The sequence below is a fragment of the Mycobacterium cajalii genome (genome assembly GCF_045809005.2).
Classification (GTDB): Bacteria; Actinomycetota; Actinomycetes; order Mycobacteriales; family Mycobacteriaceae; genus Mycobacterium.
In genome coordinates, this window is the sequence record NZ_CM141436.1 from 5,588,105 (window position 1) to 5,702,537 (window position 114,433).

General features: G+C 67.6%; 109 protein-coding genes and 1 pseudogene (1 of these 110 only partly in view). 52 read left to right on the plus strand and 58 right to left on the minus strand.

Annotated elements, in window-relative coordinates; genetic code table 11:
* The 10 genes from ACJ512_RS26715 to ACJ512_RS26760 form a co-directional block, all read left to right on the plus strand.
* On the plus strand, positions 1-412 hold the 3' portion of the coding sequence (locus ACJ512_RS26715; RefSeq protein ID WP_235848076.1) for a tyrosine-type recombinase/integrase. Its footprint begins 989 nt before the window's first position; only the last 412 of its 1,401 coding nucleotides appear in the window; its start codon lies beyond the left edge, outside the window; the stop codon is at positions 410-412.
* Positions 409-2,223, plus strand: coding sequence for a hypothetical protein (locus tag ACJ512_RS26720; protein ID WP_407689426.1), 1,815 nt, complete (start codon positions 409-411; stop codon positions 2,221-2,223). Before ACJ512_RS26715 ends, ACJ512_RS26720 begins: the two co-directional genes overlap by 4 nt.
* Positions 2,220-4,286 carry a hypothetical protein gene (locus ACJ512_RS26725; protein ID WP_461479894.1) on the plus strand — a complete coding sequence of 689 codons (2,067 nt, stop codon included), beginning with the start codon at positions 2,220-2,222 and terminating at the stop codon, positions 4,284-4,286. The genes ACJ512_RS26720 and ACJ512_RS26725 overlap by 4 nt, the downstream gene beginning before the upstream one ends.
* The gene (locus ACJ512_RS26730; protein WP_019345303.1) at positions 4,283-4,699 is read left to right on the plus strand and encodes a hypothetical protein; all 417 of its coding nucleotides are present in this window, start codon (positions 4,283-4,285) and stop codon (positions 4,697-4,699) included. The genes ACJ512_RS26725 and ACJ512_RS26730 overlap by 4 nt, the downstream gene beginning before the upstream one ends.
* 123 nt (positions 4,700-4,822) lie before the next feature.
* Entirely contained in the window at positions 4,823-5,008 is a 186-nt protein-coding gene (locus ACJ512_RS26735) for a helix-turn-helix domain-containing protein (protein ID WP_069404361.1), read from the plus strand.
* A 2-nt stretch (positions 5,009-5,010) separates the two neighbouring features.
* Complete coding sequence (locus ACJ512_RS26740; RefSeq protein WP_369739989.1) at positions 5,011-8,280, plus strand: helicase-related protein; 3,270 nt, start codon at positions 5,011-5,013, stop codon at positions 8,278-8,280.
* Positions 8,277-8,942 carry a DUF4391 domain-containing protein gene (locus tag ACJ512_RS26745; RefSeq protein WP_369739990.1) on the plus strand — a complete coding sequence of 222 codons (666 nt, stop codon included), beginning with the start codon at positions 8,277-8,279 and terminating at the stop codon, positions 8,940-8,942. Before ACJ512_RS26740 ends, ACJ512_RS26745 begins: the two co-directional genes overlap by 4 nt.
* A gap of 18 nt (positions 8,943-8,960) precedes the next feature.
* Positions 8,961-10,817 carry a site-specific DNA-methyltransferase gene (locus ACJ512_RS26750; RefSeq protein ID WP_369739991.1) on the plus strand — a complete coding sequence of 619 codons (1,857 nt, stop codon included), beginning with the start codon at positions 8,961-8,963 and terminating at the stop codon, positions 10,815-10,817.
* A gap of 5 nt (positions 10,818-10,822) precedes the next feature.
* A complete protein-coding gene (locus tag ACJ512_RS26755; RefSeq protein WP_369739993.1) occupies positions 10,823-13,903 on the plus strand; it encodes a type III restriction-modification system endonuclease in 3,081 nt (1,026 codons plus the stop codon).
* Positions 13,904-13,918: 15 nt separating this feature from the next.
* Positions 13,919-16,510 (plus strand): AAA family ATPase, encoded by a 2,592-nt coding sequence (locus tag ACJ512_RS26760; protein ID WP_369739994.1) that lies wholly within the window; start codon positions 13,919-13,921, stop codon positions 16,508-16,510.
* A gap of 30 nt (positions 16,511-16,540) precedes the next feature.
* On the opposite strand, the gene ACJ512_RS26765 is transcribed toward ACJ512_RS26760, so the two are convergent.
* The 10 genes from ACJ512_RS26765 to ACJ512_RS26810 all read right to left on the minus strand — a co-directional run bounded on the left by ACJ512_RS26765 (position 16,541) and on the right by ACJ512_RS26810 (position 27,152).
* The gene (locus ACJ512_RS26765) at positions 16,541-18,235 is read right to left on the minus strand and encodes a virulence factor Mce family protein (protein WP_407688091.1); all 1,695 of its coding nucleotides are present in this window, start codon (positions 18,233-18,235) and stop codon (positions 16,541-16,543) included.
* 12 nt (positions 18,236-18,247) lie between these two features.
* A complete protein-coding gene (locus ACJ512_RS26770) occupies positions 18,248-19,411 on the minus strand; it encodes a virulence factor Mce family protein (protein ID WP_407688092.1) in 1,164 nt (387 codons plus the stop codon).
* A complete protein-coding gene (locus ACJ512_RS26775; RefSeq protein ID WP_407688093.1) occupies positions 19,408-20,811 on the minus strand; it encodes a virulence factor Mce family protein in 1,404 nt (467 codons plus the stop codon). Before ACJ512_RS26775 ends, ACJ512_RS26770 begins: the two co-directional genes overlap by 4 nt.
* The gene (locus ACJ512_RS26780; protein ID WP_407688094.1) at positions 20,808-21,872 is read right to left on the minus strand and encodes a virulence factor Mce family protein; all 1,065 of its coding nucleotides are present in this window, start codon (positions 21,870-21,872) and stop codon (positions 20,808-20,810) included. The genes ACJ512_RS26775 and ACJ512_RS26780 overlap by 4 nt, the downstream gene beginning before the upstream one ends.
* Positions 21,862-22,914 (minus strand): MCE family protein, encoded by a 1,053-nt coding sequence (locus ACJ512_RS26785; RefSeq protein WP_407688095.1) that lies wholly within the window; start codon positions 22,912-22,914, stop codon positions 21,862-21,864. The genes ACJ512_RS26780 and ACJ512_RS26785 overlap by 11 nt, the downstream gene beginning before the upstream one ends.
* Positions 22,914-24,116 (minus strand): MCE family protein, encoded by a 1,203-nt coding sequence (locus ACJ512_RS26790; RefSeq protein WP_407688096.1) that lies wholly within the window; start codon positions 24,114-24,116, stop codon positions 22,914-22,916. Before ACJ512_RS26790 ends, ACJ512_RS26785 begins: the two co-directional genes overlap by 1 nt.
* Before the next feature lie 12 nt (positions 24,117-24,128).
* Positions 24,129-24,971 carry an MlaE family ABC transporter permease gene (locus ACJ512_RS26795; protein WP_407688097.1) on the minus strand — a complete coding sequence of 281 codons (843 nt, stop codon included), beginning with the start codon at positions 24,969-24,971 and terminating at the stop codon, positions 24,129-24,131.
* A gap of 19 nt (positions 24,972-24,990) precedes the next feature.
* Positions 24,991-25,755 (minus strand): MlaE family ABC transporter permease, encoded by a 765-nt coding sequence (locus ACJ512_RS26800; RefSeq protein WP_407688098.1) that lies wholly within the window; start codon positions 25,753-25,755, stop codon positions 24,991-24,993.
* A 236-nt stretch (positions 25,756-25,991) separates the two neighbouring features.
* Positions 25,992-26,915: a 3-oxoacyl-ACP reductase gene (locus ACJ512_RS26805; RefSeq protein WP_407688099.1), complete on the minus strand. Its 924-nt coding sequence runs from the start codon at positions 26,913-26,915 to the stop codon at positions 25,992-25,994.
* Positions 26,916-26,960: 45 nt separating this feature from the next.
* The gene (locus tag ACJ512_RS26810) at positions 26,961-27,152 is read right to left on the minus strand and encodes a ferredoxin (RefSeq protein ID WP_407688100.1); all 192 of its coding nucleotides are present in this window, start codon (positions 27,150-27,152) and stop codon (positions 26,961-26,963) included.
* A 182-nt stretch (positions 27,153-27,334) separates the two neighbouring features.
* Between ACJ512_RS26810 and ACJ512_RS26815 the strand changes: the two genes are divergently transcribed.
* The 4 genes from ACJ512_RS26815 to ACJ512_RS26830 are packed head-to-tail and all read left to right on the plus strand — an operon-like array spanning position 27,335 to position 31,874.
* Positions 27,335-28,513 (plus strand): acyl-CoA dehydrogenase, encoded by a 1,179-nt coding sequence (locus ACJ512_RS26815; protein WP_407688101.1) that lies wholly within the window; start codon positions 27,335-27,337, stop codon positions 28,511-28,513.
* Positions 28,514-28,545: 32 nt separating this feature from the next.
* Positions 28,546-29,643: an acyl-CoA dehydrogenase family protein gene (locus tag ACJ512_RS26820; protein ID WP_407688102.1), complete on the plus strand. Its 1,098-nt coding sequence runs from the start codon at positions 28,546-28,548 to the stop codon at positions 29,641-29,643.
* Positions 29,644-29,651: 8 nt separating this feature from the next.
* The gene (gene fadD17 / locus ACJ512_RS26825; RefSeq protein ID WP_407688103.1) at positions 29,652-31,166 is read left to right on the plus strand and encodes a long-chain-fatty-acid--CoA ligase FadD17; all 1,515 of its coding nucleotides are present in this window, start codon (positions 29,652-29,654) and stop codon (positions 31,164-31,166) included.
* Positions 31,167-31,169: 3 nt separating this feature from the next.
* A complete protein-coding gene (locus tag ACJ512_RS26830; RefSeq protein WP_407688104.1) occupies positions 31,170-31,874 on the plus strand; it encodes a serine hydrolase in 705 nt (234 codons plus the stop codon).
* Here the strand turns inward: ACJ512_RS26830 and ACJ512_RS26835 are convergent.
* From ACJ512_RS26835 to ACJ512_RS26860, 6 genes and pseudogenes are all read right to left on the minus strand, one after another.
* Positions 31,860-33,407 (minus strand): acetolactate synthase large subunit, encoded by a 1,548-nt coding sequence (locus ACJ512_RS26835; protein ID WP_407688105.1) that lies wholly within the window; start codon positions 33,405-33,407, stop codon positions 31,860-31,862. The two genes, ACJ512_RS26830 and ACJ512_RS26835, sit on opposite strands and share 15 nt — an antisense overlap.
* Positions 33,404-34,228: an amidohydrolase family protein gene (locus ACJ512_RS26840; RefSeq protein ID WP_407688106.1), complete on the minus strand. Its 825-nt coding sequence runs from the start codon at positions 34,226-34,228 to the stop codon at positions 33,404-33,406. Before ACJ512_RS26840 ends, ACJ512_RS26835 begins: the two co-directional genes overlap by 4 nt.
* Before the next feature lie 51 nt (positions 34,229-34,279).
* Entirely contained in the window at positions 34,280-34,963 is a 684-nt protein-coding gene (locus tag ACJ512_RS26845) for a fructosamine kinase family protein (RefSeq protein WP_461480161.1), read from the minus strand.
* Complete coding sequence (locus tag ACJ512_RS26850; RefSeq protein WP_461479895.1) at positions 34,933-36,330, minus strand: IS1380 family transposase; 1,398 nt, start codon at positions 36,328-36,330, stop codon at positions 34,933-34,935. Before ACJ512_RS26850 ends, ACJ512_RS26845 begins: the two co-directional genes overlap by 31 nt.
* A 113-nt stretch (positions 36,331-36,443) precedes the next feature.
* Positions 36,444-36,734 (minus strand): annotated as a pseudogene (locus ACJ512_RS26855) (fructosamine kinase family protein); the annotation flags it as partial.
* A complete protein-coding gene (locus ACJ512_RS26860; protein WP_407687744.1) occupies positions 36,731-38,383 on the minus strand; it encodes an acyl-CoA synthetase in 1,653 nt (550 codons plus the stop codon). The pseudogene ACJ512_RS26855 and the gene ACJ512_RS26860, both read right to left, overlap by 4 nt.
* A 34-nt stretch (positions 38,384-38,417) precedes the next feature.
* Here ACJ512_RS26860 and ACJ512_RS26865 point away from each other — a divergent pair, with 34 nt between their 5' ends.
* Complete coding sequence (locus tag ACJ512_RS26865) at positions 38,418-39,260, plus strand: crotonase/enoyl-CoA hydratase family protein (protein WP_407687745.1); 843 nt, start codon at positions 38,418-38,420, stop codon at positions 39,258-39,260.
* Positions 39,261-39,369: 109 nt separating this feature from the next.
* Positions 39,370-40,209: a hypothetical protein gene (locus ACJ512_RS26870; RefSeq protein ID WP_407687746.1), complete on the plus strand. Its 840-nt coding sequence runs from the start codon at positions 39,370-39,372 to the stop codon at positions 40,207-40,209.
* Between the two features lie 57 nt (positions 40,210-40,266).
* Here the strand turns inward: ACJ512_RS26870 and ACJ512_RS26875 are convergent, their stop codons facing one another.
* Genes ACJ512_RS26875 through ACJ512_RS26885 form a run of 3 tightly spaced genes read right to left on the minus strand, consistent with a single transcriptional unit; the run spans position 40,267 to position 43,248 of the window.
* On the minus strand, positions 40,267-41,454 hold the full coding sequence (locus tag ACJ512_RS26875; protein ID WP_407687772.1) for a cytochrome P450: 1,188 nt from the start codon (positions 41,452-41,454) through the stop codon (positions 40,267-40,269).
* A gap of 2 nt (positions 41,455-41,456) precedes the next feature.
* On the minus strand, positions 41,457-42,173 hold the full coding sequence (locus ACJ512_RS26880; RefSeq protein WP_407687747.1) for an acetoacetate decarboxylase family protein: 717 nt from the start codon (positions 42,171-42,173) through the stop codon (positions 41,457-41,459).
* A 43-nt stretch (positions 42,174-42,216) separates the two neighbouring features.
* A complete protein-coding gene (locus ACJ512_RS26885; RefSeq protein ID WP_407687748.1) occupies positions 42,217-43,248 on the minus strand; it encodes an LLM class F420-dependent oxidoreductase in 1,032 nt (343 codons plus the stop codon).
* A gap of 76 nt (positions 43,249-43,324) precedes the next feature.
* On the opposite strand from ACJ512_RS26885, the gene ACJ512_RS26890 reads away from it, so the two are divergent.
* The 4 genes from ACJ512_RS26890 to ACJ512_RS26905 are packed head-to-tail and all read left to right on the plus strand — an operon-like array spanning position 43,325 to position 47,005.
* Positions 43,325-44,320: a Zn-ribbon domain-containing OB-fold protein gene (locus ACJ512_RS26890; protein WP_407687749.1), complete on the plus strand. Its 996-nt coding sequence runs from the start codon at positions 43,325-43,327 to the stop codon at positions 44,318-44,320.
* Positions 44,321-44,334: 14 nt separating this feature from the next.
* Positions 44,335-45,399, plus strand: a complete 1,065-nt coding sequence (locus ACJ512_RS26895) for a thiolase domain-containing protein (protein WP_407687750.1) — start codon at positions 44,335-44,337, stop codon at positions 45,397-45,399.
* The gene (locus tag ACJ512_RS26900; RefSeq protein WP_407687751.1) at positions 45,399-46,583 is read left to right on the plus strand and encodes a thiolase domain-containing protein; all 1,185 of its coding nucleotides are present in this window, start codon (positions 45,399-45,401) and stop codon (positions 46,581-46,583) included. The genes ACJ512_RS26895 and ACJ512_RS26900 overlap by 1 nt, the downstream gene beginning before the upstream one ends.
* Positions 46,580-47,005, plus strand: coding sequence for a nuclear transport factor 2 family protein (locus ACJ512_RS26905; protein WP_407687752.1), 426 nt, complete (start codon positions 46,580-46,582; stop codon positions 47,003-47,005). The genes ACJ512_RS26900 and ACJ512_RS26905 overlap by 4 nt, the downstream gene beginning before the upstream one ends.
* Here the strand turns inward: ACJ512_RS26905 and ACJ512_RS26910 are convergent.
* Positions 47,002-47,526: a gamma carbonic anhydrase family protein gene (locus tag ACJ512_RS26910; protein ID WP_407687753.1), complete on the minus strand. Its 525-nt coding sequence runs from the start codon at positions 47,524-47,526 to the stop codon at positions 47,002-47,004. The two genes, ACJ512_RS26905 and ACJ512_RS26910, sit on opposite strands and share 4 nt — an antisense overlap.
* A gap of 116 nt (positions 47,527-47,642) precedes the next feature.
* Here ACJ512_RS26910 and ACJ512_RS26915 point away from each other — a divergent pair, with 116 nt between their 5' ends.
* Positions 47,643-48,818 carry a Rieske 2Fe-2S domain-containing protein gene (locus ACJ512_RS26915; RefSeq protein WP_407687754.1) on the plus strand — a complete coding sequence of 392 codons (1,176 nt, stop codon included), beginning with the start codon at positions 47,643-47,645 and terminating at the stop codon, positions 48,816-48,818.
* A gap of 7 nt (positions 48,819-48,825) precedes the next feature.
* A complete protein-coding gene (locus ACJ512_RS26920; RefSeq protein ID WP_407687755.1) occupies positions 48,826-49,278 on the plus strand; it encodes a hypothetical protein in 453 nt (150 codons plus the stop codon).
* Positions 49,279-49,298: 20 nt separating this feature from the next.
* Here the strand turns inward: ACJ512_RS26920 and ACJ512_RS26925 are convergent, their stop codons facing one another.
* The 9 genes from ACJ512_RS26925 to ACJ512_RS26965 form a co-directional block, all read right to left on the minus strand.
* Positions 49,299-50,444, minus strand: a complete 1,146-nt coding sequence (locus ACJ512_RS26925; protein WP_407687756.1) for a sulfotransferase family protein — start codon at positions 50,442-50,444, stop codon at positions 49,299-49,301.
* Positions 50,444-51,226: an SDR family oxidoreductase gene (locus ACJ512_RS26930; protein ID WP_407687773.1), complete on the minus strand. Its 783-nt coding sequence runs from the start codon at positions 51,224-51,226 to the stop codon at positions 50,444-50,446. The genes ACJ512_RS26925 and ACJ512_RS26930 overlap by 1 nt, the downstream gene beginning before the upstream one ends.
* Before the next feature lie 2 nt (positions 51,227-51,228).
* The gene (locus ACJ512_RS26935; protein ID WP_407687757.1) at positions 51,229-52,368 is read right to left on the minus strand and encodes a hypothetical protein; all 1,140 of its coding nucleotides are present in this window, start codon (positions 52,366-52,368) and stop codon (positions 51,229-51,231) included.
* Between the two features lie 88 nt (positions 52,369-52,456).
* A complete protein-coding gene (locus ACJ512_RS26940; RefSeq protein WP_407687758.1) occupies positions 52,457-52,759 on the minus strand; it encodes a hypothetical protein in 303 nt (100 codons plus the stop codon).
* 64 nt (positions 52,760-52,823) lie between these two features.
* On the minus strand, positions 52,824-53,261 hold the full coding sequence (locus ACJ512_RS26945; RefSeq protein ID WP_407687759.1) for a hemophore-related protein: 438 nt from the start codon (positions 53,259-53,261) through the stop codon (positions 52,824-52,826).
* Between the two features lie 149 nt (positions 53,262-53,410).
* Complete coding sequence (locus ACJ512_RS26950) at positions 53,411-54,592, minus strand: PPE family protein (protein WP_461479896.1); 1,182 nt, start codon at positions 54,590-54,592, stop codon at positions 53,411-53,413.
* A gap of 133 nt (positions 54,593-54,725) precedes the next feature.
* Complete coding sequence (gene dmpG / locus ACJ512_RS26955; RefSeq protein ID WP_407687761.1) at positions 54,726-55,787, minus strand: 4-hydroxy-2-oxovalerate aldolase; 1,062 nt, start codon at positions 55,785-55,787, stop codon at positions 54,726-54,728.
* Positions 55,784-56,725, minus strand: coding sequence for an acetaldehyde dehydrogenase (acetylating) (locus ACJ512_RS26960; RefSeq protein ID WP_369736754.1), 942 nt, complete (start codon positions 56,723-56,725; stop codon positions 55,784-55,786). Before ACJ512_RS26960 ends, dmpG begins: the two co-directional genes overlap by 4 nt.
* 11 nt (positions 56,726-56,736) lie before the next feature.
* The gene (locus ACJ512_RS26965) at positions 56,737-57,522 is read right to left on the minus strand and encodes a 2-keto-4-pentenoate hydratase (protein WP_407687762.1); all 786 of its coding nucleotides are present in this window, start codon (positions 57,520-57,522) and stop codon (positions 56,737-56,739) included.
* Between the two features lie 72 nt (positions 57,523-57,594).
* Here ACJ512_RS26965 and kstD point away from each other — a divergent pair, with 72 nt between their 5' ends.
* Both kstD and ACJ512_RS26975 read left to right on the plus strand, forming a co-directional pair.
* Positions 57,595-59,277, plus strand: coding sequence for a 3-oxosteroid 1-dehydrogenase (gene kstD, locus ACJ512_RS26970; RefSeq protein ID WP_407687763.1), 1,683 nt, complete (start codon positions 57,595-57,597; stop codon positions 59,275-59,277).
* Position 59,278: 1 nt separating this feature from the next.
* Positions 59,279-60,139 (plus strand): MaoC/PaaZ C-terminal domain-containing protein, encoded by an 861-nt coding sequence (locus tag ACJ512_RS26975; RefSeq protein WP_369736752.1) that lies wholly within the window; start codon positions 59,279-59,281, stop codon positions 60,137-60,139.
* Between the two features lie 19 nt (positions 60,140-60,158).
* Here the strand turns inward: ACJ512_RS26975 and ACJ512_RS26980 are convergent, their stop codons facing one another.
* From ACJ512_RS26980 to ACJ512_RS27010, 7 genes are all read right to left on the minus strand, one after another.
* Positions 60,159-61,034, minus strand: a complete 876-nt coding sequence (locus ACJ512_RS26980) for a DUF559 domain-containing protein (protein WP_407687764.1) — start codon at positions 61,032-61,034, stop codon at positions 60,159-60,161.
* Between the two features lie 114 nt (positions 61,035-61,148).
* Complete coding sequence (locus ACJ512_RS26985; protein ID WP_407687765.1) at positions 61,149-62,318, minus strand: lipid-transfer protein; 1,170 nt, start codon at positions 62,316-62,318, stop codon at positions 61,149-61,151.
* On the minus strand, positions 62,318-62,719 hold the full coding sequence (locus tag ACJ512_RS26990) for a MaoC family dehydratase (protein ID WP_407687766.1): 402 nt from the start codon (positions 62,717-62,719) through the stop codon (positions 62,318-62,320). Before ACJ512_RS26990 ends, ACJ512_RS26985 begins: the two co-directional genes overlap by 1 nt.
* Positions 62,716-63,669 (minus strand): bifunctional MaoC family dehydratase N-terminal/OB-fold nucleic acid binding domain-containing protein, encoded by a 954-nt coding sequence (locus ACJ512_RS26995; RefSeq protein ID WP_407687767.1) that lies wholly within the window; start codon positions 63,667-63,669, stop codon positions 62,716-62,718. Before ACJ512_RS26995 ends, ACJ512_RS26990 begins: the two co-directional genes overlap by 4 nt.
* Positions 63,666-64,829 (minus strand): acyl-CoA dehydrogenase FadE29, encoded by a 1,164-nt coding sequence (gene fadE29 / locus ACJ512_RS27000; RefSeq protein WP_407687768.1) that lies wholly within the window; start codon positions 64,827-64,829, stop codon positions 63,666-63,668. The genes ACJ512_RS26995 and fadE29 overlap by 4 nt, the downstream gene beginning before the upstream one ends.
* A complete protein-coding gene (locus tag ACJ512_RS27005; RefSeq protein ID WP_407687769.1) occupies positions 64,814-65,833 on the minus strand; it encodes an acyl-CoA dehydrogenase family protein in 1,020 nt (339 codons plus the stop codon). Before ACJ512_RS27005 ends, fadE29 begins: the two co-directional genes overlap by 16 nt.
* Positions 65,833-67,083: a cytochrome P450 gene (locus ACJ512_RS27010; protein WP_407687770.1), complete on the minus strand. Its 1,251-nt coding sequence runs from the start codon at positions 67,081-67,083 to the stop codon at positions 65,833-65,835. Before ACJ512_RS27010 ends, ACJ512_RS27005 begins: the two co-directional genes overlap by 1 nt.
* Before the next feature lie 169 nt (positions 67,084-67,252).
* On the opposite strand from ACJ512_RS27010, the gene ACJ512_RS27015 reads away from it, so the two are divergent.
* On the plus strand, positions 67,253-68,416 hold the full coding sequence (locus ACJ512_RS27015) for a steroid 3-ketoacyl-CoA thiolase (RefSeq protein ID WP_407687771.1): 1,164 nt from the start codon (positions 67,253-67,255) through the stop codon (positions 68,414-68,416).
* Between the two features lie 80 nt (positions 68,417-68,496).
* On the opposite strand, the gene ACJ512_RS27020 is transcribed toward ACJ512_RS27015, so the two are convergent.
* Complete coding sequence (locus ACJ512_RS27020) at positions 68,497-69,483, minus strand: IS630 family transposase (protein ID WP_461479897.1); 987 nt, start codon at positions 69,481-69,483, stop codon at positions 68,497-68,499.
* 95 nt (positions 69,484-69,578) lie between these two features.
* Here ACJ512_RS27020 and ACJ512_RS27025 point away from each other — a divergent pair, with 95 nt between their 5' ends.
* Positions 69,579-69,920, plus strand: coding sequence for a hypothetical protein (locus ACJ512_RS27025; protein ID WP_407689779.1), 342 nt, complete (start codon positions 69,579-69,581; stop codon positions 69,918-69,920).
* A gap of 7 nt (positions 69,921-69,927) precedes the next feature.
* The gene (locus ACJ512_RS27030) at positions 69,928-70,380 is read left to right on the plus strand and encodes a nitroreductase family deazaflavin-dependent oxidoreductase (RefSeq protein WP_407689778.1); all 453 of its coding nucleotides are present in this window, start codon (positions 69,928-69,930) and stop codon (positions 70,378-70,380) included.
* Between the two features lie 800 nt (positions 70,381-71,180).
* Here the strand turns inward: ACJ512_RS27030 and ACJ512_RS27035 are convergent.
* The 4 genes from ACJ512_RS27035 to ACJ512_RS27050 all read right to left on the minus strand — a co-directional run bounded on the left by ACJ512_RS27035 (position 71,181) and on the right by ACJ512_RS27050 (position 74,796).
* Complete coding sequence (locus ACJ512_RS27035) at positions 71,181-71,279, minus strand: PE-PPE domain-containing protein (RefSeq protein ID WP_407689777.1); 99 nt, start codon at positions 71,277-71,279, stop codon at positions 71,181-71,183.
* Between the two features lie 70 nt (positions 71,280-71,349).
* Positions 71,350-72,939 carry an ISL3 family transposase gene (locus tag ACJ512_RS27040; RefSeq protein ID WP_461479898.1) on the minus strand — a complete coding sequence of 530 codons (1,590 nt, stop codon included), beginning with the start codon at positions 72,937-72,939 and terminating at the stop codon, positions 71,350-71,352.
* 149 nt (positions 72,940-73,088) lie between these two features.
* Entirely contained in the window at positions 73,089-73,994 is a 906-nt protein-coding gene (locus tag ACJ512_RS27045; protein WP_407685779.1) for an SDR family oxidoreductase, read from the minus strand.
* Positions 73,995-74,013: 19 nt separating this feature from the next.
* Positions 74,014-74,796, minus strand: coding sequence for an SDR family oxidoreductase (locus tag ACJ512_RS27050; protein ID WP_407685778.1), 783 nt, complete (start codon positions 74,794-74,796; stop codon positions 74,014-74,016).
* Between the two features lie 64 nt (positions 74,797-74,860).
* Between ACJ512_RS27050 and echA20 the strand changes: the two genes are divergently transcribed.
* Genes echA20 through ipdC form a run of 4 tightly spaced genes read left to right on the plus strand, consistent with a single transcriptional unit; the run spans position 74,861 to position 78,316 of the window.
* A complete protein-coding gene (gene echA20 / locus ACJ512_RS27055; protein ID WP_407685777.1) occupies positions 74,861-75,619 on the plus strand; it encodes a (7aS)-7a-methyl-1,5-dioxo-2,3,5,6,7,7a-hexahydro-1H-indene-carboxyl-CoA hydrolase in 759 nt (252 codons plus the stop codon).
* A complete protein-coding gene (ipdA, locus tag ACJ512_RS27060; RefSeq protein ID WP_407685776.1) occupies positions 75,616-76,497 on the plus strand; it encodes a cholesterol ring-cleaving hydrolase subunit IpdA in 882 nt (293 codons plus the stop codon). Before echA20 ends, ipdA begins: the two co-directional genes overlap by 4 nt.
* Positions 76,494-77,249, plus strand: a complete 756-nt coding sequence (gene ipdB, locus ACJ512_RS27065; RefSeq protein WP_407685775.1) for a cholesterol ring-cleaving hydrolase subunit IpdB — start codon at positions 76,494-76,496, stop codon at positions 77,247-77,249. Before ipdA ends, ipdB begins: the two co-directional genes overlap by 4 nt.
* Complete coding sequence (ipdC, locus tag ACJ512_RS27070) at positions 77,246-78,316, plus strand: (3aS,4S,5R,7aS)-5-hydroxy-7a-methyl-1-oxo-octahydro-1H-indene-4-carboxyl-CoA dehydrogenase (protein ID WP_407685774.1); 1,071 nt, start codon at positions 77,246-77,248, stop codon at positions 78,314-78,316. Before ipdB ends, ipdC begins: the two co-directional genes overlap by 4 nt.
* Before the next feature lie 15 nt (positions 78,317-78,331).
* On the opposite strand, the gene ACJ512_RS27075 is transcribed toward ipdC, so the two are convergent.
* Positions 78,332-78,721: a VOC family protein gene (locus tag ACJ512_RS27075; protein ID WP_407685773.1), complete on the minus strand. Its 390-nt coding sequence runs from the start codon at positions 78,719-78,721 to the stop codon at positions 78,332-78,334.
* A gap of 161 nt (positions 78,722-78,882) precedes the next feature.
* Here ACJ512_RS27075 and ACJ512_RS27080 point away from each other — a divergent pair, with 161 nt between their 5' ends.
* The 4 genes from ACJ512_RS27080 to ACJ512_RS27095 are packed head-to-tail and all read left to right on the plus strand — an operon-like array spanning position 78,883 to position 83,005.
* A complete protein-coding gene (locus ACJ512_RS27080; RefSeq protein ID WP_407685772.1) occupies positions 78,883-79,512 on the plus strand; it encodes a TetR/AcrR family transcriptional regulator in 630 nt (209 codons plus the stop codon).
* Positions 79,513-79,554: 42 nt separating this feature from the next.
* Entirely contained in the window at positions 79,555-80,202 is a 648-nt protein-coding gene (locus ACJ512_RS27085; protein ID WP_407685771.1) for a SatD family protein, read from the plus strand.
* Positions 80,199-80,939, plus strand: coding sequence for a hypothetical protein (locus ACJ512_RS27090; protein WP_407685784.1), 741 nt, complete (start codon positions 80,199-80,201; stop codon positions 80,937-80,939). Before ACJ512_RS27085 ends, ACJ512_RS27090 begins: the two co-directional genes overlap by 4 nt.
* A gap of 44 nt (positions 80,940-80,983) precedes the next feature.
* Positions 80,984-83,005, plus strand: coding sequence for a fatty acid desaturase (locus ACJ512_RS27095; RefSeq protein WP_407685770.1), 2,022 nt, complete (start codon positions 80,984-80,986; stop codon positions 83,003-83,005).
* 82 nt (positions 83,006-83,087) lie between these two features.
* On the opposite strand, the gene fadA6 is transcribed toward ACJ512_RS27095, so the two are convergent.
* The 4 genes from fadA6 to ipdE1 form a co-directional block, all read right to left on the minus strand.
* Positions 83,088-84,248 (minus strand): steroid 3-ketoacyl-CoA thiolase FadA6, encoded by a 1,161-nt coding sequence (gene fadA6 / locus ACJ512_RS27100; RefSeq protein WP_407685769.1) that lies wholly within the window; start codon positions 84,246-84,248, stop codon positions 83,088-83,090.
* A gap of 5 nt (positions 84,249-84,253) precedes the next feature.
* Positions 84,254-84,793, minus strand: coding sequence for a TetR/AcrR family transcriptional regulator (locus ACJ512_RS27105; protein ID WP_461480162.1), 540 nt, complete (start codon positions 84,791-84,793; stop codon positions 84,254-84,256).
* Between the two features lie 104 nt (positions 84,794-84,897).
* Positions 84,898-85,686 (minus strand): (5R,7aS)-5-hydroxy-7a-methyl-1-oxo-2,3,5,6,7,7a-hexahydro-1H-indene-carboxyl-CoA reductase, encoded by a 789-nt coding sequence (gene ipdF, locus ACJ512_RS27110; RefSeq protein ID WP_407685767.1) that lies wholly within the window; start codon positions 85,684-85,686, stop codon positions 84,898-84,900.
* The gene (ipdE1, locus tag ACJ512_RS27115) at positions 85,683-86,831 is read right to left on the minus strand and encodes an acyl-CoA dehydrogenase IpdE1 (protein WP_407685766.1); all 1,149 of its coding nucleotides are present in this window, start codon (positions 86,829-86,831) and stop codon (positions 85,683-85,685) included. The genes ipdF and ipdE1 overlap by 4 nt, the downstream gene beginning before the upstream one ends.
* Before the next feature lie 83 nt (positions 86,832-86,914).
* Between ipdE1 and fadD3 the strand changes: the two genes are divergently transcribed.
* Genes fadD3 through ACJ512_RS27140 form a run of 5 tightly spaced genes read left to right on the plus strand, consistent with a single transcriptional unit; the run spans position 86,915 to position 92,657 of the window.
* Positions 86,915-88,459, plus strand: coding sequence for a 3-((3aS,4S,7aS)-7a-methyl-1,5-dioxo-octahydro-1H-inden-4-yl)propanoate--CoA ligase FadD3 (gene fadD3 / locus ACJ512_RS27120; RefSeq protein ID WP_407685765.1), 1,545 nt, complete (start codon positions 86,915-86,917; stop codon positions 88,457-88,459).
* Positions 88,459-89,604, plus strand: a complete 1,146-nt coding sequence (locus ACJ512_RS27125) for an acyl-CoA dehydrogenase family protein (RefSeq protein ID WP_407685764.1) — start codon at positions 88,459-88,461, stop codon at positions 89,602-89,604. Before fadD3 ends, ACJ512_RS27125 begins: the two co-directional genes overlap by 1 nt.
* Positions 89,601-90,551: an acyl-CoA dehydrogenase family protein gene (locus tag ACJ512_RS27130; protein WP_407685763.1), complete on the plus strand. Its 951-nt coding sequence runs from the start codon at positions 89,601-89,603 to the stop codon at positions 90,549-90,551. The genes ACJ512_RS27125 and ACJ512_RS27130 overlap by 4 nt, the downstream gene beginning before the upstream one ends.
* A 10-nt stretch (positions 90,552-90,561) precedes the next feature.
* Positions 90,562-91,494 (plus strand): acyl-CoA dehydrogenase IpdE2, encoded by a 933-nt coding sequence (gene ipdE2 / locus ACJ512_RS27135; protein WP_369741407.1) that lies wholly within the window; start codon positions 90,562-90,564, stop codon positions 91,492-91,494.
* 44 nt (positions 91,495-91,538) lie between these two features.
* Positions 91,539-92,657, plus strand: coding sequence for a pyridoxal phosphate-dependent aminotransferase (locus tag ACJ512_RS27140; protein ID WP_369741406.1), 1,119 nt, complete (start codon positions 91,539-91,541; stop codon positions 92,655-92,657).
* Positions 92,658-92,766: 109 nt separating this feature from the next.
* Here the strand turns inward: ACJ512_RS27140 and ACJ512_RS27145 are convergent, their stop codons facing one another.
* The gene (locus tag ACJ512_RS27145; protein ID WP_369736727.1) at positions 92,767-93,588 is read right to left on the minus strand and encodes an arylamine N-acetyltransferase family protein; all 822 of its coding nucleotides are present in this window, start codon (positions 93,586-93,588) and stop codon (positions 92,767-92,769) included.
* An 85-nt stretch (positions 93,589-93,673) separates the two neighbouring features.
* On the opposite strand from ACJ512_RS27145, the gene ACJ512_RS27150 reads away from it, so the two are divergent.
* On the plus strand, positions 93,674-94,285 hold the full coding sequence (locus tag ACJ512_RS27150; protein ID WP_369736726.1) for a mycothiol-dependent nitroreductase Rv2466c family protein: 612 nt from the start codon (positions 93,674-93,676) through the stop codon (positions 94,283-94,285).
* Between the two features lie 183 nt (positions 94,286-94,468).
* Here ACJ512_RS27150 and ACJ512_RS27155 read toward each other — a convergent pair whose 3' ends face one another.
* Positions 94,469-95,272, minus strand: a complete 804-nt coding sequence (locus ACJ512_RS27155; RefSeq protein WP_407685762.1) for a manganese catalase family protein — start codon at positions 95,270-95,272, stop codon at positions 94,469-94,471.
* A 154-nt stretch (positions 95,273-95,426) separates the two neighbouring features.
* Between ACJ512_RS27155 and ACJ512_RS27160 the strand changes: the two genes are divergently transcribed.
* Entirely contained in the window at positions 95,427-95,975 is a 549-nt protein-coding gene (locus tag ACJ512_RS27160) for a protein disulfide oxidoreductase (RefSeq protein WP_407685761.1), read from the plus strand.
* A complete protein-coding gene (locus tag ACJ512_RS27165; protein ID WP_407685760.1) occupies positions 95,972-96,883 on the plus strand; it encodes a cytochrome c biogenesis CcdA family protein in 912 nt (303 codons plus the stop codon). The genes ACJ512_RS27160 and ACJ512_RS27165 overlap by 4 nt, the downstream gene beginning before the upstream one ends.
* Here ACJ512_RS27165 and ACJ512_RS27170 read toward each other — a convergent pair.
* The 7 genes from ACJ512_RS27170 to hsaA all read right to left on the minus strand — a co-directional run bounded on the left by ACJ512_RS27170 (position 96,846) and on the right by hsaA (position 102,306).
* On the minus strand, positions 96,846-97,781 hold the full coding sequence (locus tag ACJ512_RS27170) for a M48 family metalloprotease (protein ID WP_407685759.1): 936 nt from the start codon (positions 97,779-97,781) through the stop codon (positions 96,846-96,848). The two genes, ACJ512_RS27165 and ACJ512_RS27170, sit on opposite strands and share 38 nt — an antisense overlap.
* Entirely contained in the window at positions 97,778-98,155 is a 378-nt protein-coding gene (locus tag ACJ512_RS27175; protein ID WP_407685758.1) for a BlaI/MecI/CopY family transcriptional regulator, read from the minus strand. Before ACJ512_RS27175 ends, ACJ512_RS27170 begins: the two co-directional genes overlap by 4 nt.
* 11 nt (positions 98,156-98,166) lie before the next feature.
* Entirely contained in the window at positions 98,167-98,691 is a 525-nt protein-coding gene (locus ACJ512_RS27180; RefSeq protein ID WP_407685757.1) for a CHAD domain-containing protein, read from the minus strand.
* A gap of 75 nt (positions 98,692-98,766) precedes the next feature.
* The gene (hsaB, locus tag ACJ512_RS27185) at positions 98,767-99,330 is read right to left on the minus strand and encodes a 3-hydroxy-9,10-secoandrosta-1,3,5(10)-triene-9,17-dione monooxygenase reductase subunit (protein WP_369736720.1); all 564 of its coding nucleotides are present in this window, start codon (positions 99,328-99,330) and stop codon (positions 98,767-98,769) included.
* Between the two features lie 13 nt (positions 99,331-99,343).
* The gene (gene hsaC / locus ACJ512_RS27190; protein ID WP_407685756.1) at positions 99,344-100,246 is read right to left on the minus strand and encodes an iron-dependent extradiol dioxygenase HsaC; all 903 of its coding nucleotides are present in this window, start codon (positions 100,244-100,246) and stop codon (positions 99,344-99,346) included.
* A complete protein-coding gene (gene hsaD / locus ACJ512_RS27195) occupies positions 100,243-101,118 on the minus strand; it encodes a 4,5:9,10-diseco-3-hydroxy-5,9,17-trioxoandrosta-1(10),2-diene-4-oate hydrolase (RefSeq protein ID WP_407685755.1) in 876 nt (291 codons plus the stop codon). Before hsaD ends, hsaC begins: the two co-directional genes overlap by 4 nt.
* A 3-nt stretch (positions 101,119-101,121) precedes the next feature.
* Positions 101,122-102,306 (minus strand): 3-hydroxy-9,10-secoandrosta-1,3,5(10)-triene-9,17-dione monooxygenase oxygenase subunit, encoded by a 1,185-nt coding sequence (gene hsaA, locus ACJ512_RS27200; RefSeq protein WP_407685754.1) that lies wholly within the window; start codon positions 102,304-102,306, stop codon positions 101,122-101,124.
* A 156-nt stretch (positions 102,307-102,462) separates the two neighbouring features.
* Between hsaA and ACJ512_RS27205 the strand changes: the two genes are divergently transcribed.
* The 3 genes from ACJ512_RS27205 to ACJ512_RS27215 are packed head-to-tail and all read left to right on the plus strand — an operon-like array spanning position 102,463 to position 104,969.
* Positions 102,463-103,539 carry a 2Fe-2S iron-sulfur cluster-binding protein gene (locus ACJ512_RS27205; protein ID WP_407685753.1) on the plus strand — a complete coding sequence of 359 codons (1,077 nt, stop codon included), beginning with the start codon at positions 102,463-102,465 and terminating at the stop codon, positions 103,537-103,539.
* Positions 103,540-103,587: 48 nt separating this feature from the next.
* Positions 103,588-104,115 carry a hypothetical protein gene (locus ACJ512_RS27210; protein WP_407685752.1) on the plus strand — a complete coding sequence of 176 codons (528 nt, stop codon included), beginning with the start codon at positions 103,588-103,590 and terminating at the stop codon, positions 104,113-104,115.
* A gap of 11 nt (positions 104,116-104,126) precedes the next feature.
* A complete protein-coding gene (locus ACJ512_RS27215; RefSeq protein ID WP_407685751.1) occupies positions 104,127-104,969 on the plus strand; it encodes a class I SAM-dependent methyltransferase in 843 nt (280 codons plus the stop codon).
* On the opposite strand, the gene ACJ512_RS27220 is transcribed toward ACJ512_RS27215, so the two are convergent.
* Positions 104,946-105,767 carry a slipin family protein gene (locus tag ACJ512_RS27220; protein WP_407685783.1) on the minus strand — a complete coding sequence of 274 codons (822 nt, stop codon included), beginning with the start codon at positions 105,765-105,767 and terminating at the stop codon, positions 104,946-104,948. The two genes, ACJ512_RS27215 and ACJ512_RS27220, sit on opposite strands and share 24 nt — an antisense overlap.
* 94 nt (positions 105,768-105,861) lie before the next feature.
* Positions 105,862-107,985: an acyl-CoA dehydrogenase family protein gene (locus ACJ512_RS27225; RefSeq protein ID WP_407685750.1), complete on the minus strand. Its 2,124-nt coding sequence runs from the start codon at positions 107,983-107,985 to the stop codon at positions 105,862-105,864.
* A 324-nt stretch (positions 107,986-108,309) separates the two neighbouring features.
* Here ACJ512_RS27225 and kstR point away from each other — a divergent pair, with 324 nt between their 5' ends.
* Positions 108,310-108,912, plus strand: coding sequence for a cholesterol catabolism transcriptional regulator KstR (gene kstR, locus ACJ512_RS27230; RefSeq protein WP_407685782.1), 603 nt, complete (start codon positions 108,310-108,312; stop codon positions 108,910-108,912).
* On the opposite strand, the gene ACJ512_RS27235 is transcribed toward kstR, so the two are convergent.
* Positions 108,909-109,988 (minus strand): LacI family DNA-binding transcriptional regulator, encoded by a 1,080-nt coding sequence (locus ACJ512_RS27235; protein ID WP_407685749.1) that lies wholly within the window; start codon positions 109,986-109,988, stop codon positions 108,909-108,911. The genes kstR and ACJ512_RS27235 overlap by 4 nt on opposite strands.
* A 162-nt stretch (positions 109,989-110,150) precedes the next feature.
* Between ACJ512_RS27235 and ACJ512_RS27240 the strand changes: the two genes are divergently transcribed.
* From ACJ512_RS27240 to ACJ512_RS27260, 5 genes are read left to right on the plus strand one after another with little or no spacing between them, the layout of a single operon-like run.
* Positions 110,151-111,059 (plus strand): metal ABC transporter solute-binding protein, Zn/Mn family, encoded by a 909-nt coding sequence (locus ACJ512_RS27240; RefSeq protein WP_407685748.1) that lies wholly within the window; start codon positions 110,151-110,153, stop codon positions 111,057-111,059.
* On the plus strand, positions 111,056-111,880 hold the full coding sequence (locus ACJ512_RS27245; protein ID WP_407685747.1) for a metal ABC transporter ATP-binding protein: 825 nt from the start codon (positions 111,056-111,058) through the stop codon (positions 111,878-111,880). The genes ACJ512_RS27240 and ACJ512_RS27245 overlap by 4 nt, the downstream gene beginning before the upstream one ends.
* Positions 111,877-112,740, plus strand: a complete 864-nt coding sequence (locus tag ACJ512_RS27250; protein ID WP_407685746.1) for a metal ABC transporter permease — start codon at positions 111,877-111,879, stop codon at positions 112,738-112,740. Before ACJ512_RS27245 ends, ACJ512_RS27250 begins: the two co-directional genes overlap by 4 nt.
* 9 nt (positions 112,741-112,749) lie before the next feature.
* Entirely contained in the window at positions 112,750-113,508 is a 759-nt protein-coding gene (locus ACJ512_RS27255; RefSeq protein ID WP_407685745.1) for a LamB/YcsF family protein, read from the plus strand.
* On the plus strand, positions 113,508-114,422 hold the full coding sequence (locus ACJ512_RS27260) for an MBL fold metallo-hydrolase (RefSeq protein ID WP_407685744.1): 915 nt from the start codon (positions 113,508-113,510) through the stop codon (positions 114,420-114,422). Before ACJ512_RS27255 ends, ACJ512_RS27260 begins: the two co-directional genes overlap by 1 nt.
* The last annotated feature ends 11 nt before the right edge of the window (positions 114,423-114,433 follow it).

Here is a 114,433-nt window from a genome sequence, read left to right on the forward strand (position 1 = left end):
GCGCCCGCCGTCGCAGCGGCGCTGGCATCAATACTTTGAGGACGCCAACGACCGCCTTGCCGCGTTCGGGAGTTCCCCACCCACCATGCCTCCCGCGGTCACACCGCATGACCTGAGACATACATTCGCTGTGGTCATGCTGCGCAGCCTGCAGCGACGCGCGATGCTACTCGAACAGTCCAGGACGAGAACAGGATTCGGTACGATCAGCGAACACATCGTCCACAACCCGCTCTTAACTCTACAGCGTCTACTCGGCCACGCGAGCCCGTCTACGACTATGGTCTACCTCCGGTTTGTCGATGAGTCAGATGAGCTGATCCAGCGGGCGTTTGAATCCTGGAGCGACGATACCCGCGACTACGCCACCTACGTTCTGGACGAGCTGGAGCTGGAGGCGCAGTCGTCGTGACGCCCGCTGACCGTGAACCGCGCATGGTGCTCTTCCCGCCCGGCGGACCGATGAAGTCGGCGCGCATCGACCCAAGTAAGTATGTCGCCACACGGCTGGTCGCCGAGCTGGCCGACGCCTGGAAAGAGGCCGCCGAACATCTCGACCTGACCCCCGGAACAATCACTCGTCAAGGCGGGGTCATCAGACGAGTTGGCGAATTCTTGACCGACCGCGCCGACCGATTTCTCACCTTGTCTGGCGACGGCGGGGAGGTTGCGCGACGACTGCACGACTGGGAATCGGCAATGGTCCTGCGTTTCCCGCCTCCCAGCGTGCACGCGAAAGACCTCGGCATGGAGTTGCGCAATCACGTCGCCCGATATCTCCAATCACACGGGGTGCACGACGGTGTGCTCGCGGACTGGACCAGCGGATGGGTCTTGGACGGCAGCGCATGGGAGGGCTTACCGCTCGACGAATTCAGCAACGACGAACGACTCCACCTTGAGCAGACATGCCGAACGATCGTGCGCGACACCGAAACACGCCTCGCCCGCGGCAACACCTTGCTGAACGCCGGAAGGGATCCCCGCAGCCACGGCTGGAACCAAGTGGAGAACGTCCTGTGGGCCCTGCGGAACCTGCCCTACGACGAATCGTTCCACGTTCATCTGGCCGGGCCGCGTCGAGCACTGAACGGATGCGACGTCGACCAAGAGTCCGGAGTCAACCGCGATGCCCGATTGAAGGCACGCCCGCTGGTGACGGCCATAGGCGCATACCTCACCCCAGAGGACGAGTACCTTCTCGCCATCAGAGTGCTGCTCCACCTACAAACGGGGTGGGCACCTGAGGAGAGCCGCCGACTTCTGCGCAGTGACATCGAGATCGGCGACTCCTCCGTCCGTGTCCGAGCGACCAAGCTACGGGCCCAACGAATCCGCTGGCACACCCTGTCCTCAACGCCACAGCCATCCTGGGGATGGAAGGCCGGCGACCTGCTTCGACGCGCCGCACACGCGATGCAGCACGCGCACGCGCTCACTCCCGACGAGCCACTCTTCTGGGTGACAGGGGTCCGCTCTGCACGGGACCGGCGCGACGACGAGTATCCCCAATATGTGATCCGTGCAAGACATTTCGGATGCCCCAACTCGCTCAACAAGCTCATCGAGCGCCACGGACTGACGATCAGCGAACCGCACGATATGCGTAGGATCCGCAAGACGGTGAAAAGCGCGCGGGCCGCATTGCTCGGCACCCTCAACGGCGCCGCCGGTGACGACCACTCCGTCGAAGTCTTCCGGGGCCACTACGCCCAAACCACCACGGTTCACACCATCGCGGCACAGACAGTCCTGCGCGCCCAGCGCAAAGTCCTCGAACGCGCATCAAACGGACCGATGTTTATCGACGCGACGGCCGCCGACGTCGCCGCTGGCCCAAATGACTCCGATGTGGCCGCCCTCGCCATGTCGGTGGCCGAAGAATCACCCACAGAGCAGCAGCTGACACTTGCAGCATGCCGAGACCCCTACGATCCGCCGGTCGGGCAGACAGGATCGTTGTGCCACGCCTCGCCGTCGCTGTGCTTGCAGTGCCGAAACGCGGTCGTCTTCCGCGACCACCTGCCACGCCTCCTCATATACCGCAACGTGCTGGACGGCATCGAAAAGACCATGCCCCCAATCCAGTTCAGCGAAGTCTACGGCCAGCAACGCATCAACGTCGACGCCATCCTCACCGAATTCACCAGTGACCACATCGAAGCAGCGCGCCAACAAACCGCTCACCTTCATCGACCGTTCGGACAAAGGGCTGAACAGTGACCCGCCAACTCACATCACCGATAGCGGCGGCGTGGGATCCGCCCTTCGCTCCCGACGAACCCGTGCTACCGGCGGCTCGCCGGATCGCACCCGGTCCCGAGCTGCGATTCGACGATATGCCCCGCTGGGATCTGACCGCCGGCGGAATCGCCCCTAACCTGAGCGCGTCTCGTGCGCATCTGCGTTTCGATGACCTCCCCGAGGCCTGGGTGTCCATCGCCAAGACGTTGGCAATGGCGATGCTGCAACCAACCCATACCGTCCTTCGTGAAGCGCACGTCTACCGGTCCAACCGGCCCTACAAGATCAAGTCGATCCAGCACGCCCTCGCCGAGCTGCGGTATCTCGCGAAATGGGCTGAGGACCGTGGTTACACGGCCGACCTGTCGCTATGGACCGATGACGACAGCGAGGCGTATCTCGCATCGGTTCGCGCCACCCGCGCAGCCACCGCCGAGAAGTCAGCGAACGATCTCCTGCGCCACCTGGTGGCGTTCGGGCCGCTGATGCACAACGGCGGCCTGCGGGTACCGGTGGGGCGTTCCAAAACTGGCAGCTCGGGCGAGATCAAGACACCGGTCATCCCTCCAGACACATTCTGGCCACTGATTCGCGCCTGCTGGACCTATATCGACGTATTCGCCCCTGACGTTCTTGCCGCCCGCGACGAGATCGACACACTGGATGCCAGCCCACCTCCCGCAAAATGGCCGGCGGCACAAACCATCGACCGCGCAATCGACTCCTGGCTCACATCACCCGACGGTTTCATTCCGCTGCACATCTACACGCTTGGACGCGGAAAAGCCGGCGAGATCAACTGGGACGGCCTGGCGCTATGCACCACGCCGCGGATCCGGGCAGTCAACTTCTACAACGGCAGCGGAGCAGCCCGACGGCAACGAGTCCGCGACGCGATCGCCGCCGGCTTGCCCACCAAGTTCGGCTACTCCGCCGTTCCACCCACGGTCGTCGACCGACCCGACGGGACACGCGGACCATGGATCAGCGGATTCGACCGCGTCATCGTAAGCAAAGAACTCACCCAAATGCGCAACGCTGCTTATATTTTCGTCGCAATCATGACGATGATGCGGGACAGCGAAGTCCAAGGACTCGCCGCCGGAGCGATCGGCACGCACTATGGCGCCCCCGCGATCACCAGCAACCTCCATAAAGGCCAGACGGGTGCGGGTACACCACAGCGCTGGTGGGTAAGCCCGCCGGTCGTTCGCGCCCTCGAAGTCGCAGAACGCATTACCCGTGACCCAGGCAGGCTGTTCGGCAGTGTCCGCACCGGCGTCAACCGTGACCTCGCCGGGTTCGACCAGCACGAACAGATTCGGTCGTTCATCAACTGGGTCAATGACCACTCACCCCGTAACGGGCTGGAGCCGATCCTCGCAACAGCGTTGGCGCCGCATATGTTTCGCCGAACCATGGCCGTCCTCACCGCCAACGAACCCGACGGAGAGATCGCCCTCGGAATCACCCTCAAGCACAACGCCACGCGGGCACTGGCCAACGCGACCACCAGCGGTTATGGGGCACCGACACCAGAGTGGGCCAAAGAGTTCGAACACCACGCCAAGGAGGCCGCTGCCGGAGAGCTCGTCGCCGACTGGGCACGGCACGCCAACGGTGACCGAGAAGTGCGCGGCCCTGGCGCCGCCACATTCGTCAACAGCCTCGACAGCGTCACCGACCGTGCGAGCAGCACCGCCGCGGTAGGCGACGAACGCATGCTCCGAAACCTGCTGCGCGACGAGTTTGCCACGATCCGCCTGGGCACCCTCAACCACTGCCTCGGCGACCCGAACAAGGCACTCTGCCTGGAAGGCGCGTCCGCCGCAGTTAAAGCTGGCGGACCCATCCCGAGCATGTGCCAACCCGCCACCTGCCGAAACTCAGTGATCACCGACAAACACTTCCCGGTCTGGCGCCACGAGGAGGCCGACCTCGTCGAGAAACTCAAGGACAAGAAGATGGCCACCGTCCACCGCCAGCGCCTCGAAGCCCAACTCGCCGATGTCCGACGAATCACCCAGCAGGACCCCAAGTGACCGCCGTCAGCCCTGCGTCCGAGAAGAAGCTGCGCGACGCCATGCAGCGACTCCTCACAGGCCAATCCAGACGGACCGACGGGCGGCTCACCAAAGCCAACCTGCACGTCGAAGCCGGTGTCAGCCGCGCCACCATGAACCGGGCCGACGCCGTCCTCGCCGACTGGAATACCGCTGTCGGCGCCCGGGTCGCACCGCGCGACTCCCAGATCATCGAGTTGCAGGGAATAGTCACCAAGCTCAAGCAGACCATCGCGACGTTGCGGCAAAGCAACACCGACCTCGAACGAAAGAACCAAGCCGCGGTAACCGTGATCGCCGAGCTCCACTCACAGCTACAAGCGAGTCGCGGTGCCGTGCCGCGCGGAACCGTCACTCCGCTGCAGGGCCGTCATGCGCGACGGCGGTGGTGATCACAGGCTGACTTTCCGACCTCGACAGAGTCGGTTGAACCCGCAAATACACGGTCTAAATCGGTTCATCCCGCTAAGATCGACCAGTCGGCACGCAGGGGGTCGATAGTCAGGAGGTTGCCTGTGGCTGAGCCGTGGCTGTCAGCCGACGACATCGCCACCCACCTCGGCGTCACCAAGGACACGATCTACAGCTGGATCGCCGAGAAGGCCATGCCCGCTCACAAGGTGGGGCGCCTGTGGAAGTTCCAGGCGGCTGAGGTCGACGATTGGGTTCGTCGTAACGGGGCGACGGCCGCGGAGGACTGAACATGCACATCATCGACAACGTCAACGACCTCCTCGGCGATGATCTCAAGGCTGAGGTGCAGGCTGGGTCGAAGCTGCGTATCGCTGCATCGACGTTTTCCATCTTCGCGTTTGAGGCGCTGCGCAAGGAGTTGGAGCGCGTCGAAGAGCTCGAGTTCGTCTTCACCTCGCCGTCGTTTGTCGCCGCGGCGGCTACTGATCAGCTGCCCAAGGAACGCCGACAGTTTTTCATTCCGCCGGGGTCCAACGGGGAGTCGTCGCTTTACGGTTCGCAGTTCGAGATCCGTCTGCGCAACAAGCTGACGCAGCGGGCCATCGCGCGTGAATGCGCGGAATGGGTGCGCCGAAAGGTTCGCTTCCGGTCGAACCGGACCGGTGCCCCGATGCAGCAGTTCGTCGTTGTGGATGACAAGGTCGCCTACCAGCCGATCCAAGGCTTCACCTCCGCCGACCTTGGCTATGAGCGTGGGAACGCCGTGTCGAACGTCGTGACCAAGCTCGACGATGCTCCCATGGCACGGCAGTACGCCGCCCTGTTCGATCAGATCTGGAACAACCCCACGCAGCTCGAAGATGTTACCCAAGCGGTGTACGACCACATCGCGAGCGTGTACGCCGAAAACTCACCGGCGCGAATCTACTTCCTGATCCTGTACAACCTGTTCTCGGAGTTCCTCGACGACATCAGCGAGGACGTCCTGCCGAATGATCGCACCGGCTACCAGGAAACGCAGGTCTGGCAGAGCCTGTACAACTTCCAGCGGGACGCGGCGACGGGAATCATCAATAAGCTGGAGACCTACAACGGCTGCATCCTCGCTGACAGCGTGGGGCTCGGGAAGACCTTCACCGCGTTGGCAGTGATCAAGTACTACGAGCTGCGCAACAAGTCCGTCCTGGTGCTTGCACCGAAGAAGCTTGCGGAGAACTGGACCAACTACAACGCCAACCTGACGACGAACATCTTCGCTCAAGACCGGTTCAACTACGACGTCCTCGCCCACACCGATCTTTCCCGCACCAAGGGTGAATCGTTGGGGCTGCGGCTCGACCGAATCAATTGGGGCAACTACGACCTCGTCGTTATCGACGAGTCCCACAACTTCCGGAACGCGGACTACGCAGAAGAGAAAGAGTCGCGCTACCAACGGCTGATGCGTCAAGTCATCCGCGAGGGTGTGAAGACCAAGGTGCTCATGCTGTCGGCCACACCGGTCAACAACCGCTTCAACGACCTGAAGAACCAACTCCAACTTGCCTACGAAGGAGAGTCGGAGAACCTCAGCCAACACTTGAACATCTCGACCACGGTCGAGAAAGTGTTCAGCGACGCGCAGCGCGTCTTCAACGAGTGGTCCAAGCTCGACCCCGAGGCGCGCACCACCGACCGTATCCTGCAGATGCTCGACTTCGACTTCTTCGAACTGCTCGACTCGGTCACCATCGCACGGTCCCGCAAACACATTCAGGCGTTCTACGACACCACCGAAATCGGTACCTTCCCACAACGGCTCCCGCCGCGGTCCATTCGTGAGCCGCTCTCCGACCTCCCCGATGTGCCCGCATTCAACGAAATCTTCGGACAACTTCAAGCGCTCACCCTGGCCGTCTACACGCCGCTGTCCTACGTATTCCCAAGCCGAATCGGCAAGTACGAAGACCTCTACAACGTCAAGGGCGGCACGGCGCGCTCCAACATCGGGCAACTCGGCCGTGAGCAGGGCTTGAAAAAGCTCATGACGGTCAACCTGCTCAAACGTTTGGAGAGTTCGGTCGAGGCGTTCCGGCTCACCCTCGCCAAAATTGAAGGCGCGGTCGACAACACTCTTATCCGAATCAAGTCACGAACAGGATCCTTGAACGATCTGAGCGTCGATTTCTCCGGCCTGGACCTCGATGTCGACGACGAGGATGACGCCAACGTCGAAGCGCTCTCGTTTGGCGAGAAGATCAAGATCGACCTCGATGACATCGACGTAGAATCCTGGCAGCGTGATCTGTGGAACGACCGTGAGACCCTCCGCGAGCTACTCGACGAGATGCGCAGGGTCACACCAGATCACGACCTCAAGCTGCAGGCGCTCAAACGACTCATCGAGGACAAGGCCGCCAACCCCCTCAACCCGCTAAATCGCAAGGCACTGATCTTCTCGGCGTTCGCCGACACTGCCGAGTACCTCTACAAACAGCTCGCGCCCACATTGAGCAACTCCGGGCTACACACCGCCCTCGTCACCGGCGGTGCCCACGCCGCGAAAACAACGCTGGGGACCGGCTACGACTTCCAGCAGGTCCTGACGCTGTTCTCGCCAAGGTCCAAGCAACGCCACCTCACCATGCCCAAAGACACCGGCGAACTCGATGTGCTGATCGGCACCGATGTCATCAGTGAAGGCCAAAACCTCCAGGACTGTGACTATCTCGTCAACTACGACATTCACTGGAACCCAGTACGGATCATCCAACGATTCGGCCGCATCGACCGCATCGGCTCGACCAACGCCCAGATCCAGCTCGTGAACTTCTGGCCCGACATCTCCCTCGACGAATACATCAACCTCAAGGAACGCGTCGAGAACCGCATGGTCATCGCCGACCTCGCCGGCACCGCCGACGACAACGTCCTCACCCTCGAAGGCAGCGACGCCGCGTTCCGCAAGGAGCAGCTCCGCAAGCTCCAAGACGAAGTCATCGAACTCGAAGACGTCCGCACCGGTGTATCCATCACCGATCTCGGCCTCAACGACTTCCGAATGGACCTGCTGGGATACCTCAAGAAGGCCGGCGACCTGGCCACCGCGCCGAAGGGACTTCACGCAGTAATCCCCGCAGACCCCTCCAGAGGCCTCCACCCCGGTGTGCTGTTCGCGCTGCGCAACGTCGACGCCAACGAGAACATCAATCGGGGCAACCGGCTGCACCCGCACTACCTGGTCTACCTCGACGACAACGGCAACGTCATCGCCGACCACACAGAGGTCAAACACCTTCTCGACCTGATTCGCGCAGGATGCCGGCCCCACGAGGAACCCGTCACCGAGGTCACCCGCGTCTTCAACGCTGCCACCCGCGAAGGCGCAGAGATGGGCAAGTACTCCGAATTGCTCACCGCAGCAATCCGATCCATGATCGACGTCACCGAAGAACGCGACATCGACAGCCTCTTCAGCGATGGACACACGACCGCCCTCACCCAGGCAATCGCCGGCCTCGACGACTTCGAACTCACCGCATTCATCGCGATCGTCGACGCCTCCGAAGGAACCACATGACGGCCCTGCTCTACCGCTGGCCCGCCGCCGCCAAATTCGGTCGTACCGTCCCGAAAACCAAGTTCTACGAACACGGCACTGTCTCCGGTGCAGTACGTGACAAATTCGTTTCCGAAGTCCAGCGCATCACCTGGGCCTACAAACTCGCCCAAGCCACCATCAACCTGCCCGGCAACACAGACGTCCCCGAGATCCAAGTTTTCCAGATCGACACAAAGGGCGACGATGTCAGCGAGTCCGTGCTCGCCGCCATCGACAAAGCGGTGAAGACCCCCATCATCTTCGAGATAGTCACCGGCGAAGGAGACGAGCAGCGAGTCCGGATGGCTGCATCGCACAAGCAGGTCGGCCCCGCTACGCCCAAGCTCAGCGCCTACTACACGACCGACTGGCAAACCCCGGATGCCGAGCGGCAGCCACTACCAACAGCGATCAGCCTGCCATCCCTGTACACCGCACTCCTCGCGCCGCTGACCCCGGTATCAGCACGGCCAGGAGAGGAATTGTCAGACGTCGCTGCCAGACTCCAGGCCGTGCGCAAGCTCGAACGCGAGGTCGCCTCCCTGGAGCGCAAACTCCGCGCCGAGCCGCAACTCAACCGCAAGGTAGAGCTTCGGCGCGCCCTGAAAACGAAGCAAGCAGAACTGGAACAGCAGAGGTAGCAGGTGGAGAAACTTCGCATGACATCGCCCGACTTGACCGAGGCCAATATCGAGAAGCTCGCCGAGCTGTTCCCCAACGTCATCACCGAGACGCTCGACGCCGACGGCAATCCCAAGAAGGCCATCGACTTCGACCTGCTGCGCCAGGAACTGTCGGATCATGTTGTCGAAGGCCCGCAGGAGCGCTACCGGCTCGACTGGCCCGGTAAGCGCGAAGCGGCATTCGCCGCCAACGCGCCGATTGCAAAGACTCTCAGGCCGGTTCGCGAAGAGTCGGTTGACTTCGACACTACCAAGAACCTGTTCATCGAGGGCGATAACCTCGACGCATTGAAGCTTCTTCAAGAGTCGTACCTGGGCAAAGTAAAGGTGCTGTTTGCAGACCCTCCATACAACACGGGTACCGACCTCGTTTACCACGATTCGTTCGCGGTCTCGCCGCCCACCTACCTAGCTCAATCAGGATTCGTTGACACCTCCGGCGCCAGGTTGGTCGCGAATCTGTCGACTAATGGGCGCTTCCATTCTGACTGGTTATCGATGATTTACCCGAGGATTCGATTGGCACGAAACCTGCTGACCGATGACGGCGTGATGTTCTTGACGATCGGAGATCAGGAGGGCGCCAACCTTAGAATCGTCATGGATGAAGTATTCGGCGCGAAAAATTTTGTTGCGACAATCATCTGGCAGTCCCGCACTTCAATATCTGACGACCAGGAAATCTCCGCGAACCACAATTACATTCTCGTGTATGCGCGAAACCGCGAACTCTTAACTTTCTGGGGTGAGCCCCTGCGGGCAGACGAGTATTCGAACACAGACTCCGATCCGCGAGGTCCGTGGAAGCTGGTCCCACTTGATGCCAATAAGCCAGGCGGTGATACACATTACGAAGTAGTTAATCCGGCCACCGGACAGGGTTTTTGGCCACCGGCTGGCCGATCCTGGGCTATCAACCGTGTATCTATGCAGCAGCTCATGGAGGACGGCCGAGTCAAGTTCGGGTTGAGGGGCGACTCAGCGCCAAAACGGAAGCTGTTTCTAAACGAGCGGGTCGAGCGCGGCGACACGCGGACACCCAGCTCGATTCTCCTCGACGCTGGGACCACGAAAGATGGTAGCGAGGAAGTCGCAAAGATGCTGGGATCGAAGAGGATATTCGACTATCCAAAGCCCGTCGCGTTGCTGAAACGCCTTATCCGGTACGGATCGACCGGAGCGCGTGATTGCCTAGTACTTGATTTCTTTGCCGGCAGCGGTACGACGGCCGAAGCTGTCATGCGGCTCAACGCTGACGATGGTGGTTCTAGGCGATTCGCAGTCGTTCAGTTCCCCGAGAAGGTTGCGCCGGAGTCGGCTGCAGGCAAGGCGGGTTTTGGTTCTATTAGCGAGATCGCTCGCCAGCGGATTCGGAAAGCTGGCACCGAAGTAAAAGACCGTGCAGGCTTAACCGCACCTGACATCGACTGTGGATTCCGAACATTCAAGGTCGATACAACAAGTATGGCTGACGTGTTGCGGGCCCCAGACGAGACTGGCCAGCAAGCACTCACTGAACTTGAGAGCAGCGTGAAGCCAGGTCGATCCGCGGAGGATCTGCTTTTCCAGGTGCTGCTGGACTGGGGTCTCGAACTGACCATGCCGATCGTGGTCGAGAAGCACGAATGCTACGACGTCTTTGTTGTTGAAGACGGCGCACTTATCGCCTGTTTCGATTCAGCAGTGAGCCCGGAGTTGGTGCGAACCATCGCCAAGCGCGAGCCACTGCGGGCGGTGTTCCGCGATGCCGGCTTTGCATCCGACGACGCTCGGATCAATGCGGAGCAGATCTTCCGTGAGATCTCGCCGGCGACGGATGTGAAGGCCATCTGACACTGATGAAGCTTCAGTTCAAGATTCAGCAGTATCAGACCGATGCCGTGGACGCGGTTGTCGACGCCTTCGCCGGACAGCCGAAATATGATGGCGTCTCTTATCGGATCGACCCGGGCAGGGCGAAGCCGGCTACGGCACCGACGCTGTTTGACGCGAGCTCGACCTCCGACTCGGGTCTACGAAATGCCGAGATCGCGTTGACACCAGAGCAGTTGCTAGAGAACGTTCAGCGCGTTCAACGGCTGCGAAACCTGCCGCTGTCGGACAAGCTGGTGGACAGCAAAGCCGCTCCGGGTGCTCCCAATCTCGACGTCGAGATGGAAACCGGTACCGGAAAGACCTACGTCTACATCAAGACGATCATGGAACTGCACAAGCGGTACGGCTGGTCAAAATTCATCATCGTAGTCCCGTCGGTCGCGATTCGCGAGGGCGTGAAGAAGTCAATTGATTTGACGGCCGAGCACTTCCAGCAGACGTACGGCAGCAAGCCTCGGTCCTTCATCTACAACTCATCTCAGCTGCATGAGTTGGAGCGATTCAGCTCGGACGCCGGGGTGCAGGTGATGATCATCAACATTCAGGCGTTCAATTCGACGAGCAAGGATAATCGCCGCATCTACGACGAACTCGACGACTTCCAGTCGCGACGTCCCATCGATGTCATCAGCGCAAACCGTCCCATCGTGATCATCGACGAACCGCAAAAGATCAGTGCACCAAAGTCATTAGAAGCGCTGTCGCGGTTCAATGCACTCATGGTGCTGCGCTACTCGGCAACTCACAAGGTCGAGCACACCAAAGTTCACCGCCTCGACGCCCTCGATGCGTACAACCAGAAGTTGGTCAAGAAGATCGCGGTGCGAGGCATCACCGTGAAGGGGCTGGCCGGCACGACGGCCTACCTGTATCTCGATGCCATCGAGATCGCCAAGGGCGCAAAACCGCGGGCCCGCGTGGAGATCGAGGTACAGACCAAAGGTGGGTCGATCGCGCGACAGGTCAAGCGCCTCGACGTGGGCGCCAACCTCCATGACATCTCCAATGGCATCGAGGCGTACAAGGGTCTCTTCATCACCGACATCGACGCCAACCGCGACATCATCGAACTCAGCAACGGTGATGTCGTCATCGCTGGACAGCTCTCCGACCGTGACGTCACTGAGGAAGCCAAGCGCCGCATTCAGATCCGGGAGGTGATTCGGGCGCACCTTGACAAGGAACGCGAACTGTTCACCCGAGGCATTAAGGTTCTATCGCTGTTCTTCATTGATGAGGTGGCGAAGTACCGCGATTACGACCGCGAGGACACGCTCGGTGACTATGCCCGGGTCTTCGAGGATGAGTACACCGCGATCGTCGATGAGGTTCTTGGGGAGCTGGAACTGGATCCCGCAACAGTGGCTTACCAGGCTTACTTGCGACGCGATGCCGTCCGAGCAGTGCACGAGGGCTACTTCTCGATCGACAAGAAGACCAGGCATGCGGTTGACGGGCCGGTGCACGCGACAGGTGACGAGAAGGGTCAATCCAAGGACGTCGACGCCTACGATCTGATCCTCAAGGACAAGGAGCGGCTGCTATCGCTGGCCGAGCCTGTTCGCTTCATCTTTTCCCACTCCGCCCTTCGGGAAGGCTGGGACAACCCCAACGTCTTCGTGATGGGCATGCTCAAGAAAAGCGATAACACCGTATCTCGGCGGCAAGAGATCGGCCGCGGCCTGCGCTTGGCCGTCGACCAACACGGCGAACGTATGGACAACCCCGTCACGGTGCACGACATCAACGAGCTGACGGTCGTTACCGATGAGTCCTACACCGACTTCGTCGCCGGGTTGCAAAAGGAAATCTCCGACTCGCTGGCCGCGCGGCCGCGCAAGGCAAGCGTGAAGTTCTTTGCCGGCAAGACAATTCAGACCGAAGACGGTGAGTCGGTGGTCGAGGAAGCCCTTGCGCAGGCCCTCTATAGGTACCTGATCAAGAACGACTACCTGAACGACGATGACACCCTTTCTGACGAGTACAAGGCAGCGAGAGAGGCTGGCACCCTGGCAGAGCCGACATCAGAGGCCCTGAAACCGGTGCTCAAGTTCCTCTTGCCCTTGGTCGACTCGCTGAACATCGACGTGCCGATCCCGACCGACGACCGCAAGCCGAAGAAGATCCCGCTCAACGAGGCCAACTTCGCCAAGAAGGAGTTCCAGGCCCTGTGGCGCCGGATCAACCACAAGGCTGTCTATCAGGTCGAGTTCGACTCATCCGAGCTCATCGCCAAATGCATTCACGCACTCGACAAGCATCTCAAGGTCGCCGCGATGCAGTACGTCGTCCAGGCGGGCACGCAACGCGACTCGCTCGAAGCTGACGACCTCACCAGCGGTGCCGGATTCGACGTATCCAGCACCGCCACCCACACAGCGACAGTGTCGGCCGCATCCCAGGTCAAATACGACCTACTCGGTGAAATCACCGAGAAAACGCAGCTGACCCGTCGTAGCGCGGCAGCTATCCTCAGTGGAGTCACACCGGAGACGTTCGCCAAGTTCCGGCTCAATCCGGAGCAGTTCATCACCGAAGCTGCCCGACTCATCAACGAGCAGAAAGCAACCGCGATCATCGAGCACCTGACCTACGATGCGCTCGATGACCGTTTTGACACAGCGATTTTCACCGAGAACCAGACCAAGCAGGACCTCACGCACGCCGGCAACAAGCTGACGAAGCACATCTACGACTACGTCGTAACCGATTCCAAAGTGGAACGGAAATTCGTCACCGAACTCGATACCAGTCAGGAGGTTGCCGTCTACGCGAAGCTGCCACGCGGATTCTTCATCCCGACCCCCGTCGGTGACTACAACCCAGACTGGGCCATCGCGTTCACCGAGGGAACCGTCAAACACATCTACTTCGTCGCCGAAACCAAAGGCTCACTCTCGTCGCTTCAGCTCAAAGGAGTCGAGGACGCGAAAATCGAATGCGCCCGGAAGTTCTTCGCGTCGCTGAACGAGAAGAATGGCGAGAACGTCAAGTACGAGGTTGTCACCGACTACACCGAGCTGATGCAGCTCGTAACGGTGTGAGCCGGGGGGAGTCACGTGAAGGACGAGGGGCTGGAATCACAGGCTGTCGACGTCGAGGGGCCGCGCCCTCCCGACCCGCGTGAGACTCTCGCGACGTGGGCGAATGAGCAGGATGAATGGGTCCGCTCAATCGTCCGACGTGTACTGGGCACTGGTCGAGCCCTGTCAAGCGACGACATCGACGATGTGTACTCGCTCTTTCGACAAGAGAAAGGACTTGATGAACGAACCCTTCCAACGGAGCCTGGCCTTACAGCGGAGGTGTCGGAAGAGGACGCTGAACTCCCGCTTGCCATCACCAGACTTTCTGAGGTAACCGGCGTCAACGCGATCGTGACGGGTTCTGTGATCGAGCCGCATGCCGGAATGACCATCTTGTTTGGCGAGAACGGCACTGGGAAGACTGGTTACGCACGAATCTTCAAGGCGCTCGCAGGAAGTCGCACTGCGGATGCAATCCTCAGCGATATCACCGTGACCGAAGTTGCACCGACTTCGGCGAAAGTTGAGTACACGGTCGGACCTGAAGTCAAGGAGTTTGCGTGGACTGGTGAGCACGGACAAGCGCCCTTCACACGGATGTCGATCTTCGACAGTCCCGCGGTGCACTTCCACGTGGACGACGATCTGGAATACGTGTATGTCCCGACTGTCCTTGCCCTGTTCAATCATGTGAACACAGCCATCAAAGGCGTGCAGGAGCGCATAAACCAGGCCGTCGTGAACCTGTCGTCTGGCTCAACCACACTGCTGAATCGTTTTCCGCGAGATTCGGCAATCTATCCGCTCGTGGAAACACTCGGCGCGTCTACGGACCTCGCCGAACTCAACGCGCTGGCCGACAGAGGCGCTGACGTGGACCAGCGGATCGATGTCCTGCGCCGAGCAGTCGCCGCGCTTGAAGCCGACACCATCACCGCTCAGATCACAGAGCGACAGAGAGACGAGCGAGTGTTGCGGCAAGCAGTGCTTGCTATCACCACGCTCGGCTCACTAAACGTTGAAGAGCTCAATGCGCAGATCCAGCAACTCGGCGAGCTCCGAGCCGATTATCGCAGCTTCCGCACCGACCTCTTCGCAGCTGCCGATCTCCCGGCAGCCCCCGAAGACACCTGGGATGCGTTCGTTTCAAGCGGCGAACGGTACAGGATGCACCTGGAATCGCTTGGCGTGCACGATGCGGAGCGCTGCCTCTACTGCCGCCAGCCGTTGGCGGATCCAGCCAAGGCCCTTGTCTCAAAGTACGGTGAGTACCTCACCGACAAGATCAGCTCCGACATCGCCTCTGTGGAACAGAGCATCAAAAGTGCGACGGCACCGATCCTGGCGATCCAACTCAACGAGATCAACGCGTTCATAGATGATCACGGGACTGGAGCCGGCCAGCCGTCATACGACACGGCACTATCCGGCATCAGAGACGCCGCTATTGCTGCGGCGGAAGCGATTCGAGCGTTAGGCCCCATAGACACCTCCAGCATGGAGGGTCTGTCGGCCCTCAGCTCTGACGTGTCGGCGGCACACGCATCCGTTGAGGCAGAGATCGCGGATCTGAAGACACAGGCGGAGAACCGCGCCGATGCTCTTCGCGAGAAGACACTTGAGTTAGCGGAGCTGACGGCGGCCGCGGAGCTGACGAAGTCCTGGACAACGATTCAGGCCCAGGTAGAACGGGCAAAGGAGTCGGACAAACTGCGTGTCTTGGCCGGCAAGTTCTCCTCTTTGGGTCGGTCGGTGACGGAGCTCGCAAAGGCTGCGAGCGACCAGCTCATCAACCAGAGCTTCGACAAGCTCTTCGCTGAGGAATGCGACGCACTGCGGGCACCTGGGCTCCAGGTTGAGTTCGTCGGCCGGCAAGGGCGAGCGCAACGTCGCAAGACCCTGGCGGGTCAGCACAAGCCTTCCAAGGTTCTGTCTGAGGGAGAACAAAAGGTACTGGCGCTTGCCGATTTCCTTGCTGAGGCTCGCCTGGCGGGGATCACAGCACCGGTCATCTTCGATGATCCTGTCTCCAGCCTGGACCATAGGCGCATTAACGAGGTTGCCCGCCGGATGGCGAGCCTTGCCGAACACAATCAGGTGATCGTCTTTACGCACGATGTCTTCTTTGCGGCCACGTTGTTGTCTCTCTTCGAAACGTCGAAGCGATGTGCCTACTTTCACGTGACTGATGAGGACGGGAAGGGCAAGGTCACGAGAGCGTCTGGCCCGCGCTGGGATTCACTCGGAAACCTTAGATCTCACATCAACAAAACGATCGAGGCCGCCCGCGCTGTGGATGGCGAAGCACGCGCAGCGTTGGTCCGCGAGGGTTATAGCTGGATCAGGTCGTGGTGTGAAGTGTTCACGGAAACGGAGCTGCTGAAGGGCGTATCGCAGCGGCTACAGCCCAACATCCGAATGACGACGCTCCGCGAGATCAAGGTAGGCGCACTGCCGGCCGCCTCCGAGGTTGTGACCCGCATATTCGAGGACGCCTGCCGATACACCGAGGCGCATTCCCAACCACTACCGACCCTTGGAGTCGGTCCGAGCCTGTCCAGTCTTGAAACTCATTGGAAGGAACTGCAGGATGCGCGCAAGCAGTACCTAGAGGCGACCGAGTAACACTGTGGTTACCGTGAAACGCTGCGTGCGTCAAGCGAACGTAGATGCAGCTTGCCGGGAGCTCAACCGTTCACGGTGCACAGTGTCTCGTGAGACATAGAAATTTCGCATAATCGCAGGGTCCGCGAACGCGCCGGTCTTCGGGTCGTAGGTGGTGTAGGCCGGCCCGCTGGCCTGCGGCGGCGGCCCGGGCGCCGGAGCGGCTTCGGGTGCCGCGCCGGTGCCCTCCGGCGGCGGTGGCGGCGGCAGCCACTTCGGATACGGAACCTGCGGTGGCACCGGCGGCACCCCGGGCGGCTGCCACGACGTGAACGGCGGCGGAAGCCCGTTGTCGTTGGGCGGCGGCGGATCGTAGGCCGGCTGATGCGGCGCCGGCCCGGGACCGGGCACCACACCCGGCGGTGGCGGCCCGACGATGGGGGTGCCCGGATCCGGATCCGCGTCCGGCGGGACGTACGGGAAGTGGTTGGGCGGCAGCACGTTGAGTCCGTTGGTCACCGGTGTGTCGTAGGGCACCGGCGGGCCGCGCCAGGGGTTGCGGCCAACCGGCACGTAGCCCTTCGGGTCGCGGCACAGCTGGACCGTCGGCGCCCGTTTGCCGGGGAACTCCTGGCACGGATAGTTGCGGGCGCCGCGCACCGTGGTGGGATCGTTCTGGGCGGCCTTGCAGTACAGGTCGGGCGGGAGCTCGCGCAGCGTCTCGTCGGCCGGTGTGCGCATCAGCGGCGGCGGCAGAAATCCGACCGAGCACGGCGGCGGGTCGTTCAGGTCGAGCTTGAAGTCGAGCTTGGCGCCCTCGTCCTGCGGCTCGCCGCCGGCGGCGGTGACGATCGCGGCGAACAACGCCGGCAACACGACCAGCAGGTGCTCGATCGACTTGTGGTAGATGACGCCCACCCGGCCCAGGTTGGCCAGGCTGGCGGCCAGCGCCGGGAAGGAGGGCCGGATGCCGGAGAACGCGGTGTTCGCCTCGTCCGCCGCGCCCGGCGCGGTGGCCAGCGTCGAGCGCAGCTCCGGGTCCGCCTGATGCACCTCGGCGGTGAACCGCGCCAGCCCGTCCGACAGCGACTTGACGTCGGCGCCCGCGCGAATCTGGGCCTGCAGGAACGGGCCCGCCTGGTCGATCAGCTCCGACACCCGCGGATAGTCGGCGTTGGCCTGGTCGACCAGCAGCCGCGCGGACTCGAACAACCGGGCCAGCTCGGGTCCCGATCCGTTGGCCGCGATGAACGTCTCGTGCAGCACCTCCCGCAGCCGGGTGTCGCTCACGCTGTTGACCAGCGTCTCGGCCCGCTTCAACAGATCGGCGACGTCCTGGCCGATCCGGGTGTCCTGCTGGGCGATGCGGAACCCGTTGTGCAACTTGGTCGATGCCGGAGTTCCCGACGGCACCAGGTCGATGTACTGCTCGCCCACCGCCGACACGCTCTTCACGGTGGCGGTGACGTTCGACGGGATGGGTGTCCCGCTGTTCAGCCGCATCTCGGCGGTCACGCCATCGGGGTTGAGCCCGACCGACTCCACCCGGCCGACGGCGACGCCGCGATAGGTGACGTTGGCGTTCTTGTACAGGCCGCCGCCCGCGACGAAGTCGGCCGTGCCGGCGTAGGTCCCGAGGCCGAAGGTGGCGGGCAGCCGCAGATAGAAGACCGCCATCACGGTCAGCGTGACCACCGTGATCACCGCGAAGATGGCCAGCTGAACCTTGGTCAGTCTGTCGAGCATCAGCGCCGCCCCCTAGTGCCCGTCCGAACCCGACGCCGTACCGGGCGGGATCTTGAACGGATCGGCCGCCTGTCCGGACAGGTTGGCCAGTTCGCCGGTCAAGAAATCGGGCGGGTTGAGAATCTCGGACATGTGCGTCATGTTCGGGTCGAAATACGCAGTGGTGAAGAACGTTTCGCCGATGCGGCGCAGGGTGAGGTCGAAGGTCGTGAACACGTTGAGGTAGTCGCCGCGCACGGCCTGTTTGATCCCGAAGTTCGGGAACGGGAACGTCAGCAGGATCTGCAGCGAGGTGACGAAGTTCTTCCGGTTGTCGTTGAGCGCCTTGGCCGCCGAGTACAGGCCTTTGAGGTCTTCGGCGAGGTCCACCTTGGTTTTCGACAGCACGTGCGACGTCACCGTGGCCAGCCGCTTGAGCGCACCGAACGCCTCGACGATGTGGTCCCGGTTCTTGTTGAGCACGCCGACCGCCTCGGGCAGCGTGGTCAGTGCCCGGCCCAGGTTGTCCTTGTCGCACGCCAGGATCGCCGAGAACCGGTTCAGCCCGTCGACCGCGTCGATGATGTCGTTGACCTGCCGGTTGAGTCCCGCGGTCAGTTCGGCCAGCCGGGGCATCAGGTCGACGAACTGGCTCTGCCGACCCGCGACGGCCTGGTAGGTCTCGTCGGTGATCTCTTGCAGCGCACCGACGTTGCCCTTGTTGACCACCACGCCGAGGGCCGACAACACTTCCTCGGTGGTGGGATAGCGACCCGTGCGCGACTGCGGGATCTTCGCGCCGTCGGTCAGCCTGCCGACCGCCGGCTTGTCCTTCGGCGCGGCCAGGTCGACGTGCATGGAACCGAGCAGCGACGTCTGGGCCACCTTCGCGGTCGCGTTGGCCGGCAGCACGACGTTGCGGTCCAGCGCCAACTTCACCGCGGCATAGAACGACCCGTCGGGCCGCTGCTCGGCCGAGATGCCCGAGACGCTGCCGACCGTCACGTCGTCGACCATGACGGGCGAGTTCTGCGGCAGCGTCGCGACGTCGGGCATGTCGACGGTGACCGAGTAGGCGCCGCTGCCGTGACCGGCGGTGCCGGGCATCGACAGCGAGTTCAGCCCGTTGAACTGGCAACCGGCCACCAGCGCGCTGCCGACCGCCAGCACGCTGCCGCGCAACCACATTCGCCTCATCGGCCACCACCCTGCCCGGCGGCGGGCGCGGGACCCGGCAGCGGACCGAACGCGGAGGGCGGGCCGGGCACCGCACCCGGACCCGGAGCGGCGCCGGTCTGCGGGGCCGTCGGAACCAGCAGCGCCTGCAGATCCGCCGGGTTCTCGGGGGCGGGCGACTTGGCGCCCTTGGCCGGGATCCATGTCAGCTCCGGCACCGGGGTCTGCGCCTTGGCCTCGGTGGCCGGGGTGTCGTAGATGATCTGTCCCTTGTATGCGGTGATCGTGTTGAGCGGGTGGAACATGATCGGCGGGTAGTTCACGGCGATCCGGCGCAGCACGGGCCCGAGCCGCTCGCGGCAGATCTCGGCGCGCTTGAAATAGTCGGGCGCGCGGGGCCCGGCGGCGGTGTCGAAGGATCCCCCGCAGATGAACTGGACGGGGTTGGCGAACTCGGGGATCGACAGCAGCCCGTTGAGCGTGCCCTGCGCGGGGTCGTAGATGTTGTAGAAGTTGGAGATGCCCGGGCCCGCCACGTGCAGGACCTGCTCGATGTTGTCGCTCTGGTCGCTCAGCGTCTTGGCCAGGTCGTTGAGCTGGTTGACCGTATCGACCAGCGTGGAGTTGTTCTCGTGCAGGAAGCCGCGGACGTCCGAGAGCGCCTGGTTGAGGGTGCCCAGCGTGGTGTCCAGGTGGCGGGAACTGTCGGCGAGCACCTGCGACACCGATGCGACGTTGCCGGCGAACTGCACGATCTGCTCGTTGCTCGACGACAGCGCGTTCACGAGCACCTGCAGGTTTTTGACCGTGCCGAACAGGTCGCCGCGCGAATCCCCAAGCCGCCCTGCGACTTGCGCGAGCTCGCGCAGGGCGCTGTGGAACGACTCCCCGTTGCCGTCGAACGTGTCGGCGGCCTGGTTGATCGCGGCGCCCAACGGCCCTTGCATCGACCCCCCAACAGATCCCGTCGGACCGAGCTGGACGGCCAGCTGGGTCAGCGACTCCTTGACCTCGTCCCATTCCACCGGGACACCGGTGCGGGCCAGGTCGATGCTTCCGCCGTCGGGCAGCACCGCCCCACCGGTGTAGGCCGGGGTGAGCTGAATGAACCGCGCCGCCACCAGATTCGGCGACATGATGATGGCCCGGGCGTCCTTGGGCACCTTCACGTCGTCGGACACCGACATGGTGATCTTGACGTCCGAGGGCCGCGGTTCGATCGTGTCGATGTGGCCGACCGGGACGCCGAGGACCCGCACCTGGTCACCGGGGTAGATGCCCACGGCCGACGCGAAGTAGCCGACGATGGTCCGGCTGCTGGCCTGCGCGGTGAGCACATACACGCCGCCCACCAGCGCCGCGACCAGCGCGATGACGGTGGTGTAGCGCAGCCCCCGGCTGGCCGCTATCCGTTTCGTCATGGTGACTTCGGCCTGATGATCCAGCGTTCCTGGATGAGACCCCGCAGGTAGTCGGCGAGGCTGGCCGGCAGCTTGCCCGGCTGGTAGAAGAAGTCGAACATCATCGCGATCATCGGCGCCGGCAGCACCGAGAAGACGTTGACGTTGAACCCGGGCCCCGAACCGACCACCTCGCCCAGTTCGGTGGCGTAGGTGGGCAGCCGTTTGAGGGCTTCGGTGATGTAGTCGCGGCGCTCGTTGAGGTTGGCCAGCACCGAATTGAGCTTGCTCAGCGCGGGGCCGAACTCCTTGCGGTTGTCGGCGACGAACCCCGAGATCTGCTGCGAGACAGCGTCGATGCCCGAGATCAGCCGCCCCAACGCCGCGCGCCGTTCGCCGAGCGCGGCGAACAACTGGTCGCCGTCGTCGACGAGTTTGTTGACCTGTCCGGCGCGCTGGGCCAGCGCCGACGTCACCGACTTGGCGTGCACCAGCAGGCTTTGCAGTGCCTCGTCGCGGCGGTTGAGGGTGCGCGACAGCGAGGTCACCCCGTCCAGCGCACCGCGCAGCTCCGGGGTGGCGTCATGCAGCGTGTCGGTCAGAACGTTCAGGGCCTGCTCGAACTGGGGCTTGTTCAAATTGCTCGCGTTCTGGCCCAGGTCCTCCAGCGCGCCGGCGAGCGTGTACGGCGTGGTCGTCCGGCTCAGCGGGATGCTGGTGGTCCTGCCGGCGCCGGCCGGACTCACCGAGATCGAGCGCTCCCCGAGGATGGTGTCGGTGCGGATCGCGGCCAGCGACTGGTCGCCGACCGCGACGTGCCGGTCGACCGTGAAGGTCACCTTGGCGCTGTTGCCGGCCAGGCCGACGGCCTGCACCTTGCCGACCTTGAAGCCGGACACGTACACGGCGTTGCCCGGCTTGATGCCGCCCGCGTCGGTGAAGTAGGCGTCATAGACCTTGCCCTGCGGCCAGAACGGCAACCCGGCGTAACCGAAGGCGATCAGGACGATGCAGACCACCAGCACCAGGCCGAAGACGCCGGTGCGCAGCGGGTCGCGCTCGCGCCTCGGGCTACTTGACAAAAGCGCACCTCCCCTTGCTCTGGTCGAGCTGTCCGCCGATGGGTAGCAGGATGTCACCACCGGCCGGGCCGTTGATCTTGATCCGCACCGAGCAGAAGTAGATGTTGAAGAACGAGCCGTAGGCGCCCAGCGCGGACAGCCGCAGATAGTCCTCGCCCAATTGCTCGATGTCGTTGTCCACCTCGGCCTTGCGGTTGTCCAGCTCGGTGGCCAGCGGCCGGGTGTTCTCCAGGATGCCCTGCAGGGGCCGGCGCGAATTCTTCAGCAGCTCTGTCAGGTCCGTCGTCGTCGACGCCAACGGTCCGATGGCGCCGGCGATGTCGTCCTTGTGCTCGGCCAGCCCGGTGATCAGTTTCTGCAACTGGTCGACGCTGGCCGAGAACTGCGCGCTCTTGGCGTCGATGGTGCCCAGCACCGTGTTGAGGTTGGTGATCGTGTCACCGATGAGCTGGTCGCGGTTGCTCAACGCCGACGAGAAGGCGCTGGTGTCGGCCAGCACGTTCGACAGCGCTCCGCCCTGCCCCTGCAACAACTGGATCACCGCACCGCTGATCGTGTTGATCTTGTCGGCGTCCAGGCCCTTGACGACCGGGCGCAGCCCGCCGAGCAGCGCGTCGAGATCCAGGGCGGGCTGGGTGTGCTGGGCGTTGATCGTCCCGCCGGGCGGCAGCTTGCGCAGCTCGCCCGGACCGGAGGTGATCTCCAGGAAACGGTCACCGACCAGGTTCTCGTAGCGGATCATCGCGCGTGTCGACGAATACAGGGTGTAGCGCTTGTCGACCCCGAATTTCACGTCGATGGTGTTGTCCGGGTTCAGCGCGATGCCCTGCACCGCACCGACCGGGACGCCGGCGATGCGGACCTTCTGGCCGGCCTTCAACCGCGACACGTCGGTGAACGTCGCGTGGTAGGTGCCTTCGGACCCGAAGCGGAAGTCACCGAAGACCACTATCAGTGCGACGGACACGAGCACCATCACCACGGTGAAGACGCTCACCTTGATCACCATCGAACGATGCGACGGCATACCCGCGGCCGCCATCAGAAGTCGTCCCGTTCGGCGAACGCGCCGTGGAACAAGAACTGCAGCGTCGAGGGCGCGTCGAACTGCAACTCGGTGAACGGCTCGTAGGGGACGTTGGCGTTGTCGGTGACCAGGAACGGGGAGCGGTACCAGGACCCGCCGTACTGCTTGTTCGGGATGTCGGGCAGCCCACGGCAGTTCGGACCGCCGGAGGCGTTGACGACGGGCAGGGACTCCGGGTAGGTGTACGACGGCGCGCCCAGCACGAAGCTCGAGGAGGTGAACAGCCCCGCTTTGCGGACGCCGAGCAGCGGCGCGAACTCCTTGATGCCGCGTTCGATACCCGCGAACAGGCAACCGAATTCCGGGGAGTAGTCCGCGGCCACCTTGACCGGGGCGCGCAACCTGTTGGCGGTGTCGATCAAGTTCTGCTCGGCCGGCGCCACCGTGTCGTAGGCGTTGTTGGCCAGTCCGATCGTGGCCAACAACGTCTCGTCGAGGTTGCTCTGCTGGTCGACCACGGTCTGGTTGATCGTCGGGAGGTTGTCGATGACGGTGTTCAAATCGGGGGCGGCGTCGGCGTAGATGTTGGTGACGGTCCCCGCCTCACGAAAGTCCCGCTGCAGCGCCGGCAGCTTCGGATTCGTCTGGCGCGTCAGTGTATTCAATCCCGACAGCAGCTGGCCCAGGTCGTCGCCGTGGCCACGCAGTCCCTCGGCCAGCGCGCTCAGCGTTCCGTTCAGCTCCACCGGGTCGATCTTGTGCATCAGCTCGATGAGCGACTGGAACAACGTGTTGACTTCCAGCTGCACCGCCGAAGCGGCAACGTGAGCGTCCGGGCGCAGCGACGTCACCGAAGGCGTCTGCGGTGCAATGAATTCCACCGCCTTGGCGCCGAAGACGGTGTTGCTACCGATCCGCACCGTCGCGTTGGAGGGGATGAAGTGCATGTCGTTGCTGTCGATGGCCAGCGTCAGACGGGCGCGGTCGGCGGCGTAATCGATGGCCGTGACCTTGCCGATCTGGATGCCGCGGTACTTCACCTTGGCGCCCTTGTCCATCACCAGCCCGGCCCGCGGCGCGGACACGGTGACGGTGTCGGTCGGCGCGAAAGCCGCTGTGTAGGAGAGGTAAGTCAGGGCGACGAACCCCACGATCAGGCTGGCCAGCAGCGCCGCCGCCAGCCGGACCGTCGATCGCCGAGACTCGCCTTCTGCCATTGGGAACTCCCCTTACCCGGAGAGGTTGAAGTTACCGGACGCGCCATACACGGCAAGTGAGATGAACAAAGTGATGACGACGACCACGATCAGCGAGGTCCGCACCGCCTGCCCGACCGCGATGCCCACACCCACCGGCCCGCCTTTGGCGTTGTAGCCGTAATAGGTGTGGATCAGCATCACCGCGATCGACATCACGATCGCCTGCAGGAACGACCACAGCAGGTCGGACGGGATGAGGAAGGTGTTGAAGTAGTGGTCGTAGAGGCCCTTGGACTGCCCGTTGATGTAGACGGTGGTGAAGCGGGCGGCGAAGAACGCGGCGAGCACCGACAGCGAATACAGCGGAACGATCGCGATCAGGCCGGCGATCAGCCGGGTGGACACCAGGTAGGACACCGATTCGACCGCCATGCACTCGACGGCGTCGATTTCCTCGGACACCCGCATGGCGCCCAGTTGCGCGGTGGCACCGGCGCCGATGGTGGCCGCCAGCGCGATACCGGCGATCACGGGCGCGACGACGCGTACGTTCAGGAACGCCGAGAGGAACCCGGTCAGCGCCTCGATCCCGATGTTGCCCAGCGACGAGTAACCCTGCACGGCGATGACGCCGCCGGAGGCCAGCGTCAGGAAGGCCGCGACGCCGACGGTGCCGCCGATCATGACGAGCGCCCCGGTGCCCATCGTCATCTCGGCGATCAGGCGGATCGTCTCGGTGCGGTACTTGGTGAGCGCGCTGGGGACGTGACGCATCGTCTGGCCGTAGAACAGGGCCTGCTCGCCGAAGTCGTCGACCGGTTCCGTAAAACGCGACATCAAGCGGCGGAACCGAAGGGTGGCGTCGTAACTCATCGGCTGATCACTCGCGTCATCACTTGGCCGAGATCCGCACGCCGATCGCGGTCGTCACCACGTTGATGACGAACAGACAGATGAACGCGTACACGACGGTCTCGTTGACGGCGTTGCCGACGCCCTTCGGCCCACCCTTGACCGTCAGACCGCGGTAACACCCGACCAGCCCGGCCATCACCCCGAACAACAGCGCTTTGACTTCGGAGAGAACCAATTCGCGAAGCCCGGTCAGCACCGTCAGCCCGTTGATGAAGGCGCCCGGGTTGACACCCTGCAAGAAGACCGAGAACACGTAGCCGCCGGACAAACCGATGGCGGCGACCAGGCCGTTGAGCAGGAGCGCGACCAGTGTGGACGCCAAAACCCGCGGTACGACCAGCCGTTGGATCGGGTCGATGCCCAGCACCCGCATCGCGTCGATCTCCTCGCGGATGGTGCGGGCCCCCAGGTCGGCGCAGATCGCGGTGGCGCCGGCACCGGCCACGACGAGCACGGTGACCACCGGACCGAGCTGGGTGATCGTGCCGAAAGCCGTTCCGGCGCCGGACAAGTCGGCCGCACCGATCTCACGCAGCAGGATGTTCAGCGTGAACGCCACCAGAACCGTGAACGGGATGGACACCAGCAGGGTCGGGACCAGCGACACGCGCGCGATCATCCACGTCTGATCCAGGAACTCACCGAACTGGAAGGGCCGCCGGAACGCCGCGCGCGCGGTGTCGATCGACATCTCGAAGAATCCACCGACAGCGCGGACGGGCACCGCAAGCTGCTGGATCAACGTGGTCCCCCCCTTCGCTGCTCGCGGCGAAGCCTGCGTGTCGCCTTTGCGCGCCCTTCGGTCACTTGCGGCTCGGGTGTGAGCCGGATCATATTAACCCAGAACAAGTTGACCCTGTCAATGAACGCTATTTCTCTGTCGGAATCGTTAATTTCGCCAGGTCAGAGCAAGTTGCCGTGTTCCAAACTGACACAAGTTCTAATCGTCGGAACCCCTGTTTTCAGCCAGCGCGCCGGCTACTGCTCCATCAGTCCGACGGCCGCGAAATTGTGCTCGGGGTCGCGGCCGGCAAAGTATTCTCCCAACGTCGTGCTGAGCTCGGCGGGGTTCCACGCCGGCCCGTCGGCGCTGAACCTGTGCTCCGCGGCGGGCGCCGACACGAGCGTCACCTGCGGGCCGTAGACGATGAACACCTGGCCGTTGACCTCCGCGGCCGCCGGGGACGACAGGAACTGGACCAGGGTCACCACGTGGTCGGGCGAGAGCGGGTCGATCTGCCCCTCCTCCATTTCGGGGCCGGGGCCGAAGACGTCGGCCGTCATCGCCGTGCGGGCCCGCGGACAGATCGCGTTGGCGCACACCCCGTAACGGCCCAAAGCCCGCGCGGCCGAGAGGGTCAGCGCCATGATGCCCGCCTTGGCGGCGCCATAGTTGGCCTGCCCGACCGGTCCGACCAGACCCGCCTCCGACGCGGTGTTGACCAGCCGGCCGAACACCTTGCCGCTGCCGTCCGCCGCGTCCTTGGCCTTCGCGCGCCAGTAGGTGGCCGCGTTGCGGGTCAGCAGGAAATGGCCGCGCAGGTGCACCGCGATGACGGCGTCCCATTCCTCGTCGGACATGTTGAACAGCATCCGGTCCCGCGTGATCCCGGCGTTGTTGACCACGATGTCCAGCCCGCCGAGCTTGTCGGCGCAGGCAACCAATTCGTCGGCGGTCGCGCGTTGGCTGATGTCCCCGGCAACGGCGACCGCCTTGGACCCGGCGGTGCCGATCTCGTCGATGACGTCGGAGGAGTCCAGGGCACCGGCCATGTCGTTCACGACGACGGTGGCGCCCTGGCGGGCTAAGCCGAGCGCCTCGGCGCGCCCCAGGCCGGCGGCCGCACCGGTGACCACCGCGACCTTCCCGGAGAGATCGGTCGCGTTCGTGCTGCTAGTCAATTTATGAATACCTCTAGTTTCGAGTCGCCCGGCGTCGCGCCCGGGTCATTCGCCGCGTAGGAGCGCGGCTCGCGGGCATTCGGCGATCGCCTGCTCGGCCAAACCCTCCTGGTCGGGTGGGATCGGGTCAAGCTTCACGACGGCATAGTCGTCGTCGTCCAGGTCGAAGATGTCCGGCGCGATTCCCAGGCATACTGCGTTGCCTTCGCACCGGTCACGATCAACGATCACCCGCACGGTACCCTCCTCGAATCTGGCCTTCAATATGAGCACATGCCCCGTTGGTATGTAGCTACACCATAGGGGCCCCGGTAGGTCTGGGGAAACGGTCGCTGGATTCCCAGACTAGAACGTGTTACAACCGGGAAGACGAACGGGTGGCCGGCCTGCTTCTCACGCCTAGCCAAAGGACAGCTGGAATGCGCATCAGTTACACCCCCGAACAGGAGGAGCTGCGTCGCGAGCTGCGGTCATATTTCACCGCGCTCATGACGCCGGAGCGCCGCGAGGCGCTGACCTCCACGCAGGGCGAGGTCGGGACGGGAACCGCGTATCGCGACACCGTTGCGCAGATGGGCAAGGACGGGTGGCTCACCCTGAACTGGCCCAAGGAGTACGGCGGCCAGGACCGCTCGCCGATGGACTCGCTGATCTTCACCGACGAGGCCGCGATCGCCGGCGTGCCGGTGCCGTTCCTGACGATCAACAGCGTGGCGCCGACCATCATGGCGTTCGGCACCGACGAGCAGAAGAAGTTCTTCCTGCCCAAGATCGCCGCCGGGGAGCTGCACTTCTCGATCGGCTACTCCGAGCCCGGAGCCGGCACCGACTTGGCCAACCTGCGCACCAGCGCCGTGCGCGACGGCGACGACTACGTGATCAACGGCCAGAAGATGTGGACCAGCCTGATCGCCTACGCCGACTGGGTCTGGCTGGCCGTGCGCACCAATCCCGAGGCCAAGAAGCACCGCGGCATCTCGATGCTGGTGGTGCCGACGACCGCGGAAGGCTTTTCCTGGACGCCCGTGCACACCATGGCCGGCGTGGACACCAGCGCCACCTATTACTCCGACGTGCGCGTGCCGGTCACGAACCTGATCGGTGAGGAGAACGGCGGCTGGAAGCTGGTGACCAACCAGCTCAACCACGAGCGGGTCGCCCTGGTGTCGCCGCAACCGATCTTCCTGGCCCTGCGCGAGGTTCGCGAGTGGGCGCAGAACACCAAGGGCGCCGGCGGTGGCCGCCTCATCGACTCCGAGTGGGTGCAGCTGAACCTGGCCCGGGTGCACGCCAAGGCCGAGGTGCTCAAGCTGATCAACTGGGAGCTGGCGTCGGCGGCCGGCGACTCGCTCAATCCGGCCGACGCGTCGGCGGCCAAGGTGTTCGGCACCGAACTGGCCACCGAGGCCTACCGGCTGCTCATGGAGGTACTGGGCACCGCGGCGACGCTGCGCCAGGACTCCCCCGGCGCGCTGTTGCGCGGCCGGGTCGAGCGGATGCACCGGGCCTGCCTGATCCTGACCTTCGGCGGCGGCACGAACGAGGTGCAGCGCGACATCATCGGCATGGTCGCCCTCGGCCTGCCCCGAAGCCGCTGAGCACCGCTGAGCATCGAGAAGGACGAAAATCCATGGATTTCACGACAACCGAAGCGGCGAACGACCTCGGGGGCTTGGTCGACACGATCGTGGACTCGGTGTGCACGCCGCAGCATCACCGTGAGCTCGACGGGCTGGACCAACGGTTCGACCGCGAGCTGTGGGGCAAGCTCGTCGACGCCGACATCCTGACCAGCGCGGCGCCGACGCAGCTGGGCGGTGACGGCTTCGGCGTGCTCGAGCAGGTCGCGGTGCTCGTCGCGCTCGGCCATCAACTGGCCGCCGTTCCCTATCTCGACTCGATCGTGCTGGCCTCGGGTGCGCTGGCGCGCTTCGGGACCGAGGAACTGCAGCAGGAGTGGGGCGTCGCGGCGGTCAACGGCGAGAAGGTCCTCACCGTCGCCCTGCACGGCGAGATGGGCGAGGGGCCGGTCCGGGCGGCCCGCGCCGGCGACGGCTACCGCCTCACCGGTACCCGCACCCAGGTCGGCTTCGGCCCGGTGGCCGACGCGTTCCTCGTACCGGCCGAAACCGATTCCGGCACGGCGGTTTTCCTGGTCGCCGCCGACGACCCGGGCGTTTCGGTGACCGCAATCCAGACCACCGGCCGCGGCTGCGTCGGGCACCTGGCGCTCGATGGAAGCCAGATCGACGGCACCCGGATGGTCGGCGGACCGGAAGCGGTGACCTGGCTCGAGACGCTGGCGGCTCTGGGCGCCAGCGCCTTCCAGCTGGGCGTGCTGGAGCGGGGCCTGCAGATGACCGCCGAGTACGCGCGCACCCGCGAGCAGTTCGACCGCCCGATCGGCAGCTTTCAGGCGGTGGCGCAACGCCTGGCCGACGGCTACATCGACGTCAAGGGGCTGCGGCTGACGCTCACGCAGGCGGCCTGGCGGGTGTCGGAGGACCTTCCCGCCGACATCGACGTCGCCAGCGCGGCGTTCTGGGCCGCCGACGCCGGCCACCGCGTGGCGCACACGATCGTGCACGTGCACGGCGGGGTGGGCGTCGACACCGACCACCCGGTGCACCGCTACTTCCTGGCCGCCAAGGAGACCGAGTTCGCCCTGGGCGGGGCCACCGGCCAGCTGCGCCGCATCGGCCGCGAACTGGCGGAAACCCCGGCCTAGGTGCGACGGTGCTCCAGGTTCCGACCGACCTGACCGTCACCGACCTGCTTGTCCCGCTGGCCGACATCGACGATCGCGGCGTCTACTTCGAGGACTCCTTCACCAGCTGGCGCGATCACCTGCGGCACGGCGCAGCGATCGCCGCGGCGCTGCGGGAGCGCCTCGACCCGGCCCGCCCCCCGCATGTCGGCGTGCTGCTGGAGAACACCCCGTTCTTCTCAGCCATGCTGGCCGCCGCCGGGATGTCGGGGATCGTGCCGGTGGGGCTCAATCCGGTGCGCCGCGGCGAGGCGCTGGCCCGCGACATCGACCGGGCGGACTGCCAACTGGTGCTGGCCGACGCGAATTCGGCCGCGGCACTGGAAGATATCGAGCACGTCGACGTCGATTCGGCCGAGTGGGCCGACGAGGTCGCCGCCCACGCGGACGCCGAGCCGGGCTTCCGCTCCGCCTCGGCCACGGACCTGTTCATGCTGATCTTCACCTCCGGCACCAGCGGCGAGCCGAAGGCGGTCAAGTGCAGCCACGGCAAGGTCGCCGTCGCCGGCGTGACCATGACGCAGCGCTTCGCTCTCGGCCGCGACGACGTCTGCTATGTCTCGATGCCGCTGTTCCACTCCAACGCGCTGCTGGTGGGGTGGTCGGTGGCGGCGGCGTGCCGGGGCTCGATGGCGTTGCGGCGCAAGTTCTCCGCGTCGAACTTCCTGCCCGACGTGCGCCGCTACGGCGCGACCTACGCCAATTACGTGGGCAAGCCGCTGTCGTATGTGCTCGCCACCCCCGAACGCCCCGACGATGCGGACAACCCGCTGCGCGCGGTCTACGGCAACGAGGGCGTGCCCGCCGACATCGAGCGCTTCGCGCGCAGGTTCGGCTGTGCCGTGCAGGACGGGTTCGGTTCCACCGAAGGCGGGGTGGCCATCGCCCGCACCCCCGACACGCCCGCCGGCGCGCTGGGCCCGCTCACCGAAGGGCTTCAGATCGTCGACCCCGACACCGGCGAGCCGTGCCCGGTGGGGGTGGTCGGCGAACTGGTGAACACCGCCGGGCCGGGCCGTTTCGAGGGCTACTACAACGACGACGACGCCGAGGCCGCGCGGATGGCCGGCGGGGTCTACCACAGCGGCGACCTCGCCTACCGCGACGACGCCGGATACGCCTATTTCGCCGGGAGGCTGGGTGATTGGATGCGGGTCGACGGTGAGAACCTGGGCGCGGCCCCCATCGAGCGGGTGCTGCTGCGCTACCCGGGCGCTGCCGAGGTGGCGGTCTACGGGGTGCCCGACGCGATAGTCGGCGACCAGGTGATGGCCGCCCTGGTGATGAGGCCGGGGGCGGCGTTCGACCCCGAGAAGTTCCGCGCATTCCTCGCCGAGCAGCCCGATCTGGGGCCCAAGCAATGGCCGTCGTATGTCCGGGTCAGCACCGAGCTCCCGCGGACGGTGACGTTCAAGGTGCTCAAGCGTCAGTTGACGGCCGAGGGGGTCGACTGCGGCGACCCGGTGTGGCGGATTAGCCGGTAGCCCATGACTTCCCGATCTCCCGAACATGAGCTCGAGACGAGCTTCGAACGGCTTGCCGCGACCGTGTCGGCCGAAGTCGGCGTCGCGATCGCCCGGCCGGGCCGTACCCTGTCGCTGGGCCGTTGGTCGGCCGGCGTCGCGTGGTCGACGATCAAGGTGCCGCTGGCGGTCGCGGCCCTGCGCAGAGATCCGTCGGGCGCCTACGACCTGGTCGTCAAGGCGATCACCGAATCCGACAACCCCGCGGCCGAGCAGTTGTGGTCCCGGCTGGGCGAGCCGGCGGACGCCGCCCGGCAGGTGCGGGCCGTCATCGCCGCGGCCGGTGATACGGCCACGGTGGTCGAGTCACGAAGACTTCGGCACGGCTACACCGCGTTCGGCCAGACGCGGTGGCCGCTGGGCCGGCAGGCGCGGTTCGCAGCGCGGCTGTCGCAACTGGGCGAGGCGGGCCCGGTCATCGACCTGATGCACCGCATCGCCGCCCACCAGCGGTGGGGCCTGGCCGCGAAAGGCTTTGCGGCCAAGGGGGGTTGGGGGCCGGGCGTCGGGGAGGAGAACTACCTGGCCCGGCAGTTCGGGATCGTCCCGACGGAGACGGGGCCGCTGGGGGTGGCGTTGGCGGCCGAAGCCCGCGACTTCGAGGCCGCGGTCGAAGCGCTCGACGCGACGACGGACTGGCTCGTCGACCACGCGCTAACCGAACAGTGACGGCACCACCGCGTCGATCAGATGCGGCCCGGGCTCGGCGAATGCCGCACGCAGGGCGTCGGCGAGTTCTTCGCAGGTGGTGACGCGGCGGGCCGGCACTCCCATACCCTCGGAGATCTTCACGAAATCGATTGCCGGGCGCGACAAGTCGAGCAGATCCAGGGCCTTGGGCCCGGGTGCGCTCCCCACGCCGACGCGTTGCAGCTCCACCCGCAGGATGTCGTAGGCGCTGTTGTCGTAGAGCACGGTCGTCACGTCCAGGTGCTCCCGCGCCTGGGTCCACAGGCCCGCGATCGTGTACATCGCCGAGCCGTCGGACTCCAGGCACAGCACCGGGCGGTCCGGCGCGGCGACCGCGGCGCCCACCGCGGCCGGGATGCCGTAGCCGATCGCCCCGCCGGTCAGGGTCAGCCAGTCGTGGGCGGGCGCCCCGGCGGTGGTCTGGGCGAGCAGCAGGCCCGACGTGTTCGACTCGTCGACGACGATCGCCCGCTCGGGCAGCAGCGCCCCGATCACGCCGGCCGCCGACGCCGACGTCAGCGCGCCCGTCGGCAACTCCGGACGCGACGCCGCCGCGACCGGCGCGACCGTCCCCGGCGCCACCTCCTCGGCCAGCGCCTCCAGCGCGTCGGCCGCGCCGATGTGCCCGGCGAGCGTGTGCACCCGGCAGCCGGCCGGCACCAGGTCGCTGGGCATGTCCGGGTAGGCGAAGAACGACACCGGCGACTTGGCACCGGCGAGCACGAGGTGCTTGGCGCCGTCGAGCTGGGCCGTGGCGGCCTCGGCGAAGTAGGCCAGCCGGTCGACGGCGGGCACGCCCGCGCCGCGTTCCAGCCGCGTCGGGAACGTCTCGCACAGCAGCCGGGCGCCGGTCGCCTGGGCGATCCGCGCGGCCGCGGCCAAACCCCTTGCGCGGGTGGCGTCTCCCCCGATCATCAGCACCGCCGGCTCCCCGCAGCGCAGCACGTCGAGCACCTCGGACGGCAACGCCGGGGTGGCCGGAGCGCGCGCGGGCTCCGGCGCGACGGGTTGCGCGCCGTCGGACCACGACACGTCGGCGGGCAGGATCAGGGTCGAGATCTGGGCGCCCGACCGGCTGGCCGCGATCGCCGCGGCGGCATCGGCGCCGACGCCGGCGACGTCACCCGTGCGGCGCACCCAGCCCGAGACGGTGCCCGCGACCGCGTCGATGTCGGATTCCAGTGGCGCGTCGTACTTCTTGTGATAGGTCGCGTGGTCGCCGACCACCACCACCATAGGCACGTGGGCCCGGCGCGCGTTGTGCAGGTTGGCCAGTCCGTTGCCCAGTCCGGGTCCCAGATGCAGCAGCACCGCCGCGGGCCGGTCGGCGATGCGGGCGTAGCCGTCGGCCGCACCGGTGGCGACACCCTCGAAAAGTGCTAGCACGCCGCGCATTCGGGGAACGGTGTCCAGTGCGGCCACGAAGTGCATCTCCGAGGTGCCCGGGTTGGCGAAGCAGACGTCGACGCCCCCGTCGACCAGGGTGTTGATCAGGGCTTGCGCACCGTTCACCTGTTTGCCTCCAGTCTGAATACGCGCTCGGCGTTGCCGTGCAGAAAGTCGTGGCGCGCCTCGTCGGTGAGCCCGAGGTCGTCGAGCCCGGCCAGCGCGTGCGCGGCGGTGATCATCGGGTAGTTGGTGCCGAACAGGACCTTACGTTGTCCGGTACCGGTTTTCATGAACCTGATCAGCTCGTCGGGCAACCGTCTGATGGTGTAGGCCGAGGTGTCGATGTAGACGTTCTCGTGCTTGCGGGCGACGGCGACCATCTCCTCGGTCCACGGATAGCCGACGTGTCCGCAGACGATCACCAGCTCCGGGAAGTCGAGCGCGACCTGGTCGATGTAGGGAATCGGACGTCCGGTCTCCGACGGCCGCAGCGGGCCGGTGTGCCCGACCTGGGTGCAGAACGGGACACCGAGGTCCACGCAGGCGGCGAACAGCGGGTAGTAGCGCCGGTCGGTCGGGGGCGCGTCCCACAACCAGGGCACCACGCGCAGGCCGACGAAGCCTTCGCCGACGCGCCGCCGCAATTCCCGCACCGCGTCCATCGGACGGTCCAGGTCGGCGGTGGCCACGCCGGCAAAACGCTTCGGGTGCAGGCCAACCCATTCGGCGACCTCGTCGTTGGAGACCAGGTCCTGGCCGCCCGGGCCGCGCCACGCGCTGAGCAGGCCCAGCTCGACTCCGGCTTCGTCCAGCGACGCCACAGTCGCATCGATCGGGACTTCGGCGTCCGGCATCGCCCCACCGGTCCAGCGCCGCAGCGAGGCCAACATGTCGCTGCGCAGGAAGCGCAGGGTCGGATGCTGCATCCACACGTCGATCGTCATTCGGTCGACTCTAGCCCGGTGACGATGCGCGCGGCGCAGCCGCGCGGGCGTCTACGCAGCCAGCGCGGCCCAGGCGGCGGCATCCGTCTGCCGCGCGTATCCGCCGCCGAACAGCACGACATGGGCCAGCAGCGGGTAGAGCTGGTGCAGCCCCACGCGGCCGCGCCAGCCGGGCCGCAGCCCACGCACGTCCTGATAGCCGGCGAGGACGGCGTCGTGGTGCGGGCACCCGAACAGCGCGAGCATCGCCAGGTCGGTTTCCCGGTGCCCGGCGTGCGCGGCCGGGTCGATCAGCACCACCCCGTCGGGCGTCCACATCACGTTGCCGCTCCACAGGTCGCCGTGCAGGCGCGCCGGGGGGTCGTCGTCGTCGAAGTCACCGGCCCGACAACGCGCGATGACGGAGTCGATCGTGGCCCGGGTCGAGTCCTCGAGCCGCGAAGCCGCGCGCTCGGCCATCGGCGTCAGCCGCTCGTCGGCGTAGAACTGCCCCCAGCGTTGGTGGCGCCGCAGCGACATCGGCAACGGATGCGATAAGCCTCGATTTTTCGTGCGGGTGGGGTTCGGGGGTGCTGAGCCATGAAGATCGCTGAGCGATAGCGATTTTGGGCTTGGGGTGTGTTTGGCCGTCCCGTGTCGCCGGGGTGGGCGGGCTTTCCTATGGCCGGTGGGTCTTTCGGGTCGTCGGGGCGGGTTTGCGGTGGTCAGGGGAAGGCGGCGCGGATGCGCTGCCAGGCGGTTGCGATGGCACCGGCCCAGCGCCAGGTGGCGTCGATGCGCAGCCGTAGTTGGCGGGCGCCGCGGGTGATGCGGGCCGCGACGTGCAGGACCCGGTAGCGGAAGGCGGTGATCTCGCAGCGGGCCAGCTGCGGGGCGTCGGTGAATCCGATCAGTTGGGCCCAGGCGACCAGATCGGCGGCGGCCAGGACGATTTCGAGCCAGGCGGCGTTGGACTGGAAATCATGACAGGGCAGGTTGGCCAGGCCGGCGGCTTTGGCTTCGCGGATGCGGTCCTCGACGCGGGCGTGCTGGCGGTGGCGCAGTTCCAGACCGGCCAGCTGCCCGGGAACCATCCCCGGTGGGGTGTCGGTGATGAAGGCGGTCACCCGCATGCCGTCGATGTCGGTGAAGCGCAGCTGCGCCCCGGGGTGTGGGCGTTCTTTGCGCAGCACCAGCCGGGTCCCGGCAGGCCAGGCCGACAGGTTGACCAGGCCGGTGGCCTCGGCCACCCACGCCCCGTCCCGGATCTGCCCATCGGAGTCGATCCCCGGATACCAGCCATCGCCGAGGTTGAGGGTGTCCACGGCGTCCTGGACCCGGGCATCGACGGGAAACCCGAAGGAGAACCCGACCCCGTGATCGCGGCAGGCCTGGGCAAACTTGTGGGTGGCTCCGGCGGAATCTGAGCGCACCACCACCGCCGGCGCAGCCGGGTTCTGCGGGCCGGGACGCCAATCTGCCGGCAGCGAATCCAAAGCCTGCTGAAGGACCGTGACGTGATCGGCGGCGGTATTGGATCCGGCGTTGCCTTTGCGCAGCAGCCCGGCCAGGGCCTCACCGCCGGCGATCTCCGGGCGGTCCAGAAACGCCAGCAGCGGGTGATGGCCGAACGACTTCTTCCACGTCGGCGCCGCCTGCGCCTTGTTGTCGGAATGGTCGATGACCAGCGTGGCGTCGATGTCGATGTACAGCGGCACACCCGCCGGGGGCGCGGCCCCGGCCGCCCAGGCCGCCGCCCGCGCCGATGCCCGCGCGGTGCGAACCTTCGGCAGGTGCGCGGCATCGATGCGATAATCGATCAGCCGCCACATCGTCGTTGTCGAGGCCTTGGCCCCGAACACATGCTCGCGATCCCCACACAACTGGCCGACCCCGTCGATGCAGTCCGCCCCGTCAGCCACCGCCGCGGCAAGATCGGCGAACACCGCACCCGGGGCATAAGTCCACGGCCCCTTGTAAGTATCGGCCAACACCGCCGTGACCTGCGCTGATAACCCGGTCAGATCGGCCAGTTCCCGCAACAGCCCCATCCCGGCGTGCGACACCACCCCGCGACCGTCCGCCGATACTTTCACCCGCCGCGTCACCGCGATACTCTTCACTTGCGAAGTGCCTTCCGCTCGCCATATGGAAACCTAGAGAATTCCCATTATGCGTTGCAGGACAGGCACTTTCGCGCATCAACACCCAGCTACTTCGGCATTCCGCGAAAAATCCGGGCTAAGGGCCCGAAGAACCCGGGCCCGTCCCATCCGTCGGGTCCAGCGCCGAACGCGGCGGCGCCGGCGTCGTGGGTGCGGGCCAGCCGCGCGCCGAACGCGTGCGCCGCCTCGCGGCCGGGCGGCACCGACTCGAGCCGCCGCAGGGTCAGGCTCGACTCGTCGACGGCGACCACCCGCGCGCACGGCACGCCGCCGTCGACCTCGGAAAGCCAGCGCAGACCGGCGGCTTCCCACGCGAAGAAGCCAGCGGGGGCATCCGGGTTGCGTTTGGCGAAGTCGCTCAAGCGGTGGCGTGGGCGGCGTGTACCTCGTCGGCGGGCCGCGCCTCGGTCTGTTCCTTGGCCCAGCGATAGTCGGGCTTGCCCGCCGGCGAACGCTTCACCTCGTCGACCAGCCACAGGCTGCGCGGCACCTTGTATCCGGCGATCTCGGAGCGCACGAACCGGTCCAGCTCGGCCAGCGACGGCCGGGCGCCCGGCCGGGGCTGCACGACGGCGGCCACGTGCTGGCCGTACCGCGGGTCCGGCACCCCGATCACCAGGGCGTCGAAGACGTCGGGGTGGCCTTTGAGCGCGCCCTCGACCTCCTCGGGGTAGATCTTCTCGCCGCCGCTGTTGATCGACACCGACCCGCGGCCCAGCATCGTGACGCTGCCGTCCTCCTCGACCAGCGCGTAGTCCCCGGGGATGGCGTAGCGCACGCCGTTGAACGTCTTGAAGGTCTCGGCGGTCTTCTTCTCGTCCTTGTAGTAGCCGACCGGGATGTTGCCCTTCTTGGCGATCAGGCCGCGCACCCCCGATCCGGGCGCGACCTCGTTGCCTTCCTCGTCCAGGACGACGGTGCGGTGGTCGATCGTCACCCGCGGCCCCCCGGCGTGCGGCGCGTCCTTGGCGACGATGCTGGTGCCGCCGAAGCCGGTCTCCGACGAGCCGATCGAGTCGGTGATGACCCGGTTGGGCAGCAGCTCCAACAGGCGCTCCTTGATGCTCGGCGAGAACAGCGCCGCGGTGCTGGCCAGCAGGAACAGCGACGACAGGTCGTAGTCGTGGTCCTTGTTCAGCGCGTCCAGCAGCGGCCGCGCCATGGCGTCGCCGGTGAAGAACAGCAGGTTCACCTTGTGCTCGTGGATCGTGCGCCACACCTCGTCGGCGTTGAATTCCGGTGCCAGCACGGTGGTCTGGCCAGAGAAGATCGACATCCAGGTGGCCGACTGCGTGGCGCCGTGGATCATCGGCGGGATCGGGTAGCGGATCATCGGCGGATTGGCGGTGGCGCTCTTGGCCAGGTCGTACTCGTCCTTGACGAATTCGCCCGTGGCGAAGTCGGTTCCGCCGAGCAGCACCCGGTAGATGTCCTCGTGGCGCCACATCACGCCTTTGGGGAAGCCGGTGGTGCCGCCGGTGTACAGGAGGTAGATGTCGTCGGCACTGCGCTCGCCCACCAGCTCGGCGAAGTCGCGCTCGGGTGAACCCTGCGCGATCGCCGAGTAGAACTCGACGCCGCCGTAGCGCTGGTAATCGTTATTGCTGCCGTCCTCGATGACGAGGACGGTCTTGACGTTGGGGGTGTCGGGCAGCACGTTGGCCACCCGGTCGGAGTACTGGCGTTCGTGGACGAGCGCGACCATGTCGGAGTTGTCGAACAGGTAGCGCAGCTCGCCCTCGACGTAGCGGAAGTTGACGTTGACCAGGATCGCGCCGGCCTTGACGATGCCCAGCATCGCGATGACGATCTCGATGCGGTTGCGGCAATACAGGCCGACCTTGTCGTCCTTCCGCACGCCCTGATCGATCAGGTAGTGCGCCAGGCGGTTGGCCTTCTCCTCCAAGTCGGCGTAGGTCAGCTTCTGGTCGCCGCAGATCAGGGCGACACGGTCAGGCACAGCGTCGATGGCGTGCTCGGCAAGATCGGCAATATTCAGGGCCACGGCCACCAAATTAGAACGTGTTACATTTCTTGACAAGCTCATGCCCATGGTGGACCGAAAGGCGGTAGCGGTGACGGAGGCTGCAGCAAACGAACAGACCGGCCCGGACGCGCTGGTCGAACAGCGCGGTCACACCCTGATCGTCACGTTGAACCGGCCCCATGCCCGCAACGCGCTGAGCGGCGAGATGATGCAGATCATGGTCGAGGCCTGGGACCGCGTCGACAACGACCCGGACATCCGGTGCTGCATCCTGACCGGCGCCGGCGGCTACTTCTGCGCCGGCATGGACCTCAAGGCAGCAACCAAGAAGCCGCCGGGCGAGTCGTTCAAGGACGGCAGCTACGACCCGTCGCGCATCGACGCGCTACTGAAGGGGCGCCGGCTGACCAAGCCGCTGATCGCGGCGGTCGAGGGCCCCGCGATCGCCGGCGGCACCGAGATCCTGCAGGGCACCGACATCCGGGTCGCTGCCGAGAGCGCCAAGTTCGGCATCTCGGAGGCCAAGTGGAGCCTGTACCCGATGGGCGGTTCGGCGGTGCGCCTGGTGCGGCAGATCCCCTACACCGTCGCGTGCGACCTGCTGCTGACCGGCCGCCACATCACCGCCGCCGAGGCCAAGGAGATGGGGCTGGTCGGCTACGTCGTGCCGGACGGGCAGGCGCTGACCAAGGCGCTCGAGATCGCGGAGATGATCGAGAACAACGGCCCTCTGGCCGTGCAGGCGATCCTGCGCGCGATCCGCGAGACCGAGGGCATGCACGAGAACGAGGCGTTCAAGATCGACACCCAGATCGGGATCAAGGTGTTTCTGTCCGACGACGCCAAGGAAGGCCCGCGGGCGTTCGCCGAGAAGCGCAAGCCCAACTTCCAGAACAAGTAACGCGCCCGCTATCGGCGCCGAACGTGAAGCCGTTGCGAGCTTTCCTTATTTTTTCCCCGGCAGTTTCACGCTCGGCGAGGTGTCGGCCCTACCCGGCACACTCGCGCGCATGGTGGAGCCATTCCTAGGTAGCGAGGCCGTCGCCTCGGGTCGCGTCACGCCGTACGCGCTGCGTAGCAGGTTCACGGCGATCCACCGCGACGTTTACGTGCCGCGGGATACCGAGATCACCGCCGTGGTGCGCGCCGAGGCCGCCTGGTTGTGGTCGCGGCGGCGTGGCATCGTCGCGGGCCGCTCGGCCTCGGCGCTGCACGGCGCCAAGTGGATCGACGGGAAGGCACCCGCCGAACTCATCTACCAGAATCGGCACGCCCCCAAGCAAATCCGCACCTGGGCCGATCGCATCGAGGACGACGAGGTCGCGACGCTCGAGGGGCTGCCGGTGACGACGCCGGCGCGCACCGCCCTCGACCTGGCGTCGCGCCATCCCGTAGACAAGGCGGTCGCGCTGATCGATGCCCTCGCCCGGGCGACCCGCCTGAAGATCGCGGACGTCGAGCTACTTGCGGAGCGTTACAGGGGGCGCCGAGGCATCCGGCGGGCGCTGTGCGCGCTCGACCTCGTCGATGCCGGCGCCGAGTCACCGCGCGAAACCTGGCTGCGCCTCTTGCTCATGCGGGCCGGCTTTCCCCGTCCGCGCACTCAAATTCCCGTGCGCGACCGATACGGTCAACTGGTCGCGGTCTGCGACATGGGCTGGGAGGACGTGAAGATCGCCGCGGACTACGAAGGGGAGCACCACCGCATAGACCGACGGCGGTTCAACCACGACATCCGGCGCGCCGAAGCCCTCGCGGAATTGGGCTGGATCGACGTCCGGATCACAGCCGAAGACACTCCGGGTGGGGCAATCGGACGGGTATCAGCGGCGTGGGATCGCCGAGCGTGAAACTGTGGCGAGTTTTCAGCCGTTTCTTCGCAACAGTTTCACTCTCGGCGCGAGGGGTCAGCCCAGCGGCGCGGCGGGGCTGAAGACGACCGGCATCTTCTCGAGGCCGGACACGAAGTTCGCCGGGCGCAGCGGCAGCGCCGCATCCGATGCCAGCCGCATGTCGGGAAGCCGCTGCAGCAGCCGGCTCTGCATGATCGACAGCTCGAGCCGGGCGAGTTGGTTGCCCAGGCAGAAGTGCGTCCCGAAGCCGAACGCCAGGTGGTTGTTCGGGTAGCGCTCGATGTCGAAGCTCTCCGGGTTCTCGAAGACCTTCTCGTCGAAGTTCGCCGACTCGAACAGCAGGATCATCTTCTCGCCCTGGCGCAGCGCGGTGCCGTGGAACTCGGTGTCGGCGGTGATGGTGCGGGCCATGTTCTTCACCGGCGCGGTCCAGCGCAGCATCTCCTCGATCGCGTTGGGCAGCATGCTCAGGTCGGCCGCCAGACGCTTGTGCTGGTCGGGGTGCAGCAGCAGCTGGCGTGTGCCACCGGACAGCGTGTGCCGTGTCGTCTCGTCGCCGCCGATCAGCAACAGCAGCACCTCGGTGACGATCTGGTGGTCCTCGAGGTGCGCGCCTTCGACCTCCGCGTGCACCAGGACGCTGACCAGGTCGTCGGTCGGGTTTTCCTTGCGGGCCCCGATCATGCCCATCATGTATTCGCTGTAGGCGGCGAAGGCGTCCATGGTGACCTGGACGTCGGCTTCGGCGGCGGTGCTGCTCAACGCGCCGACCAGGTCGTCGGACCACTTGAGGAACATCTCGCGTTCCTCCGGGCGCACACCGAGCATGTCGCCGATGACCGCCATCGGCAGCGGCGCGGCCAGATCCCAGACGAAGTCGCACTCGCCGCGCTCGCAGACCGCGTCGATCAGCGTGTCGCACAGCTCGACGATCTTGGACTCCTGGTCCTTGACGCGCTTGCGGGTGAAGCCGGCGTTGACGAGCTTGCGGCGCAACAGGTGTTGCGGGTCGTCCATCTCGATCATCATCTCGACCCCCGGCTGGTCGGGACGGATGCCGCCGGCATTCGAGAACAGCTCGGGGTTGCGCTCGGCGTCGATCACGGCCTGGTACGTCGACGCGGCGGCCAGGCCGTTGCGGTCCCGGAAGACCGGCTCGTTCTCGCGCATCCACTTGTAGACGGGCCGGGAGTCACCGGCGTAAAAGGTCCCGTCGGTCAGGTCGACGTCGGGCCGAGTCATGGTCATGAGATCTCCTCAGCATCGCCGAAGGTCATCTGGACGTTGTCCACGGAGGTGGACATCAGCGCGCGTTTCGGCAGCCCCAGCGACGCCAACTCTTTGGCGTAGGGGTGATCGCCGAGCCGGACGTGCACGCCACCCGGACGGGTGTGCACGCCGCTCAGCGTGTGCTCGAAGGAGGTCTCGCGCGTGACGCCGTCGCGGTGGGAGTAGGTGCGCTGCGCCTGGTGGCGCGGGGTCAGCCGGAAAGGCAGCCCGCGCCGGAACTCCATGCCGATCACCAACTGCCCGTCCACAGTGCAGTCGAACCCGAACGTCCGACCCTCGCGAACGGTGAAGTCCGCCATGACCTTCGGGTAACCCCAGATCTTGGTTCCCGCTTCCAGCGTGAACGCCTGGTCGACGGGCAGGTGGTGGATGAAGGCGCCGGCGTCCTGCAGGGCACGCGGCCCGGTCGCGCTCGACCCCGGCGGGTTGACCATGACGCTGGTGCCGAATTCGTGGTACCGGCCCAGGTCGCCGTCGATGTAGTGCATCAGCATCAGCACAACGATCGCGCGCCCGGGCAGATAGCGGCACACCCGCAGGCCGCTGTAGTCGATCAGGCGCTGGGCCGCGTCGGCGTCCACCGAGAACATCGCCATGTGCTGCGTCGCCCGACGGATCCGCACCGGCATCGTGAGTACGGTGCCCGCGATGGTGTGCTGCGAGGCTGTCATCGGGCCAATCTAGAACGTGTTCTATTCCTTGGGCAAGGGCCGGCTAGATCAGCGTGGCGAGCTCGCGGACCTGCTCGGTGTTGCGTCCGGACACTACCATCATGGTGACTCCGGCGGCCTCCCAAACCTTGATCTGCTTACGCACGTAGTCCAGGTCGCCGACGATCGCGGAGTCGTCGACGACCTCGTCGGGGATGATCTCGGCGGCCTTGTCCTTCTGGTCGGAACGGAACAGCGCGGTCACCTCGTCGACGACCTCGGCGTACCCCATCCGCCGATAGACGTCGGCGTGGAAGTTGGTGTCCTCGGCGCCCATGCCGCCCATGTAGAGGGCCAGATACGGCTTCATCGCCGCGAAGGCGGCGGCGCGGTCGTCGGTGATGACGATGTTGGCGGTCGCGCAGATCTCGAAGTCCTCGCGGCTGCGGCGCGCGCCGGGCCGGGCGAACCCCTCGTCGAGCCACTCGTTGTAGGTGTCGGCCATCCGCGGGGTGTAGAAGATCGGCAGCCACCCGTCGCAGATCTCGGCGGCCAGCGCGACGTTCTTGGGGCCCTCGGCGCCGAGCATGATCGGGATGTCGGCGCGCCGCGGATGGGTGATGGGTTTGAGGGCCTTGCCCAGGCCGGTCGTTCCCTCCCCCGTCAACGGCAACGGGTAGTGGGGCCCGGCGCTGGTCACCGGCTTCTCGCGGGCCCACACCTGCCGCAGGATGTCGATGTACTCGCGGGTGCGGGCCAGCGGCTTGGGAAACTTCTGGCCGTACCAGCCCTCGACGACCTGCGGGCCGGAGACGCCGAGGCCCAGGATGTGCCGGCCACCGGACAGGTGGTCGAGCGTCAGCGCGGCCATCGCGCAGGCCGTCGGGGTCCGCGCGGACAGCTGCACCACCGAGGTGCCCAGCCGCACCCGCTGCGTCGACGAGCCCAACCACGCCAACGGTGTGTAGGCGTCGGAGCCCCACGCCTCGGCGGTGAACACGGCGTCGAATCCGGCCCCCTCGGCCGCGGCGACGAGCTCGGCGTGATTTTCCGGCGGCTGAGCGCCCCAATAGCCCAGCTGCAACCCCAGTTTCATGTGTTTGCCTTTCCCGCGGGAGACCCGACAAAAGAAAAATTTGAATCCGTTCTTAGAACCTGTTCTACTCGATGGCGTGACAACCAGTTCGAGTAGCCCGACCTTGATGGATCACCCTGAACCACCGCTCTCCGCGCCACTGACGTTGTCTTTCGACTACACCCGTTCGGTCGGCCCCACGCTGAGCAAGTTCTTCACCGCACTGCGTGAACGCCACATTCTCGGGGTGCGCGGATCCGATGGCCGGGTGCACGTACCGCCGCCGGAATATGACCCGGTCACCTATGAGCCGCTGGGCGAGATGGTACCGGTGTCCCCCGTGGGCACCGTCGTGTCCTGGACGTGGCAGCCCGAACCGCTGGAGGGCCAGCCGCTGGACCGGCCTTTCGCCTGGGCGCTGATCAAGCTCGACGGCGCCGACACCCCGCTGATGCATGCCGTCGACGCAGGGGAACCGAGCGCGATCCGCACCGGCACCCGGGTGCACGTGCACTGGGCCGACGAGACGGTGGGCGCCATCACCGACATCGCCTGCTTCGCGCTGGGCGGTGAGGCCGAACACGTGACGGAACAGCCTGGGGGCGAACAGGATCCGGTCACGATGATCGTCACGCCAATCTCGCTGACAATCCAGCACACCGCCTCGCACGAGGAGAGCGCCTACCTGCGGGCCATCGCCGAGGGCAAGCTGCTCGGCGCACGCACGGGCGAACACGGGAAGGTCTACTTCCCGCCGCACGGGGCCGACCCGGCCACCGGCCAGCCCACCACCGAGTTCGTCGAACTGCCCGACAGGGGCACGGTGACGACGTTCGCGATCATCAACATCCCCTTCCAGGGCCAGCGCATCAAGCCGCCCTACGTGGCGGCCTACGTACTGCTCGACGGGGCCGACATCCCGTTCCTGCACCTGGTCGCCGACATCGACGCGCACGAGGTGCGCATGGGCATGCGGGTCGAGGCGGTGTGGAGGCCGCGCGAGGAGTGGGGTTACGGCATCGACAACATCGAGTACTTCCGCCCGACCGGCGAACCCGACGCCGACTACGACACCTACAAGCACCACCTGTAAAGGCCTTACTTTTCATGAGCGAACGCAACGTTGCGGTGGTCGGCTTTGCCCATGCCCCGCATGTCCGCCGCACCGACGGCACCACCAACGGCGTCGAGATGCTGATGCCGTGCTTCGCCCAGCTCTACGAGGACCTCGGCATCACCAAGGCCGACATCGGCTTCTGGTGTTCGGGCTCTTCGGATTACCTTGCCGGGCGGGCATTCTCGTTCATCTCCGCGATCGACTCGATCGGTGCCGTGCCGCCGATCAACGAGTCGCACGTGGAGATGGACGCGGCGTGGGCCCTCTATGAGGCCTACATCAAGATCCTGACCGGCGAGGTCGACACCGCGCTGGTGTACGGCTTCGGGAAGTCCTCGGCCGGGGTGCTGCGCCGCATCCTGTCGCGCCAGACCGACCCCTACACCGTCGCTCCGCTGTGGCTCGATTCGGTGTCGATCGCCGGACTGCAGGCCCGGATGGGACTCGACTCGGGCAAGTGGGACGAACTGCAGATGGCGCGCGTGGCCTTGGATACCTTCGCGACCGCCCCCCGGGTGGATTCGGTCGAGCCGTCGGTGAGCCTGGACGAACTGCTCGAACGGCCGTTCTTCGCCGAACCGCTGCGGCGCCACGACATCGCACCGATCACCGACGGAGCCGCCGCGATCGTGCTGGCGGCCGGCGACCGGGCGCGCGAGCTGCGCGAGAACCCGGCCTGGATCACCGGCATCGAGCACCGCATCGAGACCCCGGTACTCGGCGCGCGCGACCTCACGGCGTCGCCGTCGACCATGGCGGCGGCCAAGGCGGCCACCAGCGGCGTCGTCCACAACATCGACGTGGCCGAGATCTGTGCGCCCTTCACCCACCAGCATCTGATCCTCGCCGAGGCGATCCGGCTGCCGGGGCAGACGAAAATCAATCCGTCCGGGGGTGCGCTGGTCGCCAACCCGATGTTCGTCGCCGGCCTGGAGCGCATCGGATTTGCGGCACAACACATCTGGAACGGTTCGGCCGGGCGGGTGCTGGCGCACGCCACCAGCGGGCCCGCCCTGCAGCAGAACCTGGTCGCGGTCATGGAAGGGAAGAACTGATGGCCGGAAAGCTCGCGGCGGTCCTGGGCACCGGACAGACCAAGTACGTCGCCAAGCGCCAAGACGTTTCGATGAACGGGCTGGTGCGCGAGGCGATCGACCGGGCGCTGGCCGATGCCGGTGCCACGTTCGACGACATCGACGCGGTCGTGGTCGGTAAGGCCCCCGACTTCTTCGAGGGCGTCATGATGCCGGAGCTGTTCATGGCCGACGCCATGGGCGCCACCGGCAAGCCGATGATCCGCGTGCACACGGCCGGCTCGGTCGGTGGATCCACCGGGGTGGTCGCGGCCAGCCTGGTCCAGTCCGGCAAATACAAGCGCGTACTGGCGATGGCCTGGGAGAAGCAGTCGGAGTCGAATGCCATGTGGGCGTTGTCGATTCCGATTCCGTTCATCAAGCCGGTGGGAGCCGGGGCCGGTGGCTACTTCGCCCCGCACGTGCGGTCGTACATCCGCCGCTCCGGCGCACCGTTGAACATCGGCGCCATGGTCGCGGTCAAGGATCGCCTCAACGGGGCCCGCAACCCGCTGGCACATCTGCACCAGCCCGACATCACGCTGGAAAAGGTGATGGAATCCCCCATGCTGTGGGACCCGATCCGCTACGACGAGACCTGCCCGTCCTCCGACGGTGCCGCCGCGGTCGTCATCGGCAACGAGGAGATCGCCGATGCCCGTGTGGCGCAGGGACATCCGGTGGCGTGGATCCACGCCACGGCGCTGCGGACCGAGCCGCTGCAGTTCTCCGGGCGCGACCAGGTGAGCCCCCGGGCGGGCCGCGACGCGGCCGCCGCGCTGTGGAAGGCGGCGGGCATCAAGAGCCCCATCGACGAGATCGACGCCGCCGAGATCTACGTGCCGTTCTCGTGGTTCGAGCCGATGTGGCTGGAGAACCTCGGGTTCGCCGCCGAGGGCGAGGGCTGGAAACTCACCGAGGCGGGCGAGACCGCGATCGGCGGCCGGCTGCCGGTGAATCCCTCCGGCGGGGTGCTGTCGTCGAACCCGATCGGCGCCTCGGGGCTGATCCGCTTCGCCGAAGCGGCGATCCAGGTGATGGGCAAGGGCGGCGACCACCAGGTGCCCGGCGCCCGAAAGGCGTTGGGGCACGCCTACGGTGGCGGCTCGCAGTACTACTCGATGTGGGTGGTCGGCGCGGACAAGCCGGAGCGGGTGGACGCATGACCGAGACCCCGGCGACGATGGCGCATCCCGCGCACGAGGCTGGCCGCCGGTCCCGGGAGGCGGTCATGGCCCGCGACAAGGACGCGTGGCTGGCGGTGTTCGCCGAGGATGCCGTCGTCGAGGACCCCATCGGCCCGTCCGCCTTCGACCCGGAGGGCAGGGGGCACCGCGGGCGCGACGCGATCTCGGCGTTCTGGGACAAGGCCATCGCGCCGACCACCAGGATCGAGTTCGTCTTCCGCGACACCTACCAGTGCGGGAACGAGGAGGCCAACGTCGGGCACATCCTCATCACCACCGGCGACTTACAGGTGACCGCGGAAGGCGTCTTCACCTACAAGGCCAACGACGAGGGCGAGATGGTGGCCTTGCGCGCCTACTGGGAGATGGACCGGGCCGCGGCGAGCGTGCGCAAGGTCTAGATCGGATCCAGCCCGGCCAGGTGCCGCTGAGCCAGATCCCGATAGGCCTGCGGGTTCAGGTTGACCCACATCTCGGCACCCGTACCGGCGACCGGCCCCTTGACCTGGGCCGGCGCCCCGACGGCCAGCATGCCGGCCGGGATCTGGTTGCCGGCCGTCACCAGCGAGTGGGCCGCGATCAGGCTGCGCGCGCCGATGACCGCGCCGTCGAGGACGGTGACGTGGTTGGCGATCAGCGCCTCGGGCCCGACGTGGACGCCGTGGATGACGCACAGGTGCGCCACCGTCGCTCCCGGACCGATGTCCACGGGGATGCCAGGCGGCGCGTGCAACACCGACCCGTCCTGCACGTTGGCGCCCTCCCGCACGACGATCGGGCCGAAGTCGCCGCGCAGCACGGCGTTGAACCACACCGACGCCCCCGCCTCTACCGTGACGTCGCCGATCAGGGTGGCCGTCGGCGCCACGAACGCGGTGGGATCGACCCGGGGCGCGCGTCCCTCGAAAGAAAACAGCGGCATCCGCTCAGATATACGCCCCGGATGAATCTTCGGTGGTCAGACCCGCCGTCGTTGCATATGCCCGACGTAAAACTGTAACGTGTTCTAGTTAGAGGCCCGCGAGTTGGAGGTGACAGGTGACTACCGACACCAATGCGGTCGGCATCCGGGAGATCGATTCCGGCGCGCTGCCGACCAGGTACGCCCGCGGCTGGCACTGCCTGGGCGTCGCAAAGGACTACCTGGACGGGAAGCCGCACGCCGTGCAGGCGTTCGGCACCAAGCTGGTGGTCTTCGCCGACTCCCAGGGTGAGGTGAAGGTCCTCGACGCCTACTGCCGGCACATGGGCGGGGACCTGTCGGAGGGCACGATCAAGGGCGACGCGGTCGCCTGCCCCTTCCACGACTGGCGCTGGGGCGGCGACGGGCGCTGCAAGCTGGTGCCATACGCCAAACGCACGCCCAAGACGGCGCGCACCCGGGCCTGGACGACCGACGTGCGCGGCGGCCTGCTGTTCGTCTGGCACGACCACGAGGGCAATCCCCCCGACCCCGCGGTCCGGATTCCCGACATCCCCGAGGCCGCCAGCGGCGAGTGGACGGACTGGCGGTGGAACAGCATCCTCATCGAGGGATCGAACTGCCGCGACATCATCGACAACGTCACCGACATGGCGCACTTCTTCTACATCCATTTCGGCCTGCCAACGTACTTCAAGAACGTCTTCGAGGGCCACATCGCCTCGCAGTACCTGCACAACGTGGGCCGGCCGGACGTCAACGACCTGGGCACCTCCTATGGCGAGGCGCACCTCGACTCCGAGGCGTCCTACTTCGGGCCGTCGTTCATGATCAACTGGCTGCACAACAGCTACGGCGGCTACAAGGCCGAGTCGATCCTGATCAACTGCCACTACCCGGTGACGCAGAACTCCTTCGTGCTGCAGTGGGGCGTCATCGTCGAAAAGCCCAAGGGCATGGACGAGGCCATGACCGACAAGCTGTCCAAGACGTTCACCGAGGGCGTCAGCAAGGGCTTCCTGCAGGATGTCGAGATCTGGCGGCACAAGACCCGGATCGACAACCCGCTGCTGGTCGAGGAGGACGGCGCGGTCTACCAGTTGCGCCGGTGGTACGAACAGTTCTACGTCGACGTCGCCGACATCAAACCGGAAATGGTGGAGCGCTTCGAGATCGAGGTCGACACCACCCGCGCCAACGAGTACTGGAACACCGAGGTGCAGGAGAACCTCAAGGCCAAAGAGGCCGGCGCCGAAGCCGTTCCGGGCGACGTGCCCGCCGAGCAGCACTGAATCGAACGTGCCGGAGGACCACCCCGCGTTACCCGACGTCGATCGGCTCGCCCGATCGATGCTGTCGCTGCGCGGTGACGCCCACGACCACGCCCACGAGCCCGCCGGCTCGGGCGGTGGCGACGACTCATGGTCGAAGTCAAGGGATTTCAGTGACGATCCGCGGCGGGCCGCCGCAGTTCGGGAGGCCAGCCGCGCCGACCGGGAGCGCTACCTGAGCTCCGGGTTGCGCCCGGTGGACTGCCGCTTCTGCCATGTGACGGTGAACGTCAGGCGGCCGGGGCCGGGCCACACCGCGGTCCAGTGGACCACCGAGGCGTCGCAGCGTTGCGCGTATTTCGCCGAAATCCGCCGCTCCGGCGGGGATTCGGCACGCATGCGATCGTGCCCCAAGCTCGGCGACAGCATCGAACACGCCGTCGCCGAAGGCTACCTCGACGCGGCCCCCGACGAGGACTGACCCCGCGTCGGCCCGGGCCGTTACAGGCCGGCGAATCGCTCCTTGACCATCTCCGTGGTCAGCCCGTAGTCGGCAAGGGAATACGTGTGTTTGGGCGCCCGCTCCCCCGACTGGCTCTCGGCGTGGCTGGACTCCATGGCCACCCGCGCTTCGTCGGTCAGCGGGATGCCGAAGTGCCGGTAGATGTCGGCCACGGTGCCGAGGGGATCGGCGATCAGGTCCCGGTAGTCGACGTCGTAGAACTGGGCCGGATCGTATTTGGCGCGTGCGGTGTTGAACAGCTCGAGCCCGCGCGACCAGGTGTCCATCGAGTCGGCACCGATCTGGGCGCCGACGAACGTCGTCGACCAACCCTCGGTGGTGTGCTGGGCCAGTGAACACATCGAGGCCATGATCGTCTCGACGGGCCGGTGGGTCTGAATGACGAGCGCATCGGGGTAGGTGGCCATCAGCGCGTCCACCGCGAACAGGTGGCTGGGGTTCTTGAGCACCCACCGCTTGTCGGCGTCGTTGAGTCCGATCAGCTGAAGGTTCTTGCGGTGCCGCCGATACGACGGCGTCCAGTCTTGCTGCGCAAGCCATTTCGCGTAGCTCGGGAGGTGAGCGAGGGTCTCGTAGGACACCGAGTGCAGCGACTGCCGCAGCAGCTGCCAGCATTCTTCGAGTTCGTAGGCGGCCATGAAGTGCAGGCCCGTGTAGCCGGGGTTCTCCTGGTGGTGCCGGGTGAACTGGTCGTCGAGTTGGCGGTAGAATGGGTTGGACACCCAGGTGTCGCGCGGCGGGCGGGGCTGCGGGAATTCGGCGAGCCACATGTGCAGACCTTGGTGGGCCGGGTCGGCCCCCAGCAGCCGGTGCAGCGCCGTGGTGCCGGTCCGCACCAACCCGGTGACGAAGATCGGCCTTGCGATGACGACGTCGGCGTGCTGGGGATACTGCTTCCACGCCGATTCCGACAGCAGCCTGGCCACCAGCGCGCCGCGCAGGAAGAACCGGTTCATCTTGCTGCCCAAAACCGTAAGACCGGCCTCACGCTGGTAGGAGTCCAGCAGCACGCCCAGCGCTTCGCGATAGTTGTCGTCGTCGGCGCCGAAGTCGTCGAGCCCCACCAGTTTGGTGGCCGAGGCGTGCAGCTCCTCGACGGTGCCGATATCGGTCCGGTCCGACATCAGTTGTGGTACTCCCCGCAGTTGACGTCCAGGGTCTGCCCGGTGATGCCGCTGGACAGGTCGCTGGCAAGGAACAGGATCGCCGAGGCCACCTCGTCCTCGGTGGGCAGCCGCTTCAAGTCGGAGTTGGCCGCGGTCCCCTGGTAGATCTGATCCACCGTGGTGCCGTACTTGCCGGCCTGGTGCTCGAAGTAGGCCTGCAGCGTGTCACCCCAGATATAGCCGGGCGCAACGGAGTTGACCCGGATTCCCTTCTCGCCGAGCTCAGTGGCCAGCGAGTGCGACATGGCCAGCAGCGTGGACTTGGCCATCTTGTAGGCGCCGTACTTGGCCTGCGAGTGCCGCAGCACCATGGAGTTGACGTTGACGACCGATCCGTTCGCCTTCTCCAGCGCGGGCGTGAACGCCTGGATGAGACGCAGCGCCCCGAGCGCACTGAGCTCGATCGCGTCGCGGATGTGCTGAAAACTGGTGCCGGCCAAGGGTTTCATCGACGGCACCCGGAACGCGTTGTTGATCAGCACGTCGACCTTGCCATAGGTCGCCATGGCGGTCTCGACGAGCTTGTTCACCTCGTCGTCGTCGGTGATGTCCGCGCGGACCGACAGCGCCTTGTGGCCGGTGTCGCCGACCTGCTTGGCGACGGCCTCCAGGCGGTCGAGGGTGCGGGCCGCGAGCACCAGGTCGGCACCCTCGTTCGCGCACCGGTGCGCCAACGTGGTACCGAGCCCCGGCCCCACACCGCTGATGACGACAACCTTGTCCTTGAGCATCTCTGCCATTTTCACCCCAGCATCCTGGCCGCAATTTGTTGTTGCCGCAGCGTGATCCGGGCACGCCACTCGTCCTCGGAGATCTTGTTGTGGTCGAAGTGCGGCAACGCGTCCGGTACCGCGCCGAAGTCGACCAGCTCGACGGTCGGTCCGTCGGCCTCGCCGACCGGGTGGGACACCCGTTGCCAGCGGAACTGCAGAATGCCCCGCCGGTGGCCGAGCGTTTCGACCCAGTTGGTCACCCCCGGGTTCTGGTCGGCGACGACGATGCGCACCTTGCCGTCCGGGTCCGCTTGGGCCTGAGTGTTGTTCAGCGAGGTCTGGTGGTTGATGTAGTCCAGCGAGATGTACCACATGCTGCCCAGCTGGAAGCCGAGGTAGGGTGCGTCCGACACCGGGACGGTGATCACCAACGCCTGGTCGGGCCGCAGGTCGAAATGGCCGACCGAGGAGTACTGGGTCGCCAGGCCGCCCGGTGTCAGCCGGGGCGCGACCATGGTGTTCACCGGGATGTCGAGGTAGAACCACTGCGGGAACTGCAGCCAGGTCTTGACCCGGTTGACGAGTTGCTTGGCGGCTGTGGCATAACGCTTTTCGATGGTCTCGCGGGTCAGCGGCGGCGGCCCGGTGCCCGCGGTGTCCAATCGGGAGATGGCCAGGGTGCCGCGTTGCGCCGCCCAGTCGGCGTACACCTCGCGGATCACCAGCTGGCCGGGACTGGTCGGGCGCACCCGCCACTCGAAGCTGCCGTCCGCGGCGATCTCGAGCTCTCGGTCGTCGAACGCGGCCTGGCTGGCCGGCACGTTGTCGTCGGTGTACTCACCGCCGAGCAGCTGAAAGCTGAGGTCGGTCGTGGTGCCGCGCCTGCCCGTCACGACGTAGTCGTGACCGGCGTGCACCCGCGTGCCGAAGTAGAGGGTGTCGGGGTTGTCCAGGCCCATCTTGGTGAACGGTCCGGTGCCCGATTGCAGGAACGGGTGGTCGGGCTCGTAGTCGAAGGCCAGGTGCATGCAACCGGCGATGCAGCCGGCCAGATACTGCAGTCCTTCGAGCAGATCGGCTTCGGTCTCGATGTGCGGTGCGGCGGCGACCAGTTGCTCGGCTTCGGCGATGGCAGAGATGAGCGGGCCTGAAAAGGAATCGGTGAGCACGCCTAGACGCTAGAACGTGTTCTACTTTTTCGTCAATGGCGAACGTTCCCGCGCGTCGTGCGCGGCATTCAGCGACGAGGCCGACTCGCTAGGGTACGCACTGCTGCGACAGGTCGATCAGATGCTGCCGCACGTCGGGATGCTTGTTCAGATAGGTGATGACGTTGCCGCCGTCACCCTCCGCCTCCGACTTTTCCTCTAGCTGCCGATGCAGGTCCGGATGACGCTCCAGGTACGAGTTGATCGAGTTGCCCACGGTCTGATTGCAGTCCGGAGCGGCGCTGGCCACGGGGAGCGCGATCACCATCGACGCGATGGCGCCCAACAAGCCGGCCCCGACGACGCGGGTAACCCCGCCCCTGCGCCCACCGGCAGTAGTAATCACGGTCATGCTGGCCAGGTTACCCGCGTTCGCGCCGCACCAATCCTTACGTGACCTGCGCCGCCGCTGGGCGCTACCCGCCGTACGGCAGCCCGCCGCCGAAGGGCATGAATCCGTTCATGAACGACCCCAACCCCATCAGGATGTTCGATGGCGGCACCTGCATGCCGCACTGGTTGCGCTGGGCGGACAGCGGGGCGCGGATGCTCTGCAGGTCACGTGCCACGCCGGGATGGCTGTTCAGGTAGTTGCGCAGGTCGGGTTCGGCCTGGGCGGGCGGTTGCTGCGCGATTCGGGTCAGCCGCTGGTTGACGTCGGGATTGTCGGCCAGGTACTGGCTGATCCTGTCCGACGTCGTGCTCAGCCGGCCGGCGTGGGCGCTCGAGCTACACGGGTCGGGTGCGGCGTGTGCCGCGGGTGCCACTGTCGCGGTCGAGGCGGCGGCGCTGAGCAGACCGCCGGCAAGGATGCCGAGCAGGCCACGGCGCACCTGGGGGGCGGGCACGGTCATCGGGTTGCTCCTTCCATCGCTCGGCAGTGCCTCGGACTTGTAAGCCTTACCCGACGCGGTCGTCGGCAAAACAGATGGCGCGAAACCACCTGCAGCACAACGGAAATCGTCAGTCTCGGTGTTCCTGAGACCCGAACCGACCGGAAGGATTACCGGGTCGCGGTTTTGAGTTCCGGCAGTTCGGCTTCCACGGCCACCCTTTCCCGCGGTCCCTCGACTTCGGCCGCGGGGGCTTTCGTCGGGGCCTTCGGGGCGTTGGCCGCAGCCGGGCCTGCCGCCGCCGACGTCGCGACGAGCGGGGTGCCCGCCGCCGGGGTGCTCACCACGGCTTCCGCTTCGACGGCTTCCACCGCTGCCGCGACCTCCGAGGGCGGCGGCGCGGCGGCTTCCGGCGCCGGAGCCTCCGCGGCGGGTGCGGGCGGCGAGCCCGCAGACGCCGAGCCCGCTACCCGCGCGGCCATCATCGCTCCCATGCCGACGGCTCCCGCGAGGCCCGGGGCTGTGCCGGTGACGCCCGCGGTGCCGACGCTCGAGGTGTCGGCCACCCCCCCGCCGGTGCTGGCGCTGGTGGCCTGAGTGGGTCCGCCACCGGCCATGTCACCGCCGTAGGAACCCGCGGTGCCTGCGCTCGCACCGCCCGTCGTAGCCGCGAGGTTCACGCCGCCGACAACTCCGCCGACAACTCCGCCGCCACCCACGTTGGCGGTCGTCTGGGCGGCCCCGGCGTTGCCGGCGCCGGCGCCGGCGCTGCCGCCGGTAAGGGCGCCGCTGCCACCGCCCATACCACCCATGCCCGGCAAGAACGGCATCGGCGGCATCGAAGCCTGCCCCGAGGTCAGTTGCGCGGCCGCCGCCGACGCCCCACCGTGATAACCCACCATCGCGGACACGTCCTGGGCCCACATCTCCGCGTAATTGAACTCGGTCTGCGCGATAGCCGGCCAATTCTGCCCGAACAGGTTCGACATCACCAGGTTCACCAGGCCGTTTCGGTTGGCCTCCACCGCCAGCGGGTGGACCATGGCCGTCAGCGCGGCCTCGAACTCGTTTGCCACCGCCTGGGCCTGGGCCGCCGCACTGGCCGCCTGGGAAGCCGCGGCATTCAACCACCCGGCGTATGGTGCCGCCGCCGCGGCCATCGCCGAGGCCGCCGCACCCTGCCACGCCTGCCCCGCCAATGTGGAAGTCACCGACGCAAAAGACTGCGCGGCGGAGGTCAACTCGCTGGCCAACCCGTTCCAGGCCGCCGCGGCCTGGAGCATCGGAGCCGACCCCGCACCGGAGTACATCAGCAGAGAGTTGATCTCCGGTGGCAACGTCATGAAACTCATCGGACTCCCCTAATGCCGACTGGCGGTCGATAATACGAAGGTAGGACAATCCGGGCTCAGAATCACCCGTTTGCGCCAGACTTGAATAAATCCAGCTAGTGGGCTGGGTCACACCAGCAAATTGACGACTTGGTCAGTGCGTGGCGGCTGTCCCGTTGTCTTGTTCGCGTTTGATTTCCAGGGCGATGTCGATGAGTTGGTCTTCTTGGCCGCCGATGAGTTTGCGCTGGCCGGCGCGGTGCAGGAGTTGGTGGGCGGGCACTCCGTAGCGTTCGGATTGGCGGACGGCGTGTTTGAGGAAGCTGGAGTAGACCCCGGAGTAGCCCATGACCAGGGCGTTGCGGTCCAGTACGCATTCGGCGGGCATGGCCGGGCGTACGACGTCCTCGGCGGCGTCGGCGATGTCGAAGAAGTCGATGCCGGTCTTGACGCCGATCTTGTCGAACACCCCGATCAGGGCCTCCACGGGTGCGTTGCCGGCCCCGGCGCCGAAGCGGCGACACGAGCCGTCGATCTGCTTGGCGCCCGCGCGGACGGCCTCCACCGAGTTGGCTACGCCCAGGCCGAGGTTTTCATGGCCGTGGAAGCCGACCTGGGCGTCCTCGCCGAGTTCGGCGACCAGCGCGGCGACCCGGTCGCGGACCCCTTCGAGGACCAGCGCGCCGGCCGAGTCGACGACGTAGACGCACTGGCAGCCGGCGTCGGCCATGATGCGGGCCTGGGCGGCCAGTTTCTCGGGAGTGATGGTGTGGGCCATCATCAAAAACCCGACCGTTTCCAGGCCCAGGTCGCGGGCGAACCCGAAGTGCTGGATGGAGACGTCGGCCTCGGTGCAGTGGGTGGCGATGCGGCAGATCGCCCCGCCGTTGTCCTGGGCCTCTTTGATGTCGTCCTTGGTGCCCACCCCAGGCAGCATCAAAAAGGCGATCTTGGCCTCTGTGGCCGTTTCGGCGGCGAGTTTGATCAGTTCTTGTTCGGGGGTTTTGGAAAAGCCGTAGTTGAAGCTCGACCCGCCCAGCCCGTCGCCGTGGGTCACCTCGATCACCGGCACCCCCGCGACGTCGAGGGCCGCCACGATCGCCGCGACCTCGTCGGTGGTGAACTGGTGGCGCTTGTGGTGCGAGCCGTCGCGCAGCGAGGTGTCGGTCATCCGCACGTCCCAGATGGGGTTGAAGAAGATGTCCTGCGTGCTCATCGTGTGCCTCCTGCCACCGACAGCATCTCTTTGGCGATCTCCTCGCCGACCTTGGTGGCCGCCGCGGTCATGATGTCCAGGTTGCCCGCATAGGGGGGCAGGTAGTCCCCGGCGCCTTCGACCTCGACGAACGTGGTGACCAGGGCCTGCCCGCCGGAGTTAAGCGAGGGGTCGTCGAACTGCGGCTCGTTGAGCAGCCGGTAGCCGGGCACATAGGTCTGCACCTCAGCCACCACGTCGTGGATGGATTTGGCGATCGCGTCGCGGTCGGCGTCCTCGGGGATGGCGCAAAAGATGGTGTCGCGCATGATCATCGGCGGGTCGGCCGGGTTCAAGATGATGATCGCCTTACCGCGCACCGCCCCGCCGATGCTTTGCACGCCGCGGCTGGTGGTCTTGGTGAACTCGTCGATGTTGGCCCGCGTACCCGGCCCCGCCGACACCGAGGCCACCGACGCCACGATCTCGGCATAGGGCACCCCGCCCTGCTCGGCGACCGCACGCGAGACCGCGTAGACGATCGGGATCGTGGCCTGGCCCCCGCAGGTGATCATGTTGACGTTCGGGGCGTCCAGGTGCTCGCGCAGGTTCGCCGGCGGGATCACCGCCGGACCCACCGCCGCCGGGGTCAAATCGATGGCCCGGATCCCGGCCTCGGCGTAGCGGGGTGCGGCCTGCCGGTGCACATAGGCACTGGTCGCCTCGAACACCAGATCGGGTTTCTCCGAGCGCCCCAAAAGCCAGTCCACCCCCTCATGGGTGGTCTCCAAACCCAGCTTGCGGGCCCGGGCCAGGCCCTCGCTGGCCGGGTCGATGCCCACCATCCAGCGCGGTTCCAGCCACTCCGAGCGCAGCAGCTTGTAGAGCAGGTCGGTGCTGATGTTTCCCGACCCGACAATGGCCACTTTCAAGGCCACACCCGCTTGAGACGACGGCATGAAGAACGCTCCTATTCGAACGACAACCCGACCGCGCCCAGGCCGGTGAACTCGGCGACGAACTCATCGCCGCCGCGCGCGTCGATGGCCCGCGTACACGACCCGGGCAACACGATGTCACCTTTGCGCAGCCGTACCCCAAAGCTTTCCACCTTGCGGGCCAGCCAGGCCACCGCGGTCACCGGATTGCCCAGCACCGCCTCGCTGCGGCCCTCGGCGATCACCTCGCCGTTACGGCTCAACACCGCCTCGATCCCCGTGACGTCCACCTCGCCCGGCGACACCCGCGCCGCGCCCAACACGAAACCCGCCGAGGAGGCGTTGTCGGCGATGGTGTCACACAACGCGATCTTCCAATCGGTGATCCGGGTGTCGATCAACTCGATCGAAGGAACCAGCGCCTCGGTCGCGGCCAGCACGTCATCCTCGGTGCAACCCGCCCCCGGCAGGTCGGCGGCCAAAATGAAACCCACCTCCACCTCGACTCGCGGGTACAGGTACTTGCCCGCCTTGACCGGGGTGTCCTCCAACACCCGCATCTCATCGAGCAGATGCCCGTAATCGGGCTCATCGACACCCATCATCTGCTGCATCGCCAACGACGACAGCCCCACCTTGTGCCCCACCACCCGGGCACCCCCCGAGACCCGCCGACGAATGTTGATCAACTGAATCTCATAAGCATCCACCACATCGATCTCAGGATGGGCAGCCGTCAACGGCGCGACCGGCTCACGACTCAACTCAGCACGCCACAACCCCGCAGCCAGCTCGTCGCGAACCTGCGCACTGAGCATTTACCGAAGTCCCCTCGTCCGTTTGACCGGGCCGGTAGCGCCCGGCCCGAGCAATTCTATAACGTGTTCTACATGACAGCGCAGGAGTTCGACGTCGTCGTGGTCGGCAGCGGCGGAGCCGGCATGGTAGCTGCCCTCACCGCCGCACACCGAGGCCTCTCGACGATAGTCGTCGAAAAGGCCTCTCATTTCGGCGGCTCCACCGCACGCTCGGGTGGGGGCGTGTGGATTCCCAACAACGAGGTGCTGCAGCGCTACGGCGTGCCCGACACCGCGGAGGCGGCCCGCACCTACCTGCACGGGATCGTCGGCGACGTCGTGGAGCCGGAGAGGATCGACGCCTACCTCGACCGCGGGCCCGAGATGCTGTCGTTCGTCCTCAAGCACACCCCGCTGAAGATGTGCTGGGTGCCGGGTTACTCCGACTACTACCCCGAGGCGCCGGGCGGGCGCGCGGGCGGGCGTTCGATCGAGCCCAAGCCGTTCGACGCCCGCAAGCTCGGGGCCGACATGGCCGGGCTGGAGCCGGCGTACGGCAAGGTCCCGCTCAACGTCGTTGTGATGCAGCAGGATTACGTGCGGCTCAACCAGCTCAAACGACACCCGCGCGGCGTGGTGCGCAGCCTGAAGGTCGGCGCGCGCACGATGTGGGCGAAGGCGACGGGCAAGAACCTCGTCGGCATGGGCCGAGCGCTGATCGGCCCGCTGCGGATCGGGCTGCGGCAGGCCGGCGTGCCGGTCGAGTTGAACACCGCACTCACCGACCTCTGCGTCGAGGACGGGGTGGTGCGCGGAATCTATGTGCGCGACACCGACGCACCCGAATCGACCGAGCCCCGGCTGATCCGGGCCCGGCGCGGCGTGATCCTGGCCTGCGGCGGATTCGAGCACAACGAACAGATGCGGGTGAAATATCAGCGGGCGCCGATCACCACCGAATGGACCGTCGGCGCCAAAGCGAACACCGGCGACGGCATCCTAGCCGGTGAAAAGCTGGGCGCAGCACTGGATTTGATGGAGGACGCGTGGTGGGGCCCGACGGTGCCGCTGGTGGGCGCACCGTGGTTCGCGCTCTCGGAGCGCAACTCGCCGGGCTCGATCATCGTCAACATGTCGGGCAAGCGGTTCATGAACGAATCGATGCCCTACGTCGAAGCCTGCCATCACATGTACGGCGGGGAGTACGGGCAGGGGCCCGGACCCGGGGAGAACATCCCCGCGTGGCTGGTGTTCGACCAGCAGTACCGCGACCGCTACATCTTCGCCGGATTGCAGCCCGGCCAGCGCATTCCACGCAAATGGCTGGATTCCGGGGTGATCGTCCAGGCGGACACGCTCGAAGAACTGGCCGAAAAGGCGGGACTGCCGACCTCGGCGTTCACCGCCACGGTGGCGCGCTTCAACGGCTTCGCGCGTTCGGGCGTGGACGCCGACTTTCACCGGGGGGAGAGCGCCTACGACAAGTACTACGGTGACCCCACCAACAAGCCGAATCCCAACCTCGGCGAGATCAGCCACGCGCCGTACTATGCCGCCAAGATGGTTCCCGGGGACCTGGGCACCAAGGGCGGTATCCGCACCGACCTGCACGGCCGTGCGCTGCGCGACGACGGCACCATCATCGAAGGGCTCTACGCCGCAGGCAATGTCAGCGCCCCGGTGATGGGACACACCTATCCCGGCCCGGGCGGCACCATCGGTCCGGCCATGACCTTCGGGTATTTGGCCGCTCTACACATCGCGGGGGAAGCCTGAGATGCCCATCGACGTGGACGTCGCCCTGGCCGCCGAGCTGGAACCCATCGAATTCTCTTGGACCAGCAGCGATGTGCAGCTCTACCACCTCGGGCTGGGCGCCGGCAAAGATCCGATGGACCCCCACGAACTGCGTTACCTGGTCGACGACACACCGCAGGTGCTCCCGACGTTCGGCAACGTCGCCGCCACCTTCCACATGACCACACCGCCGACGGTGCAGTTCCCCGGCATCGACATCGAGCTGAGCAAGGTGCTGCACGCCAGCGAGCGGATCGAGGTGCCGGCACCGCTGCCGCCGGCGGGTTCGGCGCGCGCGGTGACCCGGTTCACAGACATCTGGGACAAGGGCAAGGCCGCGGTGATCTGGAGCGAGACCACGGTCAGCGCCCCGGACGGCACCCTGCTGTGGACGCAGAAGCGGTCCATCTTCGCCCGCGGCGAGGGCGGATTCGGCGGTTCACGCGGGCCGTCGGGATCGGACGGGGCTCCTGACCGGGCGCCCGATCTGGAAGTCGCGATGCCGATCCTGCCGCAACAAGCTCTGCTCTACCGGCTCTGCGGCGACCGCAATCCGCTGCACTCGGATCCGGAATTTGCTGCGGCAGCGGGCTTTCCGCGTCCCATCCTGCACGGCCTGTGCACCTACGGCATGACCTGCAAGGCAATCGCCGACGCCCTGCTCGACGGCGACGCCGGCGCGGTGGCCGCCTACGGGGCCCGCTTCGCCGGGGTGGCGTTCCCCGGTGAGACGCTCAGCGTCGCCATCTGGAAGGAAGACGGCCGTGTGATGGCCAGCGTGGTCGCGCCGTCGCGCGACAACGCCGTGGTGCTCTCCGGCGTCGAGCTGATCCCGGCCTAACCCTGCGCCGAGCGCCCGGCTAGCCGGGGGTTCGTCCTCGTGTGCCCGGCTGGCCGGGCGAACGACGAGCACGCGCGGCACGAACCCTGTGCAAGATGTCGCCCGGCCGGTCGCCGGCGACCACCCTCACGACGATCCAACCCAGACGCTCGAGCCTTTCCAGCCTCCGGACATCCCAGGTGTATTGCCGGCGATCGTTGCGGTGCTGCTCACCGTCGTACTCCACGGCGACTTTGAGCTCCGCCCACCCCATATCCACATAGGCGAAAACACTGCCGAACTCGTCGAGCACCGGAATCTGTGTCTGGGGCCGCGGCAGGCCGGCCTCGATCAGGACGACGCGAAGCCATGACTCTTTCGGCGACTGCGCACCGGCATCGAACAGGTCGGCGGCTCGCCGTGCTCGCACAATGCCCCGGCGTCCCGCATACCTGCGTGCGAGCAGCTCGACGTCGGCTGCCTTGATTTCCGTCGCTGCCGCCAATGCGTCGATACCCGCCACGGCGGTCATCGTCGGGTACCAGCAGCCGAGGTCCAGTGCCGTCCTGGTCGGCGATGTAACCGCCAGGCCGCCAATGGTGTCGATTTCGTCCGCCGCGACAATGTCTCTATGCAGCTGCATGCCCACCGAGCGGTGGTGGTTGGCGTGGATGAGTTCCACGACTCTTCTGTCGTCGACCCATTTGCTTCCGTGCAGGGCGGCCGCCGAGAACCCCGCCACAATTCCCCGGCGGCCGGTCCACAACCACGCGGCCTTGGCGCGCACCGCGGCGGTCAGCTCGGCGTCGCGATCGATGTAGACGCCTCGAAAAAGCCGGTGGTAGCGCGTCTCCAATTGGCTCTTGGTCACTAGGCCACAGGCAATGGCTTCGCTCCCGACAAACGGCTCACCCATCGCCGCAGGGTCGCACGCCTGACCACCGGCGTCACTTCAGCCGCCCAGCGCCCGTCCAGCCGCACGATGAGCACCGAACGCCCGGCCAGCCGGGCGCCCGGCAGAACGAAGCGGCTAGCCGAGGATCAGGCCCGACGTGGGCACGCCCGTGCCCGCGGTGACGAGCACGTGCTCGACGTCGGGCACGGGGTTCACCGAGGTGCCACGCAGCTGCCGCACGCCCTCGGCGATGCCGTTCATGCCGTGGATGTAGGCCTCGCCGAGCTGGCCCCCGTGCGTGTTGATCGGCAGCCGGCCGCCCACCTCGATCGCCCCGTCGGCGATGAAGTCCTTGGCCTCGCCCTTGCCGCAGAAACCCAACTCCTCCAACTGGATCAGCGTGAAGGGCGTGAAGTGGTCGTAGATGACCGCGGTCTGGATGTCGGACGGTTTGAGCCCGGACTGCTGCCAAAGCTGGTGGCCCACCACGCCCATCTCGGGCAGACCGAGCTCGGGGCGGTAGTAGCTGACCATCGTGTACTGGTCGGGGCTCGACCCCTGCGCCGCCGCCTCGATCACCGCGGGCCGCTGCTTGAGGTCCCGCGCGCGCTCGACCGACGTCACCACGATCGCGACCGCGCCGTCGGTCTCCTGGCAGCAGTCCAGCAACCGCAACGGCTCGGCGATCCACCGCGAATTCTGGTGGTCCTCAATGGTGATCGACTTCTCGTAGAAGTACGCCTTCGGGTTGTTGGCGGCGTGCCTGCGGTCGGCCACCGAGATGGCGCCGAAGTCCCGGCTGGTCGCACCCGAGGAGTGCATGTAGCGCCGGGCGATCATGGCGACCTGCGCGGCCGGCGTGGAAAGCCCGTGCGGATACGAAAAGGAGTTGTCTGCAGTCGTCGAATCCGCCTGTGCGCCTCCGTCTCCCACCAGACGGGTCTGCACCTGGCCGAAGCGCATGCCCGAGCGTTCGTTGAAAGCCCGGTAGGCGACGACGACGTCGGCCACCCCGGTGGCGACGGCGATCGCGGCCTGCTGGACGGTCGCGCACGCGGCGCCGCCGCCGTAACCGATCTGGGAGAAGAACTTCAGATCACCGATGCCGACGGCACGCGCGACCGCGGTCTCGTTGTTGGTGTCCATCGTGAAGGTGGTCAGCCCGTCGACGTCCGACGGTGACAGACCGGCATCGCCCAGCGCGTCCAGCACGGCCTCGGCCGCCAGCCTCAGCTCGCTGCGGCCCGAGTTCTTCGAGAAGTCGGTGGCGCCGATGCCGACAATCGCCGCTTTACCGGACAGCATCACGCATCCCCCATCGTCAGCGTCACCGTCGCGATGACATGATCGCCAAGGCTGTTGCGGCCCAGCACCTTGACGGTGACCAGACCGTCCTCGATCGCGGTCACCTCACCGGAGAACGTCACCGTGTCGTAGGCGTACCACGGCACGCCCAGCCGCAGCCCGATCGACTTGATCAGGGCCGACGGACCGGCCCAGTCGGTGACGTAGCGCTGCACCAGGCCAGTGTCGGTCAGGATGTTGACGAAGATGTCCTTGGACCCCTTGGCCTGCGCCTTGTCGCGGTCGTGGTGCACGTCCTGGAAGTCCCGGGTGGCCAGGGCCGTCGAGATGATGAACGTCGGGTCGCCGTACAGCTTGAGCTCGGGCAGCGTCGTGCCCACTTCGACAACGGGTGCGCTCATGCCGAAGGCTCCCAGGCGTAGAGGGTCCATTCCGGCCCGGTGGCACCGGCCGGGAAGTCGATGTAGTTGGCGCGCACCGGCATTCCGATCGCCACCTCGGCGGGGTCCACGCCACGCAGCTCACCCAGCATGCGCACGCCCTCCTCGAGCTCGACCAAAGCGATCACGAACGGCAGCGTGCGGCCGGGTACCTTCGGCGCGTGGTGCACCACGAAGCTGAACACGGTGCCCTTGCCGCCGGCCACCACGTAGTCGATCGGCGCGGCTTTGTCCTGCCACACCGCGGGCACGGGCGGGTGCTGCAGGCTCCCGTCGGGGCGCCGCTGGATCCGAAGCTCGTGCGCCTTGACACCCTCCCAGAAGAAGGCGGTGTCCCGCGACGACGACGGGCGCATCATGGCGTCGGGGTCCAGGTCCTCCGGAACCGTGGAAGACGCCGCGGATTCCTCGCGCGGCCTGAATTTGAGGATGCGCCAATTCATCTCGGCGACGTCCTCGTCACCCACCCGCCAGATGATGTGCTGGTTGACGAAGAAGCCCTCGCCCAGCGCGGTCTGCTTGGGCCCGACCACGTCACCCATCTCCGAGGTGATGGCGACCTGCTCGCCGGGCCGCAGATAACGGTGATAGGTCTGCTCGCAGTTCGTGGCGACCACGCCGATGTACCCGGCGTCGTCGAAGAGCTGCATGATGGGCCCCAGCGGGTCGTCCTTGGGACGCGCACCGCCCAGCCCGAACATCGTCCACACCTGGATCATGGCCGGCGGGGCGACGATCCCGGGGTGCCCGGCCGCCCGGGCCGCGGCCTCGTCGACGTAGATGGGGTTGCGGTCGCCGATCGCCTCCACCCAGTTGTTCACCATCGGCTGGTTCACCGGGTCGCGCCCGACGCGCGGCTTGGGGGCGCCGGCCGCCTTGATCTCGGCGACGGCTTCGGCGATGTCGGTCATCTGGGCACCCTCGGCACCTTGAGGCCCGCGGCCGCAATCATCTCTCGCATGACTTCGTTCACTCCTCCGCCGAAGGTGATCACCAGGTTGCGCTTGGTCTGGGAGTCCAGCCAGTCGAGCAGCTCGGCGGTGCCCGCCTCGGCCGGGTTGCCGTATTTGCCGACGATCTCCTCGGCGAGCCGGCCGACGTGCTGAATGCGTTCGGTGCCGAAGACTTTCGTCGACGCGGCATCGGCCACGTTGATGTCCTCACCCGCCGCCGCCACCTGCCAGTTGAGCAGTTCGTTGACCCGCCACATCGAGTAGATCTCACCGAGCGCGCGCTTGACGTCGGCGTGGTCGATGGGGGTGACCCCGTCGGCACCCGGCTTGGACGCCCACGCGTGGACCCGGTCGTAGATACCGGCGACCCGACCGGCGGGCCCGAGCATGACGCGCTCGTTGTTGAGCTGGGTGGTGATCAGCCGCCACCCGCCGTTCTCCTCGCCGACCAGCATGTCGGCGGGCACCCGCACGTCGTTGTAGTACGTGGCATTGGTGTGGTGGGCACCGTCGGACAGGATCACCGGCGTCCACGAAAAACCGGGATCCTTCGTGTCGACGATCAGGATCGAAATGCCCTTGTGCTTGACCGCTTCCGGATCCGTGCGGCAGGCCAGCCAGATGTAGTCGGCGTCGTGGCCGCCGGTGGTCCACATCTTCTGGCCGTTGACGATGTATTCGTCGCCCTGGCGGACGGCGGTGGTCCGCAGCGATGCCAGGTCGGTCCCCGCCTCCGGTTCGCTGTAGCCGATCGCGAAATGCACCTCACCGGCCAGGATCGCCGGGAGGAACTTCTTCTTCTGCAACTCGGTGCCGAAAACCTGCAGCGTGGGACCCACCGTCTGCAGCGTCACGGCGGGCAGCGGCACGTCGGCGCGATGTGCCTCGTTGACGAAGATCGACTGCTCGATCGGGCCGAAGCCCAACCCGCCGTACTCCTTCGGCCACCCGACCCCGAGCTTGCCGTCGCGGCCCATCCGGCGGATCACCGCACGGTAAGCCTCGTTGTGCCGGTCCTGCTCCATCGCCTTCATCTCGTCGGAGGAGATGAGGTTCGAGAAGTACTGCCGCAGCTCGGCTTGCAGCTGGCGCTGCTCGGGGGTCAGATCGATGAACATTGCGCTCCCACCAGTTCGAGGCGATGAGATGGCCCGCCCAGCAGACGGGTCAGGTCCTTGATCGTGGAGTAGTACCGGTGCATCGGATAGGTGATGTCCATGCCCATGCCGCCGTGCAGGTGGTGACAGGTCTGCATCATCGGCGGCGCCTGCGAGGTGATCCAGTAGCCCAGGACGTCCAGATCGTCAACGGCGTCCCGGCCCTCCGAGAGCCGCCACACGACCGACTTCGCCACCAGATCGATGGTGCGCGAGGCGATGTAGACCTCCGAGAGCTGCGCCGCCACGGTCTGGAAGGTGGACAGCGGTTTGCCGAACTGCTTGCGGTTGGCCACGTAGTCGGCGGTCAGGCGCAGCGCCCCGGCCACCAAACCGTCGGCGTATGCGCCGATCATCGCCAGCGCGAGCTGGTTGACCCGGGGCGCGCCCGCGTTCGCCAGCACACCGGATTCCTCGACCGCGACGTCGTCGAACGTGACCGTGTACTCTTCGGAACCGTTCGAAGTCGGGGTGCGCACCAACCGGACACCGTCGGCCTTCGGCGAAACCACCGCGACCCCGTTGTCCGCGGTCACGATCATCCAGTCGGCCTCCTCGGCATACGGCACAGCGACTTTGGTGCCCGCCAGCCGCCCGCCGGCCAACGTGGTGGCGGGCCGGTCGGGCAGCGCGGCGCCGGGTTCGTCGAGCGCGGCGCTCAGCACACCACCCTTGGCCACCCCACCCAGAAAGCGGTCCTGCTGTTCCTCGGAGGCGAGGTCGCGCAGCGGCACCACGCCCAGGCCCAGTGTGGCCAACGCCGGCGTGATGGCGCCGTGGCGGCCCACTTCGGTGAGCACCGTCGCGACCTCGGGCAGACCCACGCCGTCGCCGCCGAGGCGTTCGGGCACCGGCAGCGCCGTCACACCCCCGTCGACCAGAGCCGTCCACGAAAGGTCCCGGCCCAGTACGGACGTGACCACGTCGGCGACGGCCTGCTGCGTCGCGGTGAGATTGAAGTCCATCAGTGGCTCACCGGGCACTGACCGGTGTAATCGACCTGCCAGTGCTTGATGCCGTTGAGCCAACCCGACCGCAGCCGCTCGGGCTCCGAGATCGGCTTCAGGTCGGGCATGTGGTCGGCGACGGCGTTGAAGATCAGGCTGATCGTCATCTTGGCCAGGTTGGCGCCGATGCAGTAATGCGCCCCGGTACCGCCGAAACCGACGTGCGGGTTGGGGTTTCGCATGATGTTGAAGCTGAACGGATCCTGGAAAACCTCTTCGTCGAAGTTGGCCGAGCGGTAGAACATCACCACCCGCTGGCCCTGCTTGATCTGCACCCCGGAGAGCTCGTAGTCCTCGAGGGCGGTGCGCTGGAACGCGGTCACCGGGGTGGCCCAGCGCACGATCTCGTCGGGCGCGGTCTCGGGCCTTTCCCTCTTGAACAGCTCCCATTGCTCCGGGTTCTGCGAGAACGCGACCATGCCGTGGGTGATGGAGTTCCGCGTGGTCTCGTTGCCGGCGACGGCGAGCATCATCACGAAGAACCCGAACTCGTCGTCGGAGAGCTTCTCCCCCTCGATGTCCGCCTGGATCAGCTTGGTGACGATGTCGTCGCCGGGGTTCTTGCCGCGCTCCTCGGCCATCTTCATGGCGTATGCGATGATCTCGGCGGACGACGTCGCCGGGTCGACGTGGGCGAACTCGGGATCCTGGTTGCCGGTCATCTCGTTGGACCAGCGGAAGATCTTGTCGCGGTCCTCCTGCGGCACGCCCAGCAGACCGGCGATCGCCTGCAGCGGCAGCTCGCAGGAGACCTGCTCGACGAAGTCTCCCGAGCCCGCCGCCGCGGCCGTCTTGGCGATGTTCTGCGCGCGGCTGTCCAGCTCGTCGCGAAGCCGTCCGATGGCGCGCGGGGTGAAGCCACGGGAGATGATCTTGCGCAACCGGGTGTGGTGCGGGGCGTCCATGTTGAGCATGACGAGTCGCTGCAAGTCGATCTGCTCGCGCGTCATCTCCTGCGGCCAGACCGGGATGGCGCAGTCCTGCTGGCTGGAGAAGATGTCGCTGCGCAGCGAGATCTCCTTGACGTCCCGGTGCTTGGTGATCACCCAGTAGCCCTTGTCGCCGAAGCCCCCGGTCCCGCCCGGAACGTCCAGCCAGTAGATCGGCTGGGATTTACGCAGCTCGGCCAGTTCCGCGACCGGCAGGCCTTTGAGGTTTCGGTCCGGATCGAGAAAGTCGAATCCGGGCGGAAGGTGGGGGCTAGGCACGCTGTTTCTCCTCACTGCTCGTGCATATGCTGTTCCTGCGACTGGCGATCCAGGGCACTAGCTCTCCTAGTGGAGCTCTGTTGCCAGTAAAACACGCCTCCACCGTAGAAAAAAGGCGCGGACGCATCCTCGCTTGTCATAGTAATGAAACGTGTTCTAGCCTGGCCCCATGGGTAACCCGGTAATCGTCGAAGCCACCCGCAGCCCCATCGGGAAACGCGCTGGATGGCTGTCAGGACTGCACGCCACCGAGCTGCTGGGGGCGGTGCAGAAGGCAGTCGTGGAGAAGGCCGGCATCGACGCCGGCGACGTCGAACAGGCCATCGGCGGCTGCGTGACGCAGTTCGGCGAGCAGTCGAACAACATCACCCGGGTGAGCTGGCTGGCCGCCGGGCTGCCGGAGCATGTCGGCGCCGCGACCGTGGACTGCCAGTGCGGCAGCGGCCAGCAGGCCAACCACCTGATCGCCGGGCTGATCGCGGTCGGCGCCATCGACATCGGCATCGCGTGCGGGATCGAGGCGATGAGCCGCGTCGGACTGGGCGCCAATGCCGGGCCCGACCGCACCATCCTGCGGCCCGAGTCGTGGGACATCGACCTGCCCGACCAGTTCACCGCGGCCGAGCGAATCGCCAAGCGGCGGGGCATCACCCGCGAAGACATCGACCAGTTCGGTTTCGAGTCCCAGGCCAAGGCCAAGCAGGCCTGGGACGAGGGCCGCTTCGACCGCGAGATCTCCCCGATCGTGGCGCCGGCGCTCGACGAGAACAAGCAGCCGACCTCGGAGCGCGTGACCATCTCCCGTGACCAGGGCCTGCGCGACACCACGCTGTCGGGCCTGAGCTCGCTCAAGCCGGTCCTGGAGGGCGGGATCCACACGGCGGGAACGTCGTCACAGATCTCCGACGGTGCGGCGGCCGTTCTCTGGATGGACGAGGACAAGGCCAAGGCGCTGGGCCTGCGCCCCCGGGCCCGGATCGTCAGCCAGGCGCTGGTCGGCGCGGAGCCCTACTACCATCTGGACGGCCCGGTGCAGTCGACGGCGAAGGTGCTGGAGAAGGCCGGGATGAAGATGGGCGACATCGACATCGTCGAGATCAACGAGGCGTTCGCGTCGGTGGTGCTGTCGTGGGCCCGGGTGCACGAACCCGACATGGCCCGGGTCAACGTCAACGGCGGCGCGATCGCGTTGGGCCACCCGGTCGGCTGCACCGGCAGCCGCCTGATCACCACCGCGCTGCACGAATTGGAGCGCACCGACCAGAGCACCGCGCTGATCACCATGTGCGCCGGCGGCGCCCTGTCCACCGGCACCATCATCGAGCGCATCTAGCCCGAGCGGTGCGCGTTCCCGAAGAGAGCCGCATCGCCGCGGCGCAGGCTTACTAAGCCGACCATTGGTTAGTCGACGCATTATGCTGCGGCCCGGATGTAGGCAAGGTCTGGGGCGGCGAAGAAGCCGCGTATGAGGTGGGGCATCCGCTGCAAACGTCGTAAGGCGTTGACACACAGCGTTTTGAACTGGTCGGGCCCGGTGATGCCGGAACGGCCGACCCGATCGGCCTTGACGTTCTTCCAGACCCATTCGTCAGGGTTGAGCTGCGGCGAGTAGGCCGGAATCCGAAATAGGGTGAGCATGCCATTGGTGGATGCTGCGAAGCGGGCCAGGGCTTTTGATTTGTGCACCGGATGGCCGTCGAGGATCAAAAACACCGGGCCGGCGGCGTCGTGGAGCAGCCGTTTGCAGAAGTCGATGAACTTGTCCGCGGTCAGGGTGCCGTCGATGATCGAGAACCGCAACGTGCCCTTGGCGGTGACCGCCGAGATCATGTTCACCGAGAACCGTGCCCCGGTGGTCGCCACGACCGGGGTCTGGCCGACCGGCGCCCAGGTGGTGCCCCGGTGGTAATCGCTGCGCACCGAGGCCTCGTCGGCGAAGTAGATCGTCGCCTTGCGCTTCTTGGCGAGTTTGGCGATGTCGGGGTACTCCTCGCGCTTCCACCGTTCGACCGCCTCCGGATCGGCCTGATAGGCACGCCACAGCGGCTTTTGCGCCGACATACCCAGACCCCGCAGGATGCGCCCCACGCTGGTGACGGCCAACGACACCCCGAACCGGCGCTTGATCAGTTCCCGCACCATCTCCCGGGTCCACAACGCGAACTCGAACTGCAGCTGGCGCGGGTCATTGCCCGCCACCAAGGCGTAGAGCTCGCCCAGCTGCTGATCGGTCAGCTTCGGCGCACGACCAGGCACCGGCCTGGCCTTCAGTGCCGCCCAACCCCCTTCGTTGTACGTGGCCACCCACCCGTACACCGTCTTGCGGTGCATCCCCAACGCCAAGGCCACCGATTCTGGATGCTGGCCATCGAGAACCGCCTGCACCGCACGCATTCTCATCGCTTCAAGCGTTCCGTGATCGAGCCTGCGGCCATCATCATCTCGCACAACATAATTCAACCACAAAGTCGACTAACTAATGACCGTTTTAGTATATCGATGCACTGGTCAGCCACAACGCCGACGCGGTTCCGTTCGCAAAGGGCTGCACCCGCGTCGAGCAGGGCATCAAGAACGGGTTCTCCGGGCGCCACATGCGGCGCGGCCTCAACCGCGGCCCCCAGTACCGGATCATCGCCGACGCGACCCCGCCGGACTACCGCATCAGCGGCGACGAGGTGCGCGCGGTGTACGACGTGCTGACCAAGGTGGCCTTCGGCGGGCGGCGGGTGGCCGCGCGGGTCGACGAGACCTTCGTGATTCCCGCCGAAAGCCCCGGTGGCACAGCCGAAATCCAGCACATCAAGGTCCGCTTTCATCCATTCGTCCAGCGTTAGGAACACCATGCCGAAAGAGAAGCCACGCTCGCTGAACTCACCCTGGGTCGGCCTGATCATCAAGTACATGGCCAAGGGCAACGCGTGGATCTACCGTCGCAGCAACGGAAAGCTCGGCGGTACCTTCGGCAAGGCTCCGGTCGCGCTGCTCACCACGACGGGCCGCAAGACCGGCGAACCGCGGGTGAGCCCGTTGCTCTACCTGCGCGAGGGGGACCGCGTGGTGTTGGTCGCATCGAAGGGCGGCAGCGACAAGCATCCGCTGTGGTACCTGAACCTCAAGGCGAATCCCCAAGTGTCCGTGCAGATCAAGGACGAGGTGTTGCAGTTGCGGGCGCGCGATGCCACCAAGGAGGAGCGCGCAGAATACTGGCCGAAGCTGGACGCCATGTACCCGTCGTTCGGCGACTACCGGTCGTGGACGGATCGGGTCATCCCCGTCGTCATCTGCGACCCCTGACGCCGCCCTACCCCGGGCAGCACGGCCAGGCAGGGGTGAATTCGCAACTCTCGACCGATCGCTTTGCTGCTCAGATACTTCGCGCGCGCCCGATCGACGCGAAACTGGCCTTCCGCGGCGCTGCTCACCACGACCGGGCGCAAGTCGGACCTGGCCGCCGCTGACGCGGATGTACCCGCCCTACCGCAAGTACCGCGAGATCACCGACCGGGTGATCCCGTCGGTGGTGTGCGAACCGGCGGGCCCTCCGGCCCCATAGACCGGAGCCGGTGACAATGCGTCCGGCGAGCAGGCCCAAACCGTTGCTGCCCAGCACATCCCGGTCGTGATCTGCGATGCCGACGCCGCCGGCGGCTGTTTACGCTACGGGACGATCACGGGCAGATCACCCGGGACGGCGCCGGTGAAGATGGCGCCCAGGTCGCTGATGACGTTCGAGGCCTGACCGATGACGGCGAACGCTTCGAAGGCACCGGCCAACGGGATCAGGTAGGTGTCGGTGGCGATGGGCTGGCCGATTGCCTCGACGAGGGTACGGTCAGCGCGGCGAGCGACGGCATGAGTGAGCCGGGCGCGGGGAGCGATGGCAACAGCGTTCCCGCCGAGGAGAATTCGGCGGGAACGTCATGGAAGAAGTCGGTGAAGCCCTGCTGGGTCCCCGTGAAGAGTAGGCCGGGCACTTTCGCCACGTCGCTCAGCGGTGGGAACAGGCCGAACTGGGTGGGCACGTTGGCCGGCCCCCGCGACCAACCGTAATTGGGGTCGCCGTAGCCGAGGTTGACCAGAACTTTCAGATCCGGCTACAGCAGGTCGGCCACCGGGTTGCCGATGACCGGGATCGCGCGCAGCGGTTCCAGCAGCGGTAGATTCGGGGTGGTGATCATGTAGTAGTTGGTCATGCTGTTCGGGGTGCCCAGGCCTTCGGACCCCGGCAACACCAAAACAGGGCGCTTCCGGGAAGTTTGTGGGTCATGGTGCGACCGGGTAGAGCTGTAATCCGCCGAGGTGGAAGTAGATTGCGGTCTTGAAGTGCTCTCGATTGCGGTAGCCGCGGGCAGAGACGCGGATGGCCTGGATGCGGGAGTTGAGGCCTTCGGCGCCGGCGTTGGTGATCGGATGCGCGAAGTAGGACAGCAGCCCCGCCTCGTGACGTTTGAGGGTCTTTGCTGCGTCGATGATCGGTTGCAGCCGGGAATGGGTGGCCCAGAAGTACCAGCGGGCGAAATGCTTGGCACCCCAGCCGCGGCGCCGGTAGGACCAGAAGCGCCGTAGGTTCTCCTTGAGGGCCCATGCGCGGGCGGTTTTGAGGTCGCTGGCCCGCAGGGCGGCGAAGCGGTCGTGGTGGCGCTCGGGTAGGTTCTCGGCCGAGTACAGCCACAGGTACTTGCTGCCGGCCAGGCTCTTGTCGCCGGTGAGGGCCAACGCCCGGTTCTCGGCCTTGCGCACGGTGTCCACGGCCTTGGTCAGATACCTCATCAGGTGATAGTGGTCGAAGACGATCTTGTCCTCGGCGTCGCTCAGGTGTGCGCGTACCGAGGCGGCGTACGGCTCCCACATGTCCATCGCCACCGCCTCGATCCCGGCCCGCTGTTCGGCGGTGAACTGTTCGAAATAGCCGTCCAGGCTGGCCTGTCGGCGTTCGTCAGCGATGTATTCTACGGTGCCGGCTTCCAGGTCACTGACCACGGTGATGTAGTCCTGTCCTTTCCCGGCCGCTTTCTCATCGACCCCCACATGGGCTGGCACGTTCAGCGGTTTGGTGGCCAGGCCCCGAGTGACCGCACGGTCCATCAGGTGCCACGCCTCGTCCCAGCTGATACCCAGCAGCTTGGCGGCAGAGGCTACGTCGCAGGCGGCGAGCACGTCGATCGCCAGCCGCTCGAACAACGTCGTGAACCGCGAGTGCGGCTCGGCCCACGGCAACGCAACCTGACGCACCCCGTGTTCGGGACAGTCCACCCGCGGCGGACTCGCGTGCAGGAAGGTCAAAAACGCGCACGAGTCCAAATGTCGCCAGGCCCGCTCAGCCGAGTGGTCATAGACCGACAGCACGGCATCGCAGTCCGGGCAGGCGAACCGGGTCCGGGCCGGATGCTCAACCCATACATCCACTCGCCCGTCGGTTGCTGACAGCTCGACCCGCCCCACCTTCCATGGCGTCTCCAGTCCCAGCAGATGGCGGTACAGCTCGGTGTCGCGCATACGGCAAATCCTGCCGCTGCCGCCCGTCAAACCCAAAACCGCACCCACACAAAACCCAGAAGCGCCCAAAACAGAAGCGTTGGTCACCTCGGCGCCGGCGTAGGCCCCCGCGCCCCCGGTCAACGCCTGCAGAAACTGCTGGTGAAACGCCGCCGCCTCCGTGGTCAAAGCCTGGAAGGCCTGGGCGTGGCCGGAGAACACCGCCGCGATCGCCGCCGAGACCTCATCCTCGGCCGCGGCCACGACCCCCGTGGTCTGAGCCGCCGTCGACGCGCGCGCGGCGTCGAGTGCTCCGGCGACACTGCCCAAATCCGCTGCCGCCGAATCCAAAAACTCCGGCACTGCGACGACGTACACCTGCTCGCGCCCGAGCGGCCGCGGCGGCTCGGAACGAAAACTATCGCGTTTGAGGGCAGTAGCCCCCAGGAATCGCGGGAAAACTGCGAAGGTTCCAGGGGCCCCCTGGCGTATCACACAGCTCGCGCCGGGCGTGTGATCGGGCGCTGCTAGGCCCCGTAAACCGGAACCGGCGGGCGCGCCTTGGCCAGCAGGTCGGTGACCACGGGTCCCAGTTCGGCGGGGTCCCACTTCGCGCCCTTGTCGATCTGCGGGCCGTGCGCCCAGCCCTCGGCGACGCGGATCTTGCCGCCCTCGACCTCGAACACCTTGCCGGTGACGTCGCGGGACTCGGCGCTGCCCAGCCAGACGACCAGCGGCGAGACGTTCTCGGGCGCCATGGCGTCGAAATCCTGGCCCTGCGTTGCCATCATCTCGGCGAAGACGGTCTCGGTCATGCGGGTGCGCGCCGACGGCGCGATCGCGTTGACCGTCACGCCGTAACGCCCCATCTCGGCCGCGCCGACGAGCGTCATCGCCGCGATGCCGGCCTTGGCGGCGCTGTAGTTGCCCTGCCCGACGCTGCCCTGCAGGCCCGCACCGGAGCTGGTGTTGACGATCCGCGCATCGACCGCCGTGCCCGCCTTGGACAGCCCGCGCCAGTACGACGCGGCGTGCCGCATCATCGCGAAGTGCCCCTTGAGGTGCACGGCGACGACGGCGTCGAACTCCTCTTCGCTGGTGTTGGCCATCATGCGGTCGCGCACGATGCCGGCATTGTTGACCACGACGTCCAGGCCACCGAACGTCTCGACCGCGGCCCGGACGAGGCTCTCGGCCTGGCTCCAGTCGGCGATGTTCGACCCGTTGGCCACGGCTTCCCCACCGGCCGAGGTGATTTCGTCGACGACGCCCTGCGCGGCGCTGCCACCGCCCGCGGGCGAACCGTCCAGACCCACCCCGATGTCGTTGACCACCACCCGCGCGCCCTCGGCGGCGAACGCCAGCGCGTGGGCCCGCCCGATCCCGCCGCCGGCTCCGGTGACGATGACGACCCGGCCGTCCACCAAGCCCATACCGTTGCTCCTCAACTCGTTACTTGTTGGCGCTCGAGGCGGCCAGATACGGCGGCGGCTCGCCGCCGCCATGCACCTCCAGCGTGGCACCGCTGATGTAGGAGGCCACGTCGGAAGTCAGAAATGCGGCGGCCCAACCGATGTCGTCGGGCTTGGCCAGCCGGCCGAGCGGCACCGTAGCGGCCACGCGGGCGATCGACTCGGCGTCGCCGTAGAACAGTTCGGACTGTTCGGTCTCCACCATGCCGACCACCACCGCATTCACCCGCACCTTCGGAGCCCACTCCACCGCCAAGGTCGACGTCAGGTTCTCCAGGCCAGCCTTGGCCGCCCCGTAGGCGGCCGTACCCGGCGTCGGGCGGCGGCCGCTGACGCTGCACACGTTGACGATCGAACCCCCGCCGGGCTGCTTTTGCATCAGGGCATTCGCGTGCTGCGAAACCAGCAGCGGCGCAAGCATGTTGAGCTCGACGATCTTGCGGTGGAAGTTGTGTGTGGCCTCGGCGGCCAGCGCGTACGGCGAACCTCCGGCGTTGTTGACCAGCACGTCGAGGCGGCCATGGCGTTCGCCGATCGCACCGACGAGCCGCGCCACCGACTCCTCGTCGCGGACGTCGCACGCGTGGAACTCGTACGGCGACCCCTCGACGGCGCGGCGCGCGCAGGTGACGACGGTCGCGCCCTGCCGAGCGAAAACGGCGCTGATACCGGCGCCCACCCCTCGAACGCCGCCGGTGACGAGGACGACCCGCCCGGCCAGGCCCAAACTGATGGCGTCGGCGGCTCCTTCGGCGCGAGTCACTGTGCTAGCGTACCAAGCAAGTGCTTGCTTAGGTAGCCACGCCCCTGGTTTTCATAGGAGTGCAATGCCAATCACAACCACCACCACCGAGCCGGGCGTCGTCGCGGTCACCGTCGACTTCCCGCCCGTCAACGCCATTCCCTCGCGCGGCTGGTTCGAGCTTGCCGACGCGATCACGGCGGCCGGCAACGACACCGACACCCACGTGGTGGTCCTGCGGGCGGAGGGCCGCGGCTTCAACGCCGGCGTGGACATCAAGGAGATGCAGCGCACGGAGGGGTTCACCGCGCTCATCGACGCCAACCGCGGCTGTTTCGCCGCGTTCCGCGCGGTCTACGAATGCGCGGTGCCGGTGGTCGCGGCGGTCAACGGCTTCTGCGTCGGCGGGGGCATCGGGCTGGTCGGCAACTCCGACGTGATCGTCGCGTCCGAGGACGCCACCTTCGGGCTGCCCGAGGTCGAGCGCGGCGCCCTGGGCGCGGCCACCCACCTGTCCCGGCTGGTGCCCCAGCACATGATGCGGCGACTGTTCTTCACCGCGGCCACCGTGGACGCCGCCACCTTGCACCACTTCGGCTCGGTGCACGAGGTGGTGCCGCGCGAGCAGCTCGACGAGGCCGCGCTGCGGGTGGCCCGCGAGATCGCCGCCAAGGACACCCGCGTCATCCGCGCGGCCAAGGAGGCGCTGAACCTGATCGACGTGCAGCGGGTCAACTCGAGTTACCGCATGGAACAAGGCTTCACGTTCGAGCTGAACCTCGCCGGGGTCTCCGACGAGCACCGCGACGTGTTCGCCGGAACGACGAAGGGCAAAACGGAGTGACCGACAAGAGGACCACGCTCGACGAGGCCGTCGCGCAATTGCGCAGCGGCATGACCATCGGCATCGGCGGCTGGGGCTCGCGGCGCAAACCCATGGCGTTCGTGCGGGCCATGCTGCGCACCGGCGCCAAGGACCTCACCGTGGTGTCCTACGGCGGCCCCGACGTGGGGCTGCTGTGCTCGGCGGGAAAGGTGCGGCGGGTCTACTACGGCTTCGTCTCACTGGACTCGCCACCCTTCTACGACCCCTGGTTCGCCAAGGCGCGCACCACCGGGGCGATCGAGTCCCGCGAGATGGACGAGGGCATGCTGCGATGCGGCCTGCAGGCCGCCGCGCAGCGCCTGCCGTTCCTGCCCATCCGCGCCGGGCTGGGCAGTTCGGTCCTCGACTTCTGGGAGGGCGAACTGAAGACCGTGGCGAGCCCCTATCCGTCACCCGGCGGGCAGGAGACGCTGATCGCCATGCCGGCGTTGCGTCTCGACGCCGCATTCGTGCACCTCAACCTCGGTGACGAGCGGGGCAACGCAGCCTACACCGGCATCGACCCCTACTTCGACGACCTCTTCTTGATGGCCGCCGAGCGGCGCTACCTGTCGGTGGAGCGGGTCGTGTCGACCCAAGAGTTGGTGAAATCGGTTCCCCCACAGGCGCTGCTGGTGAACCGGATGATGGTCGACGGCGTCGTGGAGGCCCCCGGGGGGGCCCACTTCACCACGGCCGCCCCGGATTACGGGCGCGACGAGAAATTCCAGCGGCACTACGCCGAGGCGGCCGCCACGGAGGCGGGCTGGCAGCAGTTCGAACAGACCTACCTGTCGGGCAGCGAAGACGACTACCAGGCAGCCGTGCGCGAGTTCGCAGAGGAGGCGGCGAAATGAGCAGCACCAGAGCCGAGATCTGCGCGGTCGCCTGCGCCGAGTTGTTCAGGGACGCAGGCGAGATCATGGTCAGCCCGATGACGAACATGGCCTCGGTGGGTGCGCGTCTGGCGCGGCTGAGCTTCTCCCCCGACATCCTGCTGACCGACGGCGAGGCGCAGCTGCTCGCCGACACTCCGCCGCTGGGCAAGACCGGCCCCCCAAACAACATCGAGGGCTGGATGCCCTTTGGCCGGGTGTTCGAGACGCTGGCATGGGGACGCCGCCATGTGGTGATGGGCGCCAATCAGGTGGATCGCTTCGGCAACCAGAACATTTCGGCGTTCGGCCCCCTGCAGAGCCCGACGCGGCAGATGTTCGGCGTGCGCGGTGCACCCGGCAATGCGATCAACCATGCGACCAGCTACTGGGTCGGCAACCATTCGAAGCGGGTGTTCTGCGACGCCGTCGACATCGTCTGCGGCATCGGCTGGGACAAGGTCGACCCGGCCAACCCGGCGTTTCGCTTCGCCAACACCTACCGCGTGGTGTCCAACCTCGGGGTGTTCGACTTCGGCGGACCGGAGCACACCATGCGCGCGGTGTCCCTGCACCCGGGCGTGACACCCGGCGACGTCCGGGAGGCCACCTCGTTCGAGGTGCACGGCCTCGACCGCGCCGAGGAGACCCGGCTGCCGACCGACGACGAGCTGCGGCTGATCCGGGAGGTCATCGACCCGAAGTCGCTGCGCGACCGGGAGATACGCTCATGACCAGACTGCGCACGCCGCTGACCGAGTTGGTGGGCGTCGAGCATCCGGTCGTCCAGACCGGGATGGGCTGGGTGGCCGGTGCCCGGCTGGTGTCGGCCACGGCCAATGCGGGCGGTTTGGGCATCCTGGCCTCGGCCACCATGACGCTGGACGAGCTGGCGACGGCCATCGGTAAGGTCAAGGCCGCCACCGACAAGCCGTTCGGGGTGAACATCCGCGCCGACGCGGCCGACGCCTCCGACCGCATCGAGCTGATGATCCGCGAGGGCGTCAAGGTGGCGTCGTTCGCCCTGGCCCCCAAACAGGAGCTGATCGCCCGGCTGAAAGAAGCCGGGGCGGTGGTCATCCCGTCGATCGGCGCGGCCAAGCACGCGCGCAAGGTCGCGGCATGGGGCGTCGACGCGATGATCGTGCAGGGCGGCGAGGGCGGGGGCCACACCGGGCCGGTCGCGACGACGCTGCTGCTGCCCTCGGTGCTGGACGCGGTGGCCGGCACGGGCATCCCGGTGATCGCGGCGGGCGGCTTCTTCGACGGGCGCGGGCTGGCCGCCGCGTTGAGCTACGGCGCCGCCGGGGTGGCGATGGGCACGCGGTTTCTGCTCACCTCGGATTCGACCGTGCCCGACGCGGTCAAGCGGCGTTACCTCGAGGCCGCGCTGGACGGCACGGTGGTCACCACGCGGGTCGACGGCATGCCGCACCGCGTTTTGCGGACCGCCTTGGTCGAGAAGCTCGAAAGCGGCTCCCCCGCACTTGGTTTGGTCGCCGCGGTGCGTAACGCCGCCAAGTTCAAACAGATGTCGCAGATGACGTGGCGGTCGATGATCACCGACGGCATGGCGATGCGGCACGGCAAGGAGCTGACCTGGTCGCAGGTGGTGATGGCCGCGAACACCCCCATGCTGCTCAAAGCCGGCCTGGTCGAGGGCAATACCGAGGCCGGGGTGCTGGCCTCTGGCCAGGTCGCCGGCATTCTGGACGACCTGCCCTCGTGCTCCGAGCTGATCGAGCAGGTCGTTCGCGAGGCGATCGAGCACCTGCAGTCGGCGGCCGCTTTCGTGCAGTGACCGCTCAGCCGCGATTCAGGTCTCGACGACCAGCAGCGTGTGCCCGCTGGGGTCGCGGAACCAGAACATCGGTGGGACCGGCTCGCCCATTCGCGACACCTGCGCGTCGACGTCGACGCCGAGTTCGGCCATCGCCGCGTGGGTGGCGTCGATGTCGCTCGTGGACAACGTGATACCGGTGTTGGCCGGTTGCACCGGTCCGGCGTCCGACGGCGGCGGAGCCAGGGCGATGCCGGTCGTGCCCTCGGGCGGATAGACCTCGATCCACCGGTAGCCGCCACCGAATGGCTGATCGGTCCGCTTCTCGAACCCGAGCGACTCGTAGAACTCGACCGCTTTGTCCTGTTCGGGTGTCGGTACGCACACCAGGCTGATCGTGGTGAGGCCGGTCGTCATGGTGGTCATCTTGCTCCTTAAGTTCGTAGGTGCGGTTCAATTCGCGCTGCCACACCCGCTCGTCCACAACCGGCGGCAAAGCTGCGGTGCTCGCGACGCGGACCTCGATGTTCACAGCGTCAACATGGTAATGTTCACACCGTACACTTCCGCCCCGAGAAGGGTCAAGCGTGGCCACCTTGAAGACCGGCTATCACCATGGGGATCTGCGCACCGCGTTGATCGACGCGGGCCTGTACCTCACCCGGGCCGGCGGGCCCGACGCGCTCACCATTCGGGAAGCGACTCGGCGAGTGGGGGTTTCGCCCAACGCCGCCTATCGCCACTTCGCCGATCGCGAGGCCCTGCTCGGCGCCGTCGCCACCGCGATCCAGCACCGGATGGCGGCGCGGATGCAAAGCTTGACGCGCCGGCGCGGCTCCACGCGGCCGCAGGCGGTCGATCAGCTCCGCGCGGTCGGGCTCGGGTACATCAAATTCGCGCTCGACGAGCCGGGATGGTTCACTGTGGCCTTTTTCGGGGCCGATTCCCCGACCGGCGAGACCGCCGGCGCGCCACCGTATGTGGCGTTGGTCGAGGCGCTCGATGCGATGTCGGAAGCGGGCATGCTGTCCCCCGAGCGACGCGAGGGCGCCGAATGGCCCTGCTGGTCGGCGGTGCACGGATTCGCCGAGCTTGCCCTGCGCGGACCGCTGCGTCACGCCGGTCGCCGCCGGGTCGAGGCGCTGGCGGAACGCACGGTCGACGACATCATCGGCGGCGTGACCGCGTCCGCGAATCGCGGCCCGGCTGAGGATTAAGCACATAGCTATATTCGGTTAGGATTAAGTTATAGTCTTCACATGGCCGAAGTGAAGCCTGGTTCTTCACCGTGGGCGGCCGTGATCGGTGACGTCGTGGCGTCCCGGCGCGCCGTGGACCGGTCCGCCCTGCATCGACGCGTGAGCACCGCCCTGCGCGAGGTCGCCGATGGCGCGATCGTCGCCCCCGCCTTCAGCGTCGGCGACGAGTTCCAGGGCAGCTACCCCTCGGTGGGCGCCGCCATCGACGCCGCCCTGCGCGTGCGGTTGCTCCTCGCCCCCGCGGTCGACGTGCGCTTCGGCATCGGCTGGGGCGCGGTCACCGTCCTGGACCCCGAGGCCGGCATCCAGGACGGACCGGCGTGGTGGGCCGCGCGCGAGGCGATCCAGGCGACCGCACAGACGCAACGGCAGCCCGGCTTCACGCTGGTGCGCACCACCGTCCGGGCGGACGAGGAAACCCGCGCAGACGTCGCGGCCGTCAATGCGGCCCTGATCTGTCGGGACCATCTGCTTGGATCGCTCGATGAAAGATCGCTGCGAATCGTGAAGGGCTTGATGACCGGCCGAACCAAGAAGGAACTCGCCGCCGCCGAGGGCATCAGCGCCTCGGCGGTGTCGCAGCGGGCGAGCCGTGACGGCCTGGATCTTCTTGTCGTTGCGTCGCGATATCTTCGGAGCCTGCCCTGAGCGCCATCGCTGTCTTCCTGACCGCGGTGGGCATCGCCGACCTGTGCCGGCGGACGATCGGTGCGGCGTGGCCGCCCCTGGCGATCGGACCGGTCCTGGTGGTCGGGTGCGCGGCGTTGGGCGGGCTGTGGCACGGCGGTGATGTCGCGTTGCTCGTGCCGGCGGCCTGCGCCGTAGCCGCCTGGAAGTGGCTGTGCATGCGCAGTGAACGCAGCGGTAGGCGTCAGGCCGCCCCGCTGGCAGTCTTCGCCGGGACGCTGACCTTTCTGACGATGGCGTCCGGTTGGTCCTCGCCGGTCGGTGGTGTATTCGCCCTGTGGTCGGCCTGGGTGCACCTGCCGCTCGCCCACGTCACGCCCACGCGGCTGCTGATGATCGTCGGTGTGGTGTTGCTGCAGTTCGCCGCCGCGAATCAGCTGGTCCGCCTGGTGCTTTCGTCCGTGGGTGCGGTGCGCCCCGCCGGCCAGCCCCAACCGTCGGACCGGCTCAAGGGCGGCCGCCTGCTCGGCCCGATGGAACGCCTGCTGATCCTGAGCCTCGGGGTCGGCGGGCAGGTGGCCGCCGCGGGCGCCGTCGTCGCCGCCAAGGGAATCATCCGATTTCCCGAACTGAGCGCCCAGAAGGACCGCAACGGCGCGGTCGGCATCGACGCGGTGACCGAGTATTTTCTCCTCGGCAGCTTCACGAGTTGGCTGCTGGCGCTCGGCGGGATCGGGCTGGTCCTGGCCACGCGCTGAACGCGGTGTACCCCGGGACGCCCGCCCGTTAAGCTGTTTCAGCTATGCCGACCATTGACGACGTAGGCCAGGCCGTCCCCGAATCCGTCGGGCGCCATCCGCTGCCCGATCCGGGCGCATCGGTGCCGACGTTGGCGTTGCCGACAGTCGCGATTTTCTTCGGCGCCTTGACCGCCTTCGCCTTTTCCACGGTGGGTTACGTCAACGGCTCGGCCTCAGCCTGGCTCACGATCCCGGTCAACGCCGCGGTGACATTCGTGATGTTCACCGTCGTGCACGATGCCTCGCACTACTCGATCAGCTCCGCGCGATGGGTGAACGGGTTGTTCGGGAGGATGGCGTGGCTTTTCGTCGTCCCCATAGTCGCCTTCCCGTCGTTCGCCTACATCCACATCCAGCATCACCGCCATGCCAACGACGACGACGAGGACCCCGACACGTTCGCATCGCACGGCTCGCTGTGGTCGCTGCCGTTTCGCTGGTCGCTGTCCGAGTATTTCTACCTGAGGTATTACCTCCCGCGGGCCCGCAGCCGGCCGGTCTCTGAGCTCGCCGAGACGCTGGCGATGCTGTTCCTGAGCCTGACCGGTCTCACGGTCGCCGTCATCACCGGAAACTTCTGGACGCTCGCGGTCGCCTTCCTGATCCCGCAGCGCATAGGGTTGACGGTACTGGCGTGGTGGTTCGACTGGCTGCCCCACCACGGACTCGAAGACACCCAGCGCACCGACCGCTACCGGGCCACCCGCAACCGGGTCGGCGCGGAATGGCTGTTCACCCCGGTGCTGCTGTCGCAGAACTACCACCTGGTACATCATCTGCACCCGTCGGTGCCGTTCTACCGCTACCTGCGCACCTGGAAGCGCAACGAAGAGGCCTACCTGCAACGCAACGCCGCCATCTCGACAGTCTTTGGCCAGCAGCTGAATCCCGACGAGTTCCGGGAATGGAAGGCCCTCAACGGCAGGCTCGCCAAGGTGTTGCCGGTGCGGATGCCGGCCAGGTCGAGTTCGCCGCACGCGGTGCTGCACCGCATCCCGGTCGCGTCGGTGGACCCCCTCACCGCCGACAGCACCCTGGTGACCTTCGCCGTCCCGGAAGGCCTGCGGGACGCCTTCCGGTTCGAACCGGGCCAGCACGTGACGGTACGTACCGACCTGGGCGGCGCGAATGTTCGCCGCAACTACTCGATCTGCGCGCCGGCAACCCGGGCCCAACTGCGGATCGCCGTCAAACACCTTCCCGGCGGGGCGTTTTCGACGTTTGTGGCCAATGACCTCGAGGCCGGCGACGTGCTCGAGCTGATGACGCCGACCGGGCGCTTCGGCACCCCGCTGCACCCGCTGGCCCGGAAACACTACGTCGCTCTGGTGGCCGGCAGCGGGATCACGCCGGTGCTGTCCATCCTGGCGACGACGCTCGAGATCGAAACCGAGAGCCGGTTCACGCTGATCTACGGCAACCGCACCAGGGAGTCGACCATGTTCCGGGACGAGTTGGACCGGCTCGAGTCCCGCTACGCCGACCGCCTGGAGATCCTGCACGTGCTGTCGGGCGACCCGTTGCACGCACCGGAACTGCGCGGCCGCATCGACCGGGACAAACTCGACCGGTGGCTGACGAGCAGCCTGCAGCCCGACAGCATCGACGAGTGGTTCGTCTGCGGCCCGATGGGCATGACGACCACCGCACACGAGGTCTTGACCGAGCATTGCGTCGACGCGGAGCGCATCCACCTCGAGCTGTTCTTCGGCTACGACACTTCTCCGGCGACCGAGCGCGCCTACGAGACCGCGACCCTCACCTTCACACTGTCCGGCACGCAGGCGACGGTCGACCTGGCCCCCGGGGACTCGATACTGGAAGGCGCGCTGCAAGTTCGCGGCGACGCGCCGTATGCCTGCATGGGCGGCGCGTGTGGCACCTGCCGCGCGAAACTCGTCGAGGGCGAGGTCGAGATGGACCACAACTTCGCGCTCGGGCGCGCCGAATTGGACGCCGGCTACATCCTGACCTGCCAATCGCATCCGACGACGCCGTTCCTGGCCGTCGACTACGACGCCTGAGCCCCGCGCCGAACGTGCAGCCACTGCGATAAAACCGCGAAAAACTCGCAACCAGTTCACGTTCGGCGTCGAGAAGTAAAAGCTAGAGCCGTTCGATGATCGTGACGTTGGCCGTGCCGCCGCCCTCGCATATCGTCTGCAGCCCGTAGCGGCCGCCGATGCGCTCGAGTTCGTTGAGCATGGTGGTGAACAGCTTGGCGCCGGTCGCCCCCAACGGATGACCGAGCGCGATCGCGCCGCCGTTGGGGTTGACCTTCTCCGGGTCGGCTTTGATCTCCTTGAGCCACGCCATCACCACCGGCGCGAACGCCTCGTTGATCTCGACGGTGTCGATGTCGTCGATGCTCAGGCCGGTCTTGTCCAGGGCGTGGCGGGTCGCCGGGATGGGCCCGGTGAGCATGAACACCGGGTCGGCAGCGCGCGCACTGATGTGGTGGATGCGGGCCCGCGGGGTCAGCTTGTGGTCCTTGACGGCCTGCTCGGACGCCAGCAGCACCGCGCTGGCGCCGTCGGAGATCTGACTGGCCATCGCCGCGGTCAGCCGGCCGCCCTCGACCAGCGTCTTGAGGCCGGCCATCTTTTCCAGGGACGACTCGCGCGGGCCTTCGTCGACCCGGAACGGCCCGGATTCGGTTTCCACGGTGATGATTTCGTTGTCGAAGTGACCTCCGCGGATCGCCGCGAACGCACGCTCGTGGCTGGTCAGCGCGTACCGTTCCATCTCCTCGCGCGACAGGTTCCATTTTTCGGCGATCAGCTCCGAACCGCGGAACTGCGAGATCTCCTGGTCGCCGTACCGGTGCAGCCACTGCTTGGACTCGTTGGTCGGCGAGGTGAACCCGAACTGCTCACCCACGCTCATCGCCGACGAGATCGGGATCCAGCTCATGTTCTGCACGCCCCCGGCCACGACGAGGTCGGCCGTCCCGGACATGATCGCCTGCGCGCCAAACGAAATCGCCTGCTGGCTGGAGCCGCACTGCCGGTCCACGGTGACACCGGGAACCTCTTCGGGGTAGCCGGCCGCCAGCCACGACAGCCGGGCGATGTTGCCCGCCTGGCCGCCGATCGCGTCGACACAGCCGGCGATCACGTCGTCGACGGCGGCGGGGTCGACGTCGACGCGGTCGAGCAGACCGCGCCAACCGAGTGCCCCCAGATCGACGGGGTGCACGCCGGCCAGCGATCCGTTGCGCTTGCCGACGGCGGTACGCACAGCGTCGATGACGTACGCCTCTGTCATTTGCGTCAGACTCCTTCTTTGGTGATTCCGCCGAGGACGATGGCGAGGTATTGCCGGCCCACCTGTTGCGCGGTGAGCGGTCCGCCGGGTTGGTACCAGCGCACCGACACCCAGGTGGTGTCACGGATGAAACGGTAGACGAGGTCCACGTCCAGGTCGGGCTGGAAATAGCCCTCGTCGATGCCCTGGTTGAGCACCTCGACCCACATCTTGCGTTGCCGGCGATTCATGTCCTCGATGTAGGAGAACCGCGGTTGCGACGACAGCCGCTTGGCCTCGTCCTGGTAGATGACGACCTGGGAATGCCGGTGCTCGATCGCCTCGAACGACGCCAGGAACAGGCCCTTGAGCCGCGCCAGGGCGTTGGCCTCGGTGTCGATGATCTCCCGGTAGCGGGCGAACAGCCAGTCCAGGAAGCCGCGCAGCAATTCGTCGACCATCTCTTCCTTGGAGGAGAAATGGTGGTACAGGCTGCCGGAGAGGATGCCGGCACCGTCGGCGATGTCGCGCACCGTGGTGGCGCGCAGGCCACGCTCGGCGAACATGGCCGCGGCGAGCTCGAGCAGCTCCCCGCGGCGGCTGTTCGGCTGACTCGTGTCCCGCTCCACCGCGCCAGCCTATCAACCAAGCGCTTGCTCGGCCAGCGGCCTCATGGATGCTGGCTGGACACCGAGATGACCTCGCCGGTCAGATAGCTCGAGTAGTCGCTGGCCAGGAACGCGATGGTGGCCGCGACCTCCCACGGTTCGGCGGCGCGGCCGAACGCCTCGCCGGCGGACAACCGGTCCAGCAGGTCAACCGAGGTCGTCTTGTCCAGGAACTTGTGTCGCGCGATGCTGGGCGAAACGGCGTTGATCCGCACCCCGTATTCGACGGCTTCGATTGCGCTGCAACGGGTCAACGCCATCACCCCGGCCTTGGCCGCGGCGTAGTGTGCCTGCGAGTGCTGGGCCCGCCAGCCCAGGACGCTGGCGTTGTTGACGATCACGCCGCCGTGCCCGGCCTCGCGGAAGTACCGCAGCGCCGCGCGGGTGGCGCGGAACACCGACGTACACGTCACGTCCAGGACGCGTTCCCATTCCTCGTCGGTCATGTCGACCACCGGGGTCTGCCCGCCCAGTCCGGCGTTGTTGACCAGCACGTCCATGCGCCCCATCCGGGCGGTGACCGACGCGAACAGCGCGTCGACCTGGGCGGTGGACGTCACGTCGCACAGCACCTTCTCCACGCGGCCCAGCCCCAGCGCCGCCAGACCGTCGGCGGTCTCCCCCAGCCGGCGTTCGTGGTGATCGGAGATCACCACGTCGGCACCCTCGGCCAGGGCCCGTCGCGCCGTCGCCGACCCGATGCCGGTTCCCGCGGCCGCCGTGACGACGACCACCTTGCCAGTTAGAAGCCCGTGTCCGGCAATCTCTTCCGGCGCTTCGGACAGGGTCATCCCTTAACCTCCCGGGGCAGGCCGAGTACCCGCTCGGCGATGATGTTGCGCTGGATCTCGTTGGATCCGCCGTAGATGGTGTCGGCGCGGGTGAACAGGAACAGCCGCTGCCACTCGTCGAACTCGCCGTCCGGCATCGTCATCGACGACCTGCCGGCCACGTCCATCGCCAGCTCGCCCAGGGCGCGATGCCAGTTGGCCCACAACAACTTCGACACGTTGTCCTGGCCGGGCTGCTCGACATCCATGGTGGCCAGGGCATACGAACGCATGGCCCGCAGCCCGGTCCACGCCCGTGTCAGCCGTTCGCGGATGAACGGGTCCGCGGCGGCCCCGTTGCGCTGCGCGAGCCCGGCAAGATTGGAAAGCTCTCGGGCATAGACGATCTGCTGCCCCAGGGTGGACACGCCGCGCTCGAACGTCAGCGTTCCCATCGCGACCCGCCAGCCGTCACCCGGCTCGCCGACCACCATCGAGGCGTCGGTGCGGGCGTCGTCGAAGAACACCTCGTTGAACTCCGCGGTGCCGGTGATCTGGACGATCGGCCGGACCTGCACGCCCGGCTGGTCCAGCGGGACCAGCAGGTAGGACAGGCCGGCGTGCCGCTTGGAGCCCTTCTCGGACCGCGCGACCACGAAGCACCACTGCGACAGGTGCGCCAGCGACGTCCACACCTTCTGGCCGTTGATCACCCACTGGTCGCCGTCGAGTTCGGCGGTGGTCGCCACGTTGGCCAGGTCGCTGCCCGCGCCCGGTTCGGAATATCCCTGGCACCACAGCTCGCTGACGTCGAGGATGCGCGGCAGGAAACGCCGCTGCTGTTCGGGTGTGCCGTACGCGATCAGCGTCGGGCCCACCAATTCCTCGCCGAAGTGATTCACCTTGTCCGGGGCGTCGGCGCGGGCGTACTCCTCGTAGAAGGCAACCCGGTGCGCGGTGGACAGGCCGCGCCCGCCGTGCTCGACCGGCCATCCCAGGCACGTCAGCCCCGCCGCGGCGAGATGCTGGTTCCAGGCCCGGCGCTCCTCGAAGGCCTCGTGCTCGCGCCCGGGCCCGCCGAGCCCTTTCAGCGCCGCGAACTCGCCCACGAGGTTGTCGGCGAGCCACTGCCGGACCTCCGCCCGAAACTCTTCGACGTCCTGCACGCCCTGTAGGCTAACCTACCAAGCACTTGCTTTGTTAGGCCGCCGGTGCTGCGCGCCGCGGACCGGACACCGAGGAGCATCCGATGACCAACGATCCGCGCACCGTGCCCGCGGCGCTCGATCGTTTCGCGCTGCAACTCCCCGACCATCCGGCCCTGATCACCGACGAGCGGAGCTTCTCGGCCGCCGAGCTGCGCGACGAGGTGCACCACGCCGCCGCCGCACTGATCGCGCTGGGTGTCCGGCCCGGCGACCGGGTGGCCATCTGGTCCCCCAACACCTGGCACTGGGTGGTGGCCTGCCTGGCGATCCACCACGCCGGTGCCGCGATGGTGCCGCTGAACACCCGCTACACCGCCGAGGAGGCCGCCGACATCCTGGCGCGCACCGAGGCGCCGGTCCTGTTCGCGATGGGCGAGTTCCTGGGCACCGACCGCGTCGCCGGCCTGGACCGCCTGAACTCTCAAGCGCTGCCCGCGCTACGGCACGTCGTACGGGTGCCGATCGAGGCCCCGGACGGGACCTGGGACGAGTTCATGGCCCACGGCACCGACGTCAGCGCGGTGGCCGCCCGCGCGGCCGCCGTCACCCCCGACGACGTCAGCGACATCCTGTTCACCTCCGGCACCACCGGCCGCAGCAAGGGCGTGCTGTGCGCGCACCGCCAGTCGCTGTCGGCTTCGGCAGCGTGGGCGGCCAACGGCAAGATCACCAGCGACGACCGCTACCTGTGCATCAACCCGTTCTTCCACAACTTCGGCTACAAGGCCGGCATCCTGGCCTGCCTGCAGACCGGGGCCACGCTGATCCCGCACCTGACCTTCGACCCGCTGGCCGCGCTGCAGGCGATCGAGCGCAGGCGCATCACCGTGCTCCCCGGCCCGCCCACCATCTACCAGATGCTGCTGGATCACCCGGCGCGCCACGACTACGACCTGAGCTCGCTGCGCTTCGCGGTGACCGGCGCGGCGACCGTGCCGGTGGTGCTGGTGGAGCGCATGCAAACCGAACTCGACATCGACATCGTGCTCACCGCCTACGGTCTGACCGAGGCCAACGGCATGGGCACCATGTGCCGCCCCGACGACGATGCGGTCACCGTCGCGACCACCTGCGGTCGACCGTTCGCCGGCTTCGAGCTGCGCATCGACTCCGACGCGGGATCACCGTCCGGCGAAGTGCTGCTGCGCGGGCCGAATGTGATGCTGGGCTACCTCGACGACCCGGCGGCCACCGCCGCCGCCGTCGACGCCGACGGCTGGCTGCACACCGGTGACGTCGGCGCCCTCGACGAAGCCGGCAACCTGCGCATCACCGATCGGCTCAAGGACATGTACATCTGCGGCGGTTTCAACGTCTACCCCGCCGAGGTCGAGCAGGTGCTCGCCCGGCTGGACGGGGTGGCCGACGCCGCGGTGATCGGGGTTCCCGACGAGCGCCTCGGCGAGGTCGGGCGTGCATTCCTGGTGACCCGACCCGGCGCCGGCCTCGACGAGGAATCGGTGATCGCCTACAGCCGTGAACATCTGGCGAACTTCAAGGCCCCACGATCGGTGCGGTTCGTCGACACGCTGCCGCGCAACGCGGGGGGCAAGGTGGTCAAATCACAACTGCGGGAGCTGGCCTGATGGATCTGGACCTGGACGAACAGACACTGGCCTTCCAGGCCGAGGTGCGGGAATTCCTTTCGGACAAAGCCGATTCCATCCCGACGAAGTCCTACGACAACGCCGAAGGCTTCGCCCAGCACCGGCGTTGGGACCGGGTGCTTTTCGATGCCGGCCTGTCGGTGATCACCTGGCCGCAGCGCTACGGGGGCCGCGACGCGCCGCTGCTGCACTGGGTGGTGTTCGAGGAGGAGTACTTCCGGGCCGGGGCGCCCGGCCGGGCCAGCGCCAACGGGACCTCGATGCTGGCCCCGACGCTGTTCGCGCACGGAACCTCCGAGCAGCTCGACCGCATACTGCCGAAAATGGCCAGCGGCGAACAGATCTGGGCCCAGGCCTGGTCGGAGCCCGAATCCGGGAGCGACCTGGCGTCGTTGCGGTCAACCGCGACCCGCACCGACGGCGGCTGGCTGCTCAACGGGCAGAAGATCTGGAGCTCGCGCGCGCCGTTCGCCGAGATGGGATTCGGGCTGTTCCGGTCCGACCCCGCCGCCGAGCGGCACCACGGACTGACCTACTTCATGTTCGACCTCAAGGCCGACGGCGTCACCGTGCGCCCGATCGCCCAGCTCGGCGGCGACACCGGCTTCGGCGAGATCTTCCTCGACGACGTCTTCGTGCCCGACGCCGACGTGATCGGCACCCCGAACGACGGCTGGCGCGCGGCGATGAGCACCTCCAGCAACGAACGCGGGATGTCGCTGCGCAGCCCGGCGCGCTTCATGGCGGCGGCCGAGCGGTTGGTGCGGTTGTGGCGGGACCGCGGGTCGCCTCCCGCCTTCGCCGACCGGGTCGCCGACGCGTGGATCGACGCGCAGGCCTACCGGCTGCAGACGTTCGGCACGGTGACGCGGCTGGCCGCCGGCGGCGAGCTCGGCGCGGAATCCTCGGTGACCAAGGTGTTCTGGTCCGACCTCGACGTGGCCATACACCAGACCGCGCTCGACCTCCTGGCGGCCGACGGCGAGCTCGCGGGCCCCTGGAGCGACGGACTGCTGTTCGCGCTGGGCGGCCCGATCTACGCCGGCACCAACGAGATCCAGCGCAACATCATTTCCGAGCGGCTGCTGGGCCTGCCTCGGGAGAAGTCGGGGAGCAAGAGGTGAAATTCACGCTCGACGAACAGCAGCGGGACTTCGCGGCCAGCATCGACGCGGCGCTCGGCGCGGCGGACCTGCCCGGCGCGGTGCGGGCGTGGTCCGCCGGTGACTTCGCGCCGGGGCGCAAGGTGTGGCAGCGGCTGGCCGACCTCGGCGTCACCGCACTGGCCGTGCCGGAACGGTTCGACGGCCTGGACGCCCACCCGGTGGACCTGGTGGTCGCGCTCGAACGCCTCGGACGCTGGTGCGTTCCCGGGCCGGTGGCCGAATCCATCGCCGTGGCACCGGTTTTGCTGGCCGCTGAAGACCAGGCTGAACGCTGCGCCCAGCTGGCCTCCGGCGAGCTGATCGCCACGGTGGCACTGCCGCCGCAGCAGCCGCGCGCCGTGGACGCCGGGGCGGCCGGGCTGGTGCTGCTGGCCACCGAGGCGGGGGTCGCCGCGGCCGCGCCCGGCCAGCGGCACGAGTCCGTCGATCCGAGCCGGCACCTGCACGAGGTGACGGCGACCGGCGCGGTCTGGCAGGCAGACGTCAAGCGCGCCTGCGAGTTCGGGGCGCTGGCCACCGCCGCCCAGCTGGTCGGTGCCGCCGAGGCGCTGCTGCAGGCCGCCGTCGACTACGCCAAGCAGCGGGCCCAGTTCGGCAGGGTGATCGGCTCCTACCAGGCGATCAAGCACAAGCTCGCCGACGTGCACATCGCGGTCGAACTGGCCCGCCCGCTGGTGTACGGCGCGGCCTTGTCGCTGGAGCCCCGCGACGTCAGCGCGGCCAAAGCCGCCGCCGCCGAGGCGGGCCTGCTGGCGGCGCGCTCGGCGCTGCAGACCCACGGCGCCATCGGGTTCACGCAGGAGCACGACCTGTCGTTGTGGCTGCTGCGCGTGCAGGCGCTGCGATCGGCATGGGGGGACCCCCAGGCGCACCGACGGCGAGTGCTGGAGGCCCTCAGTGAGTGAAGAACGCGAAATGCTGCGCCAGAGCGTCGCCGCCCTGGTGGCCAAGCATGCCGGCCCGGCCGCGGTGCGCGCGGCGATGGAGTCCGAGCGCGGGTACGACGAGTCGCTGTGGCGGCTGCTGTGCGAGCAGGTGGGTGCCGCCGCCTTGGTGATACCCGAGGAGCTGGGCGGTGCCGGCGGTGAATTGGCCGATGCGGCAGCGGTGTTACAGGAGCTGGGGCGGGCGCTGGTGCCCTCGCCGCTAGTGGGCACCACCCTGGCCGAGCTGGCGCTGCTGGCCGCGCCCGAACCGGACACCGACACCCTCGAACGCCTCGCCGCGGGCGACTCGATCGGAGCGGTGGCATTCGACGCCGACTACGTGGTCAACGGCGACATCGCCGACGTCGTGGTGGCCGCGGCCGACGGGCAGCTGAGCCGGTGGACGCGATTCACCGCCCAGCCCGTCGCCACCATGGACCCCACCCGCCGGCTGGCCCGGATCCGGCCCGACCAGACCGAGGGCATCGGCCCCGACCCCGGCCTCGCTGACAGCGCGGCCGTGCTGCTGGCGGCCGAGCAGGTCGGCGCGGCCGAGCGCTGCCTGGAACTCACCGTCGACTACGCCAAGAACCGGGTGCAGTTCGGCCGGCCGATCGGCAGCTTCCAGGCTCTCAAACATCGCATGGCCGACCTGTACGTCGCCGTCTCCGCGGCGAAGGCCGTGGTGTCCGAAGCGTGCGCCGACCCCACGCCCACCAACGCCGCCACCGCACGGCTGGCCGCCACCGACGCGCTGCAAGCCGTGGCCGCCGAGGGAATCCAGCTGCACGGCGGCATCGCCATCACCTGGGAACACGACATGCACCTGTATTTCAAACGCGCGCACGGCAGCGCGCACCTGCTCGCTTCGACGCGAGAGTTGCTGCGCCGACTGGAATCCGAGGTGCTGACGACCTCGTGAACGGTCACGTCTCGCTGCGCGCCGGCATCCCGCCGTTCTATGTGATGGACGTGTGGCTGGCCGCCGCCGAGCGCCAGCGCAGCCACGGCGACCTGGTGAACCTCTCGGCGGGTCAGCCCAGCGTGGGCGCTCCCGAGCCGGTGCGCGCGGCCGCGGCCGCCGCCCTGCACCTCAACCAGCTCGGCTACACCGTGGCGTTGGGCGTGCCCGAGCTGCGCGCCGCGATCGCCGCGGACTACCGGCGCCGGCACGGGATCGACGTCGAGCCCGACGCGGTCGTCGTCACCACCGGCTCCTCGGGCGGGTTTCTGCTCGCCTTCCTGTCGTGCTTCGACGTGGGCGACCGGGTGGCGCTGGCCAGTCCCGGTTATCCGTGCTACCGAAACATACTGTCCGCGTTGGGTTGTGAGGTGGTGGACATCGCCTGCGGACCGCAGACCCGCTTCCAGCCCACCGCACAGATGCTCGCCGAGCTCGACCCGCCGGTGCAGGGCGTGATCGTGGCGAGCCCGGCCAACCCGACCGGGACGGTCATCCCGCCGGACGAACTGGCCGCCATCGCTTCCTGGTGCGAGGCCTCCGGGGCCCGGCTGATCAGCGACGAGGTCTACCACGGCCTGGTCTACGATGGGGCGCCGCAGACCAGCTGCGCGTGGCAGACATCGCGAGATGCCTTGGTGGTCAACAGCTTTTCCAAATACTTCGCGATGACGGGCTGGCGGCTCGGCTGGTTGCTGGTGCCGACCGAGCTGCGCCGCGCGGTGGACTGCCTCACCGGCAACTTCACGATCTGCCCGCCGGTGCTGTCCCAGCTCGCCGCGGTCGCCGCGTTCACCCCCGAGGCGATTGCCGAGGCCGACGGCCACCTGCGGCAGTACGCGGTCAACCGGTCGCTGCTGCTCGACGGACTGCGCCGGATCGGTCTCGACCGGCTGGCGCCCACCGACGGTGCGTTCTACGTCTACGCCGACGTCTCGGACTTCACCGCGGACTCGCTCGGGTTCTGCTCGGAGCTGTTGGCCGACACCGGCGTTGCGATCGCTCCCGGCATCGACTTCGACACCGCGCGCGGCAATTCGTTCGTCCGGCTGTCGTTCGCCGGACCCTCGAGCGACATAGAAGAGGCGCTGCGGCGCATGGGCCCCTGGCTCGCCGCGCGCTAGCCGCCGAGGAGCGTGTCGAGCCTCCGTCGAGATCGACGTTTTGCAGGGAAAGTTCGAGAAGGGCACTGCAGAAGGTCGATCTCGCGCACCGACGCGTCCGTGCCCGCTGTCAGCCGCCGAGGAGCCTGTCGATGCGCGCCTGAAGCGCGGCGCGCTCGCCCACGTGGATGCCGAACCGGTCGCCCAGGGCGTCGACGACGGCGGCCGCGTCGGGCAGGAGGCGTTTCTCGCTGCCGTCGGCCCGGTGCCAGGTGAGCTCGCGGCCGGCCAGGTTGACCCGGCCGTCGTCGGTGACCAGTGCGGCCATCAGGCCGGTCACGAAGATCGACGACGGGTGCGTCGAGACGAACCAGCTGCCCACCTGCAGGTCGACATCCGGCTCGGTCCGCGTGGTGAACTCGTAGAGCGGTTGCCATTCGCCGCGCACCATGGCCTGCAACAACAGCCCGTCGCCGCGGTCCTCCAGCCGGTAGGGCTCGTGCGTGGTCTGCTGGACGCTGCCGGTCTCGATGCGCAGGGGCGAGGGCGGCGTGAGGCCGCCGAAGCCGACATCGACCAGATAGGCCCCGCGGGCACCGGGGAACCGCACCGCCAGCAGGGTGTGCGTCCGCGTCGGGAAGGGCGCATCGGGCGGGCGCATCCAGAGCACCCGGGCGCCCAGGCGCCGCACCCGGAAGCCGAGTTCGGCCAGCACGTATCCCATCAGCCCGTTCTGCTCGTAGCAGTAGCCGCCCCGCCGCCGGCGGACCAGCTTGTCGTAGAGGGACGCCGCGCTCAGGTCGTCGACGGGCACCCCCAGCAACGGGTCGAGGTTCTCGAACGGAATCGCCCTCGCGTGGGCCGACACCAGCTCCTGCAGCACCTGCAGGCCCGGCTCGGCGGGGCCGCAATAGCCGACGCGGGCGAAATACCCGTTCAGATCCAGAGTCATACAGCCATTCTGCTGCCGGTCCCGGCCGCCGCGCGCCCGCGGAGCCGCTTCGACAGGTCATACCCGCGGGGGTATTATCGCGAACATGCCTGACGTCGACCTCTACCTGGATCCGGTGTGCCCGTTCTCCTGGGTCACCTCGCGCTGGCTGCTCGATGCCGCGCACGCCACCCACACACCGGTCACCCTGCGCCAGATGAGCCTGGCCGTTCTCAACGAGGGCAAGGAACTCGAGGGCAAGCAAAAGCGCATGATGGAACGGTCACGACGGCTGGGGCGCCTGTTCGCCGCGGTCGTCGGCAAGCACGGACAGGACGCGTTCACGCGCCTCTACGACTCGCTGGGCGCCCAGATCCATGTGCGCGAGGACGAGCTGACCGGCGGCGAGATCAGGGAGATACTGGCCAAGTGCGGACTTCAGGAATCGCTCGCCGACGCGCTCGACGACAGCGGTTTCGACGCGGACGTCAAACGTAGCCACCAAGCCGCCCAGGACACACTCGGCGGCTCCGCCGGCAGCCCGATCATCGTGGTGGACGGCCGCGGGTTCCACGGCCCGGTCATGACACGGATCCCCGGCAACGAGGACGGCGTCCGCCTGCTCGAAGCGGTGCTCATCGCCGCGCAGACACCCGAATTCGCAACACTGCAACGGCCCGTGCAGGGGCCGCCGACGCTCGAGGAGGAGCCCCGCTGATGTGCCACCCCGTCAAATGCCGCACCTGCGGGAAAACGACATGGTCCGGGTGCGGAGCTCACGTGGAGCAGGTCCGCCGGACCGTGCCGGCAGCACAGTGGTGCCCGGGCCATCCGAAGGAGCCCGGGCAACGCTGGTGGCAGCGCGGCCGGAACTGACCGTCGCCTCCGGCTTTTTGGCGGGCTACTCGACCTGCTGAGCGGAGGCGTGCTGAATCGGATCCTGGTCGAGGGTGAAGCCCCAGGAGCTGTTGGACTCGGCGTGCTCGAAGCCCTCGCGGGTTCCCCCGCCGTCGCTGCCCGACTCGCCGAACGTCCCGGAGTCGGCGACGTAGGCGTGCCCCAGCTTCTCGTCACCGGGCAACTTTCCGGGCGGGAAGTTGTCCTCGATGGCCGACAGCGCGGCCTCGAACATCTTCTGGTGGGCGATCTCGCGGGTCATCAGGAAGTTCAACGTGTCCTTGGCGCCGCTGTCGTCGGTGAGCTTGATCAGCCGCTCGTAGACGATCTTCGCCCGCGCCTCCGCTGCGATGTCCGAGCGCAGATCGGTGGCCGGCGAGCCGAGGGTGTCGATGTATGCGGCGGTGAACGGCGCCCCCTGCGAATCGGTGAGCCGCGGCCCGCCCCCGCCCAGCACGTTCGCCCCGCTGTTGAGCGCCACGGTCGCGGAATCGGGCATCTTGCCGTCCAGCAGCTCACCGAGGTAGGTGCCCTCGACCTGGTCGACCAGCTCCGAGGGCGAGCCCTTCAGCAGCATCGACAGCATCTGGGCCACCATCTCGAGGTGCGAGAGCTCTTCGGTGGCGATGTCGAGCAGCATGCTGCGCCGCGGTCCGTGCGGCTCGTTCCAGCCCTGCAGGAAGTAACGCATCGCCGCCGCGAGCTCCCCGTTGGGGCCGCCGAACTGTTCCAGCAGGAGCTTGGCGAATGCCGGGTCCGGGTCGTCGACCCGAACGGTGTACATCATCTTGGTGTTGTGCAGAAACATCGAGCACTCCTCAACAGCTCAGCGGAGATGGGTGGGTCCGTATAGCCCCTAGGGCTGTAAGGGCAGTACCCGGCGCGGGAAGCCTCAATCCACGCGCAGCACGTACTATCTACGTACGTAGGTAGTACATGGATCGGATGGGAAGGACTCCTTGATGGCACGCCTTTCGGCCGCCCCGCTCGTCGCCCTCGCCGTCGCGGCGCTCATCGCGGCATGCGGCTCCCCCGCGAAGCCTTCTGGAGCGCCGAACGCGCCCGCTTCGTCCCCGCACGCTGCCGCCGGCCAGGCTACCGGGGTGCCGGCGCAGCTGCAGTTCTCCGCCAAAACGCTGACCGGACAATCCTTTTCCGGAGAAAGCCTGGCGGGGAAGCCGGCGGTGCTGTGGTTCTGGGCGCCGTGGTGCCCGACGTGCCAGCAGGAGGCCCCGGTCCTGGCCAAGGTCGCGGCGGCCAACCCGCGCGTGACGTTCGTCGGGGTGGCGGCGCGCGACCAGGTGTCGTCGATGCAGTCCTTTGTCGACAAATACCACCTCGGCGGGCTCACCCAGTTGGCCGACACCGACGGGACGGTGTGGGCCAAATTCGGCATCACGCGCCAACCCGCGTGGGCGTTCGTCAGCGCCGACGGCAGCGTCGACGTCGTCAAGGGCCGGCTCACCGAATCCCAATTGACCGAGCGGATCGGCGGATTGGTCAACCGGTGATCGACACCGCCGCGCTGAGCTTCGCGCTGGGCGCCGGGCTGGTGGCCGCGCTCAACCCCTGCGGCTTCGCCTTCCTCCCCGGCTACCTGGGGTTGGTGATCGCCGGCAGCCACGACATCTCACGCCCGGCGGCCCTGCTCCGCGCCGCCGGGGCCACCGCCGGCATGTCGCTGGGCTTCCTGACCGTGTTCGGCACCTTCGGCCTGGTGATCTCACCCGTGATCGCCTCGGCACAAAGGTATCTGCCGTTCGCCACCGTGGTGATCGGGCTGCTGCTCGTCGGCGTGGGAATCTGGCTGGTGGCCGGCAAGGACATCGCTGTCGTGCTTCCCAAGCGCTTCGGGGGCACGCCGACGGGACGGCTGGGATCGATGTACGGCTACGGCGTGGGCTACGCGATCGCCTCGCTGTCGTGCACGATCGCACCGTTTCTCGCGGTGATCAGCATGACGTTCAAACAGGGCTCGGTGCTCTCCGGCGTGCTGGCCTTCCTCGCCTATGCCGCCGGCATGACCATCATGGTGGGGGTCGCGGCGCTGGCCGTCGCGCTGGCCGGTTCGTCGGCCACCGCGGCGTTTCGGCGCGTGCTGCCCTTCGTCGGCCGGATCGCCGGCGTGGTCGTGCTGCTCACCGGCCTGTACGTGGCCTACTACGGCTACTACGAAATCCGGTTGTATTTCACCGATGCCGGCGCCGACGACCCGGTGGTCGGGGCCGCCGGCGACGTGCAGAGCCGCCTGGCGGACTGGGTCAACGGCCTGAGCCCGTGGTTGCTGCTAACCGCGGGTGCGGCGCTCGTCGCCGTCGGCGTGGGCTGGCATGCCGTGGCCCGGTGGCGCACCGGCCGGCCGGGCACCGGCGCCGAGGTGGTCACAGCTGACAGGCCAGCGCCACCACCGCCGGGGTGATCGAAGCGAGACATATTGCCGCACAGAGCGTCACGCGCTCCCGCCACCGCGTGCGGCGGGAGACAGGAATCGCCAGACGCGCGACGCGGGCCAGCGTCGCGGTGCCCGAAGCGCCCAACGCCGCCGAGGCCAGTGCCGGTGAGTCACCGCTGAGAGCCAGCAGGCCCCGCAACACCGGCATCTTCCCGTGTAGCCGCACCGCGCTGTCGTCGGCGCACATCTCGAGCAGGCCGGCAGCGGCTTCGGCGGCCGCGGGGAACAACGCCCACCGCGGCAGGCTCGCGGCGATCGCGCGCAGCACCATCAGGACGTCGTGGTGGCGCCCGGCCAGGTGGGCGTTCTCGTGGGCCAGCACGGCGGCCAGCTGCACCTCGTCGAGCCTGCCGAGCGCCGCGGTGGTGACGACGACGACGGAGTGCGGCCGGTCGGTCACGCAGTAGGCCGCCGCCTGCGGCGCCGCAACCACGACGACGCCGGGCCGGTCACCGGGGACCCCGACCACCCGGGCGGTCGACGCGTGCAGCCGGCTCCGCGCTCGTTGCCGCCGCATCTGACGACCGATACGCCAGCCGGCGACGGCGGTGACCACCACACCGGCCACCCACAGGCACACCGCGAGAGCCGAGGCGGCCGCGCGCGGCAACCCCAGTGCGCCGCTGACGCCCAACACCTTCAGACACAGGGTCAGTTCCCCGTGCCGCCACATGCTTTGCGCCGCCGCGACGCCCAGGACGGCGAGCGCGCCGAACCACGCCCCCAGCGCGGCGACCACCGCCGTCAGCCAGGACGCCAGCGCCAGCCGAGGATGCGCGCCGATGCCGGTGACCCGGCGCAGCAGCCGCGGCCCCAGCCAGGCCAGCCCGCACCCGTACCCGAGCAGCAACAGGGCGGCGTTCACGACCCGGGCCGATCGTCGATGATGCGCCGCAGGAAGTCGCGGACCCGCAGCGACTCGCCCTCGTCCATCTGTTCGAGGAAATGTGTCAGCACCAGGTCGGAGTCACCGCCGGCGGCGAAGGCGTCCCGCATCATCGTCGCGGAATGTTCCTCGCGGGTCATGGTCGGCCAGTAGCGAAAGGCCTTTCCTGCCCGTTCCCGTTGCAGCCAGCCTTTGCGGTGCAGGTTGTCCATGGTGGACATGACGGTGGTGTAGGCGATCCGCCGGTCGCGAGCCAGGTCGTCGAAAATGTCGCGGACGGTGACAACCTCGGCGCGCTTCCACACGCGGTCCATGACGACCGCCTCGAGTTCGCCGAAGCGCCGAACGCGCACAGCCGCAAATCCTACCTGCGCAGCCGGCGGGCCCGCCGACGGCACTCGTGGGCGATCTGCCCCTCGCGCGCACACAACATGCCGAAGGTGAAGCCGTTCTCCCCCGAAACGTCCCCCGCCGCGGAGCCCATCCTGCGCAGGACTTGCTCGGCGACCGTGGTGTCCTGATGCTCACCGAGCAGGTTCTGGATGCGCTTGTAATGCTTGATGGTTCGCCTCGCACGCTTCGGCTTGCCCAGGGGCCGGCACAGTTCGGCGGCATAGCGGGCGCCTTTGGCGGCTTTGCGCGCCCGGTGCAGCATGGCGTCGTCCTCGGACTCGAGGGCTTCGGCCAACCGCCGATCGGCCTTGCGCCGGGCCGGTACGGCCTTCTTTCGCAGCGCGCCGGCGGCGACGGTGCCGTCCAGCGGCATCTCGGCGGCCCAGCAGTGATGGGCGATGTCGCCCACCAATATCCGGTCGATCTGCTGGTTCAGGTAATCGGCCGGCGCCGCGGTGGCCGGCGACGCCGCGGCGGGGGCTTCGGTAGCACTCATTGCGACGTCGCGTCACCCCCGAGTACACCCGCTAGACATCGCAGCGCCAGCCGGTGTTAACCCCCCCGTTACGGGCTACAGCCAGGTGTCCTGGGTGGTGGTGGTCAGGAACGCTTCCAGGTCGTCACGCCATTGGGCCGGCGTCGTCTTGTCGGGTTCGATGCCGGTGTACTCGCCGCGGTAGAACAGCAGCGGCCGCGGCTTGATCTTGGGCGCCTCCGACAGCGAGCGGACCGCGCCGAACACCACGAAATGATCGCCGCCGTCATGCACGGAGGCCACGGTGCAGTCGATGAAGGCCAGCGATCCGTCGATGATCGGTGAACCGAGTTCCGAAGGGTGCCAGTCGATCCCGGCGAACTTGTCCGGCTCTTTGGACCCGAACCGGGCCGAGACGTGCCGTTGCTTCTCGGTCAGCACGTTGACGCAGAACCGCCCACTGGCCTCGATCGCCTGCCAGGACCGCGACACCTTGGTCGGGCAGAACAACACCAGCGGCGGGTCCAGTGACAGCGCGGCGAAGGACTGGCAGGCGAAGCCGACCGGGACCTCGTCGTGCACCGTGGTGATGATGGTGATGCCCGTGCAGAACTGCCCCAGCACCTGCCGGAAGGCGCGTGGATCGATGGAGTCCGCCACAATCAGCCCCGGATCAGCCGCTCATCCCGACCGTGAAGTCGTGGCCCCACAGGCTCACCGCGGTGCTTTCCCGGGCGATCCAGTCGTTGTCGTCGACTTGCCTTCCCTCACAACCGAACTCGACGTCGAAGCCGCCGGGCGTCTTCATGTAGAACGACAGCATCAGGTCGTTGACGTGACGGCCCAGGGTGGCCGACATCGGCACCTTGCGGCGCAGGGCCCGGTCCAGGCACAGACCCACGTCGTCGGCGTTCTCGACCTCCATCATCAGGTGCACGATGCCGCTCGGCGTCGGCAACGGCAGGAAGGCCAGGCTGTGGTGGCGCGGGTTGCAGCCGAAGAAGCGCAGCCAGGCCGGCGCCCCGTCGGCGGGCCGGCCCACCACCTGCGGCGGCATCCGCATCGAGTCGCGCAGCGTGAAGCCGAGCACGTCGCGGTAGAAGTGCAACGCCTCGTCGTCGTCGCGGGTGGACAGCACCACGTGCCCCAGGCCCTGCTCGCCGGTGACGAACCGGTGGCCGTACGGGCTGACCACGCGGCGGTGCTCCAGCGCCACCCCGTGGAACACCTCCAGGCAGTTGCCGGACGGGTCGGAGAACCGGATCATCTCGGCCACCCGTCGGTCCGCCAGCTCGGCGGCCGTGGCCTCCTTGTAGGGCACGCCCTCCACGTCGAGCCGGTTGCGGATCTCCTGCAGCCCCTCGGCGTTGGCGCACTCCCAGCCGGCCTCCAGCAGCCGGTCCTGCTCGGCGGGCACGATCACCAGCCGGGCCGGGAAGTCGTCCATGCGCAGGTACAGCGCCCCGTCGGTGGTGCCGCTGCCCTCGACCATGCCGAGGACTTTGAGGCCGTACTCGCGCCAGGCCGCCATGTCGGTGGCGCCGATGCGCAGATAGCCCAGCGACCGGATGCTCATTTCGCGCCTCCCAGGAAATCAACGGTCAGCTTGTTGAACTCGTCGAACTTCTCCACCTGCGCCCAATGCCCACACTGCCCGAACACGTGCAGCTGCGCACGCGGAATCGTCTTCAGCGCCACCAGCGCGCCGTCCAGCGGGTTGACGCGGTCCTCGCGCCCCCAGATCAGCAGGACGGGCTGCCGCAGCCGGTACACCTCGCGCCACATCATGCCGAGTTCGGCGTCGGCCCCGGCGAACGAGATGCCCATCGCCCGGGTCGCCGTCAGCGACTCCGGCGAGGCGGCCAGGGCGAAACGCTCGTCGACCAGCTCGGGGGTGATCAGTTTCTGGTCGTGGACCATCACCCGCAGAAACGCCTCCAGGTTCTCGCGGGTGGGCTCCATGGAGAACTTGCCCAGCCGCTTGACGCCCTCGGTCGGGTCGGGCGCGAACAGGTTGATACTCAGCCCGCCGGGGCCCATCAACACCAGGCGGCCGGCGCGGTCGGGATAGTCCAGCGCGAACCGCACCGCCGTGCCCCCGCCCAGCGAATTGCCCACCAGCGGAACGCGACCGAGTCCCAGCTGGTCGAACAGCCCGTTGAGCGCTCGTGCGGCGTAGCGGTTGAACTGCTCGTGCTCGGCGCGCTTGTCGGAGAGGCCGTAGCCGGGCTGGTCGACGGCCAGCACGTGAAAGTGACGCGCCAGCACCGGAATGTTGCGCGCGAAGTTCGTCCAGCTCGCCGCGCCCGGGCCGCCGCCGTGCAGCAGCACCACGGTCTGGTCGTGGCCGGCACCGGCCTCGTGGTAGTGCAACCGCAGCAACCCGTCCACGTCCACCTCCACGAACCGCGAGGTGGACTCGAACGTCAGCTCCCCCGTGACGGTCATGGCCTAGACCATGGTGTCGCCGGGGGGCAACCCGAACTCGTGGTTGCCGAAGATCACGTACGCGCGCTCGGGGTCGTTGGCGGCGTGCACCCGCCCGGCGTGCGCGTCGCGCCAGAACCGTTGGATCGGAGCGTCATTGGCCAGCGCGGTGGCACCGGATGCCTCGAACAGCCGGTCGATGGAGGCGATCGAGCGGCCCGTGGCGCGCACCTGGTCGCGGCGAGCGCGGGCGCGCAGCTCGAACGGGATCTCCTTGCCCGCGGCCAGCAGCGCGTACTCGTCGCCCACGTTGCCGATCAGCTGGCGCCACGCCGCGTCGATGTCGCTGGCCGCCTCGGCGATGCGCACCTTGGCGAACGGGTCGTCCTTGGCCTTCTCCCCGGCGAACGCCGCGCGCACCCGCTTGCCCTGATGCTCTACGTGCGCGTCGTAGGCGCCGTAGGCCATCCCCACGATCGGCGCCGAGATTGTGGTGGGATGCATCGTGCCCCAAGGCATCTTGTACACCGGGGCGGAGTTGGTCCGGTATCCGCCCGCGGTACCGTCGTTCATCGCCTTGTAGGACAAAAACCGGTGCCGGGGCACGAAGACGTCCTTGACGACCACGGTGTTGCTGCCGGTGCCGCGCAACCCGACGACATGCCACACGTCGTCGATGCGGTAGTCGCTGATCGGGATCAAAAAGCTGCCGAAGTCCACCGGCCGGCCGTCCTTGATCACCGGCCCGCCCAAAAAGGCCCACGTCGCGTGGTCACAACCCGACGACCAGTTCCACGAACCGTTGACCAGGTACCCGCCGTCGGTGACGACGCCGGCGCCCATCGGCGCGTACGACGACGAGACCCGCACGTTGGAGTCCTCGCCCCAGACATCCTCCTGGGCCTGCTGGTCGAACAGCGCCAGGTGCCAGTTGTGGACACCGATGATCGAGCTCACCCAGCCGGTGGAGCCGCACGCGCTCGCCAGTCGGCGGACCGCCTCGTAGAACATGGTGGGGTCGCACTGCAGCCCGCCCCACTGCTCGGGCTGCAACAGGGTGAAGAAACCGATGTCCTGCAGGTCCTGCACGGTCTCGGCGGGCAGCCGCCGCAGATCCTCCGTTGCCTGCGCACGCTCCCGAATCCGCGGCAGCAGATCATCGATGCCGGCCAAGACCGACTGCGCATCGCGCTGTTGAATGGACGTCACTTAGGGTGCCTCCTGAGCCAAACTTACGCAGTGGACTTACACCAGAGACTAGAACACGTTCCGATTCGTGTCGAGCAGGGTATTCCTGCGGCTGGTAGCGATACGGATCCACTTTTCTGTAACATGTTCTAGTTGTGACGAGAGGGAGGATGGGTCTTGGTCGAGACGAATCTCGACGAGCCACTCGGCGACCACGTCCTTGAGCTGCAGATCGCCGAGGTGGTCGATGAGACCGACGATGCGCGGTCGCTGGTGTTCGCGGTGCCCGAGGGCTCGAGCATCCCCGCGGAGCGGCTGCGGTACGCGCCGGGGCAGTTCCTGACGCTGCGCGTCCCCAGCGACCGCACCGGCTCGGTGGCGCGCTGCTACTCGCTGTGCAGCTCGCCGTTCACCGACGACGCGCTCGCGGTCACCGTGAAACGGACCGCGGACGGCTACGCGTCCAACTGGCTGTGCGACCACGCACACCCGGGCATGCGGATCCATGTCCTGGTGCCGTCGGGCACCTTCGTGCCCAAGACGCTCGACGACGACTTCCTGCTGCTGGCCGCCGGCAGCGGCATCACGCCGATCATGTCGATCTGCAAGTCGGCCCTGGCCCAGGGCAGCGGGCAGGTGACGCTGCTGTACGCCAACCGCGACGAGGGCTCGGTGATCTTCGCCGACGCGCTGCGCGAGCTGGCCGGCAAGTATCCCGACCGGCTCACGGTCGTGCACTGGCTGGAGACGCTGCAGGGCCTGCCCGGCGCGACCGCGCTGGCGAGGCTGGCCGCCCCCTTCACCGACCGGCCGGCGTTCATCTGCGGACCCGGTCCGTTCATGGACGCGGCGAGGCAGGCCCTCGAGGCGCTGCACGTGCCCGCCCGGCAAATCCACATCGAGGTGTTCAAGTCGCTGGACTCCGACCCGTTTGCGGCGGTCACACTCGACGACGCCGGCGCGGGCGATGCGGGGCCGCCCGCCACCGCCGTGGTGGAGCTCGACGGCCAGACCCACACCGTGTCGTGGCCGCGCAACGCCAAGCTGCTCGACGTGCTGCTCGCCGCGGGGCTGGACGCCCCGTTCTCCTGCCGGGAGGGCCACTGCGGCGCGTGCGCCTGCACCTTGCGCAACGGCAAGGTCACCATGGAGGTCAACGACGTCCTCGAGCAGCAGGATCTCGACGAGGGACTCATCCTGGCCTGTCAGTCCCACCCCGAATCCGATTCGGTGGAAGTCACCTACGACGAGTAGTCGCGGAGTTAGATTCACCTGGAATCAGCAACCCGGGAGGGGGAGCACATGAAGCGGCTGGTGGCGGGATTCGCAGTCGTCGGCGCCGCGCTCGCGCTCGCCCCGCTCGCCGGCGCGGCGAGCAACACCGCCACCACGCTGTTCCCGTTGGACGGCCCCAATCAGCTCGAGACGCACACCTTCCTCAACTGCTTCACCTCCGATGGGCACTGCGACTTCACCGCCGGGGCGGACATGCGCACGCCCGAGGGCGTCACCGGCTTCCCGCCCGGACTGTGGGCCCGCCAGACCACCGAGATCCGGTCCCCGAACCGGATGGCCTACCTCGACGCGCACGCCAACGGCCAGAACGAGCGGGTCATGAAGTCCATGGGCACCGACGAGATCACCGACATCTACTTCGGCGAGGGACCGCCGGACAAGTACCAGACGACCGGCCGCATCGACTCCACGGACTGGTCGACGGGCCGGCCGAAGACCGACGTCAGCGTGATCGTCTGCACGCACGTGCAGGTCGTGTATCCCGGGGTCAACATCACCTCGCCCAGCACCTGCGCGCAGACGACGTTCTCCTAGGTCCTCAGACCGTGGACCGGGAGCAGGTCAGCCTCACCGGCACGCAGCAGACCGCGCTGGTCACGCTGTACGGCAAGGCGCTGGACAGCCGCCGGCCGGATTCCATCCTGGGCGACCGGCAGGCCGACGAGGCCCTGCGGCGCATCGACGTCGACGCCGGCGGGTTGCGGATGCGCCGGCGCGATGAGAAGTCCGTCGCGGTGCGGGCCAAGGCCTACGACCAACGGGTGCGGCGGTTCCTCGACGACCACCCCGACTGCGTCGTGCTGCACCTGGGCTGCGGGCTGGACGCCCGGGCCGACCGCGTCGACCCACCGCCCACCGTCGAGTGGTACGACGTCGACCTGCCCGACATCGTCGCGTTGCGGCGGCGGCTGTTCGGCGAGCGCGCCCACGTCCACACCCTCGGCGTCTCGGTCGCCGACACCGGCCTGCTCGACACGATCCCCGGGGACCGGCCGGTGCTGGTGGTCGCCGAGGGTTTGACACCGTACCTGCGCCGCGCCGACGGGCTGGCGATGCTGCGGCGCATCGTCGACCATTTCCCGGCGGGGGAAATGCTGTTCGACGCCTACAGCCGGGCAGGGGTATGGATCCTGCAGCGCTATCCCCCGGTGAAAGCCTCCGGCGCCCAACTAAACTGGAGCATCGACGACCCGCGCGAGCTGGAACGGGCCGTGCCGGGGCTGGTGTTCGACGGCGAATGGTGGTTCGCGGACCCGGTGGAGTTCAGCCGGTACTACTCGCCGCTGTACTGGTGGATCACCCGGGCGCTGTTCCGGATTACCCCGGTACGACGCCTCGGCCGCGGGCTGACCTACCGCTTCGGGTCAGCGCGCGGCGGTGGCGTGTAGCTGCTCCCCCGGAAATCCCTCGGGTGCAACCGGCTTGGCCGCGCCCAACTCCCGCGTCAGGAAGCCGGTGAGTTCCCCGATCGCGCTCATCAACGGGGCCGGGAACACGATGGTGGTGTTCTTCTCCACGCCGAGTTCGAGCAGGGTCTGCAGGTTGCGCAGCTGCAGCGCCAGCGGATGCCGCATCATCGTGTCGGAGGCGTCGCCGAGCGCGGCGGCGGCGCGCGCCTCTCCTTCGGCGGCAATGATTTTGGCCCGCTTCTCCCGCTCGGCCTCGGCCTCGCGAGCCATCGCGCGCTTCATGCTGTCGGGCAGCTGGATGTCCTTGAGTTCCACGAGGGTGACCTCCACGCCCCACTCGACGGTGGTGGTGTCGAGGATCTGGCGGATGCTGCCGTTGATCTTCTCCGTCTGGGCGAGCACCTCGTCGAGGGAGTGCTGCCCGACGACGTTGCGCAGCGTGGTCTGTGCGATCTGATCGATTGCGGCGCGGACGTTTTCGATGACCACGACGGACTTGCGGGCGTCGATCACGCGGAAGTAGGCGACCGCGGCGATGTCGACGCTGACGTTGTCCCGGGTGATGATGCCCTGGGACTGGATCGGCATCGTCACGATGCGCATCGAGACCCGCCACAGCCGGTCGATGACCGGGACGATGAACCGCAACCCGGGTTCGCGGACCCCGATCACCCGGCCGAGACGGAAGTGCACGCCCCGCTCGTACTGCTGCACCACCCGGACCGACGCGGCGAGCAAAAGCATGCCCACGAAGACGACGATCGCGGTGGCGACCATGGCGTCATAGCTCACAAGCATCAACGCTAGAAGCGCCGCCGCCGGCCGTCAGCAGCCACAAGTCCCGAGCCGCATGGCCGAAAGGCCCTCGCCGTCAGCGGGGCAGCCCGAGCAGCCGCTCGGCGGCGACCGTGAGCAGGATCTGCTCGGTGCCGCCGGCGATGGTGAGGCAGCGGGTGTTGAGGAAGTCGAACACCGCCTGGTTGTGGACCAGCCCGCCGCCCTCGCTCACGTCCATCATGTATTCGGCCAGCGCCTGCCGGTAGCGCACCCCGATGAGCTTGCGCACGCTGGACTGGGCCCCGGGATCCTGTCCGCCCACGGCGAGCTGGGCGATGCGCTGGTCCAGCAGCGAGCCCGTCTGGGCCAGGACGATGAGCCGCGCCAGCCGGTCCTGCTGGGCCGCGTCGAGGTCGAGCGCGGCCAGCACTGCGAGCAGCTCTTCCATCGGGTTGCCCAGGGCGGTACCGGTGGCCATGGCCACGCGCTCGTTGGCCAGCGTGGTGCGCGCCAGCCGCCAGCCGTCGTTCACGGAGCCGACCACCATCTCGTCGGGCACGAACACGTTGTCCAGGAACACCTCGTTGAACAACGAGTCGCCGGTGATCTCGCGCAACGGCCGGATCTCGATGCCGGGCGATTTCATGTCGACCAGGAAGTAGGTGATGCCCTTGTGCTTCGGGGCGTCGGGATCGGTGCGGGCCAGGCACACGCCCCAGTGCGCCTTGTGCGCCGCCGACGTCCACACCTTCTGCCCGGTCAGCGCCCAGCCGCCGTCCACCCGGACCGCCTTGGTGCGCAGCGAGGCCAGGTCGGATCCGGCGCCCGGCTCGGAGAACAGCTGGCACCAGAGGATTTCGCCGCGCGTGGTGGCGGGCACGAACCGTTCGATCTGCGCCTGGGTGCCGTGCTCGAGGATGGTCGGGGCCGCCCACCACCCGATCACCAGGTCGGGGCGGACCACCCCGGCGGCCGCCATCTCCTGGTCGATCAGCAACTGTTCGGCCGGGGACGCGCCGCGCCCGTACGGCGCCGGCCAGTGCGGCGCCTGCAGGCCCGCCTCGGCCAACGCCACCTGACGCTTCTCCTCGGGCAGCGCGGCCACGCCGGCGACGGCGGCGGCGATCTCCGGCCGCAGTCCCTCGACGTCGGTGAGGTCAATCCCCAGCCGGCGACGCACCCCGCCCTGGGTCAGTTCGGTGATGCGGCGCAGCCAGTGTTCGGCGCCGCCCAGGAAGCGCCCGATGGCGTGGGCGCGGCGCAGGTAGAGGTGCGCGTCGTGCTCCCAGGTGCAGCCGATGCCGCCGAGCACCTGGATGCAGTCCCTGACGCTCGCCGTCGCGGCGGCGATCCCCTCGCTCGCCGCAAGGGCCGCCGCGATCGCGAACTGGGCCTGATCGGGGTCCCCGGCGGCGCGCGCGGCGTCGGCGGCGGCCACCTCGGCCTGCTCGGCCCGGCACAGCATCTCCGCGCACAGGTGCTTGACGGCCTGGAAGCTGCCGATCGGCTTGCCGAACTGCTCGCGCACCTTGGCGTAGGCGACCGCGGTATCCAGCGACCACCGGGTCACGCCGGCCAGCTCGGCGGACAGCACCGTCGCGGCGAGTTCCCGGACGCGCCGCTGCGGCACCTCGAGCGCGGTGCACGGCGCCGACGTCAGCACCACCCGGGCCAGCGGCCGGGAGAAGTCGGTGGCGCGCAGCGGCTCGATCCGCACGCCCTCGCTGCCGGTGTCGACCAGCAGCCACCTGTCATCGGCCGGCACCAGCACCACGCCGCCCTCGGCGGCGCCGAGCGCCCACGGCAGCGTGCCCGACGCCCGTGCGGCGCCGGCGTCGAACCGCACGTCGCCTTCCAGGGCCAGCCCGGCGAAGCGTTCACCGCAGGCCAGGGCCGCCAGCATCTCGGGGTCGGTGACCACCAGCGTGGCCAGCGCGGTGGTCGCGACCGGCCCGGGCACCAGCGCCCTGGCCGCCTCTTCGACCATCGCGCACAGGTCCTCGATGCTGCCGCCCGCTCCCCCGCATTCCTCGGCGACGGCCACGCCGAAGATGCCGAGGTCGGCCAGGCCCGCGAACACCGGCCGCCAGGCGTCGGCGCTGCCCTGCTCGACGGCGCGGATCGCCGCGGTCCCGCCCGGGCCCGAGGTCGCGTTGCGGGCCCAGTCGCGCACCAACTCACGGGCCGCGAACTGCTCGTCGGTGACGGTCGCTACCACGTGTGAGCCCTCCGTGTCGTGTTCCGGGGTGACGAATCCGGCGTTGACCGACGGTCCGCATTGTCCGATTCCTCCGCGGGTTGCTACGCAACCCGCATCGTCATCAGACTAGAACGTGTTCTAATAGTGCCAGCGATCGACCGTCAAGTAAAACTGCATTACAGCAGCACATATGGCTGTCCCGGCGGTACGGAGGTGGGAAATTCACACTCAGCGTGCGTATCGTTTGCAAGCGAGCCGCCCACGGGAGGAGCAATCCGTCAGATGCCAGCCAACACGAACTCGGGCCGAGTGTCCGACTCGCAGCCGCGCGAGGTCATGAACGTGGCGGTCCTGGCCGAGTCCGAGCTCGGTTCGGAGGCGCAGCGGGAGCGCCGCAAGCGCATCCTCGACGCCACGATGGCCATCGCGTCCAAGGGCGGCTACGAGGCGGTCCAGATGCGGGCGGTCGCGGACCGCGCCGACGTCGCGGTGGGGACGCTGTACCGGTACTTTCCCTCGAAGGTGCACCTGCTGGTGTCGGCGCTGGGCCGGGAGTTCAGCCGCATCGACGCCAAGACCGACCGCTCCGCGGTGGCCGGGGCCAGTCCGTTCCAGCGGCTGAACTTCATGGTCGGCAAGCTCAACCGGGCGATGCAGCGCAACCCGCTGCTCACCGAGGCGATGACCCGCGCCTACGTCTTCGCCGACGCGTCCGCCGCCAGCGAGGTCGACCAGGTCGAGAAGCTCATCGACTCGATGTTCGCCCGGGCGATGGCCGACGGCGAACCCACCGAGGACCAGTACCACATCGCCCGGGTCATCTCGGACGTGTGGCTGTCGAACCTGCTGGCGTGGCTCACCCGGCGCGCTTCGGCGACCGACGTCAGCAAGCGCCTAGACCTGGCGGTGCGACTGCTGATCGGTGACACCGAACGGGCGCCTTAGCCGGGCGGACCGACGGTCCGGCCCCGGATCAGCTCGGTATCCAGCAGGTCGACGACCGGCAGCCCCGTGCGCGGTGGCCGCAGCAACAGTTCACCGGCGCGGCGCCCCTTGCGCAGGCTCGGCTGCACCACCGTGGTCAAGCCCCGGCTGAGCGCCTCGGGCACCCCGTCGAACCCGGTGACGCTCAGCTGGCCCGGCACGTAGATGCCGTGCGCCCGTAGGTAATCCATGGCTGACAGGGCCAGCACGTCCGCGGTGCACATCAGCGCGGTGATCCGCGGATTGGCCTCGAGCGCCACCCGCGCGGCGTCGCCGCCCGACTCGGGCAGGTGTTCGTAGCTTTCCACCACGGTCAGCGACTGCGGGTCCACACCGGCGTCGCTCATGGCCTCCCACACGCCGAGGATGCGTTCGCGCTGCACGTCGAAGTCCGGCGAGCGCAGCCGGTCGGTGTCGACCAGGCCCTGCCGGCGGTCCCGGCTCAGCCGCATGGTCAGCAACCCGATCTCGCGGTGGCCAAGCCCCACCACGTACTCGGCGAGCTCGCGCATCGCCGCCCGGTCGTCGATGCCCACCCGGGACACCCCCGACAACCCCTTGGGCTGGTCGACCACCACCACGGGCAGGCGGCGCTGCAGCACCACCTGCAGGTAGGGATCGTCGTGGCAGACCGAATACACCACGAAGCCGTCCACACTGGCGGCCAGCACCGCGGCGGTGCCGTCCTGCAGGCTGCGGGTGGGGCCGACGGCCACCAGCAGCAGGCCCTGCCCCAGCTCCTCGCAGGACTGCGCGACTCCCGCGACCAGGTCCCGCGCCGCCGGGTCGCTGAAGAAGTACGTCAGCGGTTCGGCCATCAGCAGGCCGACGGCGCCGGCCTTGCGCGTGCGCAACGATCGCGCGACCGGGTCGGGTCCCGGGTAGCCCAGCCGCTTCGCCGCGGCCAGCACGCGTTCGCGCAGGGCGGCGGAGAGCTGATCCGGCCGGTTGAACGCGTTGGAGACGGTGGTGCGCGAGACCTTGAGTTCGTCCGCCACCGAGGCCAGGGTCGCGCGCCGGCGCGGGGTGGGGCTCACGTTCGGTGAGGCTACAGCGGATCACCGTCGGCACCTAGGAGGCTTCGCGCCGCCACTTTGTAATGGAAACGATTTTCATTAGTATTACGGGTCGGCCGATCGGGCCACGAAGAACGACCCGGGACGCGCAGCGCCGGCGGGACACACAGGGCAGGAGTCGACGTGCGGCGTCGCTGGCGATCGGTCTCGTCGATCGCCCTCGTCGGCGCCACCGCCCTCACCGGCTGCGCGCCTCCCGGGCACCCGCACGCGAACACGGTGGTCGCGTCCACCGACGTATGGGGCAGCGTCGCGCGCGCGGTCGCGGGCCGCCATGTCGCCGTCACGTCCATCCTGAGCGGCGCCGACGCCGATCCCCACGCGTACCGGTTGACCCCCTCGGACGCCGCCGCGATCGCCGACGCCGCGCTGGTCGTCTACAACGGCGGCGGTTACGACCCCTGGGTGAACCAGGCGCTGGCCGGGCGTCCGCGCGCCGCGTCGGTCGACGCCTACTCGTTCGCGGCATCCCCGGCACCGGGCCGGCAACCCCCCGACGAGCACGTCTTCTACGACTTGGACGTTGCCAAGTCGGTCGCCGCGACCCTCGCCGACCGGCTGGCGGCCATCGACCCGCGCGACGCCGCCGACTACCGCGCCAACGCCGCCGACTTCTGCCGCGGGGCCGACGCCGTCGCCCTCTCCGAGCACGCCATCGCCGGCGCGTATCCCGGTACCGCGGTGGTCGCGACCGAACCGGTGGTGCATTACCTGCTGACCGCCTCGGGCCTGGTGGATCGCACCCCGGCCGCGTTCACCGCGGCCGGCGAGACCGAAACCGATCCCGCGCCGGCCGACATGGCATCCGTCCTCGGCCTCATCGAGCACCGCGAGGTCTCGGCGCTGCTGGTCAACCCGCAGACGTCGACGCCCGCGGTCAACGGCCTGCGACAAGCCGCACGGCGCGCGGGCGTGCCGGTCACCGAGGTCACCGAGACCCTGCCGGAGCACACCGACTACCTGACCTGGCAGCGTGACACGGTCAACCGGCTGCTCGCCGCCCTGCGCACCAACCGGCGGGCGCAGCCGTGAGCGTGCAAGCGGCCCCGGCCGTCGGCCACCCCACGCCCGCGGTCCGCATGACCGACGCCCGGCTGGCGTTCGGTGACCGCACGCTGTGGGACCGCCTGGACCTGTCGGTGTCCGCGGGCGAGTTCATCGCGGTGCTGGGCCCCAACGGCAGCGGGAAGACGTCGCTGCTCAAGGTGCTGCTCGGGCAGCTGCCGCTCAGTGGCGGCACGGTGCTGGTGGACGGCAGGCCCGTCACCGCAGGCAGCGACCGGATCGGATACGTGCCGCAACATCGTCCGCTCGACCGTGACGTGATGCTGCGCGGGCGCGACCTGGTGCAACTCGGCGCCGACGGGCGCCGCTGGGGCGTCACCCCGCTGCGGTCGGCCGGGCGGGCCCGTCGCCGGGCGGCGGTCCGACGCGCGCTGCGCCAGGTCAACGGCGAGCATCTGGCCGACGCCCGCGTCGGCGTGCTCTCGGGCGGCGAACTGCAACGGCTGCGGATCGCGCAGGCGCTGGTCAGCGAACCGGCGTTGCTGCTGTGCGACGAACCGCTGCTCACCCTGGACCCGGCCAACGCCAAGCTGGTGGCGGCGCTGATCGACCGCCGCCGCCGGGACGCCGCGACCACCGTCGTCGTCGTCACCCACGAGGTCAACCCGATCCTGCCGTACGTGGACCGGGTCCTGTACCTGGTCGACGGCCGCTTCGGGGTCGGCACCGTCGAGCAGGTGATGACCACCGAGACGCTGTCGGCGCTGTACCGGGCCGACATCGAGGTGGTGAAGGCCAAAGGTGGCTACGTGGTGGTGGGCGAGCCGATCGACGGGCACCGCCGGTGAACCACCGCCTCCCCGACGTGCTGGGCCACCTGTTCTCCTTCGATGTCACCGCCCACCTGCTCAACTACGACTTCGTCCGGCAGGCGCTGCTGGCGGCCGCCCTGCTGGGACTGGTGGCCGGCCTGATCGGACCGTTCGTCGTCATGCGCCAGATGTCGTTCGCGGTGCACGGATCCAGCGAACTGTCGCTGACGGGCGCCGCGTTCGCGCTGCTGGTCGGGGCCCCCGTGAGCGTGGGAGCCCTGGCCGGCAGCGCTCTGGCCGCCGCGGTGTTCGGGATCCTCGGCCAGCGCGCCCGGGAACGCGATTCGGTGATCGGCGTGGTGCTGGCGTTCGGGATGGGGCTGGCGGTGCTGTTCGTCTACCTCTACCCCGGACGGACCGGCACCAGCTTCGCGTTGCTGACCGGCCAGATCGTCGGCGTCGGCTACACCGGCCTGGCCATGCTGGCACTGGTGTGTCTGCTGGTCGCCGCCGTGCTGGCGGCGTGCTACCGCCCGTTGTTGTTCGCCACCGTCGACCCGGAGGTGGCGGCCGCGCGAGGTGTGCCGGTCCGCGCCCTGGGCGTCGTGTTCGCCGCCCTGGTCGGCGTGGTGGCCGCCCAGGCGGTGCAGATCGTCGGGGCGCTGCTGGTGATGGCGCTGCTCATCACGCCGGCGGCCGCGGCCGCCCGGGTGGTCGCCTCGCCGGCCGCCGCGATCGCGGTCTCGGTGGCCTTCGCCGAGTTCTCCGCCGTCGGGGGCATCGTGCTCTCGCTGGCGCCCGGCGTCCCCGTCTCGGTCTTCGTCGCGACCATCTCCTTCGTGATCTACCTGCTGTGCCGGCTACTCGGGCGACGCCGCCGTCCGACGCTTCCCTAAGCTGGGCAGGTGGCCGGAATCGACCTGAACGCCGACCTGGGCGAGGGGTTCGGTGTCTGGCGTCTCGGCGATGACGAGGCGATGCTCGAGATCGTCACCAGCGCCAACGTGGCGTGTGGATTCCATGCGGGCGATCCCGCCGGCCTGTTGCAGGTGTGCCGGTCGGCCGCCGAGCGCGGGGTGCGCATCGGCGCCCAGGTGAGCTATCGCGACCTCGCGGGGTTCGGCAGGCGCTTCATCGACGTCGACGCCGAGGAACTGCTCGCCGACGTGGTCTACCAGATCGGCGCGTTGCAGGCGATCGCCCAGGCGTGCGGTTCGACGGTCTCCTACGTCAAACCCCATGGCGCGCTGTACAACACGATCGTCGCGAACCGTGAGCAGGGCGCCGCCGTCGCCGCGGCGGTACACCTGGTGGACGCCGGCCTGCCGGTGCTGGGCATGGCGGGTTCGGCGTTCTTCGACGAGGCGGCCCGCCTCGGCCTGCGCACGGTCGCCGAGGCTTTCGCCGACCGCGCCTACCACCCGGACGGCAGCCTGGTCTCCCGCCGGGAACGCGGCGCCGTGCTCGACGACCCGGCGGCGATCGCCGAGCGCGTCGTGACCATGGTGACCTCGGGGCACGTCACCGCGATCGACGGTGCCCGCGTCGCCGTCGACGTGGAATCGGTTTGCGTGCACGGAGATTCGCCCGGCGCGGTGCAGATCGCCGCCGCGGTGCGCGACCGGCTCAGGGCCGCCGGCTCCGACATCAGGGCGTTCTGCTGATGCGGCTGCGACTCGGCCGGCCCGATATCGCGCGATATGCGGACCGGTTCGACGTGCCCGCCGCCGAATCGGGACTTTCGGTGACGTGGCTGGGCGTGTCGACGCTGCTGGTCGACGACGGGTCGTCCGCGCTGATGACCGACGGGTACTTCTCCCGACCCGGCCTGGCGCGGGTCGCCGCCGGCACCGTGGCCCCGGCACCGGCGCGCGTCGACGGCTGCCTCGCCCGCGCCAAGGTGTCCCGGCTCGCGGCGGTCATCGCCGTGCACACCCACATCGACCACGTCCTGGACTCCGCCCTGGTCGCCGACCGCACCGGCGCGCAGCTGGTCGGCGGGCGATCGGCGGCCAATGTCGGGCGGGGGTACGGCCTGTCCCCCGACCGGCTGGTGGTCGCCGTCGGCGGCGAGCCGATCCGGTTGGGCGCCTACGACGTCACGCTGGTCCGGTCGCGGCACTGCCCGCCCGACCGGTTTCCCGGGGCGATCGATGCGCCGCTCACCCCGCCGGTGCGGGCGTCGGCCTACCGCTGCGGGGAGGCGTGGTCGGCGCTGGTGCACCACCTGCCGTCGGGCCGGCGGCTGCTGATCCAGGGCAGCGCCGGCTTCGTCGAGGGCGCGCTGGCCGGCCAGGGCGCGGACGCGGTCTACCTCAGCGTCGGCCAGCTCGGCCTGCAGCCCCGGTCCTACCTCGTCGACTACTGGACGCAGACCGTGCGCGCGGTGGGCGCGCGCCGGGTGATCCTGGTCCACTGGGACGACTTCTTCAGGCCCTTGTCGAAGCCGTTGCGCGCCCTGCCCTATGCGGGCGACGACCTGGACGTGTCCATCCGCGTCCTCGACGAACTGGCCACACGGGACGGCGTCGCGCTGCACCTGCCCACGGTGTGGCGGCGCGAGAACCCCTGGGCGTGAGACGGATCGAA

Excerpts from the sequence above, each read along its gene's own strand:
- ipdE2 (WP_369741407.1), top strand. The coding sequence starts at position 90,562 with ATGCTGCGCCAGAGCGTCGCCGCCCTGGTGGCCAAGCATGCCGGCCCG.
- ACJ512_RS26910 (WP_407687753.1), bottom strand. The coding sequence starts at position 47,526 with ATGCCGCTGTTTTCTTTCGAGGGACGCGCGCCCCGGGTCGATCCCACC.
- ACJ512_RS27260 (WP_407685744.1), top strand. The coding sequence starts at position 113,508 with ATGCGGCTGCGACTCGGCCGGCCCGATATCGCGCGATATGCGGACCGG.
- ACJ512_RS26985 (WP_407687765.1), bottom strand. The coding sequence starts at position 62,318 with ATGCTGTCCGGTAAAGCGGCGATTGTCGGCATCGGCGCCACCGACTTC.
- ACJ512_RS26925 (WP_407687756.1), bottom strand. The coding sequence starts at position 50,444 with ATGTCGGACCGGACCGATATCGGCACCGTCGAGGAGCTGCACGCCTCG.
- ACJ512_RS26775 (WP_407688093.1), bottom strand. The coding sequence starts at position 20,811 with ATGACGAAACGGATAGCGGCCAGCCGGGGGCTGCGCTACACCACCGTC.
- ACJ512_RS27220 (WP_407685783.1), bottom strand. The coding sequence starts at position 105,767 with ATGGTCGCCACCGCGATCGTCGTCTTCGTGGGCATGCTTTTGCTCGCC.
- ACJ512_RS27155 (WP_407685762.1), bottom strand. The coding sequence starts at position 95,272 with ATGTTTCTGCACAACACCAAGATGATGTACACCGTTCGGGTCGACGAC.
- ACJ512_RS26895 (WP_407687750.1), top strand. The coding sequence starts at position 44,335 with ATGAGCGAACGCAACGTTGCGGTGGTCGGCTTTGCCCATGCCCCGCAT.
- ipdC (WP_407685774.1), top strand. The coding sequence starts at position 77,246 with ATGACCAGACTGCGCACGCCGCTGACCGAGTTGGTGGGCGTCGAGCAT.
- ACJ512_RS27075 (WP_407685773.1), bottom strand. The coding sequence starts at position 78,721 with ATGACCACCATGACGACCGGCCTCACCACGATCAGCCTGGTGTGCGTA.
- ACJ512_RS27180 (WP_407685757.1), bottom strand. The coding sequence starts at position 98,691 with ATGAGTGCTACCGAAGCCCCCGCCGCGGCGTCGCCGGCCACCGCGGCG.
- ACJ512_RS26770 (WP_407688092.1), bottom strand. The coding sequence starts at position 19,411 with ATGAGGCGAATGTGGTTGCGCGGCAGCGTGCTGGCGGTCGGCAGCGCG.
- ACJ512_RS27005 (WP_407687769.1), bottom strand. The coding sequence starts at position 65,833 with ATGGACTTCAATCTCACCGCGACGCAGCAGGCCGTCGCCGACGTGGTC.
- ACJ512_RS26740 (WP_369739989.1), top strand. The coding sequence starts at position 5,011 with ATGCACATCATCGACAACGTCAACGACCTCCTCGGCGATGATCTCAAG.
- ACJ512_RS26990 (WP_407687766.1), bottom strand. The coding sequence starts at position 62,719 with ATGAGCGCACCCGTTGTCGAAGTGGGCACGACGCTGCCCGAGCTCAAG.
- ACJ512_RS26975 (WP_369736752.1), top strand. The coding sequence starts at position 59,279 with ATGCCCATCGACGTGGACGTCGCCCTGGCCGCCGAGCTGGAACCCATC.
- ACJ512_RS27085 (WP_407685771.1), top strand. The coding sequence starts at position 79,555 with ATGGCCGAAGTGAAGCCTGGTTCTTCACCGTGGGCGGCCGTGATCGGT.
- ACJ512_RS26785 (WP_407688095.1), bottom strand. The coding sequence starts at position 22,914 with ATGGCGGCCGCGGGTATGCCGTCGCATCGTTCGATGGTGATCAAGGTG.
- ACJ512_RS27105 (WP_461480162.1), bottom strand. The coding sequence starts at position 84,793 with ATGTTCGCCGAGCGTGGCCTGCGCGCCACCACGGTGCGCGACATCGCC.
- ACJ512_RS26755 (WP_369739993.1), top strand. The coding sequence starts at position 10,823 with ATGAAGCTTCAGTTCAAGATTCAGCAGTATCAGACCGATGCCGTGGAC.
- ACJ512_RS26940 (WP_407687758.1), bottom strand. The coding sequence starts at position 52,759 with ATGACCGTGATTACTACTGCCGGTGGGCGCAGGGGCGGGGTTACCCGC.
- ACJ512_RS26945 (WP_407687759.1), bottom strand. The coding sequence starts at position 53,261 with ATGACCGTGCCCGCCCCCCAGGTGCGCCGTGGCCTGCTCGGCATCCTT.
- ACJ512_RS26880 (WP_407687747.1), bottom strand. The coding sequence starts at position 42,173 with ATGACAGCCTCGCAGCACACCATCGCGGGCACCGTACTCACGATGCCG.
- ACJ512_RS26885 (WP_407687748.1), bottom strand. The coding sequence starts at position 43,248 with ATGAAACTGGGGTTGCAGCTGGGCTATTGGGGCGCTCAGCCGCCGGAA.
- fadA6 (WP_407685769.1), bottom strand. The coding sequence starts at position 84,248 with ATGACAGAGGCGTACGTCATCGACGCTGTGCGTACCGCCGTCGGCAAG.
- ACJ512_RS27095 (WP_407685770.1), top strand. The coding sequence starts at position 80,984 with ATGCCGACCATTGACGACGTAGGCCAGGCCGTCCCCGAATCCGTCGGG.
- echA20 (WP_407685777.1), top strand. The coding sequence starts at position 74,861 with ATGCCAATCACAACCACCACCACCGAGCCGGGCGTCGTCGCGGTCACC.
- ACJ512_RS26905 (WP_407687752.1), top strand. The coding sequence starts at position 46,580 with ATGACCGAGACCCCGGCGACGATGGCGCATCCCGCGCACGAGGCTGGC.
- ACJ512_RS27015 (WP_407687771.1), top strand. The coding sequence starts at position 67,253 with ATGGGTAACCCGGTAATCGTCGAAGCCACCCGCAGCCCCATCGGGAAA.
- ACJ512_RS26765 (WP_407688091.1), bottom strand. The coding sequence starts at position 18,235 with ATGCTCGACAGACTGACCAAGGTTCAGCTGGCCATCTTCGCGGTGATC.
- fadD3 (WP_407685765.1), top strand. The coding sequence starts at position 86,915 with ATGACCAACGATCCGCGCACCGTGCCCGCGGCGCTCGATCGTTTCGCG.
- ACJ512_RS26950 (WP_461479896.1), bottom strand. The coding sequence starts at position 54,592 with ATGAGTTTCATGACGTTGCCACCGGAGATCAACTCTCTGCTGATGTAC.
- ACJ512_RS26745 (WP_369739990.1), top strand. The coding sequence starts at position 8,277 with ATGACGGCCCTGCTCTACCGCTGGCCCGCCGCCGCCAAATTCGGTCGT.
- ipdB (WP_407685775.1), top strand. The coding sequence starts at position 76,494 with ATGAGCAGCACCAGAGCCGAGATCTGCGCGGTCGCCTGCGCCGAGTTG.
- ACJ512_RS27210 (WP_407685752.1), top strand. The coding sequence starts at position 103,588 with ATGAAGCGGCTGGTGGCGGGATTCGCAGTCGTCGGCGCCGCGCTCGCG.
- ACJ512_RS27045 (WP_407685779.1), bottom strand. The coding sequence starts at position 73,994 with ATGGGCTTGGTGGACGGCCGGGTCGTCATCGTCACCGGAGCCGGCGGC.
- ACJ512_RS27020 (WP_461479897.1), bottom strand. The coding sequence starts at position 69,483 with ATGAGAATGCGTGCGGTGCAGGCGGTTCTCGATGGCCAGCATCCAGAA.
- ACJ512_RS26995 (WP_407687767.1), bottom strand. The coding sequence starts at position 63,669 with ATGACCGACATCGCCGAAGCCGTCGCCGAGATCAAGGCGGCCGGCGCC.
- dmpG (WP_407687761.1), bottom strand. The coding sequence starts at position 55,787 with ATGAGCACGCAGGACATCTTCTTCAACCCCATCTGGGACGTGCGGATG.
- ACJ512_RS26875 (WP_407687772.1), bottom strand. The coding sequence starts at position 41,454 with ATGACTCGGCCCGACGTCGACCTGACCGACGGGACCTTTTACGCCGGT.
- ACJ512_RS26840 (WP_407688106.1), bottom strand. The coding sequence starts at position 34,228 with ATGACGATCGACGTGTGGATGCAGCATCCGACCCTGCGCTTCCTGCGC.
- ACJ512_RS26790 (WP_407688096.1), bottom strand. The coding sequence starts at position 24,116 with ATGGCAGAAGGCGAGTCTCGGCGATCGACGGTCCGGCTGGCGGCGGCG.
- ACJ512_RS27145 (WP_369736727.1), bottom strand. The coding sequence starts at position 93,588 with ATGACTCTGGATCTGAACGGGTATTTCGCCCGCGTCGGCTATTGCGGC.
- ACJ512_RS26830 (WP_407688104.1), top strand. The coding sequence starts at position 31,170 with ATGACTTCCCGATCTCCCGAACATGAGCTCGAGACGAGCTTCGAACGG.
- ACJ512_RS27030 (WP_407689778.1), top strand. The coding sequence starts at position 69,928 with ATGCCGAAAGAGAAGCCACGCTCGCTGAACTCACCCTGGGTCGGCCTG.
- ACJ512_RS27125 (WP_407685764.1), top strand. The coding sequence starts at position 88,459 with ATGGATCTGGACCTGGACGAACAGACACTGGCCTTCCAGGCCGAGGTG.
- ACJ512_RS26930 (WP_407687773.1), bottom strand. The coding sequence starts at position 51,226 with ATGGCAGAGATGCTCAAGGACAAGGTTGTCGTCATCAGCGGTGTGGGG.
- ACJ512_RS26870 (WP_407687746.1), top strand. The coding sequence starts at position 39,370 with ATGGTGGAGCCATTCCTAGGTAGCGAGGCCGTCGCCTCGGGTCGCGTC.
- ACJ512_RS26900 (WP_407687751.1), top strand. The coding sequence starts at position 45,399 with ATGGCCGGAAAGCTCGCGGCGGTCCTGGGCACCGGACAGACCAAGTAC.
- ACJ512_RS26820 (WP_407688102.1), top strand. The coding sequence starts at position 28,546 with ATGGATTTCACGACAACCGAAGCGGCGAACGACCTCGGGGGCTTGGTC.
- ACJ512_RS26960 (WP_369736754.1), bottom strand. The coding sequence starts at position 56,725 with ATGCCGTCGTCTCAAGCGGGTGTGGCCTTGAAAGTGGCCATTGTCGGG.
- ipdF (WP_407685767.1), bottom strand. The coding sequence starts at position 85,686 with ATGACCCTGTCCGAAGCGCCGGAAGAGATTGCCGGACACGGGCTTCTA.
- ACJ512_RS27035 (WP_407689777.1), bottom strand. The coding sequence starts at position 71,279 with ATGACCAACTACTACATGATCACCACCCCGAATCTACCGCTGCTGGAA.
- hsaD (WP_407685755.1), bottom strand. The coding sequence starts at position 101,118 with ATGACCGTCACGGGGGAGCTGACGTTCGAGTCCACCTCGCGGTTCGTG.
- ACJ512_RS26750 (WP_369739991.1), top strand. The coding sequence starts at position 8,961 with ATGACATCGCCCGACTTGACCGAGGCCAATATCGAGAAGCTCGCCGAG.
- ACJ512_RS26965 (WP_407687762.1), bottom strand. The coding sequence starts at position 57,522 with ATGCTCAGTGCGCAGGTTCGCGACGAGCTGGCTGCGGGGTTGTGGCGT.
- ACJ512_RS27160 (WP_407685761.1), top strand. The coding sequence starts at position 95,427 with ATGGCACGCCTTTCGGCCGCCCCGCTCGTCGCCCTCGCCGTCGCGGCG.
- fadE29 (WP_407687768.1), bottom strand. The coding sequence starts at position 64,829 with ATGTTCATCGATCTGACCCCCGAGCAGCGCCAGCTGCAAGCCGAGCTG.
- ACJ512_RS26795 (WP_407688097.1), bottom strand. The coding sequence starts at position 24,971 with ATGAGTTACGACGCCACCCTTCGGTTCCGCCGCTTGATGTCGCGTTTT.
- hsaC (WP_407685756.1), bottom strand. The coding sequence starts at position 100,246 with ATGAGCATCCGGTCGCTGGGCTATCTGCGCATCGGCGCCACCGACATG.
- ACJ512_RS26980 (WP_407687764.1), bottom strand. The coding sequence starts at position 61,034 with ATGGGTGAGCCGTTTGTCGGGAGCGAAGCCATTGCCTGTGGCCTAGTG.
- kstD (WP_407687763.1), top strand. The coding sequence starts at position 57,595 with ATGACAGCGCAGGAGTTCGACGTCGTCGTGGTCGGCAGCGGCGGAGCC.
- ACJ512_RS27150 (WP_369736726.1), top strand. The coding sequence starts at position 93,674 with ATGCCTGACGTCGACCTCTACCTGGATCCGGTGTGCCCGTTCTCCTGG.
- ACJ512_RS27140 (WP_369741406.1), top strand. The coding sequence starts at position 91,539 with ATGGACGTGTGGCTGGCCGCCGCCGAGCGCCAGCGCAGCCACGGCGAC.
- ACJ512_RS26815 (WP_407688101.1), top strand. The coding sequence starts at position 27,335 with ATGCGCATCAGTTACACCCCCGAACAGGAGGAGCTGCGTCGCGAGCTG.
- ACJ512_RS26865 (WP_407687745.1), top strand. The coding sequence starts at position 38,418 with ATGCCCATGGTGGACCGAAAGGCGGTAGCGGTGACGGAGGCTGCAGCA.